This window comes from Parasphingomonas frigoris (assembly GCF_036663815.1).
Classification (GTDB): Bacteria; Pseudomonadota; Alphaproteobacteria; order Sphingomonadales; family Sphingomonadaceae; genus Sphingomonas.
On sequence record NZ_JAXOJQ010000001.1, the window covers coordinates 1030249 to 1145591 of the forward strand.

The window sequence follows — 115343 nt, forward strand, 5'->3', positions numbered from 1 at the left end:
ACGACGCTCTCGGTCAACGGCCATCCCGGCACCTTGTGGCTGACCGAGCAGCATCGCGTCGACAAGGATTATGCGATGTTCGGCGAGGCGAGCTACGACATCACCCCGCAGCTGACCGCGACGGTCGGCGGCCGCGCCTTCATCTACGACAATTCGCTGATCGGATTCTTCGGCTTCGGGCGCGATCCGGCCAATGGCTACAACACGACGCCCTATAATGCCGCGGGCAGCTCGCGCACCGGCGTTGCCGGCTGCTTCACCAACACCGGCACGCGGCTGCGCGACGCGGTCGCGGCGGGCGGATCGACGACACTGTTGCCGGCCGCGGTGGCGGGCGGGCCGTGCACCAATCTGGGCGTCTACAACGGCGCGACCGGCAGCGTCGATCCGGTCACCGCGTCGGGCCAGGGCGCGACCTATCGCTTCAACCTGAGCTGGAAGCCGGCGACCGGCGTCTTGCTTTATGCGACCGCGTCGCGCGGCTTCCGCCCGGGCGGGATCAACCGGCGCGCCGACGTCGCATCCTATGCCGCCGACTTCCTCACCAATTACGAACTGGGCGCAAAGACCACGCTGCTCGGCGGCAAATTGCGGCTCAACGGCGCGATCTACCAGCAGGATTGGGACAAGTTCCAATTCTCCTTCCTCGGTGCGAACAGCTTCACCGAGATCCACAATGGCCCCAATGCCCGCGTCCGCGGGGTCGAGCTGACCAGCAACCTCACGCTCGGGGGTTTGGTACTCAGCGCGGCGGGATCGTATAACGACGCCAAGACGCGCAAGAATCTCTGCCTGATCGACGATCCGACCTACACCTGCGCCGATACCGGCAACGGCAACATCGTCTCGGCGCCGGCGGGTACGCGCCTGCCGATCACGCCGCGCTTCAAGGGGAGCGCGTCGGCGCGCTACACCGTGCCGGTCGGGGTGGCGAAGGCCTATGCGCAGGGCGTCGTGACGCATCAGAGTTCGGCAGCGTCCGACATCCGCACCGCCAGCCTCCTGCCCGGCGGAATCGTCTACAACCCTGCGGCCACGCTGGGGCGGCTCGCCGCCTTCACCACCGCCGACTTCGCGGTCGGCGCGCAGTTCAGCCGTTACAGCATCGAGCTGTTCCTGCAGAATGCGTTCGATACGCGCGGGCAGCTGTCGCGCTTCCAGGAATGCGGCAGCTGCGGCCAGCGGCCGTACATCGTCCCGATCCGGCCGCAGACCATGGGCGTGCGGCTCCACGGCGAGTTCTGAGCGGATAGCTTGGCGGCAGCATCGCGCTGCCGCCACGTCTGCGCTATGAGCGCGCCGATGCAGACCGATCCCCTCCTGCAGGATCTCGCCGCCGCCGCCTCGCCCGAGACATTGGTCGCCGCGATCCTGAAGCACCATCCCGACCTGTCCGCGCCGGTCGACATCGCCGCGCTCGCGCAGCGGATGGGAATCGCCGACCTTCGCGCGTTCGACGCTGACCCCCAGCCCCCCGCCGCCAGCGCGTTGCAGGTCTCCGCCACCGGCGCCGGGACGATCCTGTATGCCGCAACCCTGTCGCCGCAGCGCCGCCGGTTCGCGATCGCGCACCAGCTCGGCCATTTCCTGCTGTCGCACGGCCGAGGCGATCAAAGCTGTACCGCGCGCGATCTTGGCGAGAACCGGCGCGACACGCCGGAGCGCAAGGCCGAGATGCAGGCCAACCGCTTCGCCGCCGGGCTGCTGATGCCCAAGCCGCTGTTCGTGCCGTTCGTCGCCGCGCTCGGCAAGCCGGCGGTCGCGCATCTCCCGACGATCGCCGCCGCCTTCGACGTCACGCAGGAAGCGGCCGCGAGCCGCTACCTCGATCTCTCGCAGGCGATGTGCGCGCTGGTCTTCGTCAAGGACGGCGTGGTGCGCTATGCGCGCGCGTCCCGGGCCTTTCCGCCGCTCGCGATCCGCGTGGGCGCCCCTGCCCCGCCGCTGCCGCCGGCGGTGAGCACGAAGGGCAAGCCGGTGTGGCACCCGGCCGAGCCGCGCGACTGGCTCGAGACATCGCGCGAGACCCGTCCGCCCAAGCTCACCACCCAGCTGCTCGGCAAGGACAGCGGCGTCCGCCTAGTCCTGCTGTTCGTCAATGCCGCCGCCGAACGGCGTGCCGACGAGGAGGCCGAGAAGGCCGCGATCGAGCGCCCGAAATTCGGCGATGGCCGGCGCGGCTAGGCGACGTGCCCATATCGAGCGCCGCATGACGCGACCAAACTCCCTCGAGCGGGACCACCGGCGTCCCGGCGTCGCGCAGTTCGCGCTGTTCGGCGCGGGCGATTTCGCGTGCAATCTCTACTGGCAGAGCGTCTCGCTCTACCTGCTGTTCTTCTACACCGACGTGCTCGGTCTGTCGGCGGCGCTGGCGGGGACGCTCTACATGGCGGGCGCGCTGTGGGACGGGATCGCCGATCTGCTCGTCGGGATTGCCGCGCAGCGCCCCGGTGTGCGCTATCGCCGCTTCATCGCAATCGGCGCGCTGCCGCTCGGCGCGGCGTTCGTGTTGCTCTATGCGACGCCGTCGTTGACGGGCACTGCGCTCGCCGTGGCGATCGGCGCGACGCAGATCCTGTTCCGCACGCTCTATGCCGTGGTCAACGTGCCCTATGCCGCGTGGAGCGCGCGCTTCAGCCCCGACAGCCGCGATCGCACGACGCTCGCCGGGGTGCGGATGCTGTTCGGGACGGCCGCCGCGCTGCTGGTGACGATCGGCACGCCGTGGATCGCGCTGCACGCGACCGGGAGCACGACGCTTCAGCCGGGCTATGCCGCGGCGGCGATCGTCTACGGCGTGGTCGGCACGGGCCTGTTGCTCGCGCTGGTCGCCGGCGTGCGCGAGACACGGCCCGCGCACAGCGTCCGCGCCGATGCACCGATCCTGACGTGCCTGCACGTGCTGCTGCGCAATCGCGCCTTCGTTACGCTCAATCTGGCGGCGATGGTCGCCGGGCTGGCGGCGGCGGTGCTCACGCAGTCGGTGCTCTATTTCTTCAAGCATGTCGCCGCCCAGCCCGCGCAAGGGCCGCAGGCGCTCGCGGCGATGGCGGTCGCCGGGACGATCGCGGTGCCGCTGTGGATGCTCGTCACCCGGCAGATCGGGTTGCGCGCCGCATGGTTCGTCGCGGTGGTCTGGGGGCTTGGCTGCCTGGCTTTGTTCGGCTTCATCGGAGGAGGCATCGCGGCGATCGCTATCCTCGCCTTGCTCCAGGCGGCGTTTACCGGGTTCAACCTGATCTTCTGGTCGATGCTCCCCAACACCGTCGAATATGGCGAAGCCAAGGGCGGGGCGCGGGTCGAGGCGCTCGCGTTCGGGGTCGCCGCGTTGCTGCAGAAGATCGGGCTGGCGGCGGCGGCGGGGCTGCTCGGCCTGTTCTACCGCCACATCGGCTATGTCGCCGGTGCCGCGCAGAGCAGCACGACGATCGCGGGGATCCGCGACCTGATGGTCTATGCCGGATCGGCCGGACTGGTGGCATCGGCGCTGGTGATGCTGGGGAACCCGCTCAAGCGCGGCGTCCATGCCGCGCTGGTCGAGCAACTCGCCACCCGCGCCGACGCCTGATCGTCAGGCCGCGACCAGCGCGAAGCTCCCGCTGACGCCTTCGGCCTGCGCCGAGGGGGCGACCCAGAGACGAAACTGGCCGGGCTCGACGGTCGGCTTGAGCGCCGTGCCGATGAACTGCAGGTCGGCGCGCTTCAGCGCGAACACCACCTCCTGCGACGCCCCCGGTGCGAGCCGGACGCGACGGAACGCCTTCAACTCGCGGACCGGCCGCGTGATGCTCGCGGCGACGTCGTGAATGTAGAGCTGGACGACCTCGTCGGCGGCACGCGTGCCGCTGTTGGTCACCGTCGCGCGCACGGTCAGGTCGCCGTCCCAGCCGAGCGTCGCGGCGCCCAACTGGAGGTTGGAATAGGCGATCTTGCCGTAGGTCAGGCCGTGGCCGAAGGCGAATTGCGCGGCATTGGGCGCCTCGCGATAATGCGCCTTGTATTCGAGTGGGGCACCGGCCGGATTGGGCCGCCCGGTCGACTTGTGCGCATAATGATAGGGCTCCTGCCCGGTCGAGAAGGGGAAGCTGACCGGCAGTCGCGCCGAAGGTGACGCCTGCCCGAACAGGATATCGGCGATCGCCGGTCCCGATTCCGAGCCGAGGAACCACGTCACCAGGATCGCCGGCGCGTCGAGCACCGCGCCCGACAGCACCAGCGCGCGCCCGTTGCGCAGCGCGACCACGATCGGCTTGCCCGTCGCGGCGACCGCGGCGGCGAGCGCCATTTGCGGCGCCGGGATGACGATGTCGTCGCGCGACTGCGCCTCGCCCGACATCTTCTGCCCCTCGCCGATCGCCAGCACGACGATGTCGGCGGCCTGTGCCGCGGCGACCGCCGCCTCGATCCCGCCGGGCAGCGCCTGCTCGATCCCCGAGCCCGCGACTGCGGTCACCAGCGCGGGATCGGCCACCACGCCGCGCACGCCGGTCAGCAGATCGACCGCCTCGCTGTCCGCGCCATAGACATTCCACGGACCGATCAGATCCTGCTGCCCCTGCGCGAACGGCCCGATCAGCGCGATCCGCTTGCCCGAGCGCGGCAGCGGCAGCAGGTCGCCGTCATTCTTGAGCAGCACGATCGAGCGCCGCCCGGCATCGCGCGCCAGCGCGAGATTGGCCTTGGTCCGCACGCGCGTGCGCTCGCGCTTCGCGTCGATCCGGCGGAACGGATCGTCGAACAGGCCGAGCGCGAGCTTGACGCGCAGCACGCGCCGCACCGCCTGGTCGAGCCGCGCCATCGGCACCGCGCCGGACGCGACCAGATCGGGCAGATGGTCGCGATAGAAGTTGCTCTGCATGCTCATGTCGACGCCGGCCATGAAGGCGAGCCGCGTCGCCTCGCGCGCATCGGCGGCGAAGCCGTGCGCGATCAGTTCTTCGTCGCCGGTGTAATCCGACACGACCAGCCCGCCGAAGCCCCATTCCTGACGCAGCACGGTATCGAGCAGCCACGGATTGGCGGTCGCCGGGACGCCCGAAATCTCGTTGAACGACGCCATCGTCGACAGCACGCCGGCATCGAACGCCGCCTGGAACGGCGGGAAATAGACCTCGCGCAAGGTCCGCTCGGACAGGTCGACGCTGTTATAGTCGAGCCCGCTTTCGGCCGCGCCATAGGCCGCGAAATGCTTGGCGCAGGCCATCACCGCATCGTCGGCGGCGAGCCCCTTGCGGCCCTGGAAGCCGCGCACGCGCGCCGCCGCCATCAACCGGCCGAGCAGCACGTCCTCGCCCGCGCCCTCGACGCCGCGGCCCCAGCGCTGGTCGCGCGCGATGTCGACCATCGGCGCGAAGGTCCAGTCGATCCCCGCCGCCGCCGCCTCGACCGCGGCCACCCGCGCGGTGCGCTCGGCGAGATCGGGGTCGAAGCTGCCGGCCTCGCCGAGCGGCACCGGGAAGACGGTGCGGAAGCCGTGGATCACGTCGGCGGCAAAGATCAGCGGGATTTTCAGCCGCGATTCGCGCACCGCGACGGTCTGCATCCGCTGCGCCATGTCAGTGCCATGGCCGTTGAACACGCCGGTGAGATGCCCGTCGCGCACCTCGGCCAATTGCGTGTCGAAGCTCGCGCCGGCCTTGATCGGGTTGAGCGCGTTGGCCGCGCCGCCGGCCCAGGCTGCGGCGTTGAGGGTGAGCTGCCCGGCCTTTTCAACGACCGTCATCTTCGCGAGCAGCGACTCGATCATCGGCGACGCGGCGGCCTGGTCCGCCGCGGCCAGCAAGGCGCGTGCCGGGCTCGCCGCCCAGGCGGTCACGGCACCAGCACCGAGCAGCATCGCGCGCCGTGAAATGGTCGACGAATCCATCGTTTCTACTCCCCATGGCGGCACCTCCGCCGGCGCTGCCCTCTACCGAAACACTCGGTCTTGAACAGCGCTTTTGAATGATGTAACCGGTTACATCAAGCAGGGAGATCGGCAGGGCCACTGTCCCAGTCGGCGGACCGCATTTCGAAGGTCGCTTCGGATGCTCAACGGGAAGGATGTTTTCGACAGATGGCGCAGGCCACGATCCGCGATGTCGCCCGTGAGGCAGACGTGTCGGTCGCGTCGGTGTCGCGCGCGCTGAACGGGCACAGCAATGTCCGACCCGAAATGCGCGAGCATATCGAGACGGTCGCCGCCGCGCTCGGCTACGTGCCGCATGCCGGCGCGCGCAACCTGAGCCTCGCCCGCGCCAACGCGATCGGCGTCGTCCTCCCCGACCTGCACGGCGAGTTCTTTTCCGAGACGCTGCGCGGGATGGATCGCGCCGCGTCCGAGCGCGGGCTGCATCTGCTGCTCTCCAACCTCCAGGACAGCGACCGCGCGGTCACCATGCTCCACACGATGCGCGGCCGGGTCGACGGGCTGATCATCATGGCGCCGCACCTCGACTCCGACCTGCTCTTCGCCGGCCTGCCGCCGAGCATCCCAGCGGTGCTGGTCAATTGCACCGCACCGCGCGGCGACCGGCCGAGCCTGCGCGTCGACAATGCCGCCGGCGCCGCCGCGATGGTCGCGCATCTCGTCGCCAGTGGGCGGCGCCATATCGTCCATTTGTCGGGACCGCTCAGCAACCTCGAGGCGCGCGAGCGCATCGACGGCTATGAGACCGCGATGTGCGGCGCCGGGCTGGTGCCGCAGATCGTCGCGGGCGACTTCATGCAGGAAACTGGCGCCGCGCTCGCTGCGCAGATCCTGCGCGATCATCCACAGGTCGACGCGATCTTCGCCGCCAACGACATGATGGCGATCGGCCTGCTCACCGCGCTGCGCGCCGCCGGGGTCGACGTCCCCGGGCAGGTCGCGATCGCCGGGTTCGACGATATTCCGCTGGCACGGCTGATCTCGCCATCGCTCACCACGATGCGCGTCGACATTGCCGGGATCGGAGCACGGGCGGTTGCCCGGCTGACCGAGGCCATCGCCGGCGCAACAGATCACAGCCTCGAGGTCTCGATACCCGAGCTGATGATACGCGACACAACCGCCAACAGCCCGCGTCAGCCGGGCGTCACGCAGGGAACACCGACATGATCATGCGAACCACCCCCTACCTCCGGCTACTGCTCGCCAGCGCCGCGATCGCCACCACCGGCGTGGCGCTCGCGCCGGCCTCTGCCCAGACGTCGACCGCAGCGATCCGCGGCAAGGTGACCGACGCCGCCGGCTCGGCCGTGGCGGGTGCAACGGTTGCCGCAGTCAGCAGCGACACCAACCAGACGCTGCGCGCGACGACCGACGCAGCGGGTGGTTACGTGCTCAACGGCCTCCGCCCCGGATCCTACCAGGTGACCTTCACCGCAACCAACGGCGACACGTCGACTCAGCTCGTCACCGTCGCGATCGGCCAGACCGCCTCGCTCGACGGCACCGTCGAGGCCGCCGGCGCGACACCCGCGGCGTCGGGCAAGGACATCGTCGTCACCGGTCGCCGCCTGACCGAGACGCGCACCAGCGAAATCGCCACCAACGTCACCCAGCAGCAGATCCGCTCGCTGCCGCAGACCGACCGCAACTTCCTGTCGTTTGCGGCACTTGCGCCGGGCGTGCGCTACAATGACGGCGAGAACAGCAAGGGCATCCAGGCAGGCGCGTCGACCGCCAGCCAGGTCAACGTCTTCATCGACGGCGTCAGCCTCAAGAACAAGCTGAGCGAAGGCGGCATCGCCGGCCAGCAGAACAGCCGCGGCAACCCGTTCGGCCAGCTCGCCGTGCAGGAATTCCGCGTGCTGACGCAGAATTACAAGGCGGAATATGAGCAGGCCGGTTCGGCGATCGTGACCGCGGTGACCAAGTCGGGCACCAACGAGTTCCACGGCGAGGTGTTCGGCCAATATACCGGCAAGGCGCTCAGCGAGACCTCGTTCCTCGACAAGCGCGACGGCAACCGCAAGCCCGATTTCACGCGCAAGCAATATGGCGTTTCGCTCGGCGGGCCGATCATCAAGGACCGGCTGTTCTTCTTCGGCGCCTATGAAGGCAACGACCAGAACCGCGCGCTCAACGTCCGCAGCACCGGCGGAGCGGACGCGATCACCGAGTTCGAGCAGGTTTCGGGCCGCAAGCTGAGCGACTTCCAGGGCGCGTTCATCAGCCCGTTCCGCGGTGATTTCTTCTTCGGCAAGCTGACGCTGACCCCCGATGACCGGCAGACCTTCGACGTGTCGTTCAGCCGTCGCCAGGAAACCGACATCCAAAACTTCGGCGGCAACGTGTCGTACGAAAATGCCGAGAACAAGCGCAACAAGGTCGACACCTATCTGTTCAAGTGGGCGTATAAGGGCGACACGTTCGTCAACGAATTCAACGCCAACTACATCAACTACACGTTCAACCCGACCTCGGTGAACCCCAACCTGCCGACCTACGACTATTCCGGCGTCATCATCTTCGGTGGCAAGGATTCGACGCGGCGCCAGGTCCAGCAAGGCTATACGCTGCGCGACGACTTCACCTATTCCGGCTTCAACGGGCATGCGATCAAGATCGGCGCGCGTGTCGAGATCACCGATATCGTATTCGACAACCAGACCTACGTCCTGCCGCGCTACACCTTCCTGCGCGAGCCGCAGAACAACCTCAACTTCAGCTTCCCGGCAGAAGCGCGCCTCGGCCTGGGCAATGGCCTGATCCAGAGCTCGAACACGCAGGTCGGCCTCTATGCGCAGGACGACTGGAACATCACCAGCCGCCTGCAGCTCAATCTCGGCATTCGCTGGGATTATGAGACCAATGCGGTGAACAACGAGTATCGTACACCGCCGGCCGCCGTCGCGGCGCTGCAGTCGCTGCCGCGAACGTCGTATTTCAACCCCACCGACTATATTTCGACCGGCACCAACCGCAAGCCGTTCGCCGGGGCGGTTGCGCCGCGCGTCGGCTTCTCGTGGGATCTCAAGGGGGATCGCTCGACGGTGATCTTCGGCGGGTTCGGGCGGTATTACGACCGGAACAATTTCAACAACACGGTCGACGAGCTGTCGCGCTCGATCAACCCGATCGGCGTCTTCCGCTTCTCGGCGGACGGGCTGCCGCGCAACGGCCTGCCGACGATCAAGTGGGACCCGTCCTATTCCACCCGCGATGGCCTGCTCGCGCTGCGGGCAAGCTCGACCAGCGCCGGCCTACCCGAGCTGTTCGCGGTCAAGAACAATGCCAAGCCGCCGGTCAACGACCAGATCAGCCTTGGCGTGCGCCAGCGTCTCGGCATCTTCGAGGCCTCGCTCACCGCGTCGTACCAGCGCGGCCGCAATGGCTACACCAACCTGTTCGCCACGCGGAACAACAACGGCCTGGGCGGCTGCTGCAACACCGGCACAGTAGTGCCGCTCGGTTATTCGAACGTCCTGATCGGATATGACGGGCTCGATACGCGCTACAAGGCGCTCTACTTCACGCTCGACAAGAATTACACCAAGGCGTCGGGCTGGGGCTTCAACCTCGCCTACACGCTGTCGAAGGGCGAGCAGAATGGCGGCGACCTGTTCAGCCTCGATAACATCACGCCAGATGCCTATGGCTGGCGCCCGCGCGATGGCGACGAGCGCCACCGGCTCGTCCTGTCGGGGCTGGTCGATCTGCCGCTCGGCTTCCAGTTCGCCACGCTCACCACGCTCGGCAGCGGCCAGGCGTTCCGCGTGACCGACGGCACCAACGGTTCGACCTCGGGCTTCAACGACTTCAGCGCGCGCTATCCGCAGAAGAACTGCCTCGGCGGTGTGTTCGCCTTCTGCGAGGTCAACGTGACGCTGTCGAAGAAAATCCCGATCCTCGGCAAGGATTCGCTCGAGGCTTCGGTCGACGTGTTGAACCTGTTCGCCAACAACAACTTCTCGGGCTTCGACGATTTCTTCAACAACACGATCGACCCCTCGACCGGACGGATCACCGATCCGCTCGATCCGGCCCGGATCGGCAACAACCTGCTGACGCTGCCGCGGCGGATCCAGTTCCGCTTGGGGTATCGCTTCTAACGCTCCCTGCCTTGGCGGACGGCCTCCCCCCACCCCCCATGGGCCGTCCGCCCTTTTTGTTCGCGTACCACGAGGCTTTCCCGATGATCGACCGGCGTCTCTTCCTCGGCTCCGGCGGGCTGGCGCTCGTCGGGTTGGCGGGTGGCAGCTTCGCCGCCACGCCGCGCCGGGCGCGTCGCGTCGTGCGGCGGCCTGCGCCGCAGGATGCGCTGATCGACGACCTCCAGCAGCGCACCTTCCGCTATTTCTGGGACACGACCGATCCGGTGACGGGCCTCGCGCCCGATCGCTGGCCGACGCCGTCCTTCGCCAGCATCGCCGCAACCGGCTTCGCGCTCACCGCTTACCCGATCGGCGTCGCCAATGGCTGGATCAGCCGCGACCAGGCGCGCGTGCGGACGCTGGCGACGCTGCGCTTCTTCGCCACGGCGCCGCAAGGGCCGGCCCCGAGCGGCACCGCCGGCCATAAAGGCTTCTTCTACCATTTCCTCGACATGAAGAGCGGCACCCGCTTCCGCCAGACCGAGCTGTCGACGATCGACACCGCGCTGCTGCTCGGCGGGGTGCTGTTCGCGCAGAGCTGGTTCGACAGCGAGCATCCCGACGAAAAGCAGATCCGCGCCTTTGCCGACCAGATCTATGCGGCGGTCGACTGGAGCTGGTTCACCCCGCGCGCGCCGTTCGTGTCGATGGGCTGGCATCCCGAGAGCGGCTACATCCCGAGCGACTGGAACATCTACAACGAATCGCTGATGATGTACCTGCTCGCGCTGGGATCGCCGACGCACCCGCTCCCGCCCGAGACGTGGAACGCCTGGACCGAACGCTTCGCGCCGTCGTGGAGCGACCGCTGGGGGCAACCGCACCTCGCCTTCCCGCCGCTGTTCGGCCACCAGTACAGCCAGACCTGGGTCGATTTCCGCGGCATCCACGATCGCTTCATCGCGAGCAAGGGGATCGACTATTTCGAGAATAGCCGTCGCGCGACCTATGCGCAGCGCGACTATGCGATCGCCAATACCGGCAAGTTCGCAGCCTACGGTCCGGAAATCTGGGGGCTGACCGCCTGCGACGGGCCCGGCGATTTCAAGGCGACGATCGACGGCGTCGAACGCAGCTTCTACAGTTATTCGGCGCGCGGCCCCGGCGACCGCGACGACGGCACGATCGCGCCGACCGCGGCGCTCGGGTCGATCGCCTTCGCGCCCGAGATCGTGCTCCCAGCCGCCGCGGCGATGCACAAGCGCTACGGCAGCGCGATCTACCAGCGCTACGGCTTCCTCGATTCGTTCAACCCGACGCTCACCACCGCGCGTCCCGAGATCAACCAGGGGCGCGTCGAGCCCGGGATCGGTTGGATCGATCGCGATTATATCGGGATCGACCAGGGGCCGATCCTCGCGATGATCGAAAACCGGCGCAGCGGGCTGATCTGGCGGACGATGCACAGGAACGCACATTTGCGGCGCGGGTTGCAGCGCGCCGGGTTCAGCGGCGGGTGGCTGGCATGATGCTCGCCGCAATGCTGTTGGCGGGCGCCGCGCAGGCGCCGTTGCTCGATGGGTTCGAGACCCCGCAGCCGTGGAGCGCCAATGCTTCGAACGGCGTCGACGCGCAGATCGACAGCGTCCCCGGCGCGACCGGCAAGGCGCTGCGGCTCCGCTACGATTTCCACGCGGTGGCGGGCTACGCCTTCGCGCGCCGCACGCTGCCGATCGACTGGCCGGCCAACTTCGTGCTGCGGCTCAAGATCCGCGGGACCGGCGGGGTCAACGACCTGCAAATCAAGTTCACCGACGCGACCGGCGCGAACGTGTGGTGGGTGCAGCGGCGCAACTTCCGCCCCGTCGGCGAATGGCAGACGCTGGTGCTGCGGCCGCGCGATTTCAGCTTCGCCTGGGGGCCGAGCGCCGACAAGAGCTTGCGCAAGACCGCGGCGATGGAAGTCGTCGTCGTGCGCGGGCGCGACGGTGGCGCGGGCGAGATCGCGATCGACGATCTAAGCTTCGAGCCGCTTGCCGTGGCGGGCCCCCTCCCCGCGCCTCGAGCGAGCGATTCCCGCGTGCTCGACGGCAATCGCGCGACGGCGTGGACCGGACGCGGCGGCCAGGCCGTCACGCTCGATTTCGGCGGGACAAAGGCGCTCGGCGGGCTGGTGTTGCGCTGGATGTCCGGCCAGGGCGCTACGCGCTATGCGATCGAGGGCTCGGACGATGCGCGCCGCTGGCAGACGCTGCGCAGCGTCACCGCTGGCGATGGCGGCACCGACCCGATCGCGCTGCCGCAGGCCGACCTGCGCTATCTGCGCGTCAGCCTCCCGCAGGGGGCACCGCCGGCCGCACTCGCCGAAATCGAGACGCGCCCGCCCGAATATGGCGAGACGCCCAACGCCTTCGTCGCCGCGCTCGCCAAGGATGCGCCGCGCGGCAGCTTCCCGCGCGGTTTCACCGGCGAGCAGCCCTATTGGACGCTGGTCGGTCGCGATACGGGCGGCCATTCCGGGCTGATCGGCGAGGATGGCGCGATCGAAGTGGCCAAGGGCGGCTTCTCGATCGAACCGTTCGTCGTCACCGACGGCACGACCTTCAGCTGGGCCGATGTCACCGCGCAGCAGTCGCTCGAGGACGGCGCCGTGCCGATCCCGCACGTGCGCTGGGATGCGCCGGGCTGGACGCTCGACACCTCGGTCTTTGCCGACCCGCAGGCGCCGCGCCTGCTGGCGCGCTGGCGGGTGACCAACACCGGCAGCACGCGGCGCACGCTGCGGCTGCTGCTCGCGGTGCGGCCGGTGCAGGTCAACGCGCCGACGCAATTCCTCGGCCAGCCCGGCGGGGTCAGCCCGATCGCGCGGATCGCGTGGGACGGCGCGACGCTCGGGGTGACGAGCCCAGCGGCGATTGCCGGCGACCCCGCGCTCACCCGCCGGATCGCGCCACTGCGGCGTCCCGACCTGATCGCCACCGCGCCGTTCGACCAGGGCGCGCTCGCCGTCCGGACCACGCCGGGCGCGCGGCAGGTCGACGACCCGACCGGGCTGGCGTCGGCGACGCTGGGCTACGACCTGACGCTCGAGCCGGGGGCGAGCGCGGACGTGCCGATGGTGCTCCCCGACGGTGCCGCAAGCCCGCCGCTCGACCGCGCCGGCTTCGACCGCATCCATGCCGCCGCGCTGACCCGCTGGCGCAGCCTGCTCGGCGGCGTGACGATCACGGTGCCGACGGCGCAGCAGCCCGTCGCCGACACCGTCAAATCGGCGCTCGCGCAGATCCTGATGAGCCGCACCGGCCCCGCGCTGCAGCCCGGCACGCGCTCGTATGACCGCAGCTGGATCCGCGATGGCGCGATGATGTCGGACACGCTGCTCCGGCTCGGCCTGGTCGAGCCCGCGCGGACCTTCGCCGACTGGTACGGGACCAAGCTGTTCGCCGATGGCAAAGTGCCCTGCTGCGTCGATCCGCGCGGCGCCGACCCCGTGCCCGAAAATGACTCGAACGGCGAGTATATCCACCTCGTCACGCAGCTCTACCGCTTCACCGGCGACCGGGCGGCGCTCGCGCGCGACTGGCCGCGCGTCGATGCGGCACGGCGCTACATGGACCAATTGCGCGCATCCGAACGCGGGTCGGCGAGTGCCCCGATCAGCCGCGGACTGATGCCGCGCTCGATCAGCCACGAAGCCTATTCGGCCGAGCCGCAATACAGCCTGTGGGACGATTTCTGGGCGTTGACCGGCTATCGCGACGCCCATTTCGCCGCGACCGTGCTCGGTCGGCCCGAGGCCGCGAGCATCGCCGCAGGGCGCGACCAGTTCGCCGGTGACATCCACGCCGCGATCGCCGCCTCGACACAGCGCTTCGGGATCGACTTTATCCCCGGCGCGACCAGCCTCGGCGATTTCGACGCGACATCGACCACGATTGCGCTCGACCCCGCGGGCGAACAGGACGCGCTCGATTCCCGGAAGTTGCGACGGACCTTCGAAAAGCAATGGGACCGCGTCGTCGCGCGCACCGCGCCTGGCGCCGACTGGGCCGATTACACGCCGTACGAATTGCGCAACGTCTCCGCCTTCGTCCGGCTCGGCTGGGCCGAGCGGGCCAACCATCTGCTCGATTTCTACATGGCGGCGCGGCGCCCGGCGGCGTGGAACGGCTGGGCCGAGGTGGTCGGCCGCCTGCCGCGCGAACAGCGCTTCATCGGCGACATGCCGCACGCCTGGGTCGCGTCCGACTTCATCCGTGCCGCGCTCGACCTGTTCGCCTACGAGCGGCAGCGCGACCAAGCGCTGGTGCTCGGCGCCGGGCTCACCGAACGCTGGCAAAGCGGCGCAGGCAGCGCGATTCGCGGGTTGCGCACCGCTTATGGTACGCTCGATCTGAGCGTGCGCAGTGACGATCGCGCGCTGACGATCGATATCGCCGGGACGGCGCGGCCGCCGGGCGGATTCGTCCTGCCGTGGGTGTCAGCCGGCCGACCGGGCCCGACGACGATCGACGGTCGCCGCGCGCGCTTCGCCGACGACGGCCTCCACGTCGGCGCGACCGGTCGTCCGATCCGGATCGTCGTCAACCACCAGGCAGCCGCGCTCAAGGTTCGCTGATGCCGCGGTTGCGCGTTAGATCGGAGCGGCGCGCGGTCGGGCGTGCGCGCTGACCGCTGCGGCGGCGCGGGCGCAGGCCGAGCCACAATGCGCCGCCACAGCTGACCGCCCACGACAGCAAGACCAGCGCGGCCAGCGCCAGCGTCGTCATCACGCGTCTCGCCCCGTGTCGCCGCGCGCGGCGCGCACCGATCGCGGATCGGCGACCGGTTCGAACATCTGGCGGCCGACCGCCACCAGGCTCGCGCCGACGCTTCCCGCCGCGACCGCGATCAGCGCGAGCCACAGCTCGACCGTGCCGGGCGGCACCGCCGGATTGCCGCGATGACCCGGCAGGAGCGCGACGCACACCACCGCCAGCGCGACCAACGCGCCCCCGACCAACCGGACCCTGAGGTCATATCCCCGCCACGAACGCTGCTGCATGCTGCCACCTTCCGCCAGCGGCCCTGCCATGCGCGCGCGTAAAGTCTCGCCGCCGATTGCGCGGCGATTGCATAAGCGATCCGTAAAATTGTGCCTCCAGCGCGCTTAGCGCGTGCCCGTCGATCCGGGCGCCGCGAGCTTTGCGTTCGAGGGCCGGGCGAAGATCGGTGTTCCCGCCGCCGACCAGGCGACGCGCCGGAACCGCGGCGCGCGGCGCGTACCATGGCGATCTCTCCTACAGGCGCGATGGCACTTGTATTACTCCGACTTATTGCGCCAGACCCCGTATCGCAATCCTTGCCGTTTGGGCGCAGCGAGTGCCATGATAGCGCGATAAGCGGAGAGTTGACTGATGGGCGAAGACGGGTTGGTCGAAGGCGGGACGCGTGACGATGCTGTGGCGCCGGTGCGCGAGCAGCGCGGCACCGGGCGCAGGCTGAAGGGCGCGGTCGCGCACAAGCTCGGGCTGGCGATCCTGTCGGGCGAATATGCGCCGGGCGACACGCTGTCGGGCGAGGTCGCCTTTGCCGAGGAACTCAAGGTGTCGCGCAGTGCCTATCGCGAGGCGGTGCAAGTGCTGATGGCCAAGGGCCTGGTCGAGAGCCGCCCCAAGACCGGCACGCGCGTGCTGCCGCGCAGCCGCTGGAACCTGCTCGACCCCGAAGTGCTCGCCTGGGCGTTTGCCGGCGAACCCGATATCGAATTCGTCCGCAACCTGTTCGAGCTGCGCGCGATCGTCGAGCCGGCAGCGGCACGGCTGGCGGCGGAGCGGCGCGACAAGGCCGATCTCAAGACGATGAAGGACGCGCTCGCGGTGATGCGGCGCCACACCGTCGCAACCGAAATCGGCCGCGCCGCCGATCGCGATTTCCACACCGCGATCCTGCAGGCGACGCGCAACGATGCGCTGCTGACGCTGAGCGCGAGCATCGGCGCGGCGGTCGCCTGGACGACGCAGTTCAAGCAGCGCAGCCGAACGCTGCCGCGCAACCCGATGCCCGATCATCTGCGCGTCTATGAGGCGATCCTGGCGGGAGACGTCGCCGCCGCGGGCGACAGCATGCGCGTGCTGGTCGATCTCGCGCTGCAGGATACGCGCGACGCGATGCAGCGCGCGGAGTGAGGCGCTAGGCGGGGGGCGAGGTGTCGTGGGGCCACCCTCCCGTAGATTTTGGCCGAAGCACGCTACTCGTTGGGAAACGCCGCCACGATCCGATCATAGTCGCGCCGGGTGATCCCGATCATGGACCCATGCCGCGTTCCCGCCGGCATCTCATAGCGGTTCCACTCGGGCACGCCGGTGTTGCCCGACACCTGATACCACGGCCCACCCAGCCGCGGCGCCATCGACAGGCCGTAGCCCATGCCCGCATATTGCTCATAGTAAAGCAGCCAGTCCGCGCCGTTCGGCGCGCGGACCAGCGTCGGCGCCTCGCGAAAATTCGGGCTGAGCGGTGGCCCCGGCAGCGGGTATGGGCCGAGCAGCGCCTTGGCGCAGCTGATCCGGACCGTCTTGCCGGTCGGCCACGCATAAGACGGATAGCGCTCGTCCTTGATCACCGCGCAATAGCCGCCGCTGTCGTTCGGCGTGATGACCGTGTCGATCGTCGCCATGTCCCACGCGAACAGCCGTCGGGGCGGGGCGGCGAAGGTCTTGAGATCGGGCGAGCGCACGTAGAGCGTACGCTGGCTGCCCCAATAGCGCTCTGGATCCTGCGCAGAGCCGTCGAGATTGGGCGTGTGCCACGTCAGCAGGAACTGCCGCGAGGGCGCATCGTACATCAGCTTGGGCGCGCCGATCCGCGGCAACGGATGCGGATGCCCGGGCACCGCGGCGAGGTCGGGGCGATAGGTGCCATACGGCGTCCAGCGCACCAGATCGTCCGACACCCAGAAGCGGATCAGCGGATCGTCGTCGCCCCTATTGCCGACCAGATAGTAGCGCCCGTCCCCACCGCGCGCGATCGACGCGTGGCCATGATAGTCGGCCGAAACGGGCTTGCCGCGATTGACGCGTGTCCAGTGCAGCCCGTCGAGGCTGACCGAATAAAAGAGCACGCCATACTGCTCCTTGGTCATGTGCGCGAACAGATAGGCTTTGGCCGGATCGACATAGGGCGTGACCGGCCCGCCCGGCGCCTGCGCCACGCCCGCCCCACTGCCGCCGGCGAGCGCCCCCAGCAGCAGCAGCCCCGCCACGGCGCGGGCGATCCGGCGCATCCTCAGCCCCGCTTGCGCGGTGCGACGGCGGCCGGTTCGCTTGGCGGCACGACACCCTTCGGCGCCATCGCCAGGCGGCGGATCAGGTCGGTCTCGGCAGCGCGATACGGCGTGCCGTCGGCGCGGAACACCTCGTGGAACCAGATCGTCGGCTCGGCGGTGACGTACGGCTTCTGCCAGCTGTCCCACGGCAGCCGCGTCTGCGTGCGACCGTCGACGAAGCCCCAGTTCATCGCCGCGACATTATAGCGCTTGGCGACCGGCAGCGATCCGTCGAAGGTCGAACCGTTGCCGCGCGCCATATATTCGGTGCACAGGATCGGCCGGTGATACGGCAGCAACTGCTTGATCCGGCCCTCGAACGTCTCGGGCCAGTTATAGTCGTGGAAGCTCACCACGTCCGACTGGGCGAGCTGCAACTTCTCCATCGCCGAGGCCTTGCCGCCCGGCGCCCAGTCATTGCCGAGCCACACGCCCGAGGTCAGCGGCTGGCTCGGCTCGGCCTCGCGCGCCCAGCCGAACACCTGCGCAAGCAGGGCGCGCACCAGCGGCTCCTTGCCCTCCTGCCCCTTATACTGGTCGGCGCCATTGTCGGGCTCGTTCCACACGTCCCAGCCGAGGATCCGGTCATCCTTGGCGAACGCGCCGATCACGCCCTGGACATAGGCCTTGTACGCCGGATAGCGGCTGCGATCGCGCAGGCCCGGCATCCCCGGCCCCTGCACCCACCCCGAATTATGGACGCCCGGGATCGGCGGATGCTGCGGACCGAGCTTGGGATCGGGATCCCAGCAGCTGTCGAACAGAACGAACAGCGGCTTGATGCCGTGCGCCTTGGCGATCGTCAGGAATTCGCCGATGCGCTGCTTGAAGCCCTCGGGGTCCTGCTGCCAGAGCTGGTCGTGGAGGAACACGCGCATCGTGTTCATGCCGATGCCCTGCGCCAGACCAAGCTCGTAATCGATCCGCTTGGGATCCCACGTCGCCGCCTGCCACATTTCGAGCTGGTTGATCGCGGTCGCCGGCGTGTAGTTCGCGCCGACCAGCCACGGCTGCTTGGCGTACCAGCCATTTGCCTGCGCCTCGCTCCAGCGCTCGCGCGCCTCGGCGGGGTTCGCCGCAACCACGGCGGCGGTGGCGAGCAACGCTGTCAGGAACAGTTTCATTCTCTCTCTCCCGGAGATGCGATCAGCGTTGCACGGTCAGCTTGTAGACGATCACATTCTTGTAGGTCTGGCCGGGATCGAGCCGGACCGAGGGGAAGTTCGGCTGGTTCGGCGCGTCGGGGAACAGCTGCGGCTCCATCACGATCGCGTCGCCCATGCGATAGATCTGGCCCTTCTTGCCGGTGATCGTGCCGTTGAAGAAATTGCCCGAATAGAATTGCAGGCCGGGCTGGTTCGACCACAATTCGTAGCCGCGCCCGGAGACCGGCTCGACCACGCGCGCCATCAGATGCGTCGTCGGCGTCACCGCCTTGCCGATGACCCAATTGTGATCGTAGCCGCGGCCATAAGCGATCTGCGGGTCACGCGCGTCGCGCACCCGGTCGCCGATCGCGCGCGGCGTGCGGAAGTCGAACACGGTGTTGGCGACGGGCACGTTGCGCCCGGTCGGGATCGCGGTTGCATCGGTCGGGGTGTAGAGCTCGGCCGGGATCGTCACGACATGCCCCATCGCGCCGCGCGGGCTCCCGACGCCGGCGAGGTTCCAGTAAGCGTGGTTCGAGATGTTGACGACGGTCGGCTTGTCGGTGGTCGCGCGATATTCAATCGTGAGTTCGTTCTGCTCGTCGAGCGAATAGGTCGCATAAGTGGTGACGGTGCCGGGATAGCCCATGTCGCCATCGGGGCTGACATAGCGCAGCGTGACCGACGCCGCCGGTCCGCTCTTCACCGCGGTCACTTCCCACAGCACCTTGTCGAAGCCCTTGGTGCCCCCATGGAGCGAATTGGGGCCGTCGTTGGTCGGGGTCGAATAGCTCTTGCCGTCGAGCGTGAAGCGGCCCTTGGCGATGCGGTTGGCAACGCGGCCGACCGTCGCGCCGAAGAATTCGGGCTTGGCGAGATAGCCCTCGAGCGTGTCGTAGCCGATCTGCACGTCCTCGATCTTGCCGGCCTTGTCGGGCATCAGCAGCGCCTGGAGCGAGGCACCGAGCGCAATCACCGTGGCGGAAACGCCGTGCCCGTTGGTCAGCGTGACCGCGGGAACGTCGCGCCCGTCGGGCATCCTGCCGAAGCTCGATTTCTTGGCCTCGCTCGCGCTGGCGGGAGCGGCGGCAAGGGTAACGGCGATCGTGCCGAGCGCGGCGGCGGCTAACAACGTGCGATTCATGATGCGATCTCTTTCGTAAGGCTTGGCGGCGCGAAATTTAGTCGGTCATTCGAACCGGGAGGATCCTGCCATCGGGGGCATAGCGCAAGCGCTCGATCGCGACCTGGCGCTCGCCCTTGTAGGGCATCTCGCCCTTCGGATTTTCCCAGCGATGATAGACGATCAGCCACGCGCCGGTCCGCGGATCGCGCGTGAAGCTGTGATGCCCCGGCCCCTTGTGCCGGGCGTCGCTCGTCAGGATCGGCCCGCGATACACCCACGGGCCGGTCGGTGACGCCGCGGTGGCATAGTGCACCGAATAATCGGGGCCGTTCCAATGACCGTGGCTGTACGACAGGTAATAGATGCCGTCGCGCTCATGCATGAACGCGCCCTCGGTGAATTCGGGCGGCTGCTCGATCGCGACCTCATGGTCGATCGACACCATGTCGCGCGTCAGCTCGAACACCCGCAGCTTGGCGCCCGCGCTGCCGCCGGCATAGAGATAGGCCTTGCCCGACTTGGGATCGACGAAGGTCATCGGGTCGATCGCCTCGAAGCCGTTGCCGCCGGTCAGCAGCGGTTTGCCGCTGTCGACATAGGGCCCTTGCGGCTTTGACGCGACTGCCACGCCGATCCGGCTCGGCGTCGGGTTTTGCGGACCGACCGAATAATAGAGATACCATTTGCCGTCGCGCGTCGCGACGCCGGGCGCCCACAGGAAATGCTGCTTCGCGCCGTCGTCGCCGATCCACTTTATCTGGTCGCGCCGGATCAGCTCGCCGCGCGGCTTCCAATGCTTGCGGTCGGTCGACGAAAAGGCGCCGAAGCGGTCGGCCTCCCAGCTCCCGCCGGGGCCGCCGGTCGGGAACACCCACAATTCGTCGCCGATGAACATCGCGTGCGGATCGGCGCCCTGGAACTGCGGGTTCTTGGCGAGCCCCGCACTCGGCGCGAGCGCGGCGGCAGCGATCGCCAGGCCGGCGCGGAAGAGATGCTTCATTGGCCGTAATCCAGGATGAAGACCGGGCCCAGATCGATCGTCTGCTTGGCGCAGGCGAGATGGACCGCGGCATTGAGCCCGCCCGCGGGATAGGCGCGGTCGGCGGTGCCGCTCAGCTTGAACATCTGCCATTCGGGGGTGACGTCGAAGCTCTGCTCGAAGATCGTCCGCACCACCGGCGTCGCCTCGAGCTGGACGCGGCAGAGCGCGCCCGGCACGCCCGCCTCAGTCCGCTGCGCGCGGGCCCACAAGGCGACGACGATGCGATCGCCCTGCTTGACCGGCTTGAGCGTCGGCGTGATCGCGCCGACCAGTCCGAACTCCTTGAGCACGCTGCTGATCGGCACGCGCAGCGCCTTGCCGAACTGCACGCCCTTGTCGGCGCGCGTTTCGGGCGGGATGCGCTGGCCGTAGGGCTGCAGCGCATCCGCCCGCGGATCGTTGATCAGCCGATCGGCGACCGTGCCTCCCGGCGCGGGCGCGGGTTGCGGCGCGGATTGCGCGGCTGCGGCGACCAGCGGTGCGGCGACCAGCGCCGCACCGAGAAGACCAAAGAGCTTCATCGCCTGTCCCCCGATCAGAAGCGGAACCGCACGCCGAGCGAGTAAGCCCGCTCGATATAGAACACCTGCCGCCGGTAGACGTCGCCGGTATCGTAGGCGCGATCGCGCTGGATCGGATTGCCGAGCAGGTTGATGATATCGAACGCCAGCGTGATGTTCGGCACCGGCGTGACCGTCATCGACGCGTCGACCTGGCCGCGGCCCTTTTCAATCGTCGGATGCGCGATCGGATCGAAGGTTTCGTAGGTGTAGTAGGATACGAAATCTGACCGGTAGTTGTAGGCGACGCGCGCCGAGAATTGCGGCTTTTCGTAGAGCGCGACGAGGTTGTAGGACCATTTCGACACGCCCGGGAAGGCTTGCTGCTGGTTGTTGTAGGACGTCGCGAAATTCTGCTGGAGATCGCCCTTGGCATCGATGAAGGTGCCGTTGGCCTGGATGCCGAAGCCCTTCGCCCAATTCGGCAGCCCGTCGATGTCGAGGAAGGTGGTGAACTGGACTTCCGCGCCCTGCAAGCGCGTGTTGCCGAGATTCACCGGCTGATCGACCGAGACCAGGCCGTAGGTCGGGTCGCGATAGACGGTGTTTGTCGTCGACAGGAAGCCCGTCACGTCGTGGCGGAAAATCGCCGCGGTGAACGATCCGGTCCGCGAGAAATAATATTCGAGACTGGCATCGTAGTTGTTGGACGTCAGCGGTTTTAAGTTCGGATTTCCGGTCGAGCCACCCCGCGCGCAGGAGCGGCTGTTATAGGTCGCGCTCGTCGGGTCGAGGCAAGGGCTGTCGGCCGGGAAGGTCAGCGGCGTTCCAAGCGTCAGGTTCGGTCGCAAATCGATGAAGTTCGGCCGGGTGCGGGTCTTGGTATAGGCAAGCCGGAGCTGCAGCTTGTCGTTGAACGCGATCCGCGCGCTGCCGTTCGGCAGATAGTCGTCATACTGGCTATCCGCGGTGGTCGGCGCCACGACACCGGCGATATTCGAGAAGGCCTGGATATGCGTCTTGGTCCGGACCGCGCGCAGGCCGACCAGGCCGTCGACCGTGATGGAGCCCAGATCGAAACCGTATTTCAGCTGCCCATAAGCGGCATACGACTTCTCGTTGGCGCGGAAGTTCTGGGTCGGATCGAACGCCACCGTGCCGGCGGGCTCGTTGAAGAAGGCGCGCAACGCCGGCAGGTTATTGCGGATGCTGTCGCGAGTGAGCGCGGCATAGGCGGTGTTGGGCTGCGCATTGTTGTAGGTGAAGCCCGGCAGGCTGGTCGTGACCACCGCGCCCGGCAGCGACGTCAGCGGGATGCCGAGCCCTTCGTTGTTATTGTAGATGCTGCCGAAATCGCGTGCGGCGTCGCGATTGTCGTAGCGCACGCCGAACTGCAGCTTCTTGAGGAAGCCTGCATCGAGATTGTAGGCCAGGTCCGTCCGCGCCTGCCAGTCCTTGCCGCTGACCACCGTCAGTTCCTGGTACAGGCCGCGGCTGATGAAATTCGCCGGATTGGTGATGTTGAAATTGTTGAAGACCTGCGACGGCCCGCCATCCTGCGCGACGTTGAAGTAGGATGTGTGGGTCGGCACGCCGACGGTCGCGTAGTCGACGTTGACGAGATCCGCGGTGTAGGTGCTGTCGGTATACGCAACGTCCGCCGACATCTGCAGCCGGTCCCGCGTCCAGTTGACCCCGGCGCCGCCCTGATAGGTGTCGGTCTTGCCGTTGAACGAACCGGTATAGCCATCGGGACGCACCGCGCCGGTCACCGTCGCGCTGTTGATCTGGTTGGTGCCCGGGATCGTCGTGACGTTCGACAGCGTGATGTTGCCGAAGTTCGGGATGAACATCCAGCGGTTGTAATCCTTCGACCGGAACCCCTGGTACAGGCCGTCGGCGTAGATTTCGAGCTCGGGCGTCGGCTTCCACTGGAAGGCTGCATTGGCCGACGGGCGATAGCGCGCGCCGTAGCCGAGGAAATTGCCCTGTGCGTCGGGGAAGCGCAGGCCCCCCGGCTGACCGGGAGCAGCGTTGGAGACCGCTCCGGTCGCGGGGTCGACCTGGTTGGTGCGGGCGATCACCACCGACTGCTCGCGCGAGGAGTCGAGGAAGTTGATCCCGACATAGGAGGCGTTGACCAGCAACCCCATCTCACCGATGCCGGTGTTCCAGCGATCGCTGATCAGCAAATTGCCGTTGGGCACGATCTTCTCGGATTGCTGCGACAGCACGCCGTTGAGCGAGCCCGACAGTTCGAAGCCCTTGAAATCGAACGGCTTGCGTCCGCGCACATTGATCGTGCCGGCGATGCCGCCCTCGATCATGTTGGCGACGCCCGATTTGTAGACTTCGAGCGCGGCGACCGTGCCGGCGGGGAAATCCTGGATCTGGACGAAGCGCCCTTCGGCGGTGAAGATCTGGCGGCCGTTGTAGGTGGTGGTCAGATCGGGCAATCCGCGCACCGTGACGCCCGCCGCCTCGCCGCCGCCGCGCGTCACCGTGACGCCCGCGACGCGCTGCAGCGCCGACGAGGCGAAGGTGTCGGGGAGCTTGCCGATATCCTCGGAGACGATCGCGTCGACGATGCCGTCGGACTTGCGCTTGATCTGCTGCGCCGATTCGAGGCTGCGGCGCAGACCGGTGACGACGATGTCCTTGTCTACGACCGGGGTTTGCTGGATCGCATCCTCCGGCGCCGACGGATTGGCCGACTGGTCGGACGCGGTGATCGGCTTTGGCGAATCCTGCGCACCGCCGACGGGCGCGGTCTGCGCTGCCACTGGTGCCAGACCGACCAGCGCAAACGCGGCCACCGAACCACACAAGATTGCTTTCGCCTTCATACTCGCTCCCCTACTGAACCGCCGGTTTTAGGACCGGCTTTTATCGCCTGTTACAGCCGGACCGGGCGGATAAGCAATATGCATTTGTCGGAGAAATAAACGAGTGTGACATTCTGGAAACAATCGAGATCACTCTAGGAGGTGCAACGAACCTAAGTTTTGCATGCATGACGCAGCGGCCGGGGCTTCACGGCGCTTGAAAGTATCGGCGAGATGCTAGTCGGTTGTCGGACTATTGTCGCGCTGCGACATCCCGACTCGTTCGGCAAGCTCGCCGCGCAGGCCTTCACAAGCGGCCATTGGCCCGCGGCTCGCCGAAATCCGGGCTGCCATCGGGATGATAGCCGAAAGGCTGGACACGCGTGTGACGGTTGGGATCGAACAGCGGGTCCCCCTTGATCGTCTCGTAATCGCGCCCGTGATAGACCAGCATGTCGCGCCCACCGCTGTCGACGGTGAAGCTGTTATGCCCCGGCCCCCACACCTTGTGCTTCGGCGAGGAGGCGAACACCGGGCGCGGCGACTTGCTCCACGCCGCCGGGTCCATCAGATCGGCATCGTCCTTTGCGCGCAGCATCCCCAGGCAATAGCGCGCATCGGTCGCGCTCGCCGAATAGGTGAGGAAAATCTGCCCGTTGCGAACCAGCACCGCAGGCGCTTCGGCGACCTTGAACCCGCGTACTTCCCAGTCGAGGGTCGGCACGGTCAGCCGCGTCGCCTTCGCCGCAAGCGTCAGCGGGGTGGCGAGCGGGGCGAGATAGAGGTTCGAATTGGTGTCGATGCCATCCTCGCGCTGCGCCCAGGCGAGATAGCGCGTGCCGCGGTGGACAAAGCTCGTCATGTCGAGCGTGAAGCTGTCCCACCCGGTCTGCAGCTGGCCGAGCACCGACCAGCTGCCGGTCATCGGATCGGGCCCGTCACACACCACCGCATAGCCACGGATGCGGAACACGTCCTGCCCGCCCCCGCTCGGGCCGGCCGCGAAATAGACGATCCACTTGCCGTCGATCAGATGCAGTTCGGGCGCCCACAGGAACCCCGACATCGGCCCGCTCGCCTGGTGCCGCCACAACACCCGCTCGGGCGCACTCGACAGCTCGCCGATCGTCCGCGCGCGGCGCAGCACGAGCCGGTCATATTCGGGCACCGACCCCGTCATGTAATACCAGCCGTCGGTGTGGCGAAACACCTGCGCGTCGGCGCGCTGGCGCACCAGCGGGTTGACGATCGCATCGCGCGGCGGGCTCCGCGCGATGGCCGGCATAGCGGCGAGCGCGGCGGCGCTCCCGACGAAGCCGCGTCTGGTCACTGCCGTCATGATCCATTCTCCGCTACGGGCCAGCCATCCGGTCCCCATGTCACCTGTGCGATCCGCAGCGTCGGCGCGCCTTTGTTCTCGCGATCATAAGCGTGGTACGCGACATAATCGGCCCCGTCCTTGTCGTGCAGGAAGCCGACATGCCCCGGCCCGCGGAAGCGCTGCTTCTCGGGCAGGTCGGCGCGCAGGAAGATCGTCCCGCCGCCCTCGAGCAAGCTGCTGCCATCCTTGCCGAGATAGGGCCCGGTGATCTGCTTGGCGCGACCGACGACGGTGTAATAGGTGCTGGCGGCGCCCTTGCAGCAATAGTCGTACGAGGCGAACAGCCAGTAAGAGCCGCCATGGTCGACGATGAACGGCGCCTCGACCGGTGCGGGCGCGCCGCGCGGGACCGGGCGACGTGCGATCGCATAGGGTTTGGCGGTCGGATCGGCCAGCTTGCCCGTCTTCGCATCCAGCCGGAACAGCTTGAGCCCACTCCAGAAACTGCCGAGCGAGAGCCACGCCTGCCCCTGCCGGTCGACGATATAATTGGGGTCGATCGCGTTGTAATCGTCCTGCGCGGTCGACATCAGCACCATCCCCTCGTCGCGCCAGCCATAGCCGGGCGCCGCGGGGTCGAGCGTCGGGCTCGTCGCCAGCCCGATCGCCGAGCGGTTCGAACCGAAGGTCGAGACGGCGTAATAGAGCTGCCACCGGCCGTTGGCGTAGGAGATATCGGGGGCCCACATCCCCTCGGCGCCGGGCACCGCCTCGGTCGCCCAGGCCGGCAGCCGATTGTCGAGCAATGGCTTGCCCTGCGTCCAGTGGACGAGATCCTTCGACGTGCGCGACGACAGGCCAGTGCCGAACACATAATAGGTGTCGCCCTCGCGCGCGATCACCGGGTCGTGCGTCGGCGTCAGATCGCCGCTGAGGCGGCTGTTGAGCGGCGCGGTCGATTGCGCGCTGGCGCCGCCGGCAGCCGCGACCAGCATCGCCAGCACCAATCGATATGCGGTTAAACGCTTCACACCAAACTCCCGCCTTGCCCGAGGTTTACACTGATCATTTCAATTCGAGCATCACCACCGATTTCGGCGGCAGCGTCACCGTCAGCGCTCCGCCCGCAAGCTGTGCCCCGTCGAACGCGAGCGGAACCACCACATTGGGTGCGTCGAAGCTGTTGTGTGCGGTCATCAGCGGCGCCGTCAGGATCTGGCCGGAGACGCGTTGCGCCGCCACGCCCGCAAGCGTCGCGGACACGGCATGCGCGCGGTTCGGATCGAGATTGGCCAGCGCGACGCGCACCACGCCGTCTTTGCCGCGGACTGCCGAGGCGCTCACCGCTGGCATCGTCCACTTGTCCTTGCCGTACTGCGGCGAGCTGATCTCGAGCGGCAGCACCGTGCCGTCCATATAGCCCTTGTACAGCGCAAAGACGTGATAGGTCGGCGTCAGCACCATCTTGCTGCCGTCGGTCAGGATCATCGCCTGGAGCACGTTCACCATCTGCGCGATCGCGGTCATCTTCACGCGGTCGGCATGCTTGGCGAAGATGTTGAGGTTGACCGCGGCGACAAGCGCGTCGCGCATCGTGTTCTGCTGGCGCAGGAACCCCGGATTGGTGCCGGGATCGCCGGCATACCAGGTGCCCCATTCGTCGACCGCCAGCCAGATCTTCTTCTGCGGATCGGCCTTGTCCATGATCGCGCTGTGCTTGGTGATCAGCTCGTCCATCCGCTGCGTTTCGGACAGCGTCTCCGCCCAGCCGGCTTCGTCGAACACGGTGGCCGAGGCGCGCGGCGGCCAGCTGCCGGGAACGGTGTAATAATGCAGCGACAGCGCGTCGACCTGGCCGGTGACCTCGCGCATCATCGTCTCGGTCCAGCGATAATCGTCGACATTGGCGCCGCTGGCGACCTTGAGGATACGCATGCCCTTGGGCGGCTTGATGAAGGTGGCATAGCGCCGCGTCAAATCGGCGGCATATTCGGGCCGCATATTGCCGCCGCAGCCCCACAATTCGTTGCCGACGCCGAAATAGGGCACCGCCCACGGCGCCTTGTGACCATTCCTGGCGCGCTCGTCGGCGAGCGTCCCGGCGGGCGCGGTCATATATTCGACCCACTCGGCCATTTCCTGCGGCGTGCCGTTGCCGACATTGCCCGCAATATAGGGCTCGGCACCGAGCTGCTCGACCAGATCCATGAATTCGTGCGTGCCGACCGCGTTGGGCTCGGTCACGCCGCCCCAATGCGTGTTGATCTTGACCGGGCGCTTCGTGCCGATGCCTTCGCGCCAATGATATTCGTCGGCAAAGCAGCCGCCCGGCCAGCGCACCACCGGCACCGCGATGCGCTTGAGTGCCGCGACGACATCGTTGCGGAAGCCGCGCGTGTTGGGAATCTTCGAGCCGCGCCCGACCCACAGGCCGCCATAGATGCCGGTGCCGAGATGCTCGGCAAATTGGGTGAAGATCCGCTTGTCGTAGACCGGGCCGGGCGTGTCGCCATGCACGGTGACGATCGCGGGGACGTCGCGCGGGTCGGCGGCGGGGGTCGGCTGGGTCTGCGCATTCGCGATCGCGCTGGTCGATAGCAGCAAGGCAGCGGCAAGGCCGCGCAACAGGCGGGACATAGGCTTTCCTCTCAAATGCGTCGCACGATCATGCGACCGCCACGGGCGACCGCAGCCCTCAGGACGTCACTGCACTCCCAGACCGCACGGGCATGCTGGGCACCCTAACAAATAGTCAGACAAGTTTGTCCGGACGCGGCGCGCGGCGCCGCGCCGGTGTCACCCGATCTGCTGGTCCGGCAGCACCTCGGTCGGGCGCGAGCCCCACAGCGCGTAGAACAGGACATAAAGCTCGCACGCCGCGGTCAGCAGGAACGAGGCCTGCAGGCCGTACGAATCGGCGAGCCAGCCCTGCACGATCACCAGCGCGCCACCGGCGATCGCCATGATCAGCAGCCCCGATCCTTCCTCGGTCAGCGGCCCAAGGCCGCGGATGCCGAGCGTGAAGATCGTCGGAAACATGATCGAGTGGAACAGCCCGACCGAGATCAACGCCCACATCGCGACGTGACCGGTGGTGAAGCTCGCGATCAGCATGACGATCGTCGCGCCGACGCTGGCGAAGGCGAGCGCGTGGCCGGCATCGACCTTCTGCATCACGAACGCGCCGATCAGGCGGCCGACCATCATCCCGCCCCACAGCAGGAACAGATAATGCGAGGCCTGCTCGTGCGTCAGATTGCCGATCTCGGGCTGCGACACGAAGTTAATGAAGAGATTGCCGACGCCGATCTCGGCGATCAGGTAGATGAAGATCGCCGGGATGCCGAGCACCAGGTTGCGATGCTTCCACAGCGAATGGCTCTTGCGGTCGGCCTTGGCGGCGCGTTGCGTCGCAGCGCCCATCGCGGGGAGCGGGAAGCGGGCGATGACGACGGCGAGCACCGCGAGCACGCCGGCGACGATCAGATAGGGCAACACCACCGATTGCGCATCGGCAAGCCGCTCGGCCGGGGTCAGCGCGGCAGCACCGGCAGCGGCGGTGCCCGACGTCGTGCGCCCGAGGATCAGATAGCCGCCGAACAGCGGCGCGAGCGTCGCACCGGCCGAGTTGAACGCCTGCACGAGGTTGAGCCGCGACGAGGCGGTCTCGGGCTTGCCGACGACCGCGACATAGGGGTTGGCCGCGACCTGCAGCAGCGTGATGCCGCTGGCGATGACGAACAAGGCAAACAGCGTCACTTCATAGGACGGGATGCGCGCAGCGGGCACCATGATCAGTGCGCCGCCAGCCATCATCGCGAGGCCGATCACCATCGACTTCTGGTAGCCGACCCGCTCGATCAGTTTGGCCGACGGGATCGATGCGAAGAAATAGGCGATGAACCAGACGCTTTCGATCAGCGTCGTCTGGGTATAGCTGAGATCGAACACGCTGCGCAGATGCGGCAGCAGCGTTCCGTTGATGACGGTGATGAAGCCCCACATGAAGAACAGGGTGGCGAGCAGGCTGAGCGCGGGGGCATAATTGAACCCCGTCTGCCCCGTGGCCGCACCCCGATGTTCCGTCGTCGACGGCATAATTGCCATGTCCATCCCTCTCCGTTGTCGCTACATGTCTGCTGTGCCGTTCACACGGCTTTCACGCACGTTATTTGTCGGACTATATCTGTAGCGCGACAGCGTCAATGCCATCCGTCGCATGCGGCGATTGGCCGGACTTCACAACACCCTATCGCGACAGCATGCCGGGCCAACGGAAGGCTGCACCTCCGCAAAAGCCGCTGCCGGTGCGTCACGCCGCCGCACCAAAGCGATGGATCGCAGCAGTGCCATCTTGCCGACAGCTTATCGTTGACGTAAACGTGAAGTAGCGGACCCATAGGGTCGCCTACTAGATCGCGCCCGACCCCTGCCGGGCGACCTGATGGAGACATTTGCGTGACCAACGTCGTTATCGCCGGCTATGCCCGGTCGCCGTTCCACCTCGCCGGCAAGGGCGACCTCGCCCGCGTCCGCCCCGACGATCTCGCCGCGCAGACGATCCGCGGCCTGCTCGAGAAGACCGGCGTCGATGCGGCCGAAATCGAGGACATCATCCTCGGCTGCGCCTTCCCCGAGGGCGAGCAGGGCCTCAACGTCGCGCGGATGATCGGCCTGCTGGCCGACCTGCCGCTGTCGGTCGGCGGGATGACGGTCAACCGCTTCTGCGGCTCGTCGATGAGCGCGATCCACATCGCGGTCGGCCAGATTAACATCGGCGCGGGCGACGCCTTCATCTGCGCCGGGCTCGAATCGATGAGCCGCGTGCCGATGGGCGGCTACAACCCCCTGCCCAACCCGCAGCTCGCGAAGAAGAATGCCGGCGCTTACATGGGCATGGGCGAGACCGCCGAGAATGTCGCGCGCAACTACCAGATCACCCGCGGCGAGCAGGATGCGTTCGCCGTGAAGAGCCAGGACAAGGCCGCCGCGGCGCGCGCCGATGGCCGGCTGTCCGACGAGATCGTCACGATCCAGACCAAGGCCGGCCCGGTCAGCCAGGACGGCACGATCCGCGCGGGCACGACGACCGAGGCGCTCGCCGGGCTCAAGCCCGCGTTCAGCAGCGACGGCACGGTGACGGCGGGCACTTCGTCGCCGCTCACCGACGGCGCCTCGGCGGTGCTCGTCACTTCCGAGGAATTCGCGACCAAGCACGGCCTGACGATCCTCGCGCGGATCAAGTCGGTCGCGGTGTCGGGCAACGATCCCGAGACGATGGGCCTCGGGCCGATCTACGCGTCGAAGAAGGCGCTCGAGCGCGCCGGCATCACCGTCGCCGACCTCGACGTGGTCGAGATCAACGAAGCCTTCGCCAGCCAGGCGATCGCCTGCATCCGCGACCTCGGCCTGAAGGACGAGACGATCAACCTCGACGGCGGCGCGATCGCGATCGGCCATCCGCTCGGCGCGACCGGCGCGCGGATCGTCGGCAAGGCGGCGGCGTTGCTGGCGCGCGAGGGCGGCCGCTATGCGCTCGCCACGCAGTGCATCGGCGGCGGCCAGGGCATCGCCACGGTGCTGGAGCGGGCATGATGGTCGTCACGGCTGTGAAGAAGGTCTGCGTCATCGGCGCGGGCGTGATGGGCGCTGGCATCGCGGCGCACATCGCCAATGCCGGCATCCCGGTGCTGCTGCTCGACATCGTCCCGCGCGACCTGCCCGAGGGCGGTGACCGCGACGCGGTCGCCAAGGGTGCGGTCGCCAAGATGCTCAAGACCGATCCCGCGCCCTTCATGTCGAAGGGCGCGGCCAAGCTGGTCGAGACCGGCAATATCGACGACCATCTCGCGCGCGTCAGCGAATGCGACTGGATCGTCGAGGCGATCGTCGAGCGGCTCGACATCAAGCAGGCGCTCTATGCCAAGCTCGAAGCGCTCAAGCGCCCCGGCACCGCGGTCTCGTCGAACACCTCGACGATCCCGCTCGGCCATCTGGTCGAGGGGCGCAGCGATCAGTTCAAGGCCGACTTCCTGATCACCCACTTCTTCAACCCGCCGCGTTACATGCGGCTGGTCGAGATCGTGCGCGGCGACCACACCGATGCCGCCGTCGCGGGCAAGGTCGAGGATTTCGTCGATCGCTTCATGGGCAAGCGGATCGTGCGGGCGAAGGACACCCCGGGCTTCATCGCCAACCGCATCGGCACCTACTGGCTGGCGGTCGCGATCAACGCGGCGATGGACCAGGGAATCACGATCGAGCAGGCCGACCAGATCGGCGGCCGTCCGATGGGCGTTCCCAAGACCGGGATCTTCGGGCTGGTCGATCTCGTTGGTGTCGATCTGATGCCGCTGCTGTCGAAGAGCCTGTCGTCGACGCTGCCCGCGGGCGATCCCTATTTCGATACGCTCCGGCCGATGCCGCTCGTCGACAAGATGATCGCGGAAGGGTTTACTGGCCGCAAGGGCAAGGGCGGCTTCTACCGCTTCGACAAGGCGACGCGGATGAAGCTGTCGCTTGACCTGGCGACCGGCGAGTATCGCCCCGAGCAGAAGCCCGCCGACCTGCCCGCGAAGGCCGACAAGGATCTCGCCACGCTGATCGACGCGCCCGGCGCGGTCGGCAGCTATGCGTGGACGATCCTCGGTAGCGTGCTGTCCTACGCCGCGATGCTGGTCGGGGAAGCCGCCGACGACATCGTTGCGATCGATGATGCGATGAAGCTCGGCTACAATTGGAAATATGGCCCGTTCGAGCTGATCGACCGGATGGGTCCGGGCAAACTCGCCGCGCGGCTCGTCGCCGAGGGGCGCAGCGTACCGGCGATCCTGACCACCGCGAGCGATCGTCCCTTCTACCGGATCGAAGGCGGCCAGCGGCAGTATCTCACCGTCGCAGGCGACTATGTCGACGTGCCGCGCGCGCCGGGCGTCGTCCTGCTCGAGGACATCAAGCTGCGCGCGCAGCCGCTGCTGACCAACAGCTCGGCGTCGCTGTGGGATGTCGGCGACGGTGTCGCCGCGCTCGAGTTCCACACCAAGATGAACGCGCTCGACGATCAGGTCATCGCGCTGATCGAGGAAGCGATCCCGCTCGTCGAGGCGCGCTTCAAGGCGCTGGTCGTCTACAACGAGGCGAGCAATTTCTCGGCGGGCGCCAATCTCGGTGCGGCGATGTTCGCCGTCAGCGCCAAGCTGTGGGACATGATCGGGGCGACCGTGTCGCGCGGGCAGGCGGCGTACAAGGCGCTCAAATACGCGTCCTTCCCCGTCGTCAGCGCACCGGCCGGGCTCGCGCTCGGTGGCGGGTGCGAGATCCTGCTCCATTCGGACGCGATCCAGGCACATGCCGAGACCTATACCGGGCTGGTCGAATGCGGCGTCGGCCTGATCCCGGGCTGGGGCGGCAATGGCGAGATGCTCGATCGCTGGACCAAGTCGGGGATGATGCCCAAGGGCCCGATGCCGGTGCTGTCGAAGGTGTTCCAGATGATCTCGACCGCGCAGGTCGCCAAGTCGGCGGCCGAAGCGCGCGAGATGATGATCCTGCGCGCCAAGGACGGCATCACGATGAACCGCGACCGCCTGCTCGCCGACGCCAAGGAAAAGGCGCTGGCGCTGGTCGAGGGTTATGTCGCGCCCGAGCCGCCGACCTACCGGCTCGCCGGCGAGAGCGGCCTCACCGGGCTCGACATGGCGGTCGCCGATTTCCACAAGAAGGGCATGGCGACCGACTATGACCGCGTCGTCGCGCACCGGCTGGCCGAAGTGCTGACCGGCGGCGAGGCCGATCTGGTCGACACCGTGACCGAGCAGCAGATGCTAGAGCTCGAGCGCACGGCGTTCGTCGAGAGCATCAAGGACGAGCGCACGCAGGCGCGGATCGTCGCGATGCTGACGACGGGCAAGCCGCTGCGCAACTGACCGGTCGGGGTGTCCGCTTCTCGGCGGACACCCCGTGCCCCCGGCCGTGCGTCACGCCGCCTGCTTGGCGTCGGACTGGCCCATCCAGGGTGGCAGATGCTGCGTCGCAAGCCGCGCCTCGGGCGGAATGCGATCGGCGACGATTGCAAAGCGGTCGCCATCGACCAGCACCTCGGGCACCAAGGCGCGACAATTGTAGGTCGACGCCATCGTCGCGCCATACGCGCCAGCGGTGCGGAACAGCGCGAGATCGCCCGCGACGACCCGGTCGATGTCGCGCCCGATCGCGAAGGTGTCGCTGCTCTCGCACACTGGACCGGCAAGGTTGGCGGTCATCCGCGCACCGCTCGGTACCACCGCCTCGAACGCATGATAGGCATCGTAGAGTGCCGGCCGCGCGAGATCGTTCATCGCGGCGTCGACAATCACATAGGGTGCGATCGCGCCGGGCTTTACCCACAGCACTTCGGTCAGCAGCACGCCGGCCTCGCCCGCGAGGTAGCGGCCAGGCTCGAACAGCAGCGTCACGTCCCAGTCGCGCGTCACGCGCGCCACCATCGCGCCATAGGCCGCCGGGGTCGGCACGACATCGCCGGGGCGATACGCCAGGCCGAGGCCGCCCCCGAGATCGACATGCGTGATCGCGTGGCCGGCGGCACGCAGATCGGCGACGAGCGCCCCGACACGGCGATAGGCCGCCTCGAGCGGCGCCAGATCGGACAGCTGGCTACCGATATGAATCGCGATGCCGCGCAGATCTAGGCCGTCGCAGCGCGCCAGACGTGCGTAGATGTCAGCCGCATCGGCGATGGCCACGCCAAACTTGTTCTGGCGCTGGCCGGTCGAGATCTTCGCGTGCGTTCCGGCGGCTACATCGGGATTGACCCGCAGCACCGCCGGGGCCCGCAGGCCGCGCGCTGCGGCCATTGCCGCCAGCACATGCCCTTCCTCCTCGAGTTCGAGATTGAACTGCCCGATCCCGGCGTCGAGCGCGGCAGCAAGCTCGCGGCGCGCCTTGCCGACACCGGAGAAGATGACGTCACGCGCCGGCATGCCCGCCGCCAGAGCCTGCGCCAACTCGCCGCCCGAGACGATGTCGGCGCCATAGCCCTCGCCGGCCAGCAGGGTAAGCACGGCGAGATTCGGGTTCGCCTTGACCGCGAACGCCAGGCGCTTGCGCCCGACCGGCGCCAGCCCGTCGCGGAAGGCGCGCGCCGCGCGCCGCAGCGCGGCGGCCGAATAGACATAGGCCGGTGTGCCGACCGCCGCTGCGATCGCCGGCAGCGGAACAGACTCGGCGTGGACGACACCGTCGTGCAGCGCGAAGGCGGTGGTTGGACACGGGTCGACCGCCTGCACCGCGGTCATGCCGCTTTCCGGACATGCTGCGCTGTTTCCCACGGTTCGACCGGGGTGAACGCCACGATCGGGACCAGCGGGGTGGTGGCAATTTCGATGATCGCACCCGGCAGCGAATGGCGCTCGCTGCGCGCGAACCCCAACGCCGCCGTCTTCGAGACGAAGCGCCCTTCGAGCCGCCCGCCGCTCTCCTGCACCAGCCAGTGGCCGGCGCAATCCTGGCCTACCTTCAGGACGGGCGCCTGCGGGTCCGGTTCCAATTCCGGTTCGGGTGACATCGCCATGCGATCGATCCTCGTGAAAAAGCATCCAGCGGCGTTTGGCGCAAGCCGAGCCTTTGCAGCGGTTTGCGGCGTCGTCCGCAAAACCGCGATAGGCGCGCGCGCCGTTACGGCGCGATGGCGATTGATCGGCACGCGCGTATAGCCTGCGTAAAGCGGCTCCCCGCGACATTTTACGGCGCAAGACGGCCCGCGCGAACGGTCGCTTAACTAACATCAATCTATGGGAAGCCATGACCGACGCTTTTGCCGCCACCCCCAGCCCGTCGTTCGCCGCCCGGATCGACGGATTGCCGACCGCGACACAAATGCTCGACCTGCTGCCGGGGCTCGTTGCCTATTTCGATCGCGATCTGCGCTATCGCTACGCCAACGCAACCTATGCCGCATGGCGTGGCCTCGATCCGGCGCAGATCGTCGGGCGGGAATGTCGCGAGATCGTCGGCGCGCGCAACTATCCCACCGTGCTGGCGCGGCTCCGAGAGGCGCTGCAAGGGCAGCGCGTCACCTACGAATATACGCTGTTCGAGGACGAGCAAGAACGGCGGGTGCAGGGCAGCTACGTGCCCGACAGCGACGAAACGGGGAATGTCCGCGGCGTCATCGTCCTGGTGACCGACATCAGCGTGCGCCAGGATCTCGCGGCGCGGCTCGCCGAGACCGAGCTGATGTTCAACGATGCCTTTCACAATGCCCCGATCGGGATGGCGGTCACCGCGCTCGACGGGCGGATGGAACGCGTCAACCAGGCGTTCGCGAAGATGCTCGGCATGACGACCGAGCAACTTGCCGGCACGATGTTTCATGCGATCACGCATCCCGACGACATCGCCGCCGACGACCGGCAGTTTCGCCAACTCGCTGCGGGGCGGCGCAAGGGCTACCGGATGGACAAGCGTTTCGTGCGATCGGACGGCGCGGCGGTGGAGACCACGCTGGCGGTGTCGGCCGTCCACGGCAGCGATGGCGAGCCGGTTCGCGCGGTCGCGCAGATCGAGGACATCACGGAACGGCGCCGCGCCGAGCGCGAGCAGCAGGAGATCAACGCCCGGCTGACGCTGGCGATGGAGGCGGTGCGCGGCGGCTTCTGGCACATCGACGTCGCGACCCGGCAATTCGAGATGTCGCCGTCCTTCCTGCGCTTCGTCGTCGGCAGTGCGGCCGGGGGCACGCTCGATCTGGAGGATTACGCCGCACGCATTTTGCCGGCGACACAGGACGCGGCCTCGGTCCAGGCCCTGCTCGACGGCGAGGTCGACATGACCTCGGTCGAATATGAGCTGCAGACGACGGATGGTCCGCGGTGGATGCGCTGCGACCGCCGCCTGCTGCGCGCCGAAGACGGGACCCCGCGGCGGATCGTCGGTGTGTCGCTCGACATTTCCGAGGATCATGAGCGCCATCTCGCCGCCGAGGCGGCGGCGGGGACCGATCCGCTGACCGGGCTGCTCAATCGCCGCGGCCTCGATCACCGCCTGGCGCAGATCGAGCCAGCCGTATCGATCGGCGTGCTGGCGATCGACCTCGACCGGTTCAAGACGATCAACGACAGCCTGGGGCATTCGGTTGGCGATGCGGTCCTCGTCGAAGTGGCGGAGCGGCTGCACGCCGCAGTGCGGCCGAGCGACCATGTCGCCCGGCTGGGTGGCGACGAATTCGCCGTGCTGCTGCCCGGATCGACCGCGGAGCGGGTGGCGCTGGTCAAGCAGCGGATCGAAACCGCGCTCAACCAGGCGATGAGCGTATCCGGCGCGATCGTGCCGATCAATGCGAGCGTCGGGACGGTGATGATGCAGCCGGCCGAGACACGCGATGCGGTTCCGGCGTTCAGCGACGCGTGGCGCAGCGCCGACGCCGCGCTGTACGCGGCGAAACGCGCGCGCCACCAGCGCTGGATGCGGCAGGGATGACGCCCGGATAGGCTACGGCGCGAGGAGATACCCCACGCCCGGCACCGCGCGCGATTCACCGGTCGGTGTCAGGCGCCCGTCTGCGGCGATCGCGAGCGCGGTGACGGTCTGCGCCTTTTCATGCGCGACGATCATCAGCGCGCAGTCCTCGAGCAGCAGGAAGAAGCGCGGTGAGGCACCGCCACTTGCCACGTGCTGCAGCAAGGTCGGGTAGCCCGTCGCGTCGAGCGCGAACACCGCAATGCTGTCATGCCCGCGGTTCGAGACGTAGAGCCGGTCCGTTGCGCGATTGATCGCGAGATGCGCGACGATCGTGTCTCCATGCCAGCCGGGCGGGAGCGTCGAAAGCGTCGTCTCGGCCTTGAACGTCCCCTGCCCGCCGTCGAGCACCGTGAGCGTGTTGGCCAATTCACTGGCAAGATAGGCCCGCGTCGGCACGTGCGGATGCAACAGCAGGTGGCGCGGGCCCGAGCCCGGCGGCGCGGCATAGGCGCGGTGCGGCGCTTGGAGGCCCCCTTGGTAGATCGGAAACGCGAGGATCTCGTCGGTGCCGAGATCGGTCTGATACAGCCATCGCCCGTCATCGTCGAAGCCGACCCAATGCGCGTGCGGCGCCTGCTGGCGCGCCGCATTCGGGCCCGATCCGCTGTTTGCCCAGAGCTGTGCCGGGCCGTCGGGCAGCCCGGTCTGCGGATCGAGCCGGAACAGCGCAATGCTGCCGCCCATATAATTGGCGACCGCAACCATCGTTTCGGCGCGATCGAGCGCGACGTGACAGGGCGCGCCGCCTTCGGTCGCGATCGTGGCGAGTCGCTCCCATCCGTCGGGGCCATGGCGGTGGACACCGAGGCGACCGTCATCGCGTTCGTCGACGATGTAGTGCAACCGGTGGCGTGCCGAATAAACGCTGAACGAGGCGTTGCGCGCGTCGGGATAGACCGCGCCGACGCTCCAGGCGCCGCTCCGCGTCCGGCTCAGCGAAGAGACGCCACGCCCGCCCCCGCCGTCATAGGTGCCGGCGGCCAGCGATAGCGGTTCGGAGTCGGGCATGACGGTTCCTCGGCGACGCGCACGCGCGGTTTCGATCCGCCCGCTAAGCGGCGCGTTGGCGTTTGACTAGGCGTATCGTTTGGATAGAACAGCGAAACACCCCGTCGTGTTTTTTCAAGACCCGTCTTTTTCGAGGATTGTCATGCGTAGATCGGTTATTGCCTCGTCGCTGTGTCTGTCGGTCGCCATGGCCGGAATGGCCGTTGCCCAGACCACACCCGCGGCAAAGAAAACCGCTCGCCCGGCCGCGACACCAAAGACCAGCGCCGAAAAGCCCAAGATCGGCACCTTCGGTTTTGATATCGCGGGAATGGATCGCAGCGTGAAACCGGGCGACGATTTCGCGGCCTTTGCCGGCGGCACGTGGGAAAAGACCACCGAGATCCCCGCCGACCGCGCGACCTGGGGCATGTTCAACGTGCTGCAGGACGTGTCGAACGAGCAGACCCGCGCGATCCTCGACGAGGCCGCCAAGACCCCGGGCAGCAAGATCGGCGACATGTATGCAAGCTTCATGGACGAGGCCGCCGCCGACGCGAAGGGCATCAAGCCGATCACGCCATGGCTCGCCGAAATCGCCGCTGTGCCCGACAAGACCGCGTTCGCGGTCGAGATGGCCAAGCTGACGCAATATGGCGTCGGCGGCATGTTCGGCATGGGCGTCGGCCAGGACAGCAAGGATCCGCAGACCTATGTCGTCAATCTCGGCCAGTCGGGGCTCGGGCTGCCCGACCGCGATTATTATCTGAAGGACGATCCCAAGCTCGCCGACACGCGCGAAAAGTATAAGGCCTATATCGCGACGATGCTGGGCTTCAGCGGGGCGTCGGACGCCGCCGCCCGCGCCGCCGCCATCTTCGATTTCGAGAAGAGCATCGCGCAGGTGCACTGGACGCGGATCCAGTCGCGCGACGCCGACAAGCGCTACAACAAGCTGACCTTCGCCGAGATCGAGACGACGGCACCGGGCTTCCCGTGGGCCGCCTATGTCCAGCAGAACGGCATGGCGGGGCGTGCGTATTATCTCGTCGGCCAGCCGAGCGCGATCGCCGGCGAGGCCAAGATCTTCGCCGACACGCCGCTGCCGGTGCTCAAGGATTATCTGACGCTGCGCGTGATCCGCGCCTACGCCAATTACCTGTCGAAGCCGATCGTCGACGCCAACTTCGCCTTCACCGGCACCGTGCTCAGCGGCACGCCGCAGCAGCAATTGCGCTGGAAGCGCGGTGTCGCCGCGACCAGTGGCGCGCTCGGCGAGGAGATCGGGAAGACCTATGTCGCGCGTTACTTCCCGCCCGAATCGAAGGCGGCGATCGACCAGTTGGTCAAGAACGTCATCGCGGCGATGAACGTGCGGCTCGACAAGCTCGAATGGATGGCGCCCGAGACCAAGCTCAAGGCGCACGAGAAGCTCGCCGCCTTCACCCCCAAGATCGGCTATCCCTCGGTCTGGCGCGATTATTCGACGCTGGCGATCAAGCGCGACGATCTGGTCGGCAACGTCGCGGCGGCCAACGCGTTCGAATATCGTCGCAACCTCGGCAAGCTCGACAAGCCGATCGACCGCACCGAATGGGGCATGACCCCGATGACGATCAACGCCTACGCCAACCCGGTGATGAACGAGATCGTCTTCCCGGCCGCGATCCTGCAGGCGCCGTTCTTCGACGCCAAGGCCGATCCGGCGATCAACTATGGCGGCATCGGCGTCGTCATCGGCCACGAACTGAGCCATCATTTCGACGATCAGGGCCGCAAATATGACAAGACCGGCAAGCTGACCGAATGGTGGACCAAGCAGGACGTCGCGCGCTTCACCGCGCTGACCGACAAATTGGTCAAGCAATATGACGCCTATGAGCCGATCCCCGGCCAGCATATCCAGGGCGGGCTGACGCTGGGCGAGAATATGGCCGATCTGGCGGGTCTCGCCGTCGCGTACGACGCCTATCACCGCTCGCTCGGCGGCAAGCCCGCGCCGGTGATCGACGGGATGACCGGCGACCAGCGCTTCTATCTCGGCTATGCGCAGGTCTGGCGCAGCAAGTTCCGCGAGCCCGCCTTGCGCTCGCAACTGCTCAGCGACCCGCACTCGCCGGGCCGCTATCGCACCGCCGAGGTGCGCAACGTCGATGCGTGGTATCAGGCGTTCGGCGCGCAGCCGGGCGACGCGCTGTATCTCGCGCCGGCCGACCGCGTCCGCGTCTGGTAACGGGGGCCGACCAGCGACCGGGCGCTGTTGAAGCGCCCGGGATTTTCCTCGCACGCCACGACGCGCCTGGCGCCGGCCCGCGCTTGCGTTGCAGCCGCGCAGCCGCCACCAATGCCGCCAGAACCCAGGAGTAAGCCATGACCGTCAAGATCGTCGCGTTCATCACCGTCAAGCCCGATGCGGACGAGGCGTTCATCGCCGCCGCGCGGATCTGCGTCGCCGCCTCGCGCGCCGAGCCGGGCGTGCTGCACTATGACCTGTGGCGCGAGACCGAGGGCGCGCAGCGCTTCGTCTTCAACGAACTCTATGTCGACGACGCCGCCGTCGGACAGCATATGGCGTCGGACCATTTCAAGGTGTTCGGCCTGGCCGCGCGCGATCTGGCGGCGGGACGGCCCGAGATCATCAAGACGCACGCGATCGACGTCGCCGACTGACGCGCGGCCTCAGTCGGGGTCGAGTTGCTCGGTCATTTCCATGAAGCGCCGCGCCGCCGCGCGGTCCGCTTCGTTCGTAAAGGCGATGTCGAGCGCGGGGGCGGCGCCGAGCATGTGGAGCAAAGTCCACAGCCCGAAGCGCCGCTCCCGATCGCGCTCGAGCCCGAAGGCGACGCGCAATTGCTCGATCCCGGCCGACAGCGCGGCGGGCGTCACTTCGGCGAGGTCGCTCGTGCCGAAGTAGCGCAGGAACTGGTCGTCGAGATTCATCGCCGCGCCCCCGCCGGCAGCGCCTGGCGCACGCTCGGCAACAGTCGCCCGACGATGATGTCGACCCCGCGCGCATTAGGGTGCAGCCCGTCGCCCTGGAGCAGCCGCGGATTGCCCGCGACGCCATCGAGGAAGAAGGGATAACGCGGCACGCGGTGCGCGGCGGCGAGCGCCGGGTAGAGCGCGTCGAACGCACGGACATAGTCGGGCCCGAGATTGGGCGCGGCGCGCATTCCGGCGAGCAGCACGGGAATGCGGCGCGCCTGCAATTCGGTCAGGATCGCATCGAGATTGGCCCTGGCCTGCGCGACGGGCAGCCCGCGCAGCATGTCGTTCGCGCCGAGCTCGACGATCACCAGATCGGGCGTCACGCCGAGCCCGCGCAACCCCCAGCGCAGCCGCGCACGCGCCTGTGCCGCGGTGTCGCCCGCAATCCCGCCATTGCGCACCGTCGCGGCGATCCCGGCCTTGCGCAGCGCCGCCTGGAGCTTGGCGGTGAACCCCAGTTCGGGCGCGAGGCCGTAGCCCGCGGTGAGGCTGTCGCCGAACGCCCAGATCAGCGGCGCGCGCGACGATGCGTCGGCGCCGAGCGGCAGTGCTGCAAAAACCAGCGCGGCGACAGCGACCATTTGCCGTCGCCAGCGATATCGCCCAGGGAAGAAGGATGATGTCATCCCCTGCCGATAGCGCGTTGATCGTCGCGCGCAACGTTTCGCTCTCGCTCGGCCGCGCGCCGGCCACGGTCGAGATCCTGCGCGGGGTCGATCTCGACGTGACCGCGGGCGACAGCGTCGCGTTGCTGGGACCGTCGGGATCGGGCAAATCGTCGCTGATGGCGCTGCTCGCCGGGCTCGAGCGCCCGACCGGCGGGACCGTGGCGGTGGCGGGACTCGATTTCACCGCGCTCGACGAAGATGCGCTCGCGGTTGCGCGGCGCGGGCGGATCGGCATCGTGCTGCAGGCGTTCCATCTGCTGCCGACGATGACCGCGCTCGAAAATGTCGCGGTGCCGCTCGAGCTTGCCGGCGAGAGCGACGCCTTCACGCGCGCCGCCGACGAACTCACCGCGGTCGGGTTGGGGCACCGCACCGGCCATTATCCCGCACAGCTCTCGGGCGGCGAGCAGCAGCGTGTCGCGATCGCCCGCGCATTGGTCGGGCGCCCGGCGCTGATCTTCGCCGACGAGCCGACCGGCAATCTCGACACCAGCACCGGCGCGGCGATCATGGACCTGCTCTTCGCGCGCCATGCCGAGCGCGGCACGACGCTGTTCGTCATCACGCACGATCGGGCGCTGGCGGCACGCTGCGCGCGCGTGATCGAGCTGGCCGACGGCCGCATCGTCGGCGATCGGCGCAGCGCATGAGCCTCGCCTGGCGGCTGGCGCTGCGCGATCTGCGCCGCGGCGGGCGCGGGCTGTTGCTGCTCGCGATCTGCCTGTTCCTCGGCACCGCGGGGCTCGCCGGGATCGGCAGCCTGGCGGCAAGCATGATCGCCGCGCTCGACGCCAATGGGCGGCAGATCCTGGGCGGCGACCTCGAGCTGAACGTCTCGCAGCGCCGCGCGACGGTCGAGGAGCTCGCGGCGTTCGCGCAGGCCGGGCGGGTCTCGGAGGCGGTGTCGTTGCGCGCGATGGCCGAAGCCGGCGGCGCGACCGCGCTGGTCGACCTGCGCGGCGTCGATGCGGCGTGGCCGTTGGTCGGCAAAGCGCGCCTCGCGCCCGGTGCGCTCGCGCCGCGACCGCATGGCCGCGAGATTGCGATCGCACCCGCGCTCGCCGAGCGGCTCGGCGTGAAGCCGGGCGACACGCTGGGGCTCGGGATGGCACGGCTGCGCGTGATCGGGATCATCGCTGACGAGCCCGACCGGCTCGGCGCTGGCTTCACGCTCGGGCCGCCGGTCCTGGTCGATCTCGCCGGGCTCGACGCGACCGCCTTGCTCCAACCGGGCAGCCTCTACGAAAGCCATTACCGGATCGCGCTGGCCCGCCCCGACAACGCCGCCAGCGTGCGCAACCGCCTGCTCCGCCGGTTCCCGGGCGCGGGCTGGTCGGGCAAGCTCAGCGACCAGTCGGCGGGCGGCTTCCGACGCGGGATCGCGCAGCTCGGCCAGTTCCTCGTGCTCGTCGGGCTTGCCGCACTGGCCATTGCAGGCGTCGGTGTCGGCAGCGGCGTCGCAGCCTATCTCGCGGGCAAGACGCGGATCATCGCGACGCTCAAGGTGCTCGGCGCGCGCTCGGGGACGATCGCGGCGATCTTCCTGACGCAGCTCGGGGTGGTCGCGGCGGTCGGCATCACCGCCGGGCTTTCCGTCGGCGCGGCGCTGCCATGGATCGTCACCGCCGTCGCGGGCGCCGCGCTGCCGGTCCCGCCGCGGCTCGCGCTCTATCCCGTGCCGCTCGCCACCGCGGCGGCGCTGGCGCTGCTCGTCGCCTTGCTGTTCGCGCTGCCGGCGCTCGCGCGGGCGCGCTCGGTGCCCGCCGCCAGCCTGCTGCGTGGCGCGCTGGCCCCGCGCCGGGTGCCGCCACTCGGCCTGCTGGCGGCGATGGCGGGGCTCGTCGTCGCCTTGGTCGCGCTGGCGGTGCTGACCGCGTCGGACCGCCTGCTCGCGCTCGGCTTCGTCGCTGCGATCGTCGGATTGATCGCGTTGCTATGCGGCATCGGCGTCCTGATCCGCTCCCTCGCAGCCAAACTGCCGCGCGCGCGCAGACCGCTGCTGCGCCTCGCAATCGCCAATCTGCATCGGCCTGGGTCGCAGACCGACCGGCTGGTGGTCGCGCTCGGGCTCGGCTTCTCGCTGTTCGTCGCTTTGGCGGTGATCGATTCGAGCCTTGCCGCCGAACTGACCGATGCCGCGCCGGCCAAGGCGCCGCGCTTCTTCGCGATCGACCTGCAACCCGGCGACGCGCCGACCTTCGCGCGCGCGGTCAGGACCGCCGCGCCTTCCGCCAAAATCGAGGCGCTACCGTCGCTGCGCGGATCGATCGTCGCGTTGCGCGGGGTGCGCGTGGCCGACATGAAGACGCTGCCCGAAGGCGCCTGGGTGCTGCGTGGCGATCGCACGATCACCTGGGCTGCGCGCCTGCCGCCGCGCAACGCGGTCGTCGCCGGGCGCTGGTGGCCGGCGGACTATCACGGCCCCCCGCTCGTCTCGCTCGAGGACAAGGCGGCGGCCGCACTCGGACTCAAGATCGGCGACACGATCACCGTCTCGGTGCTCGGCGTCGACGTGCCGGCGCGGATCGCGGCGTTGCGCAAGATCGACTGGGGCGGGCTCGGGCTCAATTTCGCGATCATCTTCTCGCCCGGCTATATCGAGGAAGCGCCGCACGGCCTGCTCGCCAGCGTCTATGCACCGCCCGCGCAGGACGGCGCGATCGCCCGGCGCGTGTCGAGCGCCCTCCCCTCGGTGACGCTGATCCGCGTCGGCGACGTGATCGGGCAGCTCGGCGCGATGCTCGGCCAGATCGCGCTGGCGATCCGCGCCGCCGCGGCGGTGACGGTCGCGGCGGGGATCGCGGTGCTGGTCGGCGCGGTCTCGGCGTCGGGCGATACGCGCCGCTACGACGCGGTAATCCTCAAACTGCTCGGCGGCAGCCGGCGGCAGGTGCTCGGCGCGCAGGCGCTCGAATATGGCGTGCTCGCTCTGGTGCTGGTCGGCGTGGCGTTGGTGATGGGCTCGGCGGCGGGCTGGTATGTCGTGACGCAGATCTTCCACATCGGCTGGGCGCCACGTTGGGACATCGTCGGCGGAACGCTCGCCGCCGCGGTCGCGCTGACGCTCGGCACCGGTCTGGCCGGCAGCCTCCCGGCGCTACGCGCGCGCCCCGCCAGCGCCTTGCGCGAGCTCTAGGCCGAGCGTGGCGGGACGAGGCCGTTGACGAGCATGTCGGCGACGGCGTCGGCGACCGCCTCGGGCGCGAGATCCTGGTCCCACACGCCGTAGCGCAGCCCGAGAAAGACGTTCATCCCCATCAGCGCCCAGGCGTGAACCTCGGACACGTCGCGCCGGATCTCGCCGCGGGCGGCGCCGGCCTCGAGGCGCGCCGCGATGCGGCTGGCGGTGGTCTCGTAATGCAGCTTGAAGGAGGGCGGATCGACGAATTCGGCTTCGTCGATGATCCGATAGATCTCCTTGTGGCCGCGCACGAAGCCGATGAATTCGAGCAAGCCGGCGCGTTCGGCCGCAATCTGGTCGGCCGCATCGCGAATCGCCGGGGCGACGTGGTCGCGCACCTGCCCCGACATGTCGCGCACCAGCGCCCGGAACACCGCGTCCTTCGAATCGAAATAGGTGTAGAAACTGCCGAGCGCGACGCCGGCACGGCGGGTGATCCCGCTGATCGACGCCTCGTGGAAACCGCGCTCGCCAAATTCGATCGCGGCCGCATCGAGGATCGTCCGTAACGTCTTGCGTCCGCGCTCGGTGCGCGGCGTCTTGCCGACGCTCGCCGCGGAATCGCCTTCCGCCGGCGGTGCGTCCGCGGCCTGGTCGTCTGCCATTTTTGCCGCCTCTCCATTTACAAAGTTGAAACCCGGTTCAGCTTTCAGTATAACGACTGCAACGTGCGCACAACCCGGACGATGTCGGGGCCTTCATGGATGCGCCAAAGGAGGGGAAATCTGATGCTACGCTCGAAATCCGTGCGCGCGATGCTGTTCGCAGGTGCTGCGCTGAGCACCCTGTCGGCCGCGCCGGCCTTCGCCCAGACCGCAACCGAAGTCGCTGCCGACGCGCAGCCGCCGGTCGCCGCACCGGCCGATGAGACCCCGAGCGGCGACATCGTCGTCACCGCCCGGCGCCGCGCCGAGACGTTGCTCAACGTGCCGATCGCGGTCACCGCTTTTTCGGCCGACCGGCTCGAGAAGACCGGCGCGGTCGACCTGACCGACATCCAGAACGTCACGCCCAACACGACGCTCAAGAATGCCCGCGGCACCAACTCGACCCTCGCCGCCTTCATCCGCGGCGTCGGCCAGCAGGATCCCGTCCCTGGGTTCGAGGCCGGGATCGGCATCTATCTCGACGACGTCTATCTCAATCGCCCGCAGGCGGCGGTGCTCGACATTTACGACGTCGAGCGGATCGAGATCCTGCGCGGGCCGCAGGGCACGCTCTATGGTCGCAACACGATCGGCGGCGCGGTGAAATATGTCACCAAGCGCCTGCCCGACAGCCCCGAGGCGACGCTCAAGGCAAGCTATGGCTCGTACAACCAGGCCGACGGCATCGTCAGCCTGTCGACCCCGATCGGCTCGCTGTTCAAGGTCGGCGTGGCGGGCGCGCGGCTGACGCGCGACGGGTTCGGGCGCAACACCAACCTCGGCATCGACAATTACAACAAGGACATCTGGGCCGGCCGCGGCACGATCGAGTTCGCCTCGCCCGACGGGCGGATGAACGTGCGCCTGACCGGGGACTATACCGAGGACAAGTCGAACGCGCGCAACGGCTCGCGGCTGATCACCAGCCTGCTGAGCGCGACGCCGGTCCAGTCGAACCCGTTCGACACGCGCGCCGGGCTCAACACCCCCAGGCAGAACATCCAGGCGGGTGGCCTGTCGATGGTGGCGAGCGCCGAGCTGACCGACCATCTGACGCTCAAGAGCATCAGCGCGTTCCGCAAGGACCGCTCGTTCACGCCGATCGATTTCGACGCGCTGCCCGCGGTCGATGTCGACGTTCCCGCGGTCTATCGCAACGAGCAGACCAGCCAGGAATTCCAGCTCGCCTATAAGAGCGACAAGCTCAACGGGCTGATCGGCTATTACTATCTTGGCGCCAAGGCCTCGACCGGCTTCGACGTGCTGCTGTCGACCACGCTGCCCAATTTCAACGCCTATACCGCCGGCGACGTGCGGACCGAGACGAGTTCGATCTTCGGCGACTTCACCTATGATTTCACGCCGCAGCTGAGCCTGTCGCTCGGCGGGCGCTACACGTGGGACGAGCGGCGGTCGTTCATCTTCAAGGCGAGCTACTTCGGGGTGACCTCCGAATTTGGCGGTAACCCGACGATCGTCGGCGCGCCGTCGACCAACTTCAACGGCACGGCGAAGTTCAAGCGCTTCACGCCGCGCGCGTCGCTCAGCTTCAAGCCGACGCCCGACCACCTGCTCTATGCCTCCTATTCGGAAGGCTTAAAGGGCGGCGGGTTCGATCCGCGCGGCTCGGGCACCTCGGCGCCCGACGTCAACCAGGACGGCGTGCGCAGCTATCAGGAAATCTACAACTATCTGCTGTTCAAGCCCGAAGTGGTGAAGAGCTACGAGATCGGCTGGAAGGGCGCGCTGTTCGACAAGCGCCTCACCTTCGCGCTCGACGGTTTCTATTCGGATTACAGCAACGTCCAGGTGCCCGGCTCGGTCGGCTGCATCATCGGCGGGGTGCAGTCGTTCTGCGGCATCACCACCAACGCCGCCAAGGCGACGATCAAGGGCATCGAGCTCGAATCGACCGCGGTGCTCGCGCGCGATTTCGCCGGCGTCGGGTCGAACGTCTCACTCGCCGGCACGCTCGGGTACATCGACGCCAAGTACAAGACCTTCATCGGGCCGACCGGGACCGATGTCGCCAACGTCCGCGTGTTCCAGAACACGCCCGACTGGACCGCGTCGGGCACACTGTCGGCGACGGTTCCCGCCGGGCCCGGCCGCATCAACGCCTCGACCACGCTGTCGTATCGCAGCCTGACGCACCAGTTCGAGACGGCCAGCCCGTTCCTCGACCAGCCCGGCTATGCGCTGTTCGATGCGAACCTGACCTATACCTTCGGCAAGGGGCGCTATTCGATCGGCGTCCACGCCAAGAACATCACCGACAAGCATTACAAGACGTCGGGCTATCAATATATCCGCACCGATCTCGCGGGGAACCCGACCAGCCTGGCGAACGTGCCGGTCCCCAACGGCCCATATGTCCCGACGCTCGGGCGCGAGGGGATCGCCACGGCCTTCTACGGCAATCCGCGGCAAGTGTTCGGCACGATCACCGCCAAGTTCTGAGACGCGCACCATACCATTGCCAGCCACCGGACGCTCACCGATACCGAGCGTCCGGTGCTTTCGTTCGGGATGCCATGATGACCACAGCCGCCACCGCACATCGGCCCGCACGGGCAAATCTCGTGCTGGCGATGCTGCTGCTGGTCTATACCTTCAACTTCCTCGACCGGCAGATCCTCAGCATCCTGGCCACCCCGATCAAGGCCGACCTGCAACTGAGCGACGCGCAGTTCGGCGCGGTCGGCGGGGTGGCGTTCGCCTTGCTCTATTCGGTGCTCGGCGTGCCGCTCGCCTTCCTCGCCGATCGCACCAGCCGCAGCGGCGTGGTGATGTGGTCGCTGGTGGTGTGGAGCGGCTTCACCGCCTTGTGCGGCACCGCGACCGGCTATTGGCAATTGTTCTTCTATCGCCTTGGCGTCGGCGTCGGTGAGGCCGGCGGCGTCGCGCCGTCCTATGCGCTGATCTCGGACTATTTCCCGCCCGCGCGGCGCGCCCGCGCACTCGCCATCTACTCACTCGGCATTCCGGTCGGGCTTGCCGGGGGCGTGCTGCTCGGCGGCTATATCGCCGCTTTGGTCGATTGGCAGACCGCCTTCATCGCGGTCGGCGTGGCGGGGATCGTCGTCGCGCCGCTGTTCCGCTGGCTGGTGCGCGACGTGTCGCGCCCGGTCGTCACGCCGCAAGACGCGGTGCCGGTCAGCGCCGTATTCGCGATCCTCGCGCGCAAGCCCGCTTTCTGGCTGCTCGCCTTCGGAGCGTCGTTCAGCTCGCTGTGCGGCTATGGGCTTGCTCTATGGGCACCCTCGGTGCTGATCCGCAGTTACCACTTCAGCCTGATCGAGACCGGGCAGTTCATGGGCTCACTGCTGCTGATCGGCGGCGTGGCCGGGGTGTTCGGCGGCGGCTGGCTCGCCGATCGGCTCGGGCAGCGCGATCGCGCCTGGTATGCGCGGCTCCCGGCGATCGCCTGGCTGATCACCGCGCCGACCTATGCGCTCGGTTTGCTCGCGCCGAGCCCGTGGCTCGCCTGGCCGCTGCTGCTGGTGCCGAACGCGCTCAACATCCTGTGGCTCGGTCCGGTGACGACCGCGGTCCAGCACCTCGTTCCGCCGCGAATGCGCGCGACCGCCTCGGGCAGCTTCCTGTTCATCAACAATCTGATCGGGCTCGGCATCGGCCCGATCCTGATGGGCGGCCTGTCGGATCATCTGAAGACCGCCTACGGCACCGAATCGCTGCGCTACGCTACGGTCGGCTGCCTCGGTTTCTACGTGCTGGCGGCGGTGCTGGTGCTCCGCGCGGCCGGACCGCTGCGCGGCGGGTGGGTTGACGAAGCGGTGTGACGGCGCGCGCGGGTGCAGCCACGCATCGGCTAGCTTTTTGGCGATGCGCCATCCTATGATCGCGCGATCGATCGAAACGGGGGAATGGCGATGCGTATACTCTTGGCGGCTCTGGCGCTCGCCGCATGCCTTCCCGCCCCCGCCGCGCAGGCGCAAAGCCGCCCCGACCAGCAGGCGTTTCGCGGCCTCTACAAGGAGCTGGTCGAAACCAACACGACGCTGTCGGCGGGGAGTTGCACGCTGGCCGCCGAGCGGATGGCCGCGCGACTCAAGGCGGCCGGCTTCAAGGATGGCGAGATCCGGCTGTTCAGCGTGCCCGATCACCCCAAGGAAGGCGGGCTGGTTGCGGTGCTGCCCGGCACCGATCCGACGGCGCGCGCGATCCTGCTGCTCGCGCATATCGACGTCGTCGAGGCGAACCGCGCCGACTGGGTGCGCGATCCGTTCGTGCTGGTCGAGGAGAAGGGCTATTTCTATGCGCGCGGCGCGTCCGACGACAAGGCGCATGCGGCGATCTTCACCGATACGATGGCGCGGCTGCGCAGCGCCGGCACGCGGCTGCGCCGACCGCTCAAGCTGGCGCTGACCTGCGGCGAGGAGAGCGACGGCGCGTTCAACGGCGCGCAGTGGCTCGCCACCGAGCATAAGGACTGGATCGACGCCGCCTTCGCGCTCAACGAAGGCAGCGTCGGGATCCGCGATGCGACCGGCAAGCCGGTGTCGCTCGGCATGCAGGCGGGCGAGAAGGTCTATCAGGATTTCCGCATCGAGGCGACCAACCCCGGCGGCCACAGCAGCCGCCCGCGCCCCGACAATGCCATCACCAGCCTCGCCGAGGCGCTGGTGCGCGTCGGGCATTACGAATTCCCGGTCCAGCTGAGCGACACGACGCGCGCCTATTTCCGCGAGACTGCAAAGCTGACCGGCGGCGCGATGGGTGCTGCGATGACGCGCCTGCTCGCCAACCCGCGGGACCAGGCCGCAAACGCGACCGTCTCGACCGACGCCACCTACCATTCGATGCTGCGCACCACCTGCGTCGCGACGCGGCTCGACGGCGGCCACGCCAACAATGCGCTGGCGCAGCGCGCGGGTGCCAACGTCAATTGCCGGATGTTCCCGGGCGATCCGATCGCCAATGTCCGCGCGCAGCTGATCACGGCGATCGGCGACCAGACGGTCAGCGTGACCCCGGTCGGCGAGCTCAGCCCGACCCCGCCCGCCCCGCCGCTGACGCCGCTCGTCTATGGCACCGCACGCACGCTCGCCGCCAAGCATTTCCCAGGCGTCCCGCTGCTACCGGCGATGACGACCGGCGCGACCGACGGCCGGTTCCTCAACGCCGCCGGCATCCCGACCTATGGCGTGCCGGGGCGCTTCTCCGATCCCGATGGCAACGGCGTCCACGGCCTCAACGAGCGCAAGTCGGTCGCGGGCCTTTATGCCGAGCGTGATTATCTGTTCGATCTGATCCAGGCCTATGCCGCATCGCCCGAACCTCTCAGGAAGTAGCAATGACGGAAGCCTTTATCTGCGATGCCGTGCGGACCCCGATCGGGCGCTATGGCGGGCTCTTGTCGGGCGTCCGCGCCGACGATCTCGGCGCGGTGCCGATCCGTGCGCTGCTGGCGCGTAACGCCGCGCTCGACCCGGCTCGGATCGAAGAGGTCTATTTCGGCTGCGCGAACCAGGCCGGCGAGGACAATCGCAACGTCGCACGGATGAGTCTTTTGCTCGCCGGGCTGCCGCCGACCGTCCCCGGCATGACGCTCAACCGGCTATGCGCCTCGGGGCTCGACGCGGTCGCCGCGGCGGCACGGGCGATCCGCTCGGACGAGATCGGGCTGGCGATCGCCGGCGGGGTCGAGAGCATGACGCGCGCACCGTTCGTGCTCGGCAAGGCCGACGCGGCGTTCGGGCGCGGCCAGGCGCTCGAGGACACCACGCTCGGCTGGCGCTTCGTCAACCCGGCGCTCGACGCGCTTTATGGCAGCGAGACGATGCCCCGCACCGGCGAGAATGTCGCCGAGGATCATGGCATCGCACGCGCCGATCAGGACGGCTTCGCGCTGCGCAGCCAGCAGCGCGCGGCGGCAGCGCAAGCGAGCGGCTTCTTTGCCGAGGAGATCGTCGCGGTACCGTTGCCGACGCGACGCGGCGCCCCGTCCGTTCAGGCCGAGGTCGACGAACATCCGCGCGGCGACACGACGCTCGCGGCGCTGTCCGCGCTCAAGCCGCTGTTCGCGGGCGGCTCGGTGACGGCGGGCAATGCGTCTGGTATCAACGATGGCGCCGCCGCGCTGCTGATCGCCGACGAGGCGACGATCGCGCGCGAAGGGCTGACGCCGCGCGCGCGCATCCTCGGTTTCGCGTCGGGCGGCGTCGCGCCGCGGGTGATGGGCATCGGGCCGATCCCGGCGATCGAAACGTTGCTCGCGCGTCTGGGGGTGACGATCGACCGCTTCGACGCAATCGAGCTCAACGAGGCGTTTGCCAGCCAGGCGCTCGCCGTGCTGCGCCATTTCGGCGTTGCCGACGATGCCGCGCACGTCAACGCGAATGGCGGCGCGATCGCGCTCGGGCATCCGCTCGGCATGAGCGGGGCGCGCCTCGCGCTGACGCTGGTGCATCAGCTCGAGAAGAGCGGCGGGCGGCTGGGGCTGGCGACGATGTGCGTCGGCGTCGGGATGGGCGTTGCCCTCGCAATCGAGCGGGTGTGATACGCCGCGCGTCACCCCATGCGGTCGGCGCAAAACCACTGACGCGACCAGGGCAGCCGCTTCAGGCCGCAACGGCAGCGCCGACAGTGTCCGACCGCAACGCCGTTGGCGTCGATCGCGAAGCCCGGCGCCGGGTCATGCTGGCCCAGCGCACAGTTGCGCCGCGGCTTGATCCTCGGTTTCATCGTGCCTTTCTTGGAATGCGCCCAAGGATCGGCCGGGCGTGATCGCGAGGGGCTGGCAACATCACCCACGGACCCAGATCCGATCATGCCCGAGGTCGAAGATCACGCGCATGTGGCGAAAGGCGTAAAGCCCGACGATCGGCCGCGCGCCATCGGCGACCTCCACCCCGCGCAGCGTGACCGGGCCGAGCGAGACCGCGCTGCGGGCGGTCAGCCCCGGCGCGGCGACGCCGGTCGCGCTCGACAGATCGAGCTGCGCGACGATTGGCGCACCGCCATCCGTGGAAATCGGGACCGTCAGCGTTCCGTCCGGCGCCCGCGTCACCGCGATCGCGCTGGCCGAGCGTTCGGCCGTGCGCGCCTCGCCCGCCGACAGCGGCTGCAGCGCATGCCGCGCGAAGTCGATCGCGATCGGTTGACGGGCCAGCACGTCCTGGCCGATCCGTAGATCGGCATCCCCCGCCGGCGTCGGCTCGACCGCTGCGCGCGGGATGCGAAACGACTCAGCCCGCAGCTCGACCTTCAGGTCGGGTTTGCCCGAGCGCTCGGTCCGTTCGGCCAGCGCGGTGCTCATCGCCGAGGTCGGCGCGCCCGGCACGATCGCGATCCGCGCCGCACCATTGTCGACCCAGCCGTGCAGCAGCAGCGTCGCCCCCGCCACCACGAACCGGCCGCCATTTCCTCCCATCACAGGCATCGCTCACTCTCCTTGCGCGCTGCCACCGAGCGCCTGATACAAAGCCACGGTGTCGGCGAGCCGTGCGGCGCGCGCCTGGATCATCTGCGCGCGCGCCTGCGCGTCGCTCGCGGTCGCGTTGAGCAAGGCGAGCGTGCCGACGTCGCCGAGCGCGAGCTGGCGGCGGATGAAGCCGAGCGCACGCGTCGCGGCATCGCCCGCGCGCGCGGCGGCGTCGTAGGCGTCGGCATCGGTGCGCAGTCCGGTCAGCGCATCGGACACGTCGCCGAACGCCTGGAGTACGGTCGCGCGATACTGCGCCTTGGCGCCATCGAGCGCGGCCTCGGCGGCGTGCTGCTGGTGGCGCAGCGCGCCGGCGTGGAAGATCGGCTGCGTCACTCCGCCGAGCAGCGACCAGAAGGGATTGCCGCTCTGCAAGATGTCGAACAAATGCTGCGCCGTGCCGCCGCCGGTGGCGCTCAGCGTGATCGCGGGCAGTCGCGCGGCGATCGCGGTGCCAACGTCGGCCCCTGCCCCCTCGAGCTGTGCCCGCGCCGCCGCGACATCGGGCCGCCGCGCGACGAGTTCGCTAGGAAGCAACAGCGGCAGGTCGTGCGGCAAGGCCAGCGCCGACAGAGCGGGCAACGCCGGGAGCGGCGTGCCGGCGGTCCGGCCGATCAGCGTGGCGATGACAACGCGCTGATGCGCTTCGGCGCGGACCAGCGCGGGCAGCGTGCTCTCGGCGGTAGCGAGCGCAGTCTGCTGCGTCGCGACATCGGCCGCACCGACCGCGCCGAGCTGCTGGCGCTTGACCAGCGCCGCGAGGATGTCGCGATTGACCGCGATGCTCGTCTCCCCGGCCGCGATCTGCTCGGCGAGCGCGGCACGCTGGATCACCGCCTCGACGAGGCTAGCGATCACCGTGGTGCGCGCGGCATCGAGCCGGTGGCGCTGCACGTCGGCGGCGGCCCGCGCCGAGCGGATATGCGCGCGGTTGCCGCCGAACAGGTCGGGATTGTAGCTGACCGTCAGCTGCGCGGTGTGGAGCGTGTAAAGCGTCTGGTTCGGATCGGTGACCGCCGGCGCCAGCGCGTTCGAGATGCGCGTGCGCTGGGCCTGATAGCTCGCGTCGACCTGCGGCAAGGCACTGCCCGCGGTCGCCGCGGCCTGCTCGCGCGCCTGGCGCAGCGTCGCCTCGGCGTTCGCAATGTCGGTCGCATGCTGCAGCGCCTCGGCCACCAGCGCATCGAGCGCGCTGCTGCCGAACCCCTGCCACCACGCCGCCGGCACTGCCGCGAGCTGGGTCGCCTGACCGGGCCCACGCGCGGGCGCGAACGCCTGCGGCGCGACCGGCGCCGGCAGCGCGATCGGCGGGACGAGGTTGCGGGGGCCGAGCGTGCAGGCGGTGGTCGACAGCAGTATCAGCAAGCCAAGCGCGCGCTTCATGCCGCGACCTCCCCGGACTTCGGATGATGGCCGACGTCACGGCCGTGCGCCCCGCGATCCTCTGGCGGCACGCGGTGCGAGAAGAGGTCGATCAGCACCGGCAGGACGAGCAGGATCAGGATCGGCGCGAGCGTCATCCCGCCGACCACGACCAGCGCCAGCGGCTTTTGCACCTGGCTGCCGATGCCGTTCGAGAAGGCCGCGGGGAGCAGGCCGATCGCCGCGACCAGGCAGGTCATCACCACCGGCCGCAGGCTGTGCCGCACCGTCGTCGCGAGCGCCCCGGCGCGCGGCGCGCCTTCGTCGATCGCATGGTTGTAGGTCGTGACGACGAGGATGCCGTCCATCACCGCGATGCCGAACAACGCGACGAAGCCGATCGCCGAGGAGATGCTGAACGCCGTCCCCGACACCGCGAGCGCGAGCACGCCGCCGATGATCGCCATCGGGATCGCCGAGAAAGCCAGCAAACTGTCGCGGATCGAGCCGAAATTGGCGTAGAGCAGCAGCAGGATCAGCAGCAGGCTGATCGGCACCACCACCTCGAGCCGGGCGACGGCATTGTTGAGATTGTCGAGCTCGCCCGCCCATTCGAGGTGATAGCCCGACGGCAGATGGACGCTGCGCGTGATCTCCGCCCGCGCCTGCTCGACCGCACCGCCGAGATCGCGCCCGCGGACCGAGAATTTGATCGGGATGTAGCGCTCCTGATGCTCGCGATAGATGAACGATGCGCCCGAGGTCAGCCGCACGTCGGCGACTTCGGACAGCGGCACCTGGATCGTGCCCGAGCCATTGGGCGCCGGTGCGCCGACGGTGATGCGGCGGATCGCATCGACGCTGTCGCGCTGTTCGGCGCGCAGGCGGACGACGATCGGGAAGTGGCGGTCGGTGCCCTTTTCGTACAGGTCGACGGTCGACTGCCCGCCGATCGCCGCGGCGACGGTCGCGTTGATGTCGTCGGGCGTCAGGCCATAGCGCGAGGCCCGCGCGCGATCGACGTCGATCCGCACCGTCGGCTGGCCGAGCGACTGGAACACGCCGAGATCGACGATCCCCGGCACCTTGGCCATCCGGTCCTTGATCTGGTCGGCATAGTGTTCGAGCGTCGCGAGATCGGGGCCGAACAGCTTGATCGAATTGGCGCCCTTCACCCCCGAGGCGGCTTCCTCGACATTGTCCTCGATATATTGCGAGAAGGAGAAGTCGACGCCGGGATATTTCGCCTGGAGCTTCTTCGACAGTTCGGCGGTCAGCGTCTCCTTGGTGACGCCCGCAGGCCAGGTGTCGAACGGTTTGAGCGGCACGAAGAATTCGGCGTTGAAGAAGCCTGTCGAGTCGGTCCCGTCATCGGGCCGGCCATGCGCCGAGAGCACCGAGTCGACCTCGGGATAGGCCGCGATCATCCGCCGCACGCCGTCGACCACGGGTTGGCCGGCCTCGAGGCTGATCGACCCCGGCAGGCTCGCGCGAATATACATGTTGCCCTCTTCGAGATGCGGCAGGAACTCGATCCCGAGCGAGCGCATCCCGAGCAGCGCCGCGCACAGCAGCAGCACCGCCCCGCCGACCGCGATCACGCGGTTGCCGAGCGCGAAGGCGGCGGCCGGCTCGTACGCCCGGCGCAGGCGCGCCACGATCCAGGTCTCGACCTCGGACAGGCGGTCGGGCAGCAGCAGCGTCGCCAGCACCGGGGCGACCGTGAAGGTCGCGATCAGCCCGCCGCTGATGGCGTAGGCATAGGTCTTCGCCATCGGGCCGAAGATGTGGCCCTCCACCCCGGTCAGCGTGAACAGCGGCAGGAAGCTCGCGATGATGATCGCGGCGGCGAAGAAGATCCCGCGGCTGACCTCGTGGCTCGCGCCGAGCACCGCCGAAAAACGGCTCGCGAGCGTGTAGTGGCCCTGCTCGGTTTCGACCCGCGCCGAGCGCTCGACCATGTGACGGAAGATGTTCTCGACCATGATCACGCTGGCATCGACCACCAGCCCGAAATCGAGCGCGCCGACCGACAGCAGGTTCGCGCTCTCGCCCTGCAACACGAGGATCAGGATCGCGAAGGCGAGCGCGAAGGGGATCGTCGCCGCGACGATAATCGCGCTGCGCAGGTTTCCGAGGAACGCCCATTGCAGGAAGAAGATCAGCGCGATCCCGGCGACGAGATTTTCGAGCACGGTGTGGATCGTCAGCTTGATCAGGTCGGACCGGTCGTAGATCCGGTCGAGATGCACGCCCGGCGGCAGGATGCCCGAGGCGTTGATGTCGGCGACTTCCTTCTGCACCGCTTGGATCGTCGGCATCGACTCCGCGCCGCGCTGCATCAGCACGATGCCCTGCACGATGTCGTCCTGATTGTTGTACCCGGCGATGCCGAGCCGCGGCGCATTGCCGATCTCGACCCGCGCGACGTCCTTGATCAGGATCGGCTGGCCATTGGCGGTGCCGACCAGCACGTTCTCGATCCCCGAGACCGACTGGATCAGCCCGACGCCGCGCACGATCGCCGCCTGCGCGCCGAAGTTGAGCGTCTGCCCGCCGACATTGCCGTCGCTCTTCGACAGCGCCGCAAGCACCTGCGCCACGGTGACGCCGCGCGCGGCAAGCTTGTCATTGTCGATCACCACGTCGTAGGCGCGCAGCTTGCCGCCCCAGCCGGTCACGTCGATCACGCCCGGGATGCGCTTGAAGCGGCGCTGCAGCACCCAGTCCTGCAACGTCTTCAAATCCATCACCGAATAGCCCGGCGGCGCGGTGATCTTGTAGCGATAGATTTCGCCCACCGGGCTCGTCGGCGACAGCGTCGGCTGCGCCCCGCCCGACAGCGGCGGCAGCTGCGACAGGCGGTTGATAACCTGCTGCTTGGCGGCCTCGTTGGTCAGATCGTAGCTGAACTGGATCTTGATGTCGGACAGGCCGAACAGCGAGATCGCGCGGATTGCGGTCAGATGCGGGATCCCCGCCATGCCGACCTCGATCGGGATGGTGACGTTGCGCTCCATCTCCTCGGCCGACAGCCCTTGCGTCTGCGTGATCACCTCGACCATCGGCGGGACGGGGTCGGGATAGGCCTCGATATTGAGATTCCAGAAACCGACCGCGCCCGCCACCAGCATCGCAGCGAAGATGCCGACGATCAGCAGCCGCTGGCGCAGCGCGAATTCGACGATGCGATTCACGCGCCGAGCCCCGCTTCGTTGACGAACAGCGCGCCCGCCGTGACGACGCGCTCACCCGGCTGCAGACCGCGCACGATGACGACCTGCCCATCCTGCTCGTCGCCCGCAGTGACATTGCGCGCCTGCAGCAGGCCGTCCGGGCGGACCACCCAGACGCGCGCGGCATCGCCCTCATGGATCACCGCCTCCGCCGGCAGGCGCAGCACCTGCCCCGCCTGCGGGCGCTGGATCGAGAAGCTCGCGAACATTTGCGGCTTCAGCGCGCGATCGGGGTTGGCGATCGTCGCGCGGACCGGCAGGCGGTGCGTCTGCGGATCGAGCGCCGCGCCGACCAGGTCGATCGTCGCGTGGAAGCTGCGCCCCGGCAGCGCCGGCGTCGTCACGGTCACGGCATCGCCGACATGGACGCTGCTGGCATCGCCCTCGGCGAGCTGCGCGATCAGCCAGACGCGCGACGGGTCGGTGATCGTCATCACCGGCTTGTCGCCGCCCTGCGCGACATATTGCCCGGCCGAGACGTCGCGCGACGCGATCAGGCCGGCGATCGGGGCGTGCAGCGTCGTCTGGTCGTGGATCCCCGACACCTCGCCGACGCCCTCGAGCGCGCCGATCTCGCGCGTCGACTTGCCGAGGATCGCCAATTTGTCGCGCGCCGCGCCGAGCGCCGCCGCGGTGGTCCGCGCGGTCGCCTGTGCCGCGGCGAGATCGCTCTGCGCCTGCTGATAGTCCTTCTGCGCGCCGCCGGCGGTCTCGAAGATCTGGCGCTGCCGCTCCGCCGTCCGCGTCGCGGTGGCGAGCTGCGCCTGGGCATTCTGCGCCGCTGCGCGCGCCGCGAACAGCCCACTGCGCGCATCGACGAAATCGCTGGTCTTGACCAGCAGGAGGGGCTGCCCCTGCGTCACATATTGCCCGGCATCGGCGAGCACGCGGACGACCTGCCCGGCATAGGGCATCAGCACGGGCGTACTGCGATCGCCGTCGACGGTGATCGCCCCGCTCGCGAGCAAATGCGTGTCCGACGCGCGATACCCGACCCGCACCGTTTTCAACGCCGCCATCTGCTCGGCGCTCGGGCGGAAGGTGCCCGGCGGGGTCGTCGCCACCGCCACGGGTGCGCGCGCGGTCAAGGCCGCGATCGCCATCCACGCGAGGCAGAGCAGGATCGCCGCGCCCGCGACGATCGAGAGCCAGCGGACCTGGACGGCGCGCGGCAGGACCTTGGCGGGTGGCAGCGATTGGGGAGGTGACGAAGCGTGCATCGGGTGCCCTGTTCCGGTGGAATTGGGTCCGCTATGCGCCCTGGCTTACAGCGCGCTTACAAACGGGCTATGCGCCGCGAAATCTGTTGCAGTGCGGAAGGATGGGATGCGGATCCTGCTGGTCGAAGACGAAGCGGCGGTTGCCGAGGCCCTGATCGGGGCCTTGTCGCGTCGTGGGCTGGCGGTCGATCGCGCGCGGGACGCCGCGGAGGCCGATGCCTATCTCGCCGCGATCGATTACGCCGCAATCCTGCTCGACCTGGGCCTTCCCGATGGCGACGGCATGGATCTGCTGGTCGGCATGCGTGCGCGCGGGGATACCCGACCGGTGCTGCTGCTGACCGCGCGCGGCTCGCTCGACGCGCGGATCCTCGGCCTCAACGAGGGCGCGGACGAATATATGGTCAAGCCGTTCGACGTCGACGAACTGCATGCGCGGCTGCTCGCGGTGCTGCGCCGACGCGACGGCTATGTCGGCCGCTTGCTCAGCTGCGGCGCGTTGCGCTTCGCGGTCGATACGCGGATCGCCACCGTCGGCGAGCGCGTTCTTGCCTTGTCAATGCGCGAGACCGAGTTGCTCGAACTGTTGCTGCGCCGTGCCGGTCGCGTCGTGCCCAAGCGGATCGCCGAAGACCAGCTGTTCGGCCTAGACGGCGATCTCGGCTCCAACGCAATCGAGGTCTACGTCCATCGCCTGCGCAAGCGGCTCGACGAGGCCGCGACCGGCACGCAGATCGTCACGGTGCGGGGTGTCGGCTACATGCTCGTGCCGACGCCGTGAGGCGCGTCGCCGCGCGCTCGCTGCTCGCGCAGTTCGTCGTCCTGCACATCGCGGTCGCCATCGCCGCCGCGCTCATCCTGCTGTGGAGTGCAACCACCCTGCTCCATCAGACCGCAGACCATTTCCAGCATGACCTGCTGCGACGGCAGGCGCACTCGGTCGCCGGCGCGCAGACCCGCGGCGAGACGGCCATTCTGCCCGTACTGCTGACCGACGGCATGGCCGTCGCCACGATCAGCCGCTCGCGCCGCATCGAGCAGGTGAGCGGGCCCGAACGCCAAGAGATCCTCGCCGCAGCCCCGCTCGACCGCGCCGCGCACTTCTTCCGGCGCGGTGCGATCGAGGGGTATAGCGTGCCGACCACGTCAGGATGGATCGTCGTCTCGCAGGACGATACCGATCCCGAAGTGGTGACCGACGATATCGTCCGCACCTTCCTCAAGCGCTTTGCGCTGGTCAGCCTGCCGATCGCCGCACTCGTGCCGTTGATCGGCGTGCTGCTGACGCGGCGGCTCACGGTGCGGATGCGGCAGGTCTCGGCGATCGCCGCGACGATCGGGCCGCGTTCGTCGACCACCCGCTTGCCGCTCGGCGTGCTGCCGCTCGAGGCCGAGCCGCTCGCCCGGGCGACCAACGCCGCACTCGACCGGCTGGCCGACGCGCTCCACGTCCAGGCCGCGTTCGCGGCCGACGTCGCGCACGAACTGCGCACGCCGCTCGCCCTGATCCGCCTGCGCGCCGATGGCATCGAGGATGCGGCCGTGCGCCAGGACATGACGCGCGCGGTCGATCGCGCCGCGCGGGTCATCGCGCAGCTGCTCGCCCTGGCCGAACTCGAGCAGCCGCTCGCGGTCGACGCGCTGCCGATCGACCTCGCCACGCTCGCCGAGACGGTCGTCGCCGATCGCGCGCCGGCGATCTTCGCCGGCGGCCGCTCGATCGCGCTCGAGGCGGATAGCGACACACGGCTGGTGCCGGGCTATCGCGAGGCGATCCTGCTCGCGCTGGAAAATTTGGTCGACAATGCCGCCAAATATACCCCGCGCGGAACAGCGATCGTCGTCCGCCTCGGCCCGGGGGCGCAGCTCGCTGTCATCGACGACGGCCACGGCGTCCCGGCGGCGCAACTCGACCGGCTGAAGGATCGCCGGTGGCGCGGCGACGCGACCGGCGTCGAAGGATCGGGCATCGGCCTTTCGATCGTCGACCGGATCGCCCGCGCGCATGGCGGCGTGCTCACCGTCGCTCGGGGGCCCGGTGGGCGCGGCCTGGCGTTTCACATGACGCTGTCGGACTTGGCGGAGGCCTGAGCGAGCGGTCGATCGCGCCAGCGCGGTTCGGGCAACCGCTCTGGCGGGCCGCGGCATGCCATGGCCCGAACGCATTGCGCCCGGGCCGAGGCTGTTCCTGCGCCGGATGGCTCAAGACGTGCTCACTGCGCGGTCTTCTGCACCTCGCTTTGCCCCATGGCAGATACGAGAACGCCGCCCGTGCCGCTGAAATTGGCCGCCGGAAGCGTCGCAATCGTATCACCGACCTTCATGCTGATCGTCTCGATCCGGCCTTGGCCGTCGGTCGCCACTGAGCGGACCCGGCCGATCACGGTGCCGGCCGTGTCGCGCACTTTCATGCCGCGCGTGACGGTAAAGCCGCCCGACCCGCTCGCGGCGCCGCTGGCCGCCGACGAAAAATCGTCCGCGCCGCCGGTCGCACCGCCGACGGCGCTGCCATCGGCCGAACCCGCGCCCGACGCCGAACCGTTGCCAGATGTCAGCGCCCCGGCGCGATCGCGCGCGGTGCTGACGACGTTTCCGACGCCGTCACGCACGCGCCCTACGCTTGTGCCGGCGCGGTCGCGAAGCGTAGCGGTCGTGGTCCGCGCGGCGCCGACGGCATTGCTGGCCGCGCTCTGAAGCGCATCCGTGCCGATCAATTGCGCGGTGCCGCTGCCAGAAGCGGCGCCGCTGGCAGTGCCGGACGTCGCGCCGCCTGCCGGGCCGGTCGCGTGGGCGATGCTCCCGCCGAGCGTGCCATCGACCGAGCGGCTCGCCGAAAGGCTGCCCTTGCGGCGATCGACCTTGGTCGACCCGCTGGTCGACGCGCGGTTGTCGAGCGTGCCCGTGGTCGTCGAGCGCACGTCGCGGCTGAGCGTCGAGGTCCCGTTGAGCGTGCCGCCGAGCGTCCCCGCGCCGGTTCCGGCGATGCCACCCAGGCCGCCGAGACCGCCTCCGAGCGAGCCTCCCAGGTTGCCGCCGAGCCCGCCGCCGCCGCCCAGCAACTGCGCCATCGCAGGCGCCGCGCCGCATGCGAGTGCGATCGCGGCGGTACCGATAAGAAAAGCCTTCATGATGTCGTTCCTTCCTATGATCGTGCGGGCGCCTCAGCGGGCCCTCACAGGAAGAACGGGTGAGATGTGGCGTTTAATCCGCGCCGCTGCTTCATTATTTCGCGGTCGTCCTGCAGCCTTCGCACAGGATGCCGCGGCCGTAGCGGCTGGCCGGACCGGCCTTGCGCGCTTCGCCATCCGCCGCCCGCAGCGCGGCCGCGCGACCACCGGCGGCGAAGCGCGAAAGCCGCGCGGCGGCAAGCGGCGCCGCGAAGGACGTGCCACGTACCGCGACCGCGCGTCCACGAACATCGGCGGCAAGCATGTCGGCACCCGGGGCGGCATAATCGAGATGCAGCGCATGCCCCGCCTCGATCAGCACGCGCCCGCGCCGATCGACGCCCGTCACTGCGATCACGCCGGGGTAGGACGCGGGATAGGAAGGCGGCGCGGCGGGACCGTCGTTACCGACCGCGGCGACAACGATCATGCCGCGGGCCTGCACCGCCTGCACGACGCGCGCGAGCAGGGGGTTTGCGGGTCCGATCAGGCTGATCACCGTCACTGGGACGTGCTCGCCGCTGAGCCACGCCAGCGCCTTGGCGATCGCGAGCGCGTTGCCACCTGCCGGATCGGTGCCGAACACGTCTGCGACGTACAGCCGCGCACCGGCCGCCGCGCCGCTGATCCCGCTGCCGCCGATCAACAGCGATGCGACCGCCGAGCCATGGTTGCCCGGCGACGGCGCGCCGATCGCGAAGCCGCGCTGCTCCACCCTGCCATCGCCGCCCGCTTCGCCGCCACCCACCCCGCCATCGATCATCCCGATCGCGCCAGCCGCGTTCGCCGGCGCGATGGGCACGCTCGGTGTCGCAACGGCTGCGGTGGCGCCGCTTGCGAAATGCAGGTGATCGGCCGAGACATCGTGCCCTCGGGCAAGCTTGCGCATCGCGCGCAGTCCGTCGGCCAGCGATCTGCCGCGCGGCACCTCGAAACCTGCGTAGCCGATCCCGAGGCCGCCAAAGTCCCCCCGATCCGCCAGCACGAAGCCCGCCCGCGTCGCCGCCGAGACGAGTGCGTCATCGGGATCGCTGACGAGGACGCTACCCGCGCGGGCGGGGTCGCCATGGTCGTCCAGCGCGATCTCGCCGCGATGGTCGCGCAACAGGGTCGCTATCCGATCGAGCCGATCCTGCGCCAGCGCCGTTACGGCCGACGGCAGTTCGGATGCCGCCCTGACCGTGTCGGTGACGCCACGGACCGCACCGCGCACCACATCGGGCACTTGCGCGGGGAACAGTTGCGCGGCCGCGGGGACGGCGCACACTAACAAGACGAGAATGGCGGCGCGTTGGAGCATCGTGCGAACGAGCCTAGTCGGGGCGGGTGATTGTGTCATGTCCAGGGATGAAACGGATCTCGGCATCCGTTTCATCCATATCCGCAGCACGGAAGGGCGAGCAGGCGTGGAATTCGACGAGGCGTTGATCGGACTGCTGCCGCGTTTGCGGCGGTTCGCCCGCACGCTGGCTTTCGCGCCCGCGGATGCGGACGATTTATGTCAGGCGACCATCGAGCGGGCGTTGAAGGCGCGCGATCAATGGCAGCCCGGAACGCGACTGGACAGCTGGATGTACCGTATCATGCGCAATGCCTGGATCGACACCGCCCGCGCAACCAAACGACGCGGCGAGACTTTCGTAGACGCAGCGGCCGGCGATCATGTCGGCGACGCGGGGGACCGCGCGATCGAGGCGCGCGTCGAGCTCGCGCACGTCGGCCGCGCGATGGCGAAACTGCCGCTCGAACAGCGTGAAGCGGTTGCGCTCGTTCTGGTCGAGGGGCTCGCCTACAAGGAAGCGGCAGCGGTGCTCGAGATTCCGATGGGCACCCTCACCTCGCGCCTCGTGCGCGGACGCGAGGCTTTGACGCGAACGCTGGGAGAAGCGGCATGAGCGGTGCGATCGATCCCGAAATGCTGATGGCCTATGCCGATGGCGAGCTCGATCCGCTCTCGGCCAAGCGCGTCGAGCGCGCCATCGCGGGCGATCCGGAGGCGGCGGCGACGGTGGGGCGCCACCGTGCGCTCCGTGAAACGCTCGGTCGGGCGTTCGATCCGATCGCCGCGGAGGTCGTCCCGCCGTCGCTCCGCGCCGCAGCGATATCGCCGAATGTGGTCGATCTGTCATCGGCGCGCGCAGGGCAGCGGCCGACCCGCGCAACCGGCGGGTGGGCGATCGGCGGCGTGATCGCGGCGAGCCTCGCGCTCGGTCTCTTTCTGGGCGATCGGCTCGGGGAAGACGCTCCGATCGCCAGTCGCGACGGTCGACTGGTCGCGTCGGGCAAGCTGGCGTCCGCCCTCGACACGCAGCTCGCGTCCAATCAGGGCAGCGCGACGACGACGCGCATGCTCGTCAGTTTCCGCGATCGGTCGGGCGCGATCTGCCGGACGTTCACCACCCCCGCGCTTGGCGGTATCGCCTGTCGTGACGGCGACGCGTGGCGGATCCAGGAAACGCGTGGGCGGCGCGCACCGGCCGCGACCGACTATCGCCAGGCGGGTTCGGACGACGCCGCGCTCATGGCCGACGCCGAAGCCGCGATGTCCGGGGAGCCGTTCGACGCGGCGACCGAGGCGCGCGCGCGGCAGGATGGCTGGCGATCGCCGCGGCAGCATTGAACGCATACCCCTTGGCGAAGGACAGGTGTGACGCGGCAACGCGAGGCCAGTCCGGACCAAGCGCGTTCAGCGGACAAACGCGGCCCCTTTCCCCGGACGATGGAATCTTTCGACGCGCAATGGGTGCGGAACACCGACGGATCGGCTATCCGCCGCGTCATGCGCCCATTGCCCTCCCGTCACCGCCGCCTTGACGACGCGCTCGCCGACCTTCCGCTCGACGAGCCGATGCTGCTGACCGAGCTGGACGGCTTCCTCACCGGTCTGCTCGTCGCTCCCGAGTTGGTCGCGCCGGGCGAGTGGCTCCCGATCGTGTGGGGCAGCGAGCAGCATGGCGCAGCGCCGTTCGACGACCCCCTCGACGTGCAGTGGTTCACCGACGCCGTGATGGCCCGCCACGCCGAAATTGCCCGCGATCTCGGCCGGGGCAAGCCGAGGCCGATCTTCGACGTCGACGACCGCACTGGCGACGTGCTGTGGGAGCTGTGGATCGACGGCTTCGCCGAGGCGATGGCGCTGCGGCCCGAGAGCTGGGCGGCGATCGCCCGCAGCGGCGACGCAAGCGCCGCGGCTGCCTTGTCGCGCCTGTCGCTGCTGATCGCGATCGCTCGCAACGAGAGCGCGCTCGACACGATCGAAATCAACGCGATCGACGATAACGCAGCGGACGAGATCGCGACCAGCATCGTCGCGCTGCATGCGTGTCGCCCGAATGGTGCCTCGGCACCCGCGGAGGCGTCGGCCGTCAAGGTCGGCAGGAATGCCCTTTGCCCGTGTGGTTCGCAAAAGAAGTTCAAGCGCTGCTGCGGATAGGCGGCTCGGCAACGCGCTGTGCATAGCGCACGCTGCTGCGCGCCGGCGGTGCAATCGCTGCGGAAGGTCATTCCCTCCGATGACCGCGAGCGATACAGTATGCACCGGGGGGAAGATGCCATGCGAGCGATCGCCATTCTACTGCTGACGTGTTTGAGTTCGGGCCTGTCCGCGCAGGACGTGCCGGCGACGACGGCGCATCAGGAGATGGGGCATGCCGGCATGCGCCACGACGACATGACGGCGCCGAAGACGCCGCAACTCCTGTCGGGCTATGGCAGTGGTGGTTTCCCGATCACGACCACCGTGCCGCGCGCGCAGGCCTTCTTCGACAACGGCATGCAGCTTGCGCACGCGTTCGCGCACACAGCGGCGATCGCGGCAATGGCGGAGGCCGTCCGCGCCGACCCGTCCTGTGCGATGTGCGTGTGGGGGCAAGCCTGGGCATCGGGCCCGACGATCAATTATGGCAAGTCGGAAGACGCGGTGAAGGCGCTGGCCGAGCAGACGGACCGCGCGGCAACGCTTGCCGAGACCCACGGTACCGCGCGCGAACGCCTGCTGATTCACGCGCTGCAATTGCGCTACGTCGATGGCGGTGGCGGGAAGGCCGGAGATCTCGATTTCGCCAAGGCGATGACCGTCCTCGCATCGACCTATCCGAGCGACGACGAGATCGCGGTGATGGCGGCGGACGGCTGGCTGATGACCAAGGCCAACGGTCATGACGGCGCGAAGCTCAATGCCGAGCTGGCGATGCCGCTGCTGGAAACCGTGTTGCGGCGCAATCCGACCTACACGCCCGCGATCCATTTCTACATCCACGCGACCGAGATCGCCGACGTGGCGGGCAAGGCCGAGCGCTATGCCGACACGCTCGCAGCGCTGGCGCCGCGCGCGAGCCACCTCGTCCACATGCCGAGTCATACCTTCTATTGGGTTGGTCGATATCAGGACGCGGCGAATGCGAACATGCGGGCGGTCGAGCTGGGGATCGAAAACGCCAAGGCGCTTGGACTGCCGCCGCCCAACGGTGTGTGGGGCCTGCCCTATCATGCCCACAACGTGACCTATGGCCTGGGCGGCGCGCTCGAGGCGGGCGACGCGAAGATCGGGCTCGCCCTGGGGGTGCCGCTGGTCGAACGGTCGCAGGCCCGCGACACCGCCGATCCGTACAGCCAGCTGATCGCCGCCAATGGGTATTTCGCAATGGCGCTCTTTGCCGAGCCCGCGGCCGTGCTCGCGCTTCCCGCACCCAAGGCATCGGTCCTGCGCGCGGCATGGCACTATGCGCGGGGCGAGGCGTTCGCCCGACAGGGCGATGCCGCCGCGGTGCGTCAGGAGGCGGCGGGTATCACCGGCATAGCGGGCAAGCTCAGCACCGAAGACGGGTCGGCACAGGCCCAGCAATTGACCTTCATCGCGCGCAGCGTCCTCACCGGGCGCGCCGCGATGCTCGACAAGCGCCCGGCGGAGGCCGCGATCGCCTTCCGGATCGCCGCCGAGATGCAGGAGGGCGAGGCGTTCTCCGACGTATCCGATCCGCCAGCCTGGTATTATCCCGTCCGGCGCGACCTCGCGCGAGCGCTGCTGTCGATGCACGACCGCGCCGGCGCGCGCCGGGAAGCCGAGGCCGCGCTCAAATATCGCGCGAAGGATCCCGGGACGATCGTCCTGCTGCGCGAGATTGGCACCGCATCGTGACGTCGCATCCCCGGGTCAACGAAGGGAATTCGCATGGACTTTGACGACGTAATCCTCGGCCGGCGCAGCATCCGCGGCTATAGCCCGGCGCCGGTGCCGCGTGCGCTGATCGAGGACATCCTGCGGCTGGCGATGCGCGCGCCGTCGTCGATGAACACCCAGCCCTACCATTTTTACGTCATCGGCGGCAGCGCGCTCGACGCGATCCGGGCCGGCAATACCGAGCGGATGGTCGCGGGCGTACCGCAGTCGCGCGAATTCCGGACCGGCACCGCCTTCGCCGGCCCGCATCGCGACCGGCAGATCGGCGTCGCGAAACAGCTCTTCGCCGCTATGGGGATTGCCCGCGACGACAAGGACGCGCGGCAGGATTGGGTGATGCGCGGCTTTCGGCAATTCGACGCCCCGATCTGCGTCATCATCACCTACGATCGCGATCTTGCGGAGAGCGACGATACCGCATTCGACTGCGGTGCGGTGGCGACCGCGCTGGTCAACGCCGCCTGGTCGCGCGGGCTCGGCGCGGTGATCAACAGCCAGGGGATCATGCAATCGCCAGTGGTGCGCGAACATGCCGGAATCCCCACCGATCAGGTCATCATGAAGAGCATCGCGCTGGGATGGCCCGATCCCGACTTCCCGGCGAATGCCGTGGTGTCCGAGCGTCGCTCGGTCGACGAAGCTGCGGTGTTCGTCGGTTTCGACGACTGATCGCCGCGGACGACCGCAGGCGCAAATCACTGAGCGGCTTTCCTGTGCCGTGATCAGCCGGTCTGCTCCGCCGCCAGAAGGTCGTCTTGCGTCGGGTGGCGCAGCACGCGAAGCTCCGCGTCGGTCATCGCGATCAAGCCCCGCGCGGCGAAGGCGTCGAGCCAGCCGCGCATCGGCCAGAAGCCCCAGATGCGGCGGAATTGCGCGGCATTGCGCAGGATATCGGCAAAATGCTGGAGCGGCGGATCGAACACCGTGTGATGTTGATGGCAGGCGACAGCGCCCCCCACGAACAGCAGCGGCACATCCTTGGCATGGGCGCGAAAGCCGAAGTCGGTATCCTCCGCGCCATAGCCCGAAAAGCGTTCGTCGAACCCGCCGAGCGCCTCGAACCGCGCCCGCCGGATCGCGAAGGCGAGCGACCAGAACAGACCGGGGTTGTCCTCGCGGCGGACGCCCGTCGTCGGGAAGGCGCGCACCGGATGGGGCGCACCCGCCGTCAGCAGGTCGTGCTCGGTCCAGGTGCCGCGCGCATCATCGGGGCCCAGGTAGCGGACATCGGCGCACAGCAGCGCATCCTGCTCGGCGAGCACCGCGTCCAGCCGACCGAGGCAGTCGCTCAGGGGAATACAATCGACGTCGAGAAACAGGAGGCGATCGCCCGAGGCCGCCGCGGCGGCGCGATTGCGCGCGGCCGCGAGCGGCAGGCCGTTCGTCTCGAGCCGCAGCATTTCGATCGCGAAGTCGGCGACCGGCGCTGCGATCGGTGCATCGCTCATGTCGATCACGATCAGCTCCGACGGCACCATCGCGGAGCGCCGCAAGCCTTCGACCAGATTGCCGAAATGGCCCGCGCGGTTGCGGACGATTGTCAGGACACTCAGACCCGTCATCGGCGCGCCCAGAGATCCAGCCGGTAGCGGTCGCGCCGTTCGGCGAGCTCGACGCAGACCGTGTCGCCCAGCGCGGCGGCGAGCTTGGCGACCGCCTGGTCGCCCGTCTGCGGATAATCGGTTTCGCCGGTGTAATGCACCAGTAGGATCCGACCCCCGCTCGTCACATGCGCTCGCACCCAGGCCGCCGCAGCGACGATATCGCGGTCGTTCCAATAATAAACGACCTCGGACATCAAGACGAGGTCGGTCGCAGCGCTATCGGGCGTTTCGCCGGGGAAGGCGACGCGCTCGACCCGCACCTGCGGCAGATCGCGGCAGCGCGCGCGGGCCTGGTCGACCGCCTTGGCGGCGATGTCGATCGCGAGCAGGGCGTCGCACAGCGGCGCCACGCGCTGCGTCAGCACGCCATGCGCGCAACCGACCTCCAGCGCGGACGCGTAGCGGCGGTCCGCCAGCACGGCGATCGTGTGGTCGAACTTCGCCGCTTCATATGCGCTGCTCGCGAGCGACCAGGGATCGTCATCCTGCGCGAAGATGCCGTCGAAATAGGCGGCGGGCAGGCTTTGGTCAGCGGGCATCCGGCTGGGTCCTCGTTGGGCGCGGGTTGAAATGCAGCACGTCGCTCGCCGGCATGCGCCACGTCGCCCGCGCGAGCCGAAAGCCCGGCCCGAAGGCTGCGCTGGTCTGGCTGCGGTGCGCCAGCAGGGCATGTCGGCGCAGGCCGGGCGGCATGCTGCGCGTGCGCAGGGTATGGCGCGCGGGCGGCGTGGCCGGGTCGGTCCAGACGCGATAGGCGAACAAAGCGACCGCACGATGGGCCGACGCAATCGCAGCGCATGCCAGCGCGTGGAACGCGGCATGGTCACAATGCGGTTCCTCCGCGCCGGTGACAGCGATCGCATCGACGCGGCGCAAGCGGATCACCGCCGCGAGCGTCCTGACGGTTGCGCGCCATGCCGAACTTCCCACCGCGAACGGCTGCGCATCGGGCCAGGCGAGAAACACCGGCGCCGGCGCAGCGCGACCTGCCAGCCGCCGCACCGCCAACCGCGCCTCGCGTTGCCGCAGCCGTGCGAGCCGCGCGCCACCCGCGTCGTGCGACCCGGCGCCATCGGTCAGATAGACCACACCCGCCAGCCGTCCCGCACGAGCGGCCTGCGTGACGAGGGCCCCTGCCCCCAGCGTCTCGTCATCGGCGTGCGGTGCGAGCACGAGCCAGCGCGCGGTCGCGAAGCGGCTCGCGTGCAGTGGCAGCGCGCCGCTCACCATAACGGGTCCTCACCGAAACAGTCGTGGTCGAGCCACTCGACCACCGCCGTATCGCGCACCTGGTCGGGCCCCGCCTGCCGCAGATACAGGCTGAGATCGCGGATGATCTTGTCGATCCGCTGCCCGGTAAAGGCGCTGCGCGTGCCGATCAGCCGCGCCGCATGTTCCATCACGTCGAGCCCGGCGCGCTCGACCACGCCCCGCGTCATCCGCGCAAAGGCAGGCGCATCGTCCGTCTCGTCCGCCGCGCGAAGCGCCGCCTGTCGCACCCACAGCCACGCCGTGCGCGTCGCGACCAGCGCCTGCCCGAATGCCGCGCGGGCGAGCGGATCGGCGCGCGCCGCGCCGGACAATGCCGCGCGCGTCTCGGCAAGCAGCGCCTCGATCCCGCCGAGCTGCACCGCGGCGAAGCGCCATGCGCCACTGGTGAAGCGCGGTTCGCGGTCATAATCGCCCGGCTCGCCCAGCAAGGCGTCGTCCGCAACGCCGCAGCCGGTGAGATCGTAGCCTCCGCTCACGCTGGCGCGCATCCCCCGCACCCGCCAGGCGCTCGCGTCGGTGCGCACCGGGTCGTCGGCGGCGACGATCGCGAGCCGGCGATCGCCCGCGGCTGGCTGCACCGTGACGATCGCGTAGGCGATCCCGCCCGCGCCGCTGGCGAAGCTCTTCGCGCCCCGCAAGGTAGCAGCGCCCGCCGACGTGTCGAGCGCCACGCCCGGCGGTGGCTCGGTCGCCCACACCCCGAACATCGCATCGCGTTGGAGTGCCGTCGCAAGCCACGCCTGCTGGGCTGGCGTGGCATACCAGCCGAACAGCGCGAGCGCGTTGACATGGCCCTCGAACAGCCGACCGACGCTGAGATCGCCGCGTCCGACCTGGCGCAGCGCATCGAACATCGCGAGATGCCGCGTCTCCGCATCGGCGAAGCGGTCGCCGCCCGCAGCCTCTGGGGCGAAGCGGCGCAGCAGGCCGGCACGCGCTAGCAGGTCGATGCTCTCCGTCGGAAAGGCCGGCGCGGCATCGTAGCGCGCGCCGAGGCTGGCCAATGCCGCGACCAGCGGATCTTCGCGTACCGGCAAGGTCATGATCGTGTCGTCCTGTCGGCAAGCGCGAGCAGATGGTCGGCGAGCCGCGCGGCCCCCGCGGGATCGTCGAGCGCGGCGCTGTGTTCGGGCCACAGCTGATGCGCCTGGGCGATGAGGGCTGCCCAGTCGGCGCTTTCCGCCTGCTCGCAGAGCACCGCTGCGCCGGCCGCGACAAGACTGGCGGCCTTGCAGCGTTGCTCGTCGAACGGACGCGCCTCGGGCATGCAGATGAAGGGCCGAGCGGCGGCAAGCACGGCGCCGACGACGCCGTCGCCGGCACTGCCGACGACGATTTCGGCTTCGGCGATCCGCCGGGGGGCATCGTCGACCCACCCCGCCAGCGTCAGATTGCCCGGCAGCTCGTCCGGTCCCGAACATTGGCCAATCACGGTCCACCGTCGGTCCGGCGTAGCGCGCGCCGCGCGCACCCACGCGGCGCCGTCGCTCGCCATGCCGCCCTGTCCGACGACGACCAGCACCGAACCCGGCTCGACCGCACGGATAGCTGGTCGTTCGACCAGGCCCGGACAATAAAGGGTCTTCTCGCGCACCCAGCCGGCGGTATCCGGCGCGTCGAGCGCTTGCGCGAACGGGCTGACCAGCATGGCGGCGCCGCGAAACGCCTCGCGATGCGGCACATCGTCGCGTACCCCGCCGAGCCGGACATAGACGGTCGCGACTGAAGCGAGACGCGCCAGCATCGCCACCTCACACGATACGTCGATCACCATCACCGCCGGTCGCGCCTCGGCAATCCACCGCGTGATCGCGGCGACGCGCCGCCGGATACCGTCATGATCGAGTGGCGCATAGTGCAGCGCGGCGGGTCGCTCGGCGGTCGCATCCTTGCCGTCAAAGGTCGATTCGAGGCGGTCGTCGGGAAGCTCGACGGAGCGATGCGGTCCGACCTTCCCGGCCAGCCCCGTGCCGAGCAGCGTGACGCGCCCACCGGCCGCACCCGCGACAATCGCCGCGCGGGCGCGATGTCCGGCACCGTGGTGATGCACGTAATAACCGATCGCGCGCGTCATTGCGGCAGGTTCGGAAGCGGCATGTCCGCGGGCATCGGCGGCAACGCCTCCTCGGCCGCGAGCATGGCTGCGACACCCTGCGTCGCTCGCGTGGCGCGGCGCCAGTGCGCACGCTCGGCCCAGTGGGCAAAGGCAGGGACGGTGGGATGATCCCCGCGGTCGATCGTATCGGCAAGCTCGGCCATGGCCAGTGCCATGCCGCCTGCGGCGCGACCCTCGGTCCGCGCCGACACCCGCGTCCACACCGCGACCGGATGGACGAGCCGGCCACCTGCACCGAGTGCGGCAATCACCAGCGCACGATCTTCGCCGGTCGGTATCGCCGGCACCCCACCGGCGGCGCGGTACAAGGCGGCATCGATCGCAAGGCTCGCGCCGGTATGATCGCCATGCCGCGCCGGCGGATCGTGCGGGACAGGATCGATCGCATCCTCGATCGCGCGCACCGCCGTCCAATACTGATCGAACCGCGCACGCATCGCGGTGATCGCGGGCGCGATCGGCTCCGCGTCGTCGAGCTCGATCCGGCCGCCGATGAGCGTCGCGCCCCCGGCATATGCCGTCATGGTCGCGGCAAGCCAGTCGCGCGGCGGACGGCAGTCGGCGTCGGTCGATACGAGCAAGCCGGATCCCCCGATGCGATCATAGCCTGCCGCCATCGCACGACCCCGCGCGGTCCCGGCGTGCGCGACGGACGGCGCAAGCCTGCAATCGTCGATCATCAGATCCAGCCGTCCGGCGTGGCGCGCACCCGCAGCCTCCGCGACGGCGACGCTGCCGTCATCGCTATTGTTGATGCAGATCGCGACCGGAACAGGCCCACCGACCGTCTGGGCCGCCAAGGCATCGAGCAGGACCGGGAGGCGTGCGGCCTCGTTGCGTGCCGGCACGCAGACGCAAAACAGCGGTCTGCTCACCGGGCAGCGGCCTGCGCCGCGACCGCGAAATCGACCGGCCAAAGCGGCGCGGCGATCGGGTCCTGCCCGGTCATTTCGGCGTAGAGCGCTTCATAGCCGTCGATCATCGTATCTGCATCGCAGATCGCATCGGCGCGGGCGCGACAGGCGGCGCGGTCGAGCGTCATCGCGCGGCGCGCGGCATCGGCGAGCGACGCGACGTCATCAGGCGTGGCGAGCACGCCGCTCTCCGCATCGAGCAGACCCGGGATCGCCCCGCGCGCGAAGGCGGCGACCGGCGTCCCGCAGGCCAGCGCCTCGGCGACCACCAGCCCGTAGGGCTCGTCCCACTGCGGGGTGCACAGGAATGCGCGGGCACCCGCGACCAGCGCCGAGAGCGCCTGATGATCGAGATGCCCGACATAGCGGATCGTTTCGCTGAGCTGTGGGGCGACCTCGGCCGCGTAATAATCGGGGTCCGACACCGGCCCGGCGATCCGCAACGGCAATCCCAGCCGTCGTGCCGCGGCGATGGCCAGATGCGTGCCTTTCTCGGGCACGATCCGCCCGTACCAGACGAGATAGGGGTCGGCGTCCGCTACCGCGCGATAGGCAAAGCGATCGAGGTCGATCCCGTTGGCGACGACGCGGTCGATCGCGACGATCGGCGACCACATCGTGCGGATTGCCTCCGACACTGCAACGAACCGTGCCGCTTCGCCGCGACAGTGGCGAATGCCGCTCTCGAGCCAGCAGAACGGCGGAGTGTGCAAGCTCGTCACCATCGGCATCGGCAGCGTATCGGCCAGCGTGACGGGAAGGTAATGCAGGGAATTGTTGTGCACGATGTCGAAGTCGCCGCGCCGCAGCTCGGACATCAGGCCGAGATAGGCATGATGTTCGCGAAAGAAGACGATGTCCGACGCCTCGGCAACGCCGGCCGCCATGAGAGTTGTCTCGTCGCAAATCGCGCGAAGCCCGGTGGCCGGGTCGGAATGAGTCGATGCGAAGAGCGTGACGTCATGGCCCCGCTCGCGCAGCCGCTTCGCCAGGAGGTGCGTGTGCATCTCGAGGCCGCCAGCGAAAGGCTCGATAATCGCATGTTTAAGATGGGCGATGATCGCTATTCGCATGAAGCTGACCGTATTTCCTGCTCGATTTCAGGATACGGTAACGGTGCGGAACGCGGTTTGGCTCCGCCGGAATGGGTAGACTTGATCTATCTCAAGCAATCTTTCGGCGAAGGTCGCCCTCAAGATCAGGCGTGATAGGTCGAATGATCGTCAATGCGGGGGATCAGCCCCGAAGAACCGCCATCCGCGTCGGCTTTTTTTCACGGTGAGAACTTGCGTTCGCCTGTATGAGGAACCGCGCGCGCCGGCGTCCTCGTCGCCCGGCACGATTACGCCACTGTGGCGCGATCGGCGGCGAGCAGGATCCGGAAAGGACGTGCCGGCGTGCCGCCGAACACGCGTCGCGCCGCGACCGGATCGATCGGATCGGTCGGCAGATCAGGCCGATCGACGAAGCTGATCACGCTGAGGTCGCCGAGCACCAGCCAGCTGTACGCCTGCATCGGCGCCGACGGCGGATTGGCACACACCAGCCCGGTTCCGTTGAGCGGCGCCCACGGCCCGGCGAGGCTCTCGGCAACCATGCCGTACAGCCCGGTCGGCCCCGACGGGCCGCCATCCGCAAACACCTTTCGCTGAGTCGACCAGAAGCAGTAATACCGTTGATCGTGATGGACGAGATGCGGCCGTTCGAGCTCGTTATTGACGCCGTCCGCGGTGATCAGCGGCGGCTCGAGCGTCCATTGCCCGCCCCTTCGCCGCGCCACCCCGACCGCGCCGTTCCATGGAGAGGAAGACTGCGCGAGCGAGGCGGCGAAGATGAGATATTCGGCGCCATCGGCCGGATCGCAGAACCATGCCGGATCGCGGAACGCCTTGATCGTGCCGATCGCGCCGCCGCCGGTCATGTCGCGCGCATAGATCTGGCCATCGGCCGCGACCGATTCGACCGGCACCGACCAGTCCGTCAGCCGCGGCACATCCACGATCGACAGCGTCGCGCTGGTCTCGAACAAGCGCTGGTCGAAGCCCGGCTCGGCCTCCCCGCGATGCCCCGCCGCAGTGAAATAGAGCGTCACGCGGTCATGCTGCGGCGTGACGATCGCCGACCCCGACCATTCGCGACTGCCCGGCGCGAAGCCGTCGGGCAGCAGATCGCCGAGATCGCGCCAGCCGTGCGGCGTTTCGTGCATCAACCGGATGCGGGCGAGCCCGTGGCGCGATTCAGGATCGGGCAAGACGGGCGCGGACAGCAGCATCTGCAGCGCACCGCCGGCAATCTCGGCCGTCCGTCCGTCGCGCTCCTGCAGCGGCCAGTAATCCCACAGGTCATAGCCCGGCAGGACCGGCGCCATGCTCTGCGCGGCAATGCGCGGGACTTCGGGAATCGGGCGGAGCGCGATCGCCGCCACGGCATCGCGAGACCAGATCGTTGTCATAAAACGCTACCCATTAGGTCAGTCAAAAAACGCCCCGGGCGCACAGCGCGCGCGCGGGGCGATCGGTTCAGAAGTCGAGCTTGACCGCAGCCGCGATCGTGCGGCCATTAATCGAACGCGCCCGGACGATGCCGTTCGCCGGGATCGACGCTTCCTCCGCCTCGGTAAAGCCCTTGGTGTTGAACACATTGTTGGCGTTGATCGAGACCTGCACCCGCGCGATCGGACGCACGCTCAGGAAAGCGTTGACTTGGGTGAAGCCGGGCAGCTTCAGCTGGTTGGTGTCCTGCGTGTAGCTCGACGTCGTCCCGATCGCGCTCGCACCGAGCGTGAACAGCCCGGTCGTGTATTGCGGGGTGATCTTGTAGACGAACTCGGCCTGGCGGCGCGGACGGTTGCCGATGACGGCGGGCGTCACGTTGTCGCTGATGATCTTCGCCTTGGTGAAGGTTCCGTTCGCCGCGAGGCTGAACCCGCCGATGCGATAATTGCCCTCGAGCTCGAGCCCGTACGCACGATAGGTGCGGTCGAAGAACTTCTGGCTGGTCGCTTCGAAATTCTGCTCGGCGGTCTTGGCCCAGAACGCCGTGCCGTAGAGGTTCAACCCGCCATGGCTGTACTTCACCCCGGCCTCGGCCTGGCGGACGAAGTCGACCGGCCGTGCGCCCGGCTGGAGCAGACCCGAGGTCGGGCTGACATTGTTGGCGTTAAACAGGAAGCGATCGGCATTGGCGCGGCCGCCGCGGCTGTAGCGTGCGAAGATCGAGAGATCGCTCGCCAGCCGGTAGTTCGCGCCGAACGAATAGGACGCATAATGGAAATTGTAATTGACCGGCTGCGGGCTGTTGAGCGGAAGCACCGTGGTCTGCGTCTCGGGATAGGAAATCGTCCCGTTGCCATCGACGTCGAAGCTCGTCACCGGGCCATCGCCGACGACGAAGCCGCGCGCGCTACCGGTGTCGTAGCGGACGCTCGCGTCCACATTGAACCCGCCACCGGTATAGCCGATCGAGGCGAACGGCGCGTTGGTGTCGTAATCGACATTGTAGCTGCGGCGGCAGCAATTGCCGAAATAGGACGCGCCATACGCGACCAGACCGTTGTCGGTGCGCGATGCGCCAGCCGCCGTGCGGACGTTGAGCAGCGCGGCGTTATCGCCCTTCGCGTCGAGCAGGTACGACGACCAGGTCCAGTCGACATTGATCGTCTGGCGCGACTTGTAGAAGCCAGCCGAGAAATCGATCGACCCGTCACCCGCGTTGAAGCGACGATTGACGCGCAGATCGTTGGTGATGTTGTTGAGGCTGTTGAGCTTGGCGTTGAACAGCACGACGCCGATCGCGTTCGACGTCGTCGGGTTGGCATAGAGCTGGCCGGCATTGGGGCCATTGGCATAGCTCACGATCGCACCTGGGCCACCGATCGCGTTGGCGAGGTTCTGCGCGGTGTCGACGGTTGCCGGGAAAGGCGAGATGAAGCGGCCCGAAATGTCCGAATAGCGGAACTTGTCGCTGACCTTCCAGCCGTCGGCGACTTCGAACTCGGTTTCGAATCCGATCGCCTTGACCACCGGGTGCATGCCGTCGCGAATGTCGTCGACCTCGCGATTGTTCGCGCCGTCGAGCGTCACCGCACGCGTGAAATAGATGCTGTGGATCGTGTCGTTATTGGCGCTGAGACCCGGCAGCGACGCATATTTCGGGTCGCTGTTGGTGCCGGTCACGCGGACCGGGCTCGGCAGATAGGCGATCGCGCGGTCGTCGAGATATTTGACATTGAGGCGGAAGAAGCCGCGATCGAAGGTTTTGGTGATGTTGCCGCGGATCTGCCCGCCCTTGTTGCCGTCATAGCCGGCGCGACGCGGGCCTTCACCGACGCGGTAGAAGCCGCCGACGTTGAAGCGCAGCGTATCGCTCAGCTTGCCGCCGTAATCGGCATCGAGGCGATATTCGCCATAGTCGAGCCCGACCGTACCCTGGATCGAGCCGCCTTCCTGCTCGCCAGTCTTGGAAATGAGGTTGATCACGCCGCCGGGCGAATTCGACGCGAAGGTCGAGGCCGAACCACCGCGAACCGCCTCGACGCGGGCGACGTTGAAGTCGGTGCGGAGGAAGATGTCGGTGTTGGCAAAGGCGATGTCGCCATATTCGAGGATCGGCAGGCCGTCTTCCTGCAGCTGCAGGAACTTGGCGCCGCCCGATGCGACCGGCAGGCCGCGCACGGCGATGTTGGCATTGCCCTCGCCGCCCGACGATTCCGAACGGATGCCCGGCAGGCTGCGGAACAGTTCTGCGGCAGAGCGCGGTGCCGCGTTGGCGATCGCGTCGGCGTTGAGCGAGCTGACCGAGACCGAGCTGTTGAGGCGGTTCTGCCCGCGCGCCACGGCGGTGACGATGATGTCGTCCTTGTTCGACGCTTCGGCGTCGGTCTGAACGGGGGCCGGGGCATCAGCCGCGGGCGGCGCCACCTGCTGCGCGAACGCTGGGGTGCCGATCATCATTGCGGTGGTGGCGAGAAAAAGGGTGCGCCCTTTCAACATATCACTCTCCTGAAACGGTATGGCCGTTTATCCGGCTCGCAACGGCCCTAAACTTTTCACGCAAACGATTGCAAGCAGAAATTGCAATCGTTTGCGTAAACAGCTAGAGCGCGTTGCAGGGCGGCAACAGTCCGTCCAAGGGGAGAGTGAGACTGTGACCAGAGGATCGGTCGGCAAGGTGCACCTGTCGTTCGCGCGTATCCTGCAGATGAACCTCGGGTTCCTCGGGCTGCAATTCAGTTTCGGGCTGCAACAAAGCAACATGGGCCCGATTTACAGCTATCTCGGCGCCGACGAGGGCAGCATGCCACTGCTATGGCTGGCGGGCCCGATGACCGGGCTGATCATCCAGCCGCTGATCGGATCGATGAGCGACCGCACGCGCACCCGGCTCGGGCGCCGCACCCCCTATTTCCTGATCGGCGCGATCCTGTGCAGCCTTTCGCTGCTGGCGATGCCGTACAGCCGCACGCTGTGGATGGCGGCGAGCCTGTTGTGGGTGCTCGACGCGGCCAACAACGTGACCATGGAGCCGTACCGCGCCTATGTCAGCGACCGGCTCGTCGAGCAGCAGCGCCCGCTCGGCTTCCTGACGCAGAGCGCCTTCACCGGGCTCGCGCAGACACTGTCGTATCTCGCCCCCTCGTTGCTGGTGTGGTGGGGCATCAACAAGGATGCGCTCGACAGCAACGGCATTCCCGAAATCACGCGAATCAGCTTCCTGATCGGGGCGATCCTGTCGATCACGACGATCCTGTGGTCGGTGTGGCGCGTCCCCGAATTGCCGCTGACGCCGGAAGAAGACGCCGCGATCACCGCCGATCCGCTGTCGGTCCGCTCGACGATCACCGGGCTGGTCGAGGCGATCCGCGACATGCCGCCGACGATGCGCCAGCTCGCGGTGGCGATGCTGTTCCAGTGGTTCGGGATGTTCTGCTACTGGCAATACGTCGTGCTCGCGCTTGCCCGCGGGGTGTTCCACACCAGCGACCCGGCAAGCGTCGGCTTTCGCGACGCGGGGCTGCTCAATGGGCAGCTTGGCGCCTTCTACAATATCATCGCGTGCGTCTCGGCCTTTGCGATGGTGCCGTTCGCGCGGCGCTTCGGCGCCAAGCCGATCCATGCCGTCGCGATGGTGGCGTCGGGTGCGGCCATGCTGACGATCGCGTCGACCGGGTCGATCCCGCTGCTGATCGTCGCGATGGTCGGCATCGGCATCGGCTGGGGCAGCTTGATGGGCAACCCCTATCTGATGCTCGCAAACGCCATCCCGCCCGAGCGGACCGGCGTCTATATGGGCATCTTCAACATGTTCATCGTCATCCCGATGATGGTGGAGATTCTGTTCGTGTGGCTCGCCTACCGCCCGCTGCTCGGCGGCGATCCGCGGCACGTGCTCATGCTGGGCGGCGCGATGATGCTAGCAGCGGCGATGGCGACGTGGCGGATCCGCACGCCGGCACGCCCCGATATCGCCTGATCAGGCCGAGCCGCGCAGGATCAGTTCGGGCGCCATCGTCACCGACTCGACGTCGGCGCCCTCCATCCGGCGGAACAGCAGGTCGACGAGCACCCCTGCCCCGCGCGCGACATCCTGCCGCACCGTGGTGAGCGGCGGGGTGGTGTGCATCGCGATCACGACGTCGTCATAGCCGACCACGCTGACGTCCTGCGGCACGCGCTTGCCGTGCGCCGCGAGCGCGCGCAGCGCGCTCATCGCGATGACGTCCGACGCGGCGACGATGCCATCGGGCGACGAATGCCCCGCGAGATACGCTTCGATCGCGGCGTACGACGCCTCGCTCGTCAAATGCATCGGCAGCAGCGTCGCCTGCCCGCTGCCCGACGCGGCGAGCGCTTGCTGGAATCCGACATAGCGCGCGGCGAATTCGGGCACTTCGATATTGCCGAAGAACGCCAGCCGCCGCCGCCCCTGCGCGAGCAGATGCTCGGCGGCGAGTCGCCCGCCCGCGACATTGTCGGTCCCGACGGTGGTCTGCGTCTTGTCGGGCACGTCCGCGCCCCACACGACGATCGGGCGGTAGCGCGCGGCAACGCGCTCGATCGCGTCGATCTGGTTCGACTGGCCGACCACGACGACGCCGTCGACGCGCCCGGCATCGACGATCGCATCGAGCCAGCGATCGTTCGCCGGGATGACCCGCGACAGCAGCAGGTCATGCCCGCGATCGGCGATCGCGTCCGCGAGCGGCCCGAGCAGGCTCATGAAGAACGGGTCCGACAGATGCTGCTCGGCTTCGTGGCCGAGCGGCAACACCACGCCGATCGCGCCGGTCCGCCCGAGGCGGAGGTTGCGCGCGGCCTGGTTGACCTTGAAGCCGTGCTCGCTCGCCAGCGCGACGATCCGCTCGCGTGTCGCCTTGGCGATCACGGGGTTCCCCGCCAGCGAGCGCGAAACAGTAGCGACGGAAACACCGGCAAGGTCGGCCAACTCGGCCAAGGTCGAAACGGTCGGTGGCACTTGCATCGTCAACCTTTGTTGCACGTTCCTATCGCCCGTCAGCCGCTTCCGCAACCGGCGACGCGAGCGCGGCCGGTCGCGCGCTGCCCGCTTGGCCTATAGGAGTCGGCTTCCCGAAGTCCATCGGCCGATGGACATGTCGCGCAACAAAGCCGCGCGCTGCTCCGTGTGGCGGTACTTAGATCGGCTCGATGCGCGCTACATACCTATTCACGAAATATTCCAATGGTTTGACGCGAAGATTTGCTCGGAAAGCATTGGCTGGCGGTATCATCACGCAACGATCACACTTCAAGCTTGATCAAGATCGTATAAGGTATTTGACATACGATCAAGAAAGTGGTCGATTGCACCGCTCAGGGTCAATGGCCAGGGGAGTGACAACGATGGCAAACAAACTCGATATCGTCGGTCGGCGCGCATGTGCGGGCGCCTTTATCGCAATGCTGATGTCGTCCACCGCCTACGCCCAGACTGTCCCGGGCCCGGCGGGTGGCGAAGCAGGACCGGTGACGACGTCGGGTGACGCAACGGCCGATGCGATCGTCGTGACCGGCACGCGCATCAAGCGCCCCGATCTCGAGAGCAACAGCCCGATTACCTCGGTTGGCAGCCAGGAACTCAAATATCAGGGCGCGGTCAACGTCGAGAGCGTGCTCAACCGCCTTCCGCAATTTACCGCCGATGCGAACGACAACGTCTCGAACGGATCGGACGGTACGTCGAACATTAACCTGCGCAATCTCGGCTCGAACCGCGTGCTCGTGCTGGTCAACGGCCAGCGCCTGATGCCGCAGCAGGCGGTCGACCTCAACGCCATCCCATCGACGCTGATCGACCGCGTCGACGTGCTCACCGGTGGCGCCTCGGCGGTCTACGGCTCGGACGCGGTATCGGGCGTGGTCAACTTTATCCTCAAGGATCATTTCGACGGGCTGCGGCTCGATGCGCAGAGCAGCCTGGCCCAGCACACCAACGGCAACAGCTACGTCCGCAACCTGATCTCGCAGCGCGGCTACACCAATGCCGACCGCAGCGTCGCCGATGGCGGGAAGCAGGATCTCAACGCCGCTTATGGCAAAAACTTTGCCGACGGGCGCGGCAACATCACCGTTTATGGCGGCTATCGCCATGCCGATCCGATCCTCCAGTCGACCCGCGACGTCTCGGCCTGCGCGCTCAATCAGGTCGACGATGCCGGCACCGGCCTCACCTGTGGCGGATCGAGCAACACGACCTATGGCACCTTCGCCCCGCTCGGCGGCCCGAACCAGGGCAAGACGCTGACCAACAACAAGAACGGCACGCAGACCTGGGTGCCGTACGATCCCAGCTACGCCTACAACTACGCCCCGACCAACTACATCCAGCGGTCGGACGAACGCTATACCGCGGGTGCGTTCGTCAAGTTCAAGATCGCGCCGGTCGCCGAAGTGTACGGCAGCTTCATGTACATGAACGACCGGACGCTGTCGCAGGCCGCTCCGTCTGCGCTGTTCCTCGGCACGGCCTTCACCGTACCCTGCAACAACCCGCTGATGAGCGCAGCGCAGCAGCAATCGCTGTGCGGCGCCACAGCCGGAACGGCAGCGACGCAGGACACGCTGATCGGCTACCGCCTGGGCGACCAGCAATCGCGCCAGGACAATCTGCGCCACGAGGATTTCCGCTATACCGCGGGCGTCCGCGGCGATCTCGGACGCGGCTTCAGCTACGACGTCAACTATCTGCGCTCGCTCGTGCGATATGACGAGACGTACATGAACAACATCGACAATGTGAAGGCGCAGCGCGCGCTCGACGTGGTCAATGTCAACGGCGTCGCAACCTGCCGCTCGGTTATCAACGGCACCGATCCGGCGTGTATTCCGGTCAACGTCTTCAGCCCGAACAGCATCACCGCGGCGCAATCCAATTATATGTTCTCGGAAAGCAACACCGCCTCGCGCAACATGCTGTCGGTGGTGTCGGCCAACGTCACCGGCGACCTTGCCACGTTCGGCATCGCCAGCCCGTGGGCGACGCGCGGCGTCAACATCGCGCTCGGCTTCGAACACCGCGTCGAGACGCTCGCTTTCACTGCCGACGCGATCGCGCAACAGGGCGGGACGTCGAACGCCGACGGGCGGATCGCCGTCAATGAAGGCTATGGCGAGGTCGAAATCCCGATCCTGCAGGACCTGCCCTTCGCGCACGCGCTGACGCTCAACGGCGCTTTGCGCTACTCGGCCTACACCAACGACCAGGCCTCGACCGGGCTCAAGTCGAGCTACAACGTCTGGACGTACAAGGGCGAAGCCAGCTGGGCGCCGGTGCGCGACGCGCGGCTGCGGCTGAGCTACAACCGCGCGATCCGTGCGCCGAACGTCGCCGAATTGTTCGGCGCGCAATTCGTCGGGAACGTCGCCGCGCAGGATCCGTGCTCGGGCGCCTCGCCGACCGCGTCGCTCTCGGCGTGCCAGAAGACCGGCGTCACTGCGACGCAATATGGCAGCATCATCTCCTGCCCGTCGGACACCTGCTCGGCGCAATTCGGCGGCAACACCGCAGTCAAGCCCGAGACCGCCGATACCTATACCGCAGGGATCGTGCTGACCCCGCGGATGATCAAGAACTTCACGCTGTCGGTCGACTATTTCAACATCAAGGTGAAGGATTACATCAGCTCGGTCAGCCCGTCGCTGGTGATCAGCCAGTGCGTCGCGACCGCCGACCCGTATTATTGCGGCCTGTTCAAGCGCGATCCGCGCTCGGGCGCGCTGTTCGGCACCAACGGCTATATCGTCGCGACGACCTACAACACCGGCTCGCTCAAGACCTCGGGGATCGATATCACCAGCGATCTCACCTTCGGGATCGGTGCACTCGGCAAGATCAACCTCAACCTGGTCGGCACGCGCCTGCTCGACCAGTCGCTTGAGCCGCTGCCGGGCCTCGGGTCGTTTAACTGCAAGGGGCTGTACGGCTACACCTGCGGCCAGCCGAGCCCGGTCTGGCGGCATGTCCTGCGGACCACCTTGCTGACCCGGCAGGGCTCGACGCTGTCGCTGTCGTGGCGGCATCTGGCGGGGACGACCTTGTCGTCGCTGTCGAGCAATGCCTTCCTCAACGGCACGCCGAGCGTCATCAACGCGCGCATCCCGACCTACGACTATTTCGACCTGGCGGTGACGGTCAGCATCGACAAGGCGTTCCAGCTCCGCGCCGGCGTCAACAATTTGCTCGACAAGGATCCGCCGGCGATCGCGGCGGGAGCCCTGGCTTCGTTCGGCAATGGCAATACCTATCCCGGCGTGTACGACACGCTCGGACGGTATCTCTTCGTCGGCGCGACCGTCACCTTCTGACGCCGCGCGGACGGGAACCGACGGATCGGACGCCGCGGCGTCCGGTCCGTTGCCGCATTCGGGAGAGGATAGATGACCGTGCTCCACCGCCGCGACCTGCTCAAGACGAGCGGCGCGACCGCGCTCGCCGCGATCCTTCCCCCTGCCCCACTCGCCGCCGCCGCAGCGTCCCGCGACACTGCCGCGCCCGGTCCGCGCGAGACGATCTCGCTCGATGCGGGCTGGCGCTTTCATCTCGGGCACGCCGCCGATCCGGCGAAGGATTTCGGCTTTGGCCGGTCGCACGACAGCTACGCCAAATCGGGCGATGCCGGCACCCCGGTGACCACGCCGGAGTTCGACGTCTCGGGCTGGGAAGCGGTGATGCTGCCGCATGACTGGGCGGTCGACCTGCCGTTCGAACGCTTCGGTCCGGCGGGCAGCGACGCCGACAAGACCGGCGCGTTCCAGGGGTTCAAGCCGCTCGGGCGGATGTGGCCTGCGACCAGCATCGGCTGGTATCGCCGCATCCTGCCGCTTCCCAAGACCGATGCCGGGCGGCGCTTGTTGCTTCGGTTCGACGGTGTGTCGCGCGTCTGCCAGGTGATCCTCAACGGCTTCTTCGTCGGCGCGAACGAGAGCGGCTATGCCCCGTTCGAGCTCGACATCACCGATTTCGCGCGGGCCGGCGTGGACAATGTGCTCGTCGTCCGCTGCGACGTCAGCCTCGGCGAGGCATGGTCCTATGAAGGCGCCGGGCTGTATCGCTCGGTTCGGCTCGTCAAGACCGCGCCGGTCCATATCCGGCACTACGGCGCCACCGTGCGCTGCACCGTCGAGGCCGACGGCGCCCAAGCGCAGCTGCTGACCGAGATCATCAACGACGGACCCGCCGCCACCGCGCAAGTCCGCTCCACCGTGTCGGACGCCACCGGGCGCGTGGTCGCGACGCTGCTGTCGGACCCCATCACGCTCCCCGAATGGGCGACGCTGACGACGACCCAGCAGACGCTGATCGCACAGCCCACCCTGTGGTCGCTGGAAGCCCCGCACCTCTACACGCTTACGACCGAGATCCTCGTTGGCAACGCGGTGGTCGATAACGACCAGACGACCTTCGGCATCCGCACGCTCCGCTTCGACGCGGACAAGGGCTTTTTCCTCAACGGCCAGCCGGTCAAGATCAAGGGCACGTGCAACCATCAGGATCATGCCGGGGTCGGCTTCGCGGTGCCCGACAGCCTCCATGTCTGGCGGCTCGAGCAGCTCAAGGCGATGGGCGCCAACGCCTATCGCTCGACGCATCACCCCGCCGCCCCCGCGATCCTCGCGGCATGCGACCGGATGGGGATCCTCGTGCTCGAGGAAACCCGCCAGATGTCGAGCAATGCCGAAGCGATGAGCCAGCTCGAGCGGATGGTGCGGCGCGGGCGCAACCATCCGAGCATCTTCCTGTGGAGCATCGGCAACGAGGAAATTCACCGCGGCACCGAGACGGGCGCGCGCATCGCCGAGACGATGAAGCGGCGGATCTACCAACTCGACGGGACGCGGCCGGTGACCGAAGCGTTCAACGGCAAGTTCGGCGAGGGCGCGTCGCGCGTGCTCGACGTGATGGGATGCAATTACTACCTCGACGCGATCGACGGCTATCACGCGTCGCACCCGAACGTCCCGATGATCGGCACCGAGACCGGCAGCACGGTGATGACGCGCGGCGAATATGCCCGCAACGACGCCGAGGGCTTCGTGCCGGCGTATGACACCGACTTCCCGCGCTGGGCGACGAGCGCGGAAACCTGGTGGCGCTTCTACGACGAGCGCGCTTTCCTGAGCGGCGGGTTCGTGTGGACCGGGTTCGACTATCGCGGCGAGCCGACGCCGTTCGAACGCTGGCCGGAGAATGTCTCCAACTTCGGCCAGATGGACCTGTGCGGCTTCCCCAAGGACAATTATCACTATTACCGCGCGTGGTGGGGCAGCGCGCCGGTGCTTCACCTGTTCCCGCACTGGAACTGGCCGGGGCGCGAGGGCAAGCCGGTGTCGGTGTGGGTCCACAGCAACTGCGGCGAGGTCGAACTGCTGCTCAACGGCAAGAGCCTCGGGCGCAAGCCGGTGGTGCGCAATCGCCACCTCGAATGGGACGTGGCCTATGCACCCGGCACGATCACGGCGCAGGGGTATCGCGACGGCCGCCAGATCCTGACCGCCGAACGCGCGACGACGGGGCCCGCCGCTCGCATCGGCCTCAGCAGCGATCGGCGACGGCTTGCGCCGGGTGAGGTCGCGGTGGTGCGCGCGGCGGTGCTCGACGCGCAGCGCCGCGAGGTGCCGACCGCGACCGACGCGATCCATTTCGCACTGTCGGGCGATGCGCGCTTGCTCGGCGTCGGCAATGGCGATCCGCGCAGTCTCGAACCCGACCACGCGCCGCAGCGGTCGGCGTTCAACGGGCTGTGCGCGGCGGTGATCCAGGCGGGGCCGCGTGGCGGAGCGATCCGGCTGGAAGCGCGCGGTGACGGACTCGCGCCAGCGATGCTTCCGCTGATCGGGACGCGGGCGTGATCGCGTCGCGCGCGGTTCTTGCGCTGCTGCTGGTCGTGGTGCCTGGTACGGCGCTGGCAGGACCAGACGAGGCGGCGTTCCGGCGCTCGATCGGGCTTCGGCGCGCTTGGCAGGATCTCACGCGCGAGGTGGCCGGGCCGGCGCACTGGACGGCGGACAGCCGGGCGTTCTCGTACCGCAAGACGGTTGCGGGCGGCTTTGCGTTCGAGACGGTGGATGCGCGGACTTTGGCGAAGCGGCCGTCGTTCGATGCGGTCCGGCTTGCCGCGGCGCTGGGGGCCGCGCGGAAGGAGGCACTCGATCCGCTGCACTTGCCGTTTGCGGAGTTCGACCACGGCGCGGACGTCGGGACGATCAGCTTCGCGCTCGACGACGGGGGATGGCAGTGCGACGTGGTTGCGTACCGCTGTTCCGCCGATGCCCCCTCTTCCTTACAGCCGCGCGGGTTCGGCGTTGTGCGCGATCTGTCTGTTCCGGCTGAGAACAGGCCGCAGGTCTCGCCCGACGGACGCTACACCGCGTTCGTCGGGGGCGATAATCTGGTGCTGCGCAAGCTTCCGAAAAGCCCCTCCCCATCAGGGGAGGGGTTGGGGTGGGGAAGTCCAGCAAGCCGAGCTCTCGATGAGACACGCCCCACCCCCAACCCCTCCCCTAAAGGGGAGGGGCTAAAAGAAGACACTCCCCTCAGCACCGACGGCTCCGCCGGAAACTTCTACGACCCAGAAACCCTCCGCTGGTCCCCCGACAGCCGCCACCTCATGATCTACCGCGTCCGCCCCGGCTATCAGCGCCACGTCCTCCGCGTAGAAACGTCCCCCGCCAGCCAGCTCCAACCCGCACTCCGCACCCAGCTCTACCCAAAACCCGGCGACGCGATCGACCAGGAACAACCCGTGCTGTTCGACGTAACGACCGGCAAACAAACCGTGATCGACCCAACGCTCTTCCCCAACCCCTACCAGCTCTCGCCCCCCCGCTGGCGCAGCGACGGCAAGAGCGTAGCCTTCGATTACATCCGCCGCGGCTTCGGCCAGGCGCGCATCATCGCGGTCGACGCAGACACGGGCACGCCGCACTCCGCCGTCACCGAAGATGCAAAGACCTTCGTCTACGCCGACCGCCGCTACGCCTATGAAGTCGGCGGCAAGGGCGATGAGATCATCTGGGCGTCCGAACGCGACGGCTGGAACCACCTCTATCTCGTCGACGGGCGAACCGGGCGGGTGCGCAACCGGATCACCACTGGCGCCTGGGTGGTGCGCGACGTGCTGCATGTCGACGATGCCAAGCGCCAGCTGTGGTTCACCGCGAGCGGGATGACCCCGGGCGAGGACCCGTATTTCCGCCACGCCTATCGCGTCGATTTCGACGGAAAGCACCTCACCGCGCTGACCCCGGAGAAAGCGGACCACGACGTTCGCTTCTCGCCCGACATGACGCACTATGTCGACACCTGGTCGCGGGTCGATCTGCCGACGATCAGCACGCTCAACCGCGCGAGCGACGGTGCGGTGGTCGCGACGATCTCGCGCGGTGACGACACGCGCTTGCGCGCCGCCGGTTTCCGCCCTCCGCAAGTGTTCGTCGCCAAAGGCCGCGACGGCGTGACCGACATCTGGGGAGTGGTGGTGCGGCCGCGCGATTACGATCCCGGCAAGCAGTATCCGGTGATCGAGAACATCTACGCCGGCCCGCACGACAGCTTCGTGCCCAAGGGCTATTGGCCGTTCGGCTTCCATTCGGGCGGCGACAAGGTGATCGGGATGCAGGAGCAGGCCGATCTCGGCTTCATCGTCGTCCAGATCGACGGGATGGGCACCGCCAACCGTTCCAAGGCGTTTCAGGACGTCGCCTGGAAGAACCTCGCCGACAGCGGCTTTCCCGACCGAATCCTGTGGCACAAGGCGCTGGCGAAGCGCGATCCGGCTTATGACATTACCCGCGTCGGCATCTACGGTGCGTCGGCGGGTGGGCAGAGCACGCTCAACGCGCTCTTATTCCACGGCGATTTCTACAAGGCCGGTGTCGCCTATGCCGGCTGCTACGACAACCGGATGGACAAGATCAGCTGGAACGAACAGTGGCTCGGCTGGCCGGTCGACGCGAGCTATGCCGCGGCATCGGGCGTCGATCACGCCGCGCAACTGACCGGCAAGCTGCTGATGATCGTCGGCGAACAGGACAGCAACGTCGACCCCGCCTCGACGATGCAGGTCGCGAACGCGCTGATCAAGGCGAACAAGGATTTCGAATTGCTCGTCGTTCCCGGCGGCGAGCACAGCGTCGGGCGTTCGACCGGGCCGATCGATTATGTCGCACGGCGGCAATTCGATTTCTTCGTCCGCAACCTCGCGGGGGAGCCGACGCCGGCATGGAACGCGAAACCGGCGGCGGCGCCGGCAGCAGCCGAAGGCGATGCGTCATAGGCGTTGCGCGGGCGTTGCGCGGTCAGGCCGGCGCCGTGATCTCCCGTCACGAACCCTCCCGGTCACTCCGGTCGCGGCCGGCGCGCTGCCATGGCCAGCACCCCTCGATCTCGGTCTCCAGCGAGAAGCTGAGAAAGGTCCGGATCACGATGATACCGCCGAGCAGCGCGACGCTCTGCACCGTGAGCGGTGCGGTAATCGTCGAGATGATGTCCGCCCCGACCAGCAACTCGAGCCCGAGCAGGATGCCGCGACCAAGGTTGGATCGGCAGTCCTGATAGGCGGCCTGCCACTGGCCGCTACGAAATCCCGAGCGCACGAACAGGACCGCCGCCAGCGCGACACCGCCGATGATGATCCCGACGCCGACGAGTTCGAGGAGCTTGGCGAGCTGATCGACGAAGGCGTGCGCCCCTGCGGTGTTCATCCGATCCCACCGTACGAATGCAGGTCGCGACTCTCAAAAGACCGCGTCCTGATCACCCCTCGATGCCCCGTTCCCGTGCCCAGACGATCGCCGCACTGCGACGGTTGACGCCGATCTTCGCGTACAGCCGCGCCACATGGTTGCGCACCGTGTTGCGCGACAGCGCCAGCTTTTCCGCGATGCCGCTGTCATCGACGCCCTGGCAGATCAGTTCGAGCACCTCTCGCTCGCGTGGGCTGATATCGGCAGCATCCTTTTTCACCAGTGCCGCGCCGCGCGGGCCTCGCAGCGTCGCCAGCTTGTCCATGATCGAGCGACTGAGCCAGTTGGCGTCCTTCATCACCGCCTCGATCGCCTCGACCAGTTCCAGCTCGCTTCGCCGGCGTGCGCTGATGTCCTGGTAGAGCCAGAGCACGCACTCGTCGCTGCGAACGCTGATCCGTTCGGCCGAGACGATGCAATCGACCGGCTCGCCGTCCTTGCCGATCACGCGGACGTCATGCCCGCGAAAGCCGCTGCGCGACACGATCTCCGCTTCCAGCCCCTCGCGCTGGGCGGCGTCGTTCCAGAGCTGCAGATCATCCGCGACCTTGCCGATGGCATCGTGCCCGGAATAGCCGGTCAGGCGCCGGAAGGCGTCGTTGACGTTGATGATGCGATAGTCGTCGCCCTTGGTCACCACCATCGCAACGGGCGCCATGTCGAACACCGTCGCGAAATGCTGTTCGCTGGTCTCCAGTGCCCGCTCCGCCCGGCGGCGCGGCTCCAGATCGGCGAAGGTGAACAACAGGCACGGATCGTTTTCGACCTCGATCGGCTGGCCGGCGAGGATGACGAGCTTGGTCGACCCGTCGGCGAGCGGCAACTCCGCCTCGAGCTGCGGGATGACCTTGCCCGCCGCGATGCAGTCCTTGACGTGCTCGCGCCGATCGACATTCGCCAGCAGGTCGAGCTCGAACAGGCTGCGCCCGACGATGTCGCCGCGATGATATCCGCCGAGATCGAGGAAGCCCTGATTGGCGCGGACATAACGCTGGTCCGACACGCGGACGATGATCGCGGGTGCGGGATTGGCCTGGAACATCGCCTCGAAGCGGTCCTCGGCGTCGAAGCGCTCCGACACGTCGTGGATGACCAGCGCGAGGCAGTCGGGTTCGCCGCCGTCGTCGTCCATCGCGACGTCGCGCACCTGATGGACCCAGCGCGGCGTGTTGCTGCCGAGCGGTGCGACTTCGACGATCAGGTCGGGGAAGCTCTCGCCCGCGAGCAAGCGCACGAGCGGATATTCCCGGCGCGGCAGGCGGCGCTGGTCGCGGTAGCGCAGGCAGAATCGCTGCGCATAGTCGTCCGCCGTCGCGCCCAGATCCTCGACCGTGTCGATGCCGTGCATCTCCAGCGCTGCGGCATTGGCGCTGAGGATTACACCGGTCGGGTCCATCAGAATGACGCCGGCGAGCAGGCTTTCCATCAGCTGCTCGAGATGGTGGAGCGTGGGGCCGTGAACGGGGCTAATTGCGGAAGAGTTCATCGTGTCGAAGCGCAAGACAGCGCTGCAAGTTCCCTCGGCAGCACGGCAATCTACCAATCGTGCTGATGCGAAACAACCAAGCCGAGCGGTGGCCGCGGATGGCGGAACCGGAACATCGACGCCTTCCCCGTGGTTTTAGTCGCATCACCAAAACTGGAGGGCTTTCCCTATGAACCTTATCATTCTTCTCGTCGTCGGCGGCCTCATCGGCTGGGTTGCCAGCATGATCATGCGGACCGACGGCCAGCAGGGGATCATCCTCAACATCGTCGTCGGGATCGTCGGCGCGCTGCTCGCCGGGTTCATCATCACCCCGCTCATCGGCGGCGCGTCGATCATGGATGGCGCCATCAATATCCAGTCGATCCTGGTGTCGCTGCTGGGCGCGGTCGTGCTGCTTGCGATCGTCAACCTCGTTCGTCGCGGCACCGTTCGCTGAGCGACAGCGCGGCGATCCGGCTCCGGATCGCCGCGGAATTTTTAGGATCGCGGTGCAGTCGACACCGACCATAGGAGAGTAATCGTGAAACGTATCATTTTGGCCGCAGCCGCGGTTACGGCATTGTCGTCGAGCGCACTCGCTCAGTCCGGGCATCCCGGATCGCACAACCCAGCCATCAAGGACAGCGACGTCGGTCATGTCGCGACGCCGGCGAGCGGCAGCAATTCGTTCAGCGAAGCGCAGGCGCGCGGTCGGATCGCCAAGGCAGGCTATGCCAGCGTCTCCAAGCTGGCGAAGGACCGCGATGGCGTCTGGCGCGGCATGGCGATGCGCCATGGCAAGCGCGTGCAGGTCGGGCTCGACTACAAGGGCAACGTCACGACCCGCTGAACGACCATTTCAGGAGATTTTCAATGACCAAGACCATCACACGCCTGTTCGACAGCTATGCCGACGCGACCAACGCGGTGAACGAACTCGAACGGCTGGGCGTGCCCCACGGCGACCTCAGCATCATGGCCAACAAGCGCGACCATCATGACCGTGACGGCACGAGCGGCATCGACGACGTCAATGACGACGGCGACGTGACGCGCGGCGCTTCGACCGGCGCGGTGCTGGGCGGCGTTGGCGGCTTGCTCGCCGGCTTGGGTCTGCTCGCGATCCCTGGACTGGGTCCGATCGTAGCGGCGGGCTGGCTCGCGTCCACCGCAGTCGGCGCTGGCATCGGCGCGGCCGGTGGCGCAGCAACCGGTGGGGTCGTCGGGGCGCTGAAGGAAGCGGGCCATACCGACGAAGAGGCGAACGTCTATTCCGAAGGCGTACGCCGCGGCGGCACCTTGGTCAGCGCTCGGGTCGATGATGTGCTTGTTGCGGATGCCGAGGCCGTGCTTCAGCGCAACAAGTCGGTGGAGGCCACCACACGCGGCGCCGCCTATCGCCAATCGGGCTGGAACAGCTTCGACGACAAGGCGCCCGCCTATACCGACGCCGACATCGCGGCCGAGCGCGCGCGCTACGGCAACACGTCGAACTACTGATCGAGCAGGCGGTCCGTCCTTTAGGGGACGGACCGCTCTCGCAGCGCCACGACCCATGTCGCGGGCATGTTTGCGCTCGACATCATCCTGGCGATGGATCGTAGGTATCCTCGGAGTCGCCGCGCTCATCTTTACCGCGATCCGGCTGCGCAATCATGCGGGATGGCACAACCCACCGATGTGGTGCGGGCACGGTGGCGCTGCTGCAGTTGCTGACTGGCCCGATCGGCTTCGGCCCGCCAGTCGTGGCCTTCGCAGAACAGCTTGCCGAATGACCGGCGCACCGGCGGGCCTCGATCAGAGGCTGGCGCGAGCTCCTTATCTGTTGCGAATAATTTTAGGACGCTCAAGGCGAATTGCCGGCCGCCCGTCAGCAACCCCATGTCGAAAACGCCGGTGAAATCCTGCGCTGCTGCCGGAGCGCCGGGCACGGCACCAGCCAGCGCCAGCAGCAGAGCCGTTGTCAACGATCGAAAAAACGCCCTGAGTCTTCTCCGGGTCGGCTCAGTCCTACCGGACCTCGCTTCCTCAACGCCCAGCGCCAGTGGTGATCCTCATCGCAATGGCCCTAACCCTTGCGGGTCGAATATGGCGGGGCCGGTCTACAGGAAGCGGGCCTGCGCCACACCAACTGTCGACGATCTCGGTCAAATTCGTCTTGCCAGCGACAACCAGAGTCGGGCTTTTGGGCGTCTATAGGATTGAACGCTCCAACGAACGCCGTGACGCATCCGACTGAGCAATTCCCGACGACCAACACATCGACATTCGATGCCCAGTTCGGTGCTTCCGGAACCGGCGATTCGTCATCCATGAGCCGTGAGTCACACCGACCGGCATGCTGCGCTTCATCGACCTTAAGCGCGCAGCAGATTGCGCTCTTGCTTTCGCTATGGCCGCCGTTCGTATCGGCCGTTCGCGAAGGTATCCGGGACCAGCCCGCCGCCGACGATGTGCAGGCGCAGCGTGTCGAATGGGCGTGCTGCCAATTGGCGCATGTCCATGCCGAAGCGGATGATCCCGCTTCGGACGGGCGCGAAGCTGACCGTCACGGCACTCGTCTTTGTCTTGGCTTGGATCGTCGCACCGACCGCGTTTGCAGCGGCTTTCCCGGAAACGAGGGCCAGGCCATTCCTGTCGGTAACCAGTTGTTGCTCGGTGCCGTCGGCAAACTTCAACGCCACGGCGATGCCGCGGGCTGGCGTTTCGGACTCCGGGTCGAGGACCTGGACACCGAGCCCGGGCGGCGGCGCGGCAGGAGACTTACCGACGGGCGCGTCGGGCGGCATCGTGCACAGTGCGGGCAGGATAGGATCGGCAAGCGCGGGGTTCGGCAAGCCGGCAGCGTTCGCCGCCTGAAGCGCTGCCTCGCGCGTATTGAGCCAGTCGGATATCGCCTGTCGCACGCGCTCCGTACCCGGCCGTTCCGTACCCGGGGTCGCAGGCTCCGCCATCACGCGCGCCGCGAGCGTTTCGACCGTCGACCTCGCTGCGATCGCCGCTCGCAACGCCGTCGCCGCGCGCGCGCGACGAACCGGCAGAGCCGGGACGCCGATCTCCGCGGGCGTCGCCATGACCTCTGGTGCCGGAAAGATCGGGCAGCGCGCGCGAATGGCGGCTACGATCGCGCCGCGCTCGCGCTCGCGACGCTCCTGCTCGGCTTCGGCCGTCCACGGCCCGGTCGAGAGATAGGAGAATAGCGGCCTCCGCAAGCTCGGTGCGGACGGGACGAGCACGACCTCGTCACGCTCGACGTGCCATGCGCCCTGCGCGTCCTGATCCACCGCACCGTAGCTCAACGACCAGGCGAACAGCCCGTCGGGCCGCAGCAGAAGCTCCGACCCGGTTTCCATCACGCCCACCAGATAATAATGCCCGACCAGCACGCCCTGCGTCGTCGTGCTTCCCGCGATCCGCCGGTTGGCGGGGGCGTCCTTCAGCTTGGGCGCGTCGGGCTGGCTTAGCGCGTCGAGCGCGTCGAGAAGATGGCAGCTCTTGCCCGGCGTGAGGTCGGCAAGATCGGTCACCGTCAGGACGTTGCGGCTGCCCTCTTCGCTGTAGCGGGCGATCACCTCCGCATAGGCGGGCGTGCCGTCCTGACGATAGCGCGCCACGGCCTCGGCGCCGGCCGCGTCGCGGAGCAGATAGCGCGCGTTGCCGATATCGCACCGCGTGAGGATGACATCACCCTGCTCGACCGCCAGCGTGCCGATGAAGCTGTCCAGCCCGGCTTCCTGTGCGACCGTGGCCGACGGGGCGACGACCGCCAGCAACGCGGCGGCAACGCGGCGCGCACGCATGCTCAAAGCGGCGCGCCGTCCTTGTCGAGCATCTCGAGCCGGTAGCTGCAGCCGTAAAAGGTCTTGCCGGGATGCGTCGTGGCGTTGGAGATAGTCCGCGCGACGACGCTATGGCTGCCGTAGCTTTCGCCCTGCCCTGCTGGCTCGGTGACGTCCTTCAGGATCCGCTCGCCCATGAACTTGCGGAACGGGACCGCCGCCTCCGCCTGCGCGCGGGTCATCTTGCCGGTGCCGACAAGCGCGTCGATCATCGGCGCTGCGTCCATGGCGTTCTCGATCTGCTCGGACCGCGCGAGCGTCGCGGGTTCGGGAAGATCGAGGATGGCCAGGATCGCGTTGCTCGTGAAGGCGATCCGGCGGGTGCTGTATCCCCCGACGGTGATCGCTTTCGGCAGCTCATATTCGTTCATGAACGCATTGCGCGAAGCGACCCGTTTCCAGCGGCGCGTCTGCGCGAGCTTCTCCTCGCCGTCGATCGCCATCGCGAACTGCATGTAGCTCGGCACGTCGAGCCGGCAGTTGATCGCGTCGACCTCGGATGTCTTTGCAGGGTCCGCATTCGGGGTGTCGGCGCGCTGAAGCGCCAGAGCCAACGTCAGGGCATAGAGAAAAATCATGCCCGCCTCATAAACCCACCGTCAGCTTTTGCTAGGAGATGCACGGCGGAAGAGATCGGGAGGATCGAGGTAGCAGTCCGACCCGCGTTGCTATCGGCCTGCAAGATATGCGCTCGACACGTCCTGCGCGCGCAGGGACCCAACCAGCCAGTCGTGTCGCTCTTTCCGCCCCCCCTTCCACCGTTCGTCAAGCGTCCGATGTCGAATCGCGCTGTTCACTGCCGGGAGTCTGCGTTGATGTCGGTCGGCTGGCGCGAGCCGCCAATCTATCGCGTGGGTCGGTCGATATGACACGGTACACTTCATCGGGCATCACGACGATCGTCGCACTCGCGCTGGCGCCAGCGGCGCTCGCCGCGCCGCCCGCCGTCCATACGCCCGCTCCCGGAAGCCCGGAACGCACCGCGATCGTCAAGACGCTCCACGCGGGCGCCGATGGCGCGCAATCGCGTTTCACCTTCCGCGCGTTTCGCGTCCTTTCGGCGGGCCCGCGTGCGATTGCCTATGTTCGCGCCGAAGGGCCGGTCGGCACCTTCCAGGCCATCCTGAAGCGCGACGGCCAGTCTGGATGGCGCAAGGTGTGGGGCGAAGGCGATGGCGGCAGCAACAGCTGCGAGGTCGGCGCGCGGCATTATGCCTGGGCGTTGCAGCTTCTCCGGACCTACACGGCCACCCCCGACGCGATCTTTCCGGGCATCGTCGCGCGGACCGCGGACTTGCGACGCATGGCGAAGACGGAGCCCGACCTGCAATGCGTCGGTGATCTGGACGGCGGCCCCAGCTGATCGCGAGACATTGGCGTGATCTGCTTGACCTTATCGATCGGACGCGGCGTTCGCTGCGGCCTCCACGACGGCCGAAGCCTGTTCCGCCATCTGCCTGCAGAGCGCGCGTTCGGACGACTGCTGCGCGCGGGCATTGTCGGCCAGCGACATCGTCTGTCCTTCGCGAACCTCTTCGGGACGGGCCGGGTTGCTCGAATCCATCAGGCCGACGACCTGCGGCCCGACGATGTCGCCGCGTCGACCGACCGCCTGCTGGGCAAGTGCCGCCGGGGTCACGGTCATGCCCGCGATCGTCGCGACGACCGACTTGCGCGTATTGGCGACGTCGACGGCGGTGGCGAACCCCTTGTCCCTGCAATATTCGATCAGGCCCAGGTGATTATAGACCGAACCGAACGCCGTCTGCAGTTGTTGGTCGGTCGGCAGGTCCTGCGCCTGCAAGGGGCCAAGCGCCATCGCCCCAGCGAGAATGGCGGTCGTCCTGCGCGCGGTGCGAAATCCCTGCATTCAAGTCTCCGATGCGGTCGAGAGAACGCTTTCGACGTCAGGCCGCGGCAGTAGCGGCGGCGTGCTGTCCATGTAGGTCAACCAGTGTCGCCAGATTGTGTATGTCCGCATGCGTGTCAGCCGGATCTGGCACTCAAGGGCCATGCTCCCTCGTATGCTGCCGCCGATCCAGTTCTCATAGACGGCGCCGCATTCGGATGTTCGATAGGCCACCCATGACCGCTCGGCCTGAACAAGCTTCTGTTCCGATGCGATTTCACGCTCGTCTCGAAGGCGCTCGATCGCGGCCTTGTAATAGCGGTTCAGCTCGGCATCGGCCTTGTCGAAACGACCGGCAAGGCAAGCGTCGATTTCTGACGTGGTCGATCCGGGGCAATGGCTGGCACTTGGCGCGGCTGCAGCGGCTAACGCCAAAGCAAAGATCGCTAACATCATAGGCCTCCAGTCTCGGATATCTGAGCGCCGATCCGCTGCCCGAAGGGGGCGGGCTTAGCAATGCACCCTCGCCGGCCCTGGGGCTTTGCGTCGCGCATCCGTGGGATACGGCTACGGTCGATTAGCACGTGGGAGACGCAGCGATGACCACGGGATGAGCGCCCAATCCGGCGCGTCGCACGGACGCTGCGCTCTCGGGAAATAGGCGCCCAGCCAAAGGCCCTTTTCGGAAAGCGCCCATGCCGGAAAATCCCAGACTTCGGGATCGGAATACTCGGATTCGTCGTCGTCGCCCTTGCTCGGCTTCTCCATCTCGTCCGGATGAAAGCGCTTCAGCAACGCGACGACGCCCGGCGCGAAGCGTTTGCTGCGGTATGTGTACCACGGGTCACTATCCGCCGCCGGAACCGGTTGCGATCCGAACGGGAGCACCGCGTCCAGTAGCAACTCCCGGCCGGTCGCCATGTCATAGCTATGGCCCTCGGTGCCGAAGTCCGGGTGCGCGGTGCCCGCGCAGCTCCAGCTCTCCGACCAGCGATAGCTCATGTAATTCACCCCGAGCCAGGGCTTGTCCGCCTGCGCGACATCGGTGCCGGGCTGTCCGTCCGATCCGGTGCACGCGAACCAGCCGGAGACGTTCTGCCATTGGTTGCGGGCAAGCGCGTGGTTGACCGCCGCCACCGCCGCCGTGGCATAGCCGCTTTCGATCCGGAACAGCCGGATGCCGGACAGCGGTTCCCGATACCACCGGATCGTCTTGCCGTTGATCGTCTCGGCCTGCTGCGGGGCAAGATGACGACCTGCAAGATGCCAACGCTCGTAAATGCTGAGTTTGGACGGCAGGTCGGCCGGAAGCCCGGCCGGACCCGCTGCTGGATGCAGGCTTACGGCCAGGCGTCGGTCCTTGGCCGTGGTCAGCGTGCCGACAAGGTTCGATCCAACTCGCTTCAGGAGCAGGTGATCGCCGGTCGTTCGCGATTCCAGAGTCAGCGTCGTACCCGCAGCCGTGCCGGACAGATCGATGTCGAGCCGCGACGTCTGGTAGAAATAGTGACCATCGACCTCGCCCTTGTCCTCCGTGATCGCGACGACGATGCGAGCGGTACCGGCCACGCCTTCAAACACCGTCTCCGGCGCAGCCAAGGAGCTTGCCGGCAGCATCAGAGCGCAGAACGCAGCGGCGAGCGCAGGAAGTCGATGCATGGGCAGACCGAACCATGGGGTGGGCGTGAAGCCCAGCGTTAAGGCATCTCCACGCCGTCGGCGACCGCAAATCGCCATGACGATCGGGCAGCAACCAAAGCCGGCCCGCGCCGATGAATGGTCGGCTCGGCGGCAAGCGCCATACTAAGCAGTGGCGTTTCAATGTCGCTGCAGCCACAGGGTTTACCGACTGCAACTGTCGCGCGAAAACGCCCGGGGCATCCACGTTCGGCGTAGCAGAGGAGAAAGCACAATGCTGGTGTCCCGCATACTCCTGTTCACGGCCGTCGTTGCCGCCGCTGTCTGGACGCCCGTGCGCACCCACGCCGACCCCCGCGCCCAGGCGCCTGCGCCGCTTCTCCCGCTGAGCGATCAGGACGAACGGTCTACGCAGGAGACCGGCTGCACATCGACGTTCACGCGAGGCAGGCAAGACTATCTGCAACTCGTCGGCACCGAACTTCTCCTCCGCGATCAGCATGGGCTGCATGCCTGCCACTTTACGGAGGCCGCGACCGACGATCTGGAGACTGGGCGCCGCAGTGTCTCCTGTTCAGGCTATCGGTTGCGTATCCGATCGTCCGGCAAAGCCACCTCGAACCTCGCATCGGACAGCAGCAGCAGACGCGCCGCCCTGACGATCGATCGAGGCGGCGTGGCAACCAGCATGCGCGGTATCTGGGGCGCAGCATGCTGAACGCGACCAGTCGAACCAGCGCCCTGAAGACCGTCGACGCCGATCCTAGCGGGAACGGCCACGCTCTTGTCACATCCCGTTGCGAGACTTGCTCGATGATCAGGATAGCGCTGTTCTTGTTACTGTGCGCGACCGTGCTCTGGTCGATGCCGGCAAAGGCCAGCAGCGACGTCGGCTGCAGCCCCAGCTGGAAACTCAGCTTCGCGGGCTACAGCGGGTGCGACGATACCGCGATGATCGGTCCCCGAAACGACAGCCGGACCAACCTGATGCTGCTGATGGCGGATTTGCCCGGCGCCTCGCGCGCACGGGGGCCCGCCAAGCCTTCGGTCTTCCTCGACACCGAGTCGCTCGCACCGCCCGCCGCAGAACAGGACAGCCTTTTCTCAGACGGCGAAGGGTCGCGCTGCCGAAGCAACGCGACCGGCACAGCCGATTTCGAAACCGCCTTGCGTCGCAATGCCAAGGTTCCCGAACCGGAACGCGCCGCGCTGATCGCCGCCCGGCGCGGCTTCCAGCCCGACTGCGCGCAGACCGGCACGCTCGGCGCGATGGCCGGGATCAGATCCGAGGCAGGCAAGGCCTTCGCCGCCTATCTCGAAGGCGCGGCTGCCTTCTATGGCGCCGATTTCGACGCTGCGACCGCCCGGTTCACCGCGCTGGGGACTGCCCGCGATCCGTGGCTGCGCGAGACGGCGCGCTACATGCTCGGCCGGGTTGCCGTGAACCGCGCGCAAGTCGATTATTACGACGACTATGGATCGCCCAAGGAGGCGATGAAAATCTCCCCGAAGCTGCTCGAAGACGCAGAAGCGGCCCTGCGCGGCTATATGAAGGCCTATCCGAAGGGCGAGTTTTTCTACTCCGCGCGCGGGCTGCTCCGGCGTGTCTATTGGCTCGGTCAGGATCGTGCCAAGCTCGAGGCGGAATATGCCGCGTTGCTGGCATTGCCGGATTCGCAACGCGGCATCGACGCCGCCTCGCTCGCGCAGGAAATCGACGCCAAGCTGCTGTCGTCCGCCACGGCGGACACGTTGCACGATCCGATGCTGCTGGCCGTGTTCGACCTCATGCACATGCGCAGCAAGAGCTATGATGGCGATCCTTGTTGCACCCCCATTTCGCGCGCGGCACTGGAAGCGCAACGTGCGAAATTCACTGGCAAGCCGGCGCTGTTCGCCTATCTGCTGGCCGTGCACGCCCATTTCGTCGCGCCGCAGCGGGGCGCAGTCGTCCGGCTCCTCCCCGACGCGGCGAAACAGGCGGACTTCAGCTATCTCGAGTTCAGCCGCCAGATGCTGCGCGGCATCGCACTGGATGCAAGCGGCGATCGCAACGCTCGGGGTTTCTTGATCGATCTGCTGTCGGGCGCCAAACGCGTTGGGCAGCGGCCGCTCGTCGAGCTGGCGTTGGCGATGCACGAGGAGCGCAACCACGCCCTCGCACGCGTCTTCGCGCCGGACTCGCCGATACGGACGCCGGAGATTCGCGAGACGCTGCTCGTCTACGGCGCCGATGCGAAACTGCTCCGCCAGCAGGCGCAGGCCGCGACCGCGCCCGATCACGAGCGCGACGTCGCGCTGTTCACCCTGCTCTACAAGGAAGCGACGCGCGGTTCCCATCGCGATTTCGGCGGCGATGCGCGCCTCGTTCCTGCCGGTGCGCCCAGCGACGCGCGCTATTACGACATCTTTGCGTCCGAGCACCTCGCCACCGCGCTCTTCACCAAGGGCACGAAGCTGGGCGACTATGGCTGTCCACCTCTGCTGGAGACCGAACGCCGGCTCACCGACAGCGCGGACGATGCCAAGGCCCTGCTCTGCGTCGGTGAGTTCGTCCGGGCGAACGGCTTCGACGGGTCTGTCCTCGATGGCCAGCCTTCGGCCGATGCACTTGGCGGAACGCCGTCGCTCTTCGCCGGCGCACCCTATTCGCGGCTGGTCACCTATCAAGCGGTGATGGCGTCGCCCAAGGCGTCGCCCGACGACAAGGCCTATGCGCTCTTCCGAGCCATCAATTGCTACGCCCCGGGGGGGACGAACACGTGCGGCGGCGCGGAGGTGGAGAAGGTAACGCGCAAGGCGTGGTTCCAGCGCCTGAAGCGCGATTACCCCAAGTCGCGCTGGGCGCAGGAGCTGCAATATTATTGGTAGGCGCGCAGGGTGGCGGCGGGTGGTGCCGCTGCTTTTGGTGCCCCTGCTGCTGCTGTCAGCGGCCCCACCGCAGACGTCGCCCAGTGCACGCGTCGATGCGAACCGCTACGATGCCTTTTGGCTCTGGGCTGGCGTGCGCCCCCAGCCCGCGCTCGACCGCGCCAGCCGGATCTACCTTTTGCAGGGCGCGGTCGTCGGCGGCGACAAGGCGCGGCTGGTGGCACAACGGCCGGCCACCCCCCACGTCGCTCATGCAGAAGTGTGGATGGTGCTCCGGGTCGAGACGCTGGCCTGGACGCCGCAGATCCACGCGCAGGTGCTCGCTGCCCTCGAACGCTGGCAGCGGGCGGGCAACCGGGTGGCGGGTGTCCAGATCGATTTCGACGCACGAACGCGCCACCTTGCGAGCTATGCCGCCTTCTTGAAGACGCTGCGCCACACCCTTCCGCCGCGGTACAAGCTGGGGATAACCGGCCTGCTGGACTGGAGCGCCAATGGCGACCCCGAAGGCCTCGATCGGCTTTCGGGCGTCGTGGATGAAGTGGTCCTGCAGATCTATCAAGGCCGGCACGTCATACCGGGGTACAGCGTCTACCTTGCCAAACTCGGCCGCCTGAATATTCCGTTCCGTATAGGCCTCCTGCAGGGCGGCGAATGGAGCGCACCGCCTGGACTGGGCCAAAATCCGAAATTCCAGGGCTATGTCGTCTTTCTGATCAATCGCTGAACGAACGGAGACGGACGACCAGATGCCCACCTATGATTTACCTGGATGTGGAGCGAACTCGAAATCGAGACCCTGCGAGGGCTAATTCTATCCGTTCCCCATGCCTACCGCGCATACGTGTCCGAATAACGCATACGGGCCATCTCAGAAACCGACGATCAGGTCGCCACCGAAAACGAACTGGTCGCGTTTCGTAAGGTCGTTGAATGGCCGCGTCCCGTTGAGCGAGCGATCGTAGCGCACCTCTGGACGAACCGTCACCGCGATCGCCTTCGAATTGATTGAAGACGGCTTCCACGCAAGCCCCGCAGTCAATTCTCCATAGGTGGTCGGTGGGGCGATGATATACTGGTCAGGCCTGCCGATGATACTATTGGTGAACGCTGTGTCGGACGCGAAGCCGACAACAAACGCACCTTGCGAATCGCGCATGGTTTCGACTCTGCCGCTGAGGGTTACCGCGTCGCTTAGCTTGTGCGTAACATAGCCGGCGAAGCCGAACGCGCTTGCATCGAGGCCATCATCCCGAATGTAGTTTGCTTCCGCGACGAATGTGGTGCGGTCCGACGCCTTGTATGTGACGGTAATGTCGTTCCAGTAGCGCAGCTCCCGATTGGCGTTGGGCAGAATGCGCAGCGAGTTCTCAGGGCCGATGCGGGCCATCGCCAACACCGTGAGGCGATCACCCATAAGATGGTTCAGCCCGATGCCGAAATAGCCGGCAGGTTCGCTATTGTTGTCGGACTTGCCGGGCAGCACCTCGTTGCCAGCGTCGATCCCGGCATAGATGTCGAGTTTCGGCGTAAGGTGTGCTGTCGCGATCACGCCGACCGTCTGAAACGGCACCATAAAATTGGTGACGTACGACACCGTGTAGAGCGGCCGGCCGCTGGGATCGGTGCCCTCGAATCCCATCGCACCAGGGGCGAGGCCGATCTTGAAGTCGATGCCGCCCGTGCCCGAGACGGGAGCGTGGAGAACGACATTCGCCTGCGTCATGATGACCTGGTGGCGGCCCTTGAAGGTGCCATTGAGCAGGCCGATCGTAGGCGTGTAGCGAGCATCGCTGCCGAACAACCCTTGCAGGTTGAAGCCGACGTCGAAAGCGTCCCCGCTACCCACCGGCCGTGCGATGGTGGCGAGCGCCTGGTTGAAGAGCGGGCGATTGGCGCGGTCGCTGAATTCCTGACCGAAATTCACGTGGCTGGGCGGGTTTTCGGGATTGAAGGCGACGCTTCCTTCGAACTGGAGCGCGTAGGAGATTGTGTCGCTCCAGTGCGCGGCTGGCGCAGACGTCGTGGCTGTCTTGGCCGGTGCGGCAGGCTTCTCCGCCCCGCGATCCTCTTGCACCGCATCCGTGTGCGGCACCGTCTGCGCTACTGCCGGCGAAGCCACCACGACGATCGCCGCAAGCGTCAAGCGCGCAGCCGCACGTTTCCAATGCTTCATTTGAACTCCGATTTCGTGATTGGATGGTCGACCGAGGCTTAGACGCCCCGGTCGATAGGGGTCAGCGCGTCGTGAGAGCAGCTTCGGGCTCGCGCTTGCCGCGCCCCCTTGCAGACAGCGTCATCCAGACTGCCGTGCGCGCGCCGTCAAACATCAGAAAGTGTTCCAGTCGTCTGGCTCGCCGCCCGCAGTCGACAGCATTTTGACCGGCGAGCGATAAACTGGAGCCGGATTTTTGCGGCTGATATCCGGCGCTGACAGTGCCGCCACGATCTTCTCGGGCAGCGCACGGCGCGCGGTCTTGACTTCCTGGGTCTGGAACATCTCGGTCTGCTCGGCGAGGGATATGACTTCGGTGGTAAGATTGCGCGCAGCAGCCGACGTCTCCTCGACCATCGCCGCGTTCTGCTGGGTCGATTGATCCATCGCGCTGATCGCGGCGGTGATCTGGCTGATCGCAGAGGATTGCGCGATGGCGTCGGCTGCCATCGTGCCGAGCAGTTTGTGAACCTCGTCGACATCGCCCGAGATGGTGGCAAGCGCGCCGTCGACCTTTTGCACGGCCTGCACGGCGGTGCCGACTTCGGTCTGCGTGACGGTCAACTGGTCGCGTGCGCGCTTGGCCTCTTCCTCGGCGCGCATCGCGAGTGCCGAGACGAGATCGGCGACAACCGCAAAGCCGCGTCCCGCATCTCCCGCGCGGCCCGCCTCGACCGCTGCATTCATTGCCAGGACGCGTGTCTGGAAGGCGATCTTGTCGAGCCCCTCGATCACGCTATCGATCCCCTTGGCGCTGTCCGAGACACGGACCATCGCTTCGACCGCTTCGTCTGCCGTTGCGCGACCGCTGCCGACGGTGGCGATTGCCTGATCGGCGCGCGATACCGTTTGACTCGAGGACAAGGCGGTCGCGCGCAGCCTGGTGTCAATCTGCACGAGCGCGGCGCTGGTTTCCTCCAGGCTGGCCGCGTTGCCCTCGGTACGGCGCGCCAGATCTTCTGACGCCTGCGCAATTTCGTTCGAGCCCGTGCGGATCGATGCAGCGCTTTCCATCACCGACGCGATGAGTCCGCGCAATGCGGACAGGGCCTGGTTAAAGTTGCTCTTGAGCGCATCGTAAGCGGGGGGGAACTCGGCCGAGATCGTTTTGGTGAGATCGCCTTCCGCCAGAGCTTCCAGATGATCCGAGACGGTTGCCACCACCTGCTTCTGCTCGGCGGCGGATCGGGCATCGGATGCCGCGCGATCTGCGCTGGCCTGCCGGAAAACGTCGGCCGCGCGGGCAAGCGTTTCGATCTCGTCGGGGCGATCCAGGTAAGGGATCGACCGTGACTCGCCCTTTGCCAAACCATCGACGGCTAAACTCAAAGCACTGATCGGGCGCCCGACCACGGCCCGAACCGCGAAGAAAAGGCCGACGATCACCGTGCCCAGCACAAGAAGGCCAACAAGGATGAGTTCCCATCCAAGCCGGGCGGCCGGCGCTGTCAGTGCCGCGGCAGGCACATCCGTGACGACTGCCCAAGTGGTATTGAGCGTGGGCAAGTTGATCGGCGATATAATCCGAATGACACCGCCGCCCACTCCTGGGAGCGCGATCAACTTGGTCTCGCCCGTTGCCAATGCCTGCTTGACCTCGTCCGCACCCGCGTCAGCGTAAGGCTTCATTCTCGCTGCTGCGTCGGGATGGGCGACCCAGAGCGCCGATCGAGAAAGAAGCATGACCCGGCCAGTACCGAAAGGATGCATCTTTCCAAGACGAGCCGTTATGTCACCTAACGCGATGTCGATCCCGGCAACGCCGATCGTCCGTCCAGACGACACGACAGGATACGTGAGGGACGTCATCGTTATTGTCTTGCCGCCAGTCTCATAGGGGTAAGGTTCAGTCAGGGCCGCCTTCCCGCTATTGCGCGACAATTTGTAATAATCCGCCGAATAAAGACCGGGATCCATATTCGGCTCCATCTTGATTTGCCCGTCGCGCTTTATCCAATAAGGCATGAACGCACCGTTCGGTCTCGATCCGAGGTGCCCAGGCGCGGCCTTCCCATCAAAACCCAGCGGCTCCTCCAGGAACCAACTGGCTAGGGCCAAGGGTGACGCTTCGACATTGGGCTTGAGAACCGACATCGCTATATCGCGATCCCGCACACCGGATTGATGAAGGGTGGATAGCGATTCAACCATGGACCGAACCGTGGCATCGACCACACCGATATCACCAACCAGCTGCTTCGCCAGTGCATCGGCCTGAGCCTCCGCCAGCCCTTGGGACAGGCTGGAGGCTGTCCTCCTCGCTTCGATGATTACCACAGTAAAACCAACAAGGAGAAGCGATGCGATCAGAATGCCAGCGATGCCCAATAATTTCGGACCAATGCTGACGCGGCTAAAAGATATCATGAAGGCTATTCCGACCGACGTTAGGAAGGCCAGGATTGGCGCGTCTCTTTTTATTATAGAGGGTTACGCCCGCTCTACGGGCGTCGGAGGATGATAGAACAATAAAGGGAAGCGGCGGTACCGACGGACATGTTCTCAAAACATGATCGAGACCGGTCGAAAACGGGATTCTGCAGTCGACGGTGTGTGGAGACGGTGTAGTCTTGAACCCATGGGGTACATCGTCGGTCATGCGCGCGACCAAGCGCTGCTGCTGCCGGCGTCGGTCGAGGATTATGTAGGCGCGAACAATCCTGTCCGGTTCGTCGATGCGTTCGTCGATGACCTCAGCCGGCACGGGTGTCGATCAGGGGGAGCGCGCTCTGTTTAGTGGCAGCTTATCGCTGAAACGCAGGTCAGCATCCGGGCGTCATCCATGTGCTGAATTCCTATTCCTACTCGCGGCTGTGACAGTGATCCACTCAGAGCCAAAGTTTTCGTTGCCTTAGAATAGTCCATCATCATCGTCATCCGCATCCCCTTCCTCCGCGGTCATCGTGACGCCCGCTTCATCCCCCGATAGGGGGGGCGCGAAGACACGATGTACTTCCCGTTCGCGCGACATTGTATAGGTGGCGGCAATCCGCGCGAGCAGGTCGGCGAGTTCGGGCGGTGCATCGTCCAGCGTCTCGATGGTAACCGCGAGGCTCGACATCTGCTTGCTCGCTTCGGCCAGCGCGGCACCGAACTCGGCTTCACAATCGACATCGCCCATTGTCTGGCGCAGAAAGTCGCTGAGTTCGGCGGCTTCGCAATCCAGCCCGCTCATCCCTTCCCGTACAGCCCGACCGCCATCGCGAACGCACCGCAGAGCGACGTCGAGCGCGCGACTGACGTCGATCCGCAAGCCGCCCTCGGCACCGTGCATCGCCTGCGCGGCGGTTGCAATTTGACCGGAGACTGCGGCGATATCGCGGGAAAAGCTTTCGAGTTCGAGCGAGAAGTTGCGGATCTCGGTGGCGACGGCGCCCAGCCCCCGCCCGGCATCGCCAAGCCGGCGGCTGCGCAAATCGGTATTCCAGGCCATTTGCTGAACGTCGAGCGTAACCCGCTTGATAACGATCAGGCGCGCCGCCAGCGCTTCGGCGGTCGTCAGTGTCGCGCTGCCGATACGGTCCGAGATGGCGTCGGCTTCCTGCAGTCGCCCCGCCAGCGAACGGACCTCGTCGATACTCTGCTCAAGCATCTCCAGCGGACCAGATCCCGAGCCGCCTTCCTCGGACGGTTGCGGACCTCCGGTCAGCGCGATCAGCGCCGTGGCGTGCGGCCCGAGGTCCCGAAGCGTGTTCGCAAGCAACCCGGCCTCTCGCCGGAAACCCTCGCTTGTATCGGCTGCCTGCGCCGCGAGCAAAGCCATGGTGTGCGCGGCGACCGGATCATTGGCGTCGCGCGCACCGAGCGCGTGGAGTTCGGCAAAGCCTGATACGATATGCTCGAGCCGCTGGCGGGTGATGTCGCCGATCTGCAGCGCGCCGATGGCGATACCGATCTGGCTGCGGATAGCGCTCGCGGCGGCGGCGATCCGGGCTGCGACCTCGCGCGACTTCGCTTGCTCGGCCTGGAGCGACGACGCGTCGCGCGCCAGCCTGAGGGGCACTTCGGGGATCACCCGCGCGCTTTCCAGGACTAGACGCTGGTCCGCTTCAAGCGCCGCTGCGACGCCGCGCTCGATGCTGTCGATCTGGTCAGCGAAACTGCGCATTTCAGCTTCAGCGACATCAAGCCGACTGATCATCAAATCGGCAAAACCGCCGAAGCCGTCGGCACCGGCCGCCGCGACCTTGATATTGAGTCCGCAAATCCTGAGGAATCGAAGCGTACGGTCGAACTGCGCCAAAGGGTTCTGGACCGCTTTGCCGGCCCCGCCGATCGTGCTGAGCGCGGCCCGTCGGGTTTGCTGCATCGTCGGCAGGCACGTCAGGCGATCGGCAATGGTCTGCATGTCCATCACAGCCGCCGAGACGGCCTCTCCGTCGAGCGCCTGCGATACGCCTTCGAGCGAGGCGATCAACCGTTCGACGACCGCATAGGCGCGCGCCAATGCCTCGCCCGCAGCAACGAAGCGTGAATCGATTCCGGTTGCAACATCTGCAAGCGCCGTTTGAAAGTCGGCCATGGATACATCGACGGACCGGTCACCGGCGTCGGTGACCGGCGCGACTGCTTGGGCAAGATCGATCGTTTCGTATTTCATATCGCGTTCCCGATCATCGCGCCGCTGCCGCCAGCATCTCGCGGGCGATGGCGCCGAGCGGGATGACCCGATCCGCAGCGCCGCGGGCGATGGCTTCCTTGGGCATACCGAACACGATCGAACTGGCTTCGTCCTGCGCCAGCGTATGGGCACCGGCCTGTTTCATCTCGAGCAGACCGCGCGCGCCGTCATCGCCCATTCCGGTCATGATGACGCCGACCGCATTCGATCCCGCTGCGCGCGCCGCCGAGCGGAACAGCACGTCGACCGAGGGGCGGTGGCGCGAAACCAGCGGTCCATCGCGGACCGAGACATAATATCGCGCGCCGCGCCGCTCGAGCATCATATGGCGGCCGCCCGGCGCGATCAGCACGTGCCCGCGTAGCACCGGATCGCCATCGACCGCTTCCTTCACGTCGACATCGCACAAAGTGTTGAGCCGGGACGCAAAGGCACGGGTGAAATTTTCCGGCATGTGCTGGACGATCACGATGCCGGGGGAACTGGCCGGCAAGACTTCGAGCACTTCGCGCAACGCTTCGGTCCCGCCGGTCGATGCGCCGAGACAGATGACCATCTCGGTCGTGCGGCTCATCGGTTTTCCGCTGGGCGGGGGCAGCACCGCATCGGCAGTGAGCTTCTTTTCGGGAACGATCGGACTTGGTACGCGCATCACGCCGCCGCGCAGTCGCGCCCGCGCCGCCGCCTTCACCACATCGCGGATCTGGAGATGATGCTCTGACAGATGATCGGCGACCCCGACGCGCGGCTTCAGGATCACATCGACTGCACCCGCCTCCATCGCCTGGAGTAAGGTTTCCGAACCCTGCTCGGTCAGCGACGAGCACATCACCACAGGCACCGGGCATTGCGACATCAGCTTGCGCAAGAAAGTGATGCCATCCATGCGCGGCATCTCGACATCGAGCGTGATGACGTCGGGCACTTCCTCCTGCATCCGGCGCGCGGCGCTGAACGGATCGGCGGCCGTGCCCATGACCTCGATCTCGGGATCTTCCTCGAGGATCGCCGTCATCGTCTGGCGGACGATCGCCGAATCATCGACGATCAGGACGCGGATCTTCTTTTTCACGGTCATGAATCTGCTCGCTGGAAGACGGTATTGGCGACCTGGGTCAACGGCAGATCGAGCCCCGCGATGGATTCCGAATGGCCAAGGAAAAGATAGCCGCCCGGTGCCAGGCATCCGGCGAGCTGCGCCACCACCTTCAGCTGGGTGGGCTTGTCGAAATAGATCAGCACGTTGCGGCAGAAGATCACATCCATCGGCTCGCCGATCGGATAGCGGTCATCCATCAGGTTGAGCTGCGCGAAGCAGATCGCGCTGCGCAGCCCTGGCACGATCCTGACCTCACGGCGCTTCGGGTCGCGCGCGGCGACGATGTATTTCTGACGCAGCGGCATCGGCACCGGGGCGACCAGGGCGGCGGGATAGATGCCGGCAAGCGCGGTCTCCAGCACCTCGGTATCGAGGTCGGTCGCAAGGATCCTGAACGATGGCCCGCCATGGCGATCGGCGCAATCGTCGAGCACCATCGCCATTGTATACGGCTCCGGCCCGGTCGAACAGGCGACGCTCCATGCGCGCACCGCGCGTGTGCCGCGGGCCCTGACTGCGGGCAGGACGACGTTCCGCAGATATTCGAAATGCACGGGCTCGCGAAAGAAATCGGTCTTGTTGGTGGTGACCGCGTTGATCAGGTGGATGCCTTCGTCGGCAACGTTGTCGTCGCGGAAGAAATAGTCGCAATAGGCGTCGAGTGTCTTGGCACCCAAATCGCGCTGACGACGGCGCAGTCTGCCCTCGAGCATGGTTTTCTTCGATACGGGCATCTTTATGCCGGCATAGTCGAAGATATAGCTCGCCATCCGATCGAAATGGCGGTGGCTCATCTGGTCGGACATGCCGGGAAGCGGGTTGGCGGCGGGTAAGGACACTGCAGGATCCGATATCGGTGGCCGGGGAATACCGACGGTCAGAGGGCGTGCGCGAGGATCAGGCGGTAAGCGCGGCCGGGGCGAGATGGATGACCTCCGCGGCCGAAAAAATGCGGGCGACGTCGACCAAGACGACAAAGCCCTCCGCCCGCTTGACCACGCCCGCGATATAGTCGGACGGCCAGCGTACGCCGATGTCCGGCGCGCCGCCGATCTGGTCGCTGCGGAAGGTGCTGACTTCAAGCACGCGATCGACCACGAGCCCGAGCACCAGCACGCGATCGGCGACCGGCACGTCGACTACCAAAATGCGCGTGCTCGGCGTCGGTGCGGTGGACGGCATCCCGAGACGGACCCGAAAATCAATCGTCGCGATGCCCTCGCCACGCATGTCGGTGAGGCCAAGCAGATAGTCCGGACCGTTGGGAATACGAAACGGCGCGCGGTAATCGAGTATCTCTCGAACGAGCGCCACCGGCACTGCGAAGATCTCGGCCCCGAGGCCGAAGGCAACGGCTTGTATTTCCTGTCTTTGGGTCATGCTGCCTGTGCTCCGAAATCGGCGTCGTCTTGGTCGGGGCCCCCAGCGGTGAGATCGAGCGCGAAGCCGCCCAGACGCGCCTTTTGATCAGCGAGCGAGTTGAGCTTGACCTTTGCCTTCGGCTTGGTCTGGGCAACGGCGATTTTACGAGTACGAACGTTCTGCGACGCCGGCGGCGCGACCTTTGCGATCGCAGCTCCGGTAGAACTGCTTGTCCGGAAGAAGGCGATGCTTGCCTGCAACTGCTCGGCTTGTGCCGCAAGTTCTTCGGACGTGGTCGAAATCTGGTCGGAAGCGCCCGCGTTCTGCTGGGTGACCTGATCTAGCTGCTGAATCGCCTCGTTGATCTGGGCAGCGCCGCTATCCTGTTCGCGGCATGCCGAACTGATTTCCGAAACCAGTTCGGCGGTCCGGCGAATGTTGAGCACCAGTCGGGTGAGCATTTCACCCGCCTCGCTCGCAGCAAGGACGGTCTCGGACGATACCGCGCTAATTTCGGATGCGGCGATCTGGCTGCGCTCGGCCAGCTTGCGCACTTCGGACGCCACCACGGCGAAGCCCCGCCCGTGTTCGCCAGCACGCGCCGCTTCGACCGCCGCATTGAGTGCCAGCAGATCGGTCTGCCGCGCGATTTCCTGCACGATCCCGATCTTCTCGGCGATCGTCCGCATCGCGCCGACGGCGCGCTGGACAGCGACACCGCTGACTTCAGCATCCTTCGACGATTGGCGCGCGATCTGTTCGGTCTGCGTGGCATTGTCGGCGTTCTGTTTGATGTTGGCGGCAATCTCCTCCATCGCCGCCGAGGCCTCCTCGGCGGCGGCGGCCTGTTCGGACGCGCCTTGCGACACCTGTCCCGCACTCGCCGACAGTTCCTGGCTTCCCGCCGAGACATTGTCGGAGGCCACCAATGCGTTGCCGACGACGGTACGCAACCGTTCGATCATTGCGACAAGCGCATGGCCAAGCTTGTCCTTGTCGGATTCCGGCTGATGATCAACGGTGAGGTCACCCTGTGAAATCAGATTGGCGAGCGCCGCCGCCTTGCGGTGGTTTGCCATCATGACGTTCATCGCATCGGCAAGATCCTTGATCTCGTCGTTGCTGGTGACCTTCACCTCATGATCGAGATCGCCGATGGCCATTGCGTCGATGGCAATCCCGATCTGCGCAAGGCCGCGCGAGACCAGGCGCGAGATCCACAGTGCACCACCGATTGCGATCACAAGGCCGAGTGCGCCCGCGATGAACAACGCCATGGTCGCAGATGCATAGAGCGCTTCGGTATCCTTATGCGCCTGGGCCATCTGGTCCTTAGCGACGGCGACAAGTTGGCCGCTCAGCGCACTAACTGCGCCAGCGATTTCGCGTGAACGAGTGATCGAGATGGCACCTGCCTCGGCATCCCTGTTTGCAAGCGCCAGACGGCGAACCTCATCATTGACAGGAACAAACTCCTCGAACTTCGCCTTAAGCTGCATCCAGATCGGTCGCCCCTGTTCGGTGGCCCCGGAAATACCCGTCACAATCAGGGCTTCTGCGTCGTTGCGTGCCTTGACGAGATCTGTGTCGAACTTGCGCGAGAGCGTATCATCGTTTGTAAGCGCCAGATTCTTTTCCATACGCAGGACAAAGTTGAATTTGCTTTCGATCGACTGAGCGATCTCGAGCCGCTTGGCCTGTCCGTTGATCACGTCTGTGGTCGCCGCGTTGAGTGCCGCCATTCGCGAATTGGCGAGCAGCACCACGCCCAGCATGATGAGGATCAAAACGCCGAAGGTGGCGCCTAGCTTTAGCTTTATCGTTCCACGCATTGCTGCAACTTTCTTTGAAAATGTAGGATCGGGCTTGACCAATCAGCCCAAGCCGCAGGCGCGTGCGGGGTCAGGCGGCCTGGCTACCGAAATCCATATCGTCCGCGTCCGGGCCGCCAGAGGTAAGATCGAGCGCAAACCCCTTCACCCGCGCCTTTTGATTGGCGATCGAATGCGGCTTCACCTTGGCATTCGGCTTTGGCCGGAACGACGCGGCAGGCTTGCGCGCCACGTTCGCGGACGCGCGTTGTGATGTGGGCGGCGCGGCGCGTGCAGCCCGGCCGACCGGGTCTTCGTCAACGCGGAAATAGGCGATGCTCGCCTGAAGCTCCTCGGCCTGCGAGGCGAGCTGGATCGATGTGGTCGATATCTGCTCGGACGCGCTGGCATTTTGCTGGGTCACCTGATCGAGCTGCTGGATCGCCTCGTTGATCTGCGACGCCCCGATATCTTGCTCGCGGCATGCCGAGCTGATCTCGGAGACCAGTTCGGCGGTCCGGCGAATGTCGGGCACCAGCCTGGTCAACATCTCTCCCGCCTCAGTGGCGGCTTTGACGGTCTCGCACGACACGTCGCCGATCTCGGCGGCGGCCGCCTGGCTACGCTCGGCGAGCTTGCGCACTTCGGACGCAACCACCGCAAAGCCGCGGCCATGTTCGCCCGCGCGGGCCGCTTCGACCGCGGCATTGAGCGCGAGCAGATCGGTCTGGCGTGCGATTTCCTGGACGATGCCGATCTTCGCGGCGATCGTGCGCATCGCGCCGACGGCCCGATCGACCGCAACTCCGCTAGCTTCGGCATCCTTCGACGACTGGCGCGCGATCTTCTCGGTCTGCGCGGCATTGTCGGCGTTCTGCTTGATGTTGGCGGCCATCTCTTCCATCGAGGCGGAGGCCTGTTCGGCGGCAGCGGCCTGTTCGGTCGCACCTTGCGACACCTGTTCCGAACTCGCCGACAGCTCTTGGCTACCCGCCGAGACATTGTCTGCAGCGATATTGGCGTTGCCGACAACGCCGCGCAGGCGTTCGATCATCCGCACCAATGCCTGGCCCAATATGTCCTTGTCGGACAGCGGCTCGTGATTCACCGTCAAGTCGCCATCGGCGATCATATCGGCCAAATTGGCGCTCAGACGCAGATTATCGACCAGCGCGTTGATCGAATTCTTCATGCGCCGGTGATCGCCTTCGCAGGCGATCTCGACGCGTTCGATCAAATCGCCTGTGCTGACCAGGTCGAGCACCCGGTTCCCCTCTGCGATCGGCAACACGATAGCGTCGAGCATGCCATTGATGCCCGTGATCAGTGCCGCAAAATCACCCACAAAACGTTCGTCGGTGCCACGTTCGCTAAGGTGCCCGGCGGTCGAGGCACCAATCAGGCGTTGAATTTCGGTAGTGATATCCCGAAGATTTTGCCGCAGCGTTTCGATCGTGTCGTTGATGAAAGCCTTCTTGCCGGGAAATTGCTCGAGCGGGGCTGCAAAATTGCCTTCGCCAAATTGCTTGATGCACGCCATCGCCTTCTTCTTCACGGCAATATGGTTGGCGACCATCGTGTTCACGCCCTGCGCCATGCGGCAAAGTCGCCGCGAAATTTCTCCGCCGGCACGAAAATGTCGATGTCGCCCTTATCGTGCTCGACCGACATGTGCTTCATCTCCGAGATGATGCCCTTGAGATTGCTCCGCAACGTCTCGATAGTGTCGTTGATGAAGGCCTTTTTCCCGGGGAATTGCTCGAGCGGGGCCTCGAAATTCCCTTCGCCGAATTCCTTGATGCAAGTCATCGCCAGTTTCTTCACGGCGATGTGGCTGCTGACCATGCCGTTCACGCGCTTCGCCATTGCTGCGAAAGGCCCGTGGAAATCCTCAACCGACAGAAGCAGATCGATGTCGCCCTTGTCGTGCGCCGCGCACATCTCGCTGATGCTGTCGTTCAGCACGGCAACCGGATTTAGCGCCGTGTCGAGGAGTTGATTGATCGCACTGAGCACGCCGTGCGTTTGCCCTTTGGCGACCGACACATTGGCGCGCGCGGACAGATTGCCCGCCGCGATCGCCCCGTCGAGACGGGCAAGTTCGGCCATGACTACGCTGGACGACACGCCACCGAAAATATTGAGAGACATTGCAGAGCTTTCCTTTGGGCGTGCCGAAAAGTGGCAGAAATCCTTATTCGGACGAGAATTCGCTGGTTAGTGCGCGACACTTCTGAGCGGTTGGCTGGGTCGAACCTACGCCGCTTGTCCGAAGTCTGCGTCGTTCGAGTCGGGGCCGCCGGTGGCGAGATCGAGTGCGAACCCCTTCACCCGTGCCTTTTGATCGGCGATCGAGTGCGGCTTCACTTTCGCATTCGGTCTTGGCCGGAGCGGCGCAGCAGACTTGCGCACCGCCAGCGCAGGCGCGAGTCGTGCCGGCGACGGAGCGGCCCTGGTAACCCGGCCGTCGGGCTCATCGGCAACCCGGAAATAGGCGATGCCGGCTTGAAGCTCCTCGGCCTGCGAGGCGAGTTCGACCGATGTCGTCGAGATCTGCTCCGAAGCGCTCGCGTTTTGCTGCGTGACCTGATCGAGTTGCTGGATCGCTTCGTTGATCTGGGCGGAGCCGATGTCCTGCTCGCGGCAGGCCGAGCTAATTTCCGCGACGAGTTCGGCCGTCCGGCGGATGTCGGGTACCAGCTTCGACAGCATTTCGCCCGCTTCCGCGGCCGCTTTGACGGTTTCCGACGAAACCGAGCTGATCTCGGCCGCGGCGGTCTGGCTCCGTTCGGCGAGCTTGCGCACTTCGGACGCTACCACCGCAAAGCCGCGGCCATGTTCGCCCGCTCGCGCCGCTTCGACCGCGGCATTGAGCGCCAGCAAATCGGTCTGACGGGCGATCTCCTGGACGATGCCGATCTTCTCCGCGATCGTGCGCATCGCACCGACCGCCTTGTCCACCGCGATGCCGCTCGCTTCGGCATCTTTGGCGGATTGGCGCGCGATCTTCTCGGTCTGCGCGGCATTGTCGGCGTTCTGCTTGATATTGGCGGCCATCTCTTCCATCGAGGCGGAGGCCTGTTCGGCCGCAGCGGCCTGTTCGGTAGCCCCCTCGGACACTTGCTGCGAACTTGCCGACAGTTCCTGGCTGCCGGCCGAAACATTGTCGGCGGCGATATTGGCGTTGCCCACGACACCGCGAAGCCGTTCGATCATCGAATTGACGAGCCCGAGCAAATCACCGATCTCGTCATTCTGGTGCACCTCGACGGAGCTGGTAAGATCGCCCTCCGCAACCTGGCGCATCGCAGCCCCGGCGGTCGTGAGACCGCGTGAGACGAGCAATGAAAGGTAGACGCCGGCCGCAGTCGTCACCACAAACGCAACGACGACCATCGCGACTAACAGGGTGCGTGCCGCGGCATAGGTTTCGTCGCCGATCTTGCTTGCGGCGAGGCCCCCGTCAACGTTGACCTTGACCAGTTTTACAAGATCGGCCGACATGTCGTCATAGAGAGGCTTGTTCTGCCCGAGGAGAT

At 67.2% G+C, this 115343-nt stretch carries 91 protein-coding genes and 1 pseudogene (2 of these 92 only partly in view); 38 read left to right on the top strand and 54 right to left on the bottom strand.

From position 1 onward, the window contains the following. The 3 genes in view from U1872_RS04740 to U1872_RS04750 are tightly spaced (at most 57 nt apart) and all read left to right on the top strand, a layout consistent with a single transcriptional unit that may run on beyond the window. A protein-coding gene (locus tag U1872_RS04740) for a TonB-dependent receptor (protein WP_332791832.1) crosses the window boundary here: on the top strand, window positions 1–1245 show its 3' portion. Its footprint begins 1323 nt before the window's first position; only the last 1245 of its 2568 coding nucleotides appear in the window; the start codon falls outside the window, past its left edge; its stop codon occupies window positions 1243–1245. Between the two features lie 57 nt (window positions 1246–1302). Next, window positions 1303–2184, top strand: coding sequence for an ImmA/IrrE family metallo-endopeptidase (locus tag U1872_RS04745; protein ID WP_332791700.1), 882 nt, complete (start codon window positions 1303–1305; stop codon window positions 2182–2184). A 25-nt stretch (window positions 2185–2209) separates the two neighbouring features. After that, entirely contained in the window at window positions 2210–3568 is a 1359-nt protein-coding gene (locus U1872_RS04750) for an MFS transporter (protein ID WP_332791701.1), read from the top strand. A 3-nt stretch (window positions 3569–3571) separates the two neighbouring features. Here U1872_RS04750 and bglX read toward each other — a convergent pair whose 3' ends face one another. After that, entirely contained in the window at window positions 3572–5866 is a 2295-nt protein-coding gene (bglX, locus tag U1872_RS04755; RefSeq protein WP_332791702.1) for a beta-glucosidase BglX, read from the bottom strand. A 189-nt stretch (window positions 5867–6055) separates the two neighbouring features. Here bglX and U1872_RS04760 point away from each other — a divergent pair, with 189 nt between their 5' ends. The 4 genes from U1872_RS04760 to U1872_RS04775 all read left to right on the top strand — a co-directional run bounded on the left by U1872_RS04760 (window position 6056) and on the right by U1872_RS04775 (window position 14617). Further along, a complete protein-coding gene (locus U1872_RS04760) occupies window positions 6056–7078 on the top strand; it encodes a LacI family DNA-binding transcriptional regulator (protein WP_332791703.1) in 1023 nt (340 codons plus the stop codon). A 2-nt stretch (window positions 7079–7080) separates the two neighbouring features. Continuing rightward, window positions 7081–10017 carry a TonB-dependent receptor gene (locus U1872_RS04765; RefSeq protein WP_503654099.1) on the top strand — a complete coding sequence of 979 codons (2937 nt, stop codon included), beginning with the start codon at window positions 7081–7083 and terminating at the stop codon, window positions 10015–10017. Window positions 10018–10100: 83 nt separating this feature from the next. Then, complete coding sequence (locus U1872_RS04770) at window positions 10101–11528, top strand: glucoamylase family protein (protein WP_332791705.1); 1428 nt, start codon at window positions 10101–10103, stop codon at window positions 11526–11528. Further along, the gene (locus U1872_RS04775; RefSeq protein WP_332791706.1) at window positions 11525–14617 is read left to right on the top strand and encodes a discoidin domain-containing protein; all 3093 of its coding nucleotides are present in this window, start codon (window positions 11525–11527) and stop codon (window positions 14615–14617) included. Before U1872_RS04770 ends, U1872_RS04775 begins: the two co-directional genes overlap by 4 nt. Here U1872_RS04775 and U1872_RS04780 read toward each other — a convergent pair. Both U1872_RS04780 and U1872_RS04785 read right to left on the bottom strand, forming a co-directional pair. After that, entirely contained in the window at window positions 14604–14771 is a 168-nt protein-coding gene (locus tag U1872_RS04780; RefSeq protein ID WP_332791707.1) for a hypothetical protein, read from the bottom strand. The genes U1872_RS04775 and U1872_RS04780 overlap by 14 nt on opposite strands. Next, window positions 14768–15043, bottom strand: coding sequence for a hypothetical protein (locus U1872_RS04785; protein WP_332791708.1), 276 nt, complete (start codon window positions 15041–15043; stop codon window positions 14768–14770). Before U1872_RS04785 ends, U1872_RS04780 begins: the two co-directional genes overlap by 4 nt. 352 nt (window positions 15044–15395) lie before the next feature. Here U1872_RS04785 and U1872_RS04790 point away from each other — a divergent pair, with 352 nt between their 5' ends. Continuing rightward, window positions 15396–16166 (top strand): FadR/GntR family transcriptional regulator, encoded by a 771-nt coding sequence (locus U1872_RS04790; protein ID WP_332791709.1) that lies wholly within the window; start codon window positions 15396–15398, stop codon window positions 16164–16166. A 62-nt stretch (window positions 16167–16228) separates the two neighbouring features. Here U1872_RS04790 and U1872_RS04795 read toward each other — a convergent pair whose 3' ends face one another. The 10 genes and pseudogenes from U1872_RS04795 to U1872_RS04840 form a co-directional block, all read right to left on the bottom strand. Continuing rightward, entirely contained in the window at window positions 16229–17263 is a 1035-nt protein-coding gene (locus tag U1872_RS04795) for a glycoside hydrolase family protein (RefSeq protein WP_332791710.1), read from the bottom strand. A gap of 2 nt (window positions 17264–17265) precedes the next feature. Further along, window positions 17266–18429 carry a glycoside hydrolase 5 family protein gene (locus tag U1872_RS04800; RefSeq protein WP_332791711.1) on the bottom strand — a complete coding sequence of 388 codons (1164 nt, stop codon included), beginning with the start codon at window positions 18427–18429 and terminating at the stop codon, window positions 17266–17268. Between the two features lie 22 nt (window positions 18430–18451). Further along, entirely contained in the window at window positions 18452–19597 is a 1146-nt protein-coding gene (locus U1872_RS04805) for an aldose epimerase family protein (protein ID WP_332791712.1), read from the bottom strand. 37 nt (window positions 19598–19634) lie between these two features. Beyond that, entirely contained in the window at window positions 19635–20579 is a 945-nt protein-coding gene (locus U1872_RS04810; RefSeq protein ID WP_332791713.1) for a family 43 glycosylhydrolase, read from the bottom strand. Beyond that, window positions 20576–21142 carry a hypothetical protein gene (locus tag U1872_RS04815; protein ID WP_332791714.1) on the bottom strand — a complete coding sequence of 189 codons (567 nt, stop codon included), beginning with the start codon at window positions 21140–21142 and terminating at the stop codon, window positions 20576–20578. Before U1872_RS04815 ends, U1872_RS04810 begins: the two co-directional genes overlap by 4 nt. A gap of 14 nt (window positions 21143–21156) precedes the next feature. Beyond that, complete coding sequence (locus tag U1872_RS04820; protein ID WP_332791715.1) at window positions 21157–23967, bottom strand: TonB-dependent receptor; 2811 nt, start codon at window positions 23965–23967, stop codon at window positions 21157–21159. Between the two features lie 289 nt (window positions 23968–24256). After that, a pseudogene (locus tag U1872_RS04825) lies at window positions 24257–25285 on the bottom strand (glycoside hydrolase family 43 protein); the annotation flags it as partial. Continuing rightward, complete coding sequence (locus U1872_RS04830; RefSeq protein ID WP_332791833.1) at window positions 25282–26262, bottom strand: arabinan endo-1,5-alpha-L-arabinosidase; 981 nt, start codon at window positions 26260–26262, stop codon at window positions 25282–25284. The pseudogene U1872_RS04825 and the gene U1872_RS04830, both read right to left, overlap by 4 nt. A 70-nt stretch (window positions 26263–26332) precedes the next feature. Then, complete coding sequence (locus U1872_RS04835; RefSeq protein ID WP_332791716.1) at window positions 26333–27904, bottom strand: alpha-N-arabinofuranosidase; 1572 nt, start codon at window positions 27902–27904, stop codon at window positions 26333–26335. A gap of 159 nt (window positions 27905–28063) precedes the next feature. Next, complete coding sequence (locus U1872_RS04840) at window positions 28064–29365, bottom strand: sugar MFS transporter (protein ID WP_332791717.1); 1302 nt, start codon at window positions 29363–29365, stop codon at window positions 28064–28066. Between the two features lie 360 nt (window positions 29366–29725). On the opposite strand from U1872_RS04840, the gene U1872_RS04845 reads away from it, so the two are divergent. Continuing rightward, window positions 29726–30862, top strand: coding sequence for a thiolase family protein (locus U1872_RS04845; protein WP_332791718.1), 1137 nt, complete (start codon window positions 29726–29728; stop codon window positions 30860–30862). Beyond that, a complete protein-coding gene (locus U1872_RS04850; protein WP_332791834.1) occupies window positions 30862–33192 on the top strand; it encodes a 3-hydroxyacyl-CoA dehydrogenase/enoyl-CoA hydratase family protein in 2331 nt (776 codons plus the stop codon). Before U1872_RS04845 ends, U1872_RS04850 begins: the two co-directional genes overlap by 1 nt. 51 nt (window positions 33193–33243) lie before the next feature. Here the strand turns inward: U1872_RS04850 and lysA are convergent, their stop codons facing one another. Both lysA and U1872_RS04860 read right to left on the bottom strand, forming a co-directional pair. Continuing rightward, window positions 33244–34560 (bottom strand): diaminopimelate decarboxylase, encoded by a 1317-nt coding sequence (gene lysA / locus U1872_RS04855; protein ID WP_332791719.1) that lies wholly within the window; start codon window positions 34558–34560, stop codon window positions 33244–33246. Further along, window positions 34557–34835 (bottom strand): hypothetical protein, encoded by a 279-nt coding sequence (locus tag U1872_RS04860; protein ID WP_332791720.1) that lies wholly within the window; start codon window positions 34833–34835, stop codon window positions 34557–34559. Before U1872_RS04860 ends, lysA begins: the two co-directional genes overlap by 4 nt. Before the next feature lie 230 nt (window positions 34836–35065). Here U1872_RS04860 and U1872_RS04865 point away from each other — a divergent pair, with 230 nt between their 5' ends. Continuing rightward, window positions 35066–36742: a GGDEF and EAL domain-containing protein gene (locus tag U1872_RS04865; protein WP_332791721.1), complete on the top strand. Its 1677-nt coding sequence runs from the start codon at window positions 35066–35068 to the stop codon at window positions 36740–36742. Window positions 36743–36754: 12 nt separating this feature from the next. On the opposite strand, the gene U1872_RS04870 is transcribed toward U1872_RS04865, so the two are convergent. Next, window positions 36755–37792 carry a lactonase family protein gene (locus tag U1872_RS04870; RefSeq protein ID WP_332791722.1) on the bottom strand — a complete coding sequence of 346 codons (1038 nt, stop codon included), beginning with the start codon at window positions 37790–37792 and terminating at the stop codon, window positions 36755–36757. A gap of 142 nt (window positions 37793–37934) precedes the next feature. Here U1872_RS04870 and U1872_RS04875 point away from each other — a divergent pair, with 142 nt between their 5' ends. Together U1872_RS04875 and U1872_RS04880 are read left to right on the top strand one after the other, a co-directional pair. Then, window positions 37935–40004, top strand: a complete 2070-nt coding sequence (locus tag U1872_RS04875) for a M13 family metallopeptidase (RefSeq protein WP_332791723.1) — start codon at window positions 37935–37937, stop codon at window positions 40002–40004. Between the two features lie 137 nt (window positions 40005–40141). Next, window positions 40142–40441 carry a putative quinol monooxygenase gene (locus tag U1872_RS04880; RefSeq protein WP_332791724.1) on the top strand — a complete coding sequence of 100 codons (300 nt, stop codon included), beginning with the start codon at window positions 40142–40144 and terminating at the stop codon, window positions 40439–40441. Between the two features lie 9 nt (window positions 40442–40450). On the opposite strand, the gene U1872_RS04885 is transcribed toward U1872_RS04880, so the two are convergent. Both U1872_RS04885 and U1872_RS04890 read right to left on the bottom strand, forming a co-directional pair. Next, on the bottom strand, window positions 40451–40711 hold the full coding sequence (locus U1872_RS04885; RefSeq protein ID WP_332791725.1) for a hypothetical protein: 261 nt from the start codon (window positions 40709–40711) through the stop codon (window positions 40451–40453). Beyond that, window positions 40708–41340 (bottom strand): arylesterase, encoded by a 633-nt coding sequence (locus U1872_RS04890; RefSeq protein WP_332791726.1) that lies wholly within the window; start codon window positions 41338–41340, stop codon window positions 40708–40710. Before U1872_RS04890 ends, U1872_RS04885 begins: the two co-directional genes overlap by 4 nt. Window positions 41341–41375: 35 nt before the next feature. Between U1872_RS04890 and U1872_RS04895 the strand changes: the two genes are divergently transcribed. Further along, window positions 41376–42077 (top strand): ABC transporter ATP-binding protein, encoded by a 702-nt coding sequence (locus tag U1872_RS04895; protein WP_332791727.1) that lies wholly within the window; start codon window positions 41376–41378, stop codon window positions 42075–42077. Then, window positions 42074–44563 (top strand): ABC transporter permease, encoded by a 2490-nt coding sequence (locus tag U1872_RS04900; protein ID WP_332791728.1) that lies wholly within the window; start codon window positions 42074–42076, stop codon window positions 44561–44563. The genes U1872_RS04895 and U1872_RS04900 overlap by 4 nt, the downstream gene beginning before the upstream one ends. On the opposite strand, the gene U1872_RS04905 is transcribed toward U1872_RS04900, so the two are convergent. After that, window positions 44560–45213, bottom strand: coding sequence for a TetR/AcrR family transcriptional regulator (locus tag U1872_RS04905; RefSeq protein ID WP_332791729.1), 654 nt, complete (start codon window positions 45211–45213; stop codon window positions 44560–44562). The two genes, U1872_RS04900 and U1872_RS04905, sit on opposite strands and share 4 nt — an antisense overlap. 123 nt (window positions 45214–45336) lie before the next feature. Here U1872_RS04905 and U1872_RS04910 point away from each other — a divergent pair, with 123 nt between their 5' ends. The 4 genes from U1872_RS04910 to pcaF all read left to right on the top strand — a co-directional run bounded on the left by U1872_RS04910 (window position 45337) and on the right by pcaF (window position 51778). Then, a complete protein-coding gene (locus tag U1872_RS04910) occupies window positions 45337–47715 on the top strand; it encodes a TonB-dependent receptor domain-containing protein (RefSeq protein WP_332791730.1) in 2379 nt (792 codons plus the stop codon). Window positions 47716–47792: 77 nt separating this feature from the next. Then, on the top strand, window positions 47793–49058 hold the full coding sequence (locus U1872_RS04915; protein WP_332791731.1) for a spinster family MFS transporter: 1266 nt from the start codon (window positions 47793–47795) through the stop codon (window positions 49056–49058). A 90-nt stretch (window positions 49059–49148) separates the two neighbouring features. Further along, window positions 49149–50570, top strand: a complete 1422-nt coding sequence (locus tag U1872_RS04920) for a M20/M25/M40 family metallo-hydrolase (protein WP_332791732.1) — start codon at window positions 49149–49151, stop codon at window positions 50568–50570. Between the two features lie 2 nt (window positions 50571–50572). Further along, window positions 50573–51778 carry a 3-oxoadipyl-CoA thiolase gene (gene pcaF, locus U1872_RS04925; protein WP_332791733.1) on the top strand — a complete coding sequence of 402 codons (1206 nt, stop codon included), beginning with the start codon at window positions 50573–50575 and terminating at the stop codon, window positions 51776–51778. An 11-nt stretch (window positions 51779–51789) separates the two neighbouring features. Here the strand turns inward: pcaF and U1872_RS04930 are convergent, their stop codons facing one another. The 5 genes from U1872_RS04930 to U1872_RS04950 all read right to left on the bottom strand — a co-directional run bounded on the left by U1872_RS04930 (window position 51790) and on the right by U1872_RS04950 (window position 58520). Continuing rightward, window positions 51790–51963, bottom strand: coding sequence for a hypothetical protein (locus U1872_RS04930; RefSeq protein ID WP_332791734.1), 174 nt, complete (start codon window positions 51961–51963; stop codon window positions 51790–51792). A gap of 61 nt (window positions 51964–52024) precedes the next feature. Next, entirely contained in the window at window positions 52025–52660 is a 636-nt protein-coding gene (locus tag U1872_RS04935) for a hypothetical protein (RefSeq protein ID WP_332791735.1), read from the bottom strand. A 3-nt stretch (window positions 52661–52663) separates the two neighbouring features. Next, complete coding sequence (locus U1872_RS04940; RefSeq protein WP_332791736.1) at window positions 52664–54085, bottom strand: efflux transporter outer membrane subunit; 1422 nt, start codon at window positions 54083–54085, stop codon at window positions 52664–52666. Further along, window positions 54082–57261, bottom strand: coding sequence for an efflux RND transporter permease subunit (locus U1872_RS04945; protein WP_332791737.1), 3180 nt, complete (start codon window positions 57259–57261; stop codon window positions 54082–54084). Before U1872_RS04945 ends, U1872_RS04940 begins: the two co-directional genes overlap by 4 nt. After that, window positions 57258–58520 (bottom strand): efflux RND transporter periplasmic adaptor subunit, encoded by a 1263-nt coding sequence (locus U1872_RS04950; protein WP_332791738.1) that lies wholly within the window; start codon window positions 58518–58520, stop codon window positions 57258–57260. The genes U1872_RS04945 and U1872_RS04950 overlap by 4 nt, the downstream gene beginning before the upstream one ends. Before the next feature lie 106 nt (window positions 58521–58626). On the opposite strand from U1872_RS04950, the gene U1872_RS04955 reads away from it, so the two are divergent. Next, window positions 58627–59301 carry a response regulator gene (locus tag U1872_RS04955; protein ID WP_332791739.1) on the top strand — a complete coding sequence of 225 codons (675 nt, stop codon included), beginning with the start codon at window positions 58627–58629 and terminating at the stop codon, window positions 59299–59301. Beyond that, complete coding sequence (locus U1872_RS04960) at window positions 59298–60611, top strand: sensor histidine kinase (protein ID WP_332791740.1); 1314 nt, start codon at window positions 59298–59300, stop codon at window positions 60609–60611. Before U1872_RS04955 ends, U1872_RS04960 begins: the two co-directional genes overlap by 4 nt. A 122-nt stretch (window positions 60612–60733) precedes the next feature. Here the strand turns inward: U1872_RS04960 and U1872_RS04965 are convergent, their stop codons facing one another. Further along, window positions 60734–61648, bottom strand: coding sequence for a hypothetical protein (locus U1872_RS04965; protein WP_332791741.1), 915 nt, complete (start codon window positions 61646–61648; stop codon window positions 60734–60736). Between the two features lie 94 nt (window positions 61649–61742). Further along, a complete protein-coding gene (locus tag U1872_RS04970; RefSeq protein WP_332791742.1) occupies window positions 61743–62987 on the bottom strand; it encodes a S8 family serine peptidase in 1245 nt (414 codons plus the stop codon). Window positions 62988–63093: 106 nt separating this feature from the next. Here U1872_RS04970 and U1872_RS04975 point away from each other — a divergent pair, with 106 nt between their 5' ends. The 5 genes from U1872_RS04975 to U1872_RS04995 all read left to right on the top strand — a co-directional run bounded on the left by U1872_RS04975 (window position 63094) and on the right by U1872_RS04995 (window position 67535). Next, window positions 63094–63582: a sigma-70 family RNA polymerase sigma factor gene (locus U1872_RS04975; protein WP_332791743.1), complete on the top strand. Its 489-nt coding sequence runs from the start codon at window positions 63094–63096 to the stop codon at window positions 63580–63582. Further along, window positions 63579–64307 (top strand): anti-sigma factor family protein, encoded by a 729-nt coding sequence (locus U1872_RS04980; RefSeq protein ID WP_332791744.1) that lies wholly within the window; start codon window positions 63579–63581, stop codon window positions 64305–64307. The genes U1872_RS04975 and U1872_RS04980 overlap by 4 nt, the downstream gene beginning before the upstream one ends. 27 nt (window positions 64308–64334) lie before the next feature. Beyond that, the gene (locus U1872_RS04985) at window positions 64335–65120 is read left to right on the top strand and encodes a UPF0149 family protein (RefSeq protein ID WP_332791745.1); all 786 of its coding nucleotides are present in this window, start codon (window positions 64335–64337) and stop codon (window positions 65118–65120) included. 120 nt (window positions 65121–65240) lie between these two features. After that, a complete protein-coding gene (locus U1872_RS04990) occupies window positions 65241–66824 on the top strand; it encodes a hypothetical protein (protein ID WP_332791746.1) in 1584 nt (527 codons plus the stop codon). A gap of 33 nt (window positions 66825–66857) precedes the next feature. Continuing rightward, window positions 66858–67535, top strand: coding sequence for a nitroreductase (locus U1872_RS04995; RefSeq protein ID WP_332791747.1), 678 nt, complete (start codon window positions 66858–66860; stop codon window positions 67533–67535). A 53-nt stretch (window positions 67536–67588) separates the two neighbouring features. Here U1872_RS04995 and U1872_RS05000 read toward each other — a convergent pair whose 3' ends face one another. From U1872_RS05000 to U1872_RS05030, 7 genes are read right to left on the bottom strand one after another with little or no spacing between them, the layout of a single operon-like run. Then, a complete protein-coding gene (locus tag U1872_RS05000; RefSeq protein WP_332791748.1) occupies window positions 67589–68428 on the bottom strand; it encodes a glycosyltransferase family 2 protein in 840 nt (279 codons plus the stop codon). Further along, window positions 68425–69009, bottom strand: coding sequence for an SAM-dependent methyltransferase (locus U1872_RS05005; protein WP_332791749.1), 585 nt, complete (start codon window positions 69007–69009; stop codon window positions 68425–68427). The genes U1872_RS05000 and U1872_RS05005 overlap by 4 nt, the downstream gene beginning before the upstream one ends. Further along, window positions 68999–69697, bottom strand: coding sequence for a PIG-L deacetylase family protein (locus U1872_RS05010; RefSeq protein WP_443025322.1), 699 nt, complete (start codon window positions 69695–69697; stop codon window positions 68999–69001). The genes U1872_RS05005 and U1872_RS05010 overlap by 11 nt, the downstream gene beginning before the upstream one ends. After that, window positions 69694–70785, bottom strand: coding sequence for an acyl-CoA dehydrogenase family protein (locus tag U1872_RS05015; RefSeq protein ID WP_332791751.1), 1092 nt, complete (start codon window positions 70783–70785; stop codon window positions 69694–69696). Before U1872_RS05015 ends, U1872_RS05010 begins: the two co-directional genes overlap by 4 nt. Next, window positions 70782–71816 (bottom strand): glycosyltransferase, encoded by a 1035-nt coding sequence (locus U1872_RS05020; RefSeq protein WP_332791752.1) that lies wholly within the window; start codon window positions 71814–71816, stop codon window positions 70782–70784. The genes U1872_RS05015 and U1872_RS05020 overlap by 4 nt, the downstream gene beginning before the upstream one ends. After that, window positions 71813–72733, bottom strand: coding sequence for a glycosyltransferase family 2 protein (locus U1872_RS05025; RefSeq protein ID WP_332791753.1), 921 nt, complete (start codon window positions 72731–72733; stop codon window positions 71813–71815). The genes U1872_RS05020 and U1872_RS05025 overlap by 4 nt, the downstream gene beginning before the upstream one ends. Continuing rightward, complete coding sequence (locus U1872_RS05030) at window positions 72730–73845, bottom strand: glycosyltransferase (RefSeq protein WP_332791754.1); 1116 nt, start codon at window positions 73843–73845, stop codon at window positions 72730–72732. The genes U1872_RS05025 and U1872_RS05030 overlap by 4 nt, the downstream gene beginning before the upstream one ends. Between U1872_RS05030 and U1872_RS05035 the strand changes: the two genes are divergently transcribed. Next, on the top strand, window positions 73735–73980 hold the full coding sequence (locus U1872_RS05035; RefSeq protein ID WP_332791840.1) for a hypothetical protein: 246 nt from the start codon (window positions 73735–73737) through the stop codon (window positions 73978–73980). The two genes, U1872_RS05030 and U1872_RS05035, sit on opposite strands and share 111 nt — an antisense overlap. A 134-nt stretch (window positions 73981–74114) precedes the next feature. Here the strand turns inward: U1872_RS05035 and U1872_RS05040 are convergent, their stop codons facing one another. Both U1872_RS05040 and U1872_RS05045 read right to left on the bottom strand, forming a co-directional pair. After that, window positions 74115–75224, bottom strand: coding sequence for a glycoside hydrolase family 68 protein (locus U1872_RS05040; protein WP_332791755.1), 1110 nt, complete (start codon window positions 75222–75224; stop codon window positions 74115–74117). Window positions 75225–75291: 67 nt separating this feature from the next. Then, window positions 75292–77763, bottom strand: a complete 2472-nt coding sequence (locus U1872_RS05045) for a TonB-dependent receptor domain-containing protein (protein WP_332791756.1) — start codon at window positions 77761–77763, stop codon at window positions 75292–75294. A 154-nt stretch (window positions 77764–77917) separates the two neighbouring features. Here U1872_RS05045 and U1872_RS05050 point away from each other — a divergent pair, with 154 nt between their 5' ends. Further along, window positions 77918–79243 carry an MFS transporter gene (locus U1872_RS05050; protein WP_332791757.1) on the top strand — a complete coding sequence of 442 codons (1326 nt, stop codon included), beginning with the start codon at window positions 77918–77920 and terminating at the stop codon, window positions 79241–79243. Here the strand turns inward: U1872_RS05050 and U1872_RS05055 are convergent, their stop codons facing one another. Beyond that, window positions 79244–80251 carry a LacI family DNA-binding transcriptional regulator gene (locus tag U1872_RS05055; protein WP_332791758.1) on the bottom strand — a complete coding sequence of 336 codons (1008 nt, stop codon included), beginning with the start codon at window positions 80249–80251 and terminating at the stop codon, window positions 79244–79246. 380 nt (window positions 80252–80631) lie between these two features. On the opposite strand from U1872_RS05055, the gene U1872_RS05060 reads away from it, so the two are divergent. The 3 genes from U1872_RS05060 to U1872_RS05070 all read left to right on the top strand — a co-directional run bounded on the left by U1872_RS05060 (window position 80632) and on the right by U1872_RS05070 (window position 88562). Then, window positions 80632–83592 (top strand): TonB-dependent receptor domain-containing protein, encoded by a 2961-nt coding sequence (locus tag U1872_RS05060; RefSeq protein ID WP_332791759.1) that lies wholly within the window; start codon window positions 80632–80634, stop codon window positions 83590–83592. A gap of 72 nt (window positions 83593–83664) precedes the next feature. Continuing rightward, on the top strand, window positions 83665–86136 hold the full coding sequence (galA, locus tag U1872_RS05065; protein WP_332791760.1) for a beta-galactosidase GalA: 2472 nt from the start codon (window positions 83665–83667) through the stop codon (window positions 86134–86136). Beyond that, complete coding sequence (locus U1872_RS05070; protein WP_332791761.1) at window positions 86133–88562, top strand: DPP IV N-terminal domain-containing protein; 2430 nt, start codon at window positions 86133–86135, stop codon at window positions 88560–88562. The genes galA and U1872_RS05070 overlap by 4 nt, the downstream gene beginning before the upstream one ends. 46 nt (window positions 88563–88608) lie before the next feature. On the opposite strand, the gene U1872_RS05075 is transcribed toward U1872_RS05070, so the two are convergent. After that, the gene (locus tag U1872_RS05075) at window positions 88609–88989 is read right to left on the bottom strand and encodes a DUF1622 domain-containing protein (protein WP_332791762.1); all 381 of its coding nucleotides are present in this window, start codon (window positions 88987–88989) and stop codon (window positions 88609–88611) included. A 52-nt stretch (window positions 88990–89041) separates the two neighbouring features. Further along, on the bottom strand, window positions 89042–90532 hold the full coding sequence (locus U1872_RS05080; protein WP_332791763.1) for a PAS domain S-box protein: 1491 nt from the start codon (window positions 90530–90532) through the stop codon (window positions 89042–89044). A gap of 154 nt (window positions 90533–90686) precedes the next feature. Between U1872_RS05080 and U1872_RS05085 the strand changes: the two genes are divergently transcribed. The 3 genes from U1872_RS05085 to U1872_RS05095 all read left to right on the top strand — a co-directional run bounded on the left by U1872_RS05085 (window position 90687) and on the right by U1872_RS05095 (window position 91999). Continuing rightward, the gene (locus U1872_RS05085) at window positions 90687–90956 is read left to right on the top strand and encodes a GlsB/YeaQ/YmgE family stress response membrane protein (protein ID WP_332791764.1); all 270 of its coding nucleotides are present in this window, start codon (window positions 90687–90689) and stop codon (window positions 90954–90956) included. Between the two features lie 84 nt (window positions 90957–91040). After that, window positions 91041–91349, top strand: a complete 309-nt coding sequence (locus U1872_RS05090; RefSeq protein WP_332791765.1) for a hypothetical protein — start codon at window positions 91041–91043, stop codon at window positions 91347–91349. Window positions 91350–91372: 23 nt separating this feature from the next. Continuing rightward, entirely contained in the window at window positions 91373–91999 is a 627-nt protein-coding gene (locus U1872_RS05095; protein ID WP_332791766.1) for a general stress protein, read from the top strand. A 131-nt stretch (window positions 92000–92130) separates the two neighbouring features. Here the strand turns inward: U1872_RS05095 and U1872_RS05100 are convergent, their stop codons facing one another. The 3 genes from U1872_RS05100 to U1872_RS05110 all read right to left on the bottom strand — a co-directional run bounded on the left by U1872_RS05100 (window position 92131) and on the right by U1872_RS05110 (window position 94916). Continuing rightward, window positions 92131–92466, bottom strand: a complete 336-nt coding sequence (locus tag U1872_RS05100; RefSeq protein WP_332791767.1) for a hypothetical protein — start codon at window positions 92464–92466, stop codon at window positions 92131–92133. A 423-nt stretch (window positions 92467–92889) separates the two neighbouring features. Continuing rightward, window positions 92890–94305 (bottom strand): hypothetical protein, encoded by a 1416-nt coding sequence (locus tag U1872_RS05105; protein ID WP_332791768.1) that lies wholly within the window; start codon window positions 94303–94305, stop codon window positions 92890–92892. Further along, window positions 94302–94916, bottom strand: a complete 615-nt coding sequence (locus U1872_RS05110) for a hypothetical protein (RefSeq protein WP_332791769.1) — start codon at window positions 94914–94916, stop codon at window positions 94302–94304. The genes U1872_RS05105 and U1872_RS05110 overlap by 4 nt, the downstream gene beginning before the upstream one ends. Window positions 94917–95203: 287 nt before the next feature. On the opposite strand from U1872_RS05110, the gene U1872_RS05115 reads away from it, so the two are divergent. Continuing rightward, window positions 95204–95701, top strand: a complete 498-nt coding sequence (locus U1872_RS05115; protein WP_332791770.1) for a hypothetical protein — start codon at window positions 95204–95206, stop codon at window positions 95699–95701. A 30-nt stretch (window positions 95702–95731) separates the two neighbouring features. Here U1872_RS05115 and U1872_RS05120 read toward each other — a convergent pair whose 3' ends face one another. The 3 genes from U1872_RS05120 to U1872_RS05130 all read right to left on the bottom strand — a co-directional run bounded on the left by U1872_RS05120 (window position 95732) and on the right by U1872_RS05130 (window position 97846). Continuing rightward, complete coding sequence (locus U1872_RS05120; RefSeq protein WP_332791771.1) at window positions 95732–96208, bottom strand: hypothetical protein; 477 nt, start codon at window positions 96206–96208, stop codon at window positions 95732–95734. Then, a complete protein-coding gene (locus U1872_RS05125) occupies window positions 96209–96643 on the bottom strand; it encodes a lysozyme inhibitor LprI family protein (protein WP_332791772.1) in 435 nt (144 codons plus the stop codon). Window positions 96644–96754: 111 nt separating this feature from the next. Continuing rightward, the gene (locus U1872_RS05130) at window positions 96755–97846 is read right to left on the bottom strand and encodes a hypothetical protein (RefSeq protein ID WP_332791773.1); all 1092 of its coding nucleotides are present in this window, start codon (window positions 97844–97846) and stop codon (window positions 96755–96757) included. 253 nt (window positions 97847–98099) lie between these two features. Between U1872_RS05130 and U1872_RS05135 the strand changes: the two genes are divergently transcribed. From U1872_RS05135 to U1872_RS05145, 3 genes are all read left to right on the top strand, one after another. Continuing rightward, window positions 98100–98543: a hypothetical protein gene (locus U1872_RS05135; RefSeq protein ID WP_332791774.1), complete on the top strand. Its 444-nt coding sequence runs from the start codon at window positions 98100–98102 to the stop codon at window positions 98541–98543. Between the two features lie 95 nt (window positions 98544–98638). Further along, window positions 98639–100696 (top strand): PA5441 family protein, encoded by a 2058-nt coding sequence (locus tag U1872_RS05140; RefSeq protein WP_332791775.1) that lies wholly within the window; start codon window positions 98639–98641, stop codon window positions 100694–100696. A 22-nt stretch (window positions 100697–100718) separates the two neighbouring features. Continuing rightward, window positions 100719–101423 (top strand): DUF3142 domain-containing protein, encoded by a 705-nt coding sequence (locus U1872_RS05145; protein ID WP_332791776.1) that lies wholly within the window; start codon window positions 100719–100721, stop codon window positions 101421–101423. Between the two features lie 144 nt (window positions 101424–101567). On the opposite strand, the gene U1872_RS05150 is transcribed toward U1872_RS05145, so the two are convergent. The 10 genes from U1872_RS05150 to U1872_RS05195 all read right to left on the bottom strand — a co-directional run. Then, window positions 101568–102872 (bottom strand): outer membrane beta-barrel protein, encoded by a 1305-nt coding sequence (locus tag U1872_RS05150; RefSeq protein ID WP_332791777.1) that lies wholly within the window; start codon window positions 102870–102872, stop codon window positions 101568–101570. Between the two features lie 153 nt (window positions 102873–103025). Then, window positions 103026–105278 (bottom strand): methyl-accepting chemotaxis protein, encoded by a 2253-nt coding sequence (locus U1872_RS05155; protein WP_332791778.1) that lies wholly within the window; start codon window positions 105276–105278, stop codon window positions 103026–103028. Between the two features lie 484 nt (window positions 105279–105762). Further along, window positions 105763–107511 carry a hypothetical protein gene (locus U1872_RS05160; protein ID WP_332791835.1) on the bottom strand — a complete coding sequence of 583 codons (1749 nt, stop codon included), beginning with the start codon at window positions 107509–107511 and terminating at the stop codon, window positions 105763–105765. A 13-nt stretch (window positions 107512–107524) separates the two neighbouring features. Further along, window positions 107525–108610, bottom strand: a complete 1086-nt coding sequence (locus U1872_RS05165) for a protein-glutamate methylesterase/protein-glutamine glutaminase (RefSeq protein ID WP_332791779.1) — start codon at window positions 108608–108610, stop codon at window positions 107525–107527. Then, entirely contained in the window at window positions 108607–109425 is an 819-nt protein-coding gene (locus tag U1872_RS05170) for a CheR family methyltransferase (protein ID WP_332791836.1), read from the bottom strand. Before U1872_RS05170 ends, U1872_RS05165 begins: the two co-directional genes overlap by 4 nt. A gap of 103 nt (window positions 109426–109528) precedes the next feature. Next, on the bottom strand, window positions 109529–110011 hold the full coding sequence (locus U1872_RS05175) for a chemotaxis protein CheW (RefSeq protein WP_332791780.1): 483 nt from the start codon (window positions 110009–110011) through the stop codon (window positions 109529–109531). Next, entirely contained in the window at window positions 110008–111825 is a 1818-nt protein-coding gene (locus U1872_RS05180; protein WP_332791837.1) for a methyl-accepting chemotaxis protein, read from the bottom strand. The genes U1872_RS05175 and U1872_RS05180 overlap by 4 nt, the downstream gene beginning before the upstream one ends. A 70-nt stretch (window positions 111826–111895) precedes the next feature. Beyond that, window positions 111896–113380 carry a methyl-accepting chemotaxis protein gene (locus U1872_RS05185; RefSeq protein WP_332791838.1) on the bottom strand — a complete coding sequence of 495 codons (1485 nt, stop codon included), beginning with the start codon at window positions 113378–113380 and terminating at the stop codon, window positions 111896–111898. A 5-nt stretch (window positions 113381–113385) separates the two neighbouring features. Next, window positions 113386–113955 (bottom strand): hypothetical protein, encoded by a 570-nt coding sequence (locus tag U1872_RS05190; protein ID WP_332791781.1) that lies wholly within the window; start codon window positions 113953–113955, stop codon window positions 113386–113388. A gap of 105 nt (window positions 113956–114060) precedes the next feature. Beyond that, window positions 114061–115343, bottom strand: the 3' portion of a protein-coding gene (locus U1872_RS05195) for a methyl-accepting chemotaxis protein (RefSeq protein WP_332791839.1). It continues 427 nt past the right edge of the window; only the last 1283 of its 1710 coding nucleotides appear in the window; its start codon lies off the right edge, out of view; it ends in the stop codon at window positions 114061–114063.

What these genes read in the sequence shown, in the direction of transcription:
- U1872_RS04870 (WP_332791722.1), bottom strand. Translation starts at nt 37,792, where the DNA reads ATGCCCGACTCCGAACCGCTATCGCTGGCCGCCGGCACCTATGACGGC.
- U1872_RS04810 (WP_332791713.1), bottom strand. Translation starts at nt 20,579, where the DNA reads ATGAAGCATCTCTTCCGCGCCGGCCTGGCGATCGCTGCCGCCGCGCTC.
- U1872_RS04750 (WP_332791701.1), top strand. Translation starts at nt 2,210, where the DNA reads ATGACGCGACCAAACTCCCTCGAGCGGGACCACCGGCGTCCCGGCGTC.
- U1872_RS04910 (WP_332791730.1), top strand. Translation starts at nt 45,337, where the DNA reads ATGCTACGCTCGAAATCCGTGCGCGCGATGCTGTTCGCAGGTGCTGCG.
- U1872_RS04915 (WP_332791731.1), top strand. Translation starts at nt 47,793, where the DNA reads ATGACCACAGCCGCCACCGCACATCGGCCCGCACGGGCAAATCTCGTG.
- U1872_RS05030 (WP_332791754.1), bottom strand. Translation starts at nt 73,845, where the DNA reads ATGCGAATAGCGATCATCGCCCATCTTAAACATGCGATTATCGAGCCT.
- U1872_RS04990 (WP_332791746.1), top strand. Translation starts at nt 65,241, where the DNA reads ATGCGAGCGATCGCCATTCTACTGCTGACGTGTTTGAGTTCGGGCCTG.
- U1872_RS05190 (WP_332791781.1), bottom strand. Translation starts at nt 113,955, where the DNA reads ATGTCTCTCAATATTTTCGGTGGCGTGTCGTCCAGCGTAGTCATGGCC.
- U1872_RS05015 (WP_332791751.1), bottom strand. Translation starts at nt 70,785, where the DNA reads ATGACCTTGCCGGTACGCGAAGATCCGCTGGTCGCGGCATTGGCCAGC.
- U1872_RS04760 (WP_332791703.1), top strand. Translation starts at nt 6,056, where the DNA reads ATGGCGCAGGCCACGATCCGCGATGTCGCCCGTGAGGCAGACGTGTCG.
- U1872_RS05160 (WP_332791835.1), bottom strand. Translation starts at nt 107,511, where the DNA reads ATGAAATACGAAACGATCGATCTTGCCCAAGCAGTCGCGCCGGTCACC.
- U1872_RS04900 (WP_332791728.1), top strand. Translation starts at nt 42,074, where the DNA reads ATGAGCCTCGCCTGGCGGCTGGCGCTGCGCGATCTGCGCCGCGGCGGG.
- U1872_RS04830 (WP_332791833.1), bottom strand. Translation starts at nt 26,262, where the DNA reads ATGCTGGTCGCGGCTGCCGGCGGCGCCAGCGCGCAATCGACCGCGCCG.
- U1872_RS04775 (WP_332791706.1), top strand. Translation starts at nt 11,525, where the DNA reads ATGATGCTCGCCGCAATGCTGTTGGCGGGCGCCGCGCAGGCGCCGTTG.
- U1872_RS04840 (WP_332791717.1), bottom strand. Translation starts at nt 29,365, where the DNA reads ATGCCGTCGACGACGGAACATCGGGGTGCGGCCACGGGGCAGACGGGG.
- U1872_RS05180 (WP_332791837.1), bottom strand. Translation starts at nt 111,825, where the DNA reads ATGCGTGGAACGATAAAGCTAAAGCTAGGCGCCACCTTCGGCGTTTTG.
- U1872_RS04805 (WP_332791712.1), bottom strand. Translation starts at nt 19,597, where the DNA reads ATGAATCGCACGTTGTTAGCCGCCGCCGCGCTCGGCACGATCGCCGTT.
- U1872_RS05185 (WP_332791838.1), bottom strand. Translation starts at nt 113,380, where the DNA reads ATGGTCGCCAACCATATTGCCGTGAAGAAGAAGGCGATGGCGTGCATC.
- U1872_RS04920 (WP_332791732.1), top strand. Translation starts at nt 49,149, where the DNA reads ATGCGTATACTCTTGGCGGCTCTGGCGCTCGCCGCATGCCTTCCCGCC.
- U1872_RS04790 (WP_332791709.1), top strand. Translation starts at nt 15,396, where the DNA reads ATGGGCGAAGACGGGTTGGTCGAAGGCGGGACGCGTGACGATGCTGTG.
- U1872_RS04950 (WP_332791738.1), bottom strand. Translation starts at nt 58,520, where the DNA reads ATGCACGCTTCGTCACCTCCCCAATCGCTGCCACCCGCCAAGGTCCTG.
- U1872_RS04745 (WP_332791700.1), top strand. Translation starts at nt 1,303, where the DNA reads ATGCAGACCGATCCCCTCCTGCAGGATCTCGCCGCCGCCGCCTCGCCC.
- U1872_RS05095 (WP_332791766.1), top strand. Translation starts at nt 91,373, where the DNA reads ATGACCAAGACCATCACACGCCTGTTCGACAGCTATGCCGACGCGACC.
- U1872_RS05045 (WP_332791756.1), bottom strand. Translation starts at nt 77,763, where the DNA reads ATGTTGAAAGGGCGCACCCTTTTTCTCGCCACCACCGCAATGATGATC.
- U1872_RS04940 (WP_332791736.1), bottom strand. Translation starts at nt 54,085, where the DNA reads ATGAAGCGCGCGCTTGGCTTGCTGATACTGCTGTCGACCACCGCCTGC.
- U1872_RS04955 (WP_332791739.1), top strand. Translation starts at nt 58,627, where the DNA reads ATGCGGATCCTGCTGGTCGAAGACGAAGCGGCGGTTGCCGAGGCCCTG.
- U1872_RS05110 (WP_332791769.1), bottom strand. Translation starts at nt 94,916, where the DNA reads ATGATTTTTCTCTATGCCCTGACGTTGGCTCTGGCGCTTCAGCGCGCC.
- U1872_RS04980 (WP_332791744.1), top strand. Translation starts at nt 63,579, where the DNA reads ATGAGCGGTGCGATCGATCCCGAAATGCTGATGGCCTATGCCGATGGC.
- U1872_RS05150 (WP_332791777.1), bottom strand. Translation starts at nt 102,872, where the DNA reads ATGAAGCATTGGAAACGTGCGGCTGCGCGCTTGACGCTTGCGGCGATC.
- U1872_RS05175 (WP_332791780.1), bottom strand. Translation starts at nt 110,011, where the DNA reads ATGACCCAAAGACAGGAAATACAAGCCGTTGCCTTCGGCCTCGGGGCC.
- galA (WP_332791760.1), top strand. Translation starts at nt 83,665, where the DNA reads ATGACCGTGCTCCACCGCCGCGACCTGCTCAAGACGAGCGGCGCGACC.
- U1872_RS04785 (WP_332791708.1), bottom strand. Translation starts at nt 15,043, where the DNA reads ATGCAGCAGCGTTCGTGGCGGGGATATGACCTCAGGGTCCGGTTGGTC.
- U1872_RS04890 (WP_332791726.1), bottom strand. Translation starts at nt 41,340, where the DNA reads ATGGTCGCTGTCGCCGCGCTGGTTTTTGCAGCACTGCCGCTCGGCGCC.
- U1872_RS05155 (WP_332791778.1), bottom strand. Translation starts at nt 105,278, where the DNA reads ATGATATCTTTTAGCCGCGTCAGCATTGGTCCGAAATTATTGGGCATC.
- U1872_RS05060 (WP_332791759.1), top strand. Translation starts at nt 80,632, where the DNA reads ATGGCAAACAAACTCGATATCGTCGGTCGGCGCGCATGTGCGGGCGCC.
- U1872_RS05055 (WP_332791758.1), bottom strand. Translation starts at nt 80,251, where the DNA reads ATGCAAGTGCCACCGACCGTTTCGACCTTGGCCGAGTTGGCCGACCTT.
- U1872_RS04860 (WP_332791720.1), bottom strand. Translation starts at nt 34,835, where the DNA reads ATGGCGATGTCACCCGAACCGGAATTGGAACCGGACCCGCAGGCGCCC.
- U1872_RS04965 (WP_332791741.1), bottom strand. Translation starts at nt 61,648, where the DNA reads ATGAAGGCTTTTCTTATCGGTACCGCCGCGATCGCACTCGCATGCGGC.
- U1872_RS04800 (WP_332791711.1), bottom strand. Translation starts at nt 18,429, where the DNA reads ATGAAACTGTTCCTGACAGCGTTGCTCGCCACCGCCGCCGTGGTTGCG.
- U1872_RS05075 (WP_332791762.1), bottom strand. Translation starts at nt 88,989, where the DNA reads ATGAACACCGCAGGGGCGCACGCCTTCGTCGATCAGCTCGCCAAGCTC.
- U1872_RS04850 (WP_332791834.1), top strand. Translation starts at nt 30,862, where the DNA reads ATGGTCGTCACGGCTGTGAAGAAGGTCTGCGTCATCGGCGCGGGCGTG.
- U1872_RS04815 (WP_332791714.1), bottom strand. Translation starts at nt 21,142, where the DNA reads ATGAAGCTCTTTGGTCTTCTCGGTGCGGCGCTGGTCGCCGCACCGCTG.
- U1872_RS04820 (WP_332791715.1), bottom strand. Translation starts at nt 23,967, where the DNA reads ATGAAGGCGAAAGCAATCTTGTGTGGTTCGGTGGCCGCGTTTGCGCTG.
- U1872_RS04970 (WP_332791742.1), bottom strand. Translation starts at nt 62,987, where the DNA reads ATGCTCCAACGCGCCGCCATTCTCGTCTTGTTAGTGTGCGCCGTCCCC.
- U1872_RS04765 (WP_503654099.1), top strand. Translation starts at nt 7,081, where the DNA reads ATGCGAACCACCCCCTACCTCCGGCTACTGCTCGCCAGCGCCGCGATC.
- U1872_RS05035 (WP_332791840.1), top strand. Translation starts at nt 73,735, where the DNA reads ATGGCCCCGCTCGCGCAGCCGCTTCGCCAGGAGGTGCGTGTGCATCTC.
- U1872_RS05165 (WP_332791779.1), bottom strand. Translation starts at nt 108,610, where the DNA reads ATGACCGTGAAAAAGAAGATCCGCGTCCTGATCGTCGATGATTCGGCG.
- pcaF (WP_332791733.1), top strand. Translation starts at nt 50,573, where the DNA reads ATGACGGAAGCCTTTATCTGCGATGCCGTGCGGACCCCGATCGGGCGC.
- U1872_RS04795 (WP_332791710.1), bottom strand. Translation starts at nt 17,263, where the DNA reads ATGCGCCGGATCGCCCGCGCCGTGGCGGGGCTGCTGCTGCTGGGGGCG.
- U1872_RS05085 (WP_332791764.1), top strand. Translation starts at nt 90,687, where the DNA reads ATGAACCTTATCATTCTTCTCGTCGTCGGCGGCCTCATCGGCTGGGTT.
- U1872_RS04930 (WP_332791734.1), bottom strand. Translation starts at nt 51,963, where the DNA reads ATGAAACCGAGGATCAAGCCGCGGCGCAACTGTGCGCTGGGCCAGCAT.
- U1872_RS05170 (WP_332791836.1), bottom strand. Translation starts at nt 109,425, where the DNA reads ATGAGCCACCGCCATTTCGATCGGATGGCGAGCTATATCTTCGACTAT.
- U1872_RS04935 (WP_332791735.1), bottom strand. Translation starts at nt 52,660, where the DNA reads ATGCCTGTGATGGGAGGAAATGGCGGCCGGTTCGTGGTGGCGGGGGCG.
- U1872_RS04885 (WP_332791725.1), bottom strand. Translation starts at nt 40,711, where the DNA reads ATGAATCTCGACGACCAGTTCCTGCGCTACTTCGGCACGAGCGACCTC.
- U1872_RS05040 (WP_332791755.1), bottom strand. Translation starts at nt 75,224, where the DNA reads ATGACAACGATCTGGTCTCGCGATGCCGTGGCGGCGATCGCGCTCCGC.
- U1872_RS05135 (WP_332791774.1), top strand. Translation starts at nt 98,100, where the DNA reads ATGCTGGTGTCCCGCATACTCCTGTTCACGGCCGTCGTTGCCGCCGCT.
- U1872_RS05000 (WP_332791748.1), bottom strand. Translation starts at nt 68,428, where the DNA reads ATGACGGGTCTGAGTGTCCTGACAATCGTCCGCAACCGCGCGGGCCAT.
- U1872_RS05120 (WP_332791771.1), bottom strand. Translation starts at nt 96,208, where the DNA reads ATGCAGGGATTTCGCACCGCGCGCAGGACGACCGCCATTCTCGCTGGG.
- bglX (WP_332791702.1), bottom strand. Translation starts at nt 5,866, where the DNA reads ATGGATTCGTCGACCATTTCACGGCGCGCGATGCTGCTCGGTGCTGGT.
- U1872_RS04905 (WP_332791729.1), bottom strand. Translation starts at nt 45,213, where the DNA reads ATGGCAGACGACCAGGCCGCGGACGCACCGCCGGCGGAAGGCGATTCC.
- U1872_RS05020 (WP_332791752.1), bottom strand. Translation starts at nt 71,816, where the DNA reads ATGACGCGCGCGATCGGTTATTACGTGCATCACCACGGTGCCGGACAT.
- U1872_RS05140 (WP_332791775.1), top strand. Translation starts at nt 98,639, where the DNA reads ATGATCAGGATAGCGCTGTTCTTGTTACTGTGCGCGACCGTGCTCTGG.
- U1872_RS05115 (WP_332791770.1), top strand. Translation starts at nt 95,204, where the DNA reads ATGACACGGTACACTTCATCGGGCATCACGACGATCGTCGCACTCGCG.
- U1872_RS05125 (WP_332791772.1), bottom strand. Translation starts at nt 96,643, where the DNA reads ATGATGTTAGCGATCTTTGCTTTGGCGTTAGCCGCTGCAGCCGCGCCA.
- U1872_RS04865 (WP_332791721.1), top strand. Translation starts at nt 35,066, where the DNA reads ATGACCGACGCTTTTGCCGCCACCCCCAGCCCGTCGTTCGCCGCCCGG.
- U1872_RS04880 (WP_332791724.1), top strand. Translation starts at nt 40,142, where the DNA reads ATGACCGTCAAGATCGTCGCGTTCATCACCGTCAAGCCCGATGCGGAC.
- U1872_RS05130 (WP_332791773.1), bottom strand. Translation starts at nt 97,846, where the DNA reads ATGCATCGACTTCCTGCGCTCGCCGCTGCGTTCTGCGCTCTGATGCTG.
- U1872_RS04875 (WP_332791723.1), top strand. Translation starts at nt 37,935, where the DNA reads ATGCGTAGATCGGTTATTGCCTCGTCGCTGTGTCTGTCGGTCGCCATG.
- lysA (WP_332791719.1), bottom strand. Translation starts at nt 34,560, where the DNA reads ATGACCGCGGTGCAGGCGGTCGACCCGTGTCCAACCACCGCCTTCGCG.
- U1872_RS04835 (WP_332791716.1), bottom strand. Translation starts at nt 27,904, where the DNA reads ATGTCCCGCCTGTTGCGCGGCCTTGCCGCTGCCTTGCTGCTATCGACC.
- U1872_RS04995 (WP_332791747.1), top strand. Translation starts at nt 66,858, where the DNA reads ATGGACTTTGACGACGTAATCCTCGGCCGGCGCAGCATCCGCGGCTAT.
- U1872_RS04895 (WP_332791727.1), top strand. Translation starts at nt 41,376, where the DNA reads ATGATGTCATCCCCTGCCGATAGCGCGTTGATCGTCGCGCGCAACGTT.
- U1872_RS04770 (WP_332791705.1), top strand. Translation starts at nt 10,101, where the DNA reads ATGATCGACCGGCGTCTCTTCCTCGGCTCCGGCGGGCTGGCGCTCGTC.
- U1872_RS05005 (WP_332791749.1), bottom strand. Translation starts at nt 69,009, where the DNA reads ATGCCCGCTGACCAAAGCCTGCCCGCCGCCTATTTCGACGGCATCTTC.